Source organism: Dactylosporangium cerinum, assembly GCF_042653625.1.
Classification (GTDB): Bacteria; Actinomycetota; Actinomycetes; order Mycobacteriales; family Micromonosporaceae; genus Dactylosporangium; species Dactylosporangium cerinum.
The window spans coordinates 325327-422763 of sequence record NZ_JBHSIU010000131.1 but is presented as its reverse complement, the minus strand read 5'-3'; the positions used below and the strand labels follow the sequence as shown (position 1 = coordinate 422763).

Sequence of the window (97437 nt, the reverse complement as noted above, 5' to 3'; positions counted from 1 at the left end):
GGAACGGACCGGTGCAGACCGGGGCTGGGCAGACGCCGACGCAGGGCAAGCAGACGCCGGCGCAGACGCAGACCCCACAGCCCCCGAGCGTGCAGGCACAGACGACGCGGGCGCGGACGCCGCAGCCCCCAAACGCGCAGGCACAGACGACGCGGGCGCAGACGACGCAGGCGCGGACGCTACAGCCCCCAAGCGCGCGGGCGCTGGGCTGTGTGAGCCCGCGACCGCCCTGGCCGTCGGTGCGGGTGTCGGAAGGCTGGCGTCCGACGGTGGCCTGGTCGCGTGCAGCCTGGCCAGTTTCGCCGCGTGCCGGGCCGCCAAGCCGTGCCTGCGGGCCTCGGCGAACTCGGCCCTGGTCCGCAGTTTCTCCTCGCGCCGGCGCGCGGCTTCGGCCCTCGACGCCGCGAACCGGGCGTCCCAATCGATCGAACCGGGATCCGCGATCGACCCGGAACCCGGTGCTTCCAACGAAAAGTACGGCCGTGGCACGTGCCGCCTCCCCCCCGGTAGGCGCTGCCTCCATTCTCGAGGCCGCGCACAACCGCGTCCAGCGCCGTGACCCGCCGTGGTCAAGGCCGTGACGCACAGGAACGCGCCGGGGTCAGGTGGCGAGGCGCAGGATCGTGTCGGCGGCCCGGTCGATGTCGGACTCGTCGGTGGTGAAGTTGCTGACGGAGAAGCGCATGGCCGGGTTGCCGCGCCAGGTGGTGCCGCTGACCCAGCAGGTGCCCTCGGCCTGAACGCGGCGCACGATGTCGGCCGTGTCGGGGCCGAGGTTGAGCAGGACCTGGTTGAGCACGACGTCGTTGAGCACGTGGCCGGACATCCGGTGCGCGAAGCGGGTGGCGAGGGCGCAGCAACGGTCGATCAATGCCGAAACGCCGTCGCGGCCGAGGGCGCGCAGCGCTGCGTACACGGGGAAACCTCTGGCACGGCGGGAGAACTCGGGGTTGTAGTCCAGGGCGTCGCGCTCGTCGCCGCCGGCGTGGACCAGATAGGCGGCGCGGACGCCCATCGCCGCGCGGTGGGCGGCGGGGTGGGCGCAGAAGACGAGGCCGGAGTCGTACGGGACGTTGAGCCACTTGTGGGCATCCGTCGTCCACGAGTCGGCGCGTTCGACGCCCATCACCAGGTGGCGCAGCCGGGTGCTGGCCGCCGCCCACAGGCCGAACGCGCCGTCGACGTGCACCCAGGCGCCGGCGGCGTGGGCGGCGTCGCAGATCTCGCCGATCGGGTCGAAGGCGCCGGTGTTCACGTTGCCCAGTTGGGCGCAGACGATGGCGGGGCCGTCCAAGGCGTCGAGGGCCTCGCGCAGCGCGTCGGGCATGAGGCGGCCTTCGGCGTCGACCTTGACCGGCACGAGGGCCGCCGTGCCGATGCCGAGGAAGCGCAGCGCGCGGTCGATGGTCGAGTGCCGGTCCGCGCCGGCGAGCACGGCGATCCGTGGCGCGCCGTGCAGGCCGCCGGTCTCCACGTCCCAGCCGACCCGGCGCAGCACCTCGTGCCGGGCCGCCGCCAGGGCCGTCACGTGGCTCATCTGCGCGCCGGTGACGAAGCCGACCGACGCGTGCGCGGGCAGCCCGAACAGGTCCCGCAGCCACCCGCCGGCGATGTCCTCGACGACTGCGGCGGCGGGGCCGGCGGCGTACAGGCCGGCGTTCTGGTCCCAGGTCGCGGTCAGCCAGTCCGCCGCCAGGGCCGCCGGCATCGCGCCGCCGATGACGAACCCGAAGAACCGGCCGCTCGGCGAGGCGACAATGCCGGGGTCGGCGGCCGCGGCCAACTGGGCGATCACCTCCCGCGCGTCGGCACCCGTGGCGGGCAGCGGGCCGCCGAGCGTCGCCCGCAGGTCAGAGAGCGACGCGCGGCTGCCGACCGGTCGGGACGGCAGGCCGGTCAGAAAGCGGGTGGCCTGCTCGTACGCCTCGGTGAGCGGGCCGTGCCAGTCCGGTTGTTCCATGCTCCCCATCTTCCGTGAGCTGGGCCACGTTGGTTGTCGGGTGGCATACATCCGGGATTCAACGGCGCGGTGGCCCGAATACGTTCTTGGCGTCCCACCGAATCCCCTGTCGCATCACCACATATGAAGGAAACGAATCCCCATGAAGCGTCTGCTGATCGCCTCCGCCGTTGCCGGTGCCACCCTCCTGCTGACCGCCGCCTGTGGGGGTGACGACAAGAAGGCCGAGCCGGCCGCCGCCGCTACGCCCGCCGCCAGCGCAGCCCCTGCGGAAAGCGCCAAGCCATCCGCGAAGGGCAGCCCCGCCGCAGGGAAGGGCCTGCAGTACGAGAAGGTCGCCCAGCTGACCGGTGACCTGTTCACGAAGGACGAGCTGTGCCCGGTCGGCAAGTGGGACAGCAACTCGACCGGCGTGCCCAGCAAGTACCGCAGCGCCGTGGCGAACTTCAAGCAGTTCGACTGCTACAAGAAGAAGGGCGACTTCATGCCGTCCCGCGGGCAGCAGGCCATCTTCGTGGAGTTCAAGGCCGCGAACGCGGCGAAGGCGTACGCGGAGGACCAGGCCAAGATGTACCCGACGCTGATCGTCGGTAACACGGTCGTGGTCGCCGGCACCGGCCTGGAGAACACCGACATGAAGGCCTACCTGGCCGCCGTCCAGGAGACCGCCGGCGGCGCGGGCGAAATCCTCGCGAAGTCTTAAATCCCCAGCTCAGTACCTTAATTCGGGTCGCATATTGACTTGCGTACCGGGGCGGGAATAGCCTCCGATGGATCTGTAAGGCAACTTCACAGATCCGTTCCTCCGTCGTCACCCACCGACGCGGCGGAGGACGGCTCCCGCCCGCCCCGGACCCACCCCCGACACGGGTCCTCCCGCGGGCGCCCCGCCCAGAAGGGACCCCCATGTCCAAACGCCGGCTCGGGCTCACGCTCGGCGCCATCCTCCTCGCCGTCACCGGCACCACCGTGGTCGCCATGACCACCGCCTCGGCCGCCGCCACCGGCCAGATCACCGGCTACGGCGGCAAGTGCGTCGACGTCGCCGCCGCGAGCAGCGCCAACGGCACCCAGGTCCAGCTCTACACCTGCAACGGCACCGGCGCGCAGCAGTGGACCGTCGGCGACGACGGCACGATCCGCGCGCTCGGCAAGTGCCTCGACGTCGCCGCCGCCAGCACCGCGAACGGCACGAAGATCCAGATCTGGGACTGCAACGGTTCCGGCGCCCAGCAGTGGTCGAAGCAGAGCGACGGCACGCTACGCTCGCTCGGCAAGTGCCTGGACGCGACCGGTCCCAGCTCCGCCGACGGCACCAAGCTGCAGCTGTGGGACTGTTTCGCCAGCGCCAACCAGCAGTGGACCCTTCCTGGAGGCACCACGAACCCGCCGACCAGCACGCCTCCGAACAACCCGAACAACCCTGATCTGGGTCCGAACGTGTCGGTGTTCGACCCGTCGATGTCGGCCTCGACGATCCAGAGCCGGCTGAACACGGTGTTCAACCAGCAGGTGACGAACCAGTTCGGCAATGCCCGGTTCGCGTTGTTGTTCAAGCCCGGCACGTACAACGTCAATGCCAACGTCGGGTTCTTCACCCAGGTCGCGGGTCTCGGCCTCAGCCCGGACTCGGTGGTCATCAACGGTGCCGTGCACGCCGAGGCGGACTGGTGGCCGGACGGTTCGCAGAACGCGACGCAGAACTTCTGGCGGTCCGCGGAGAACCTGTCCGTGACCCCGACCGGTGGCCTGGACCGGTGGGCGGTGTCGCAGGCGGCGCCGTACCGGCGGATGCACGTGCGCGGCAACCTCGCCCTGTCCGACGGCGGCTGGTCGTCCGGCGGCTGGATCTCCGACAGCAAGATCGACGGCCAGATCCAGTCGGGTAGCCAGCAGCAGTGGATCACCCGGAACTCGCAGATCGGTTCGTGGTCCGGTTCCAACTGGAACCAGGTGTTCGTCGGCACCAGCGGCGCGCCCGCCAACAGCTTCCCGTCCCCGCCGTACACCACCGTCGGCAGCACGCCGGTCGTTCGGGAGAAGCCGTTCCTGTACGTCGACGGCGCCGGCGCCTACCAGGTGTTCGTGCCGTCGCTGCGCACCAACTCCAGCGGCAACAGCTGGTCCAGCGGCACCACCGCCGGGTCGAGCCTGCCGATCAGCCAGTTCTACATCGTGAAGGCCGGCGCCACCGCGGCCACCATCAACGCCGCGCTCGCCGCCGGGCAGAACCTGCTGTTCACCCCGGGTGTGTACAACGTCAGCGACACGATCCGGATCACCCGGCCCGACACGGTCGTGCTGGGTCTCGGCCTGGCCACCATCGTGCCGCAGAACGGCGTCACCGCGATGACGGTCGCCGACGTGGACGGCGTGAAGGTGGCCGGCATCCTCTTCGACGCCGGCACGACCAACTCGCAGGTGCTCATGGAGGTCGGCCCGTCCGGGTCCGCCGCGGACCACGCGGGGAACCCGACGTCGCTGCACGACGTGTTCTTCCGCATCGGCGGTTCCATCGCCGGCAAGGCGACCGTGTCGCTGCGGGTGAACAGCAACAACGTCATCGGCGACCACATGTGGATCTGGCGCGCCGACCACGGCAACGGCGGCACCGTCGGCTGGAACACCAACACCGCCGCCAACGGCCTGGTCGTCAACGGCAACAACGTCACCATGTACGGGCTGTTCGTCGAGCACTACCAGCAGTACCAGACCATCTGGAACGGCAACGGCGGCCGCACGTACTTCTACCAGAACGAGATCCCCTACGACGTGCCCAACCAGGCCAGCTGGACCTCCGGCGGCGGCGCCCAGGGCTGGGCCGCCTACAAGGTCGGCGCCGGCGTCACTTCGCATGAAGCGTGGGGCCTGGGCAGCTACTGCTTCTTCTCCACCAATCCGAGCGTCGTTCTGGGCCACTCGTTCGAGGTCCCGGTGACCCCGAACGTGAAGTTCCACAACATGGTCACCGTCTCGCTCGGCGGCACCGGCACCATCTCGCATGTCATCAACAACACGGGCGCCGCGGTCAACAGCGGGCACCAGGTGACAAACCTGGTCAGCGGCCCGTAACTGCCGATCAGACCGGCGATGTGGTTCGTCGCCGGTCTGATCGCCAAAGCCCGCGCCGGCGACCTGCACCGCTCCGAGGCCGCCGGCAAGGGCCGCGTCGAGCTGCACGTCCCGGCGTGACATCGTCTCCTGGTGCGCACAGTGCTCATCCTCGGCGGCACCGGCGAGGCGCGACAGCTCGCGGCGGCGCTGCCCGGGTGGCGCGTGATCAGCTCGCTCGCCGGCCGCGTCGCCTCGCCCACCCTGCCGCCCGGCGAGGTCCGCGTCGGTGGCTTCGGTGGTCCCGCCGGCCTGGCCGAGTATGTCCGCCGGGAAGCGGTCGACGTGGTCGTGGACGCCACCCACCCGTTCGCCGCGAGGATGAGCGCTTCCGCGGCGGAGTCCGGGGTACCCCTGCTGCTCCTGCGCCGCCCCGGCTGGACCGCCGGACCCGGCGACGTGTGGCACCGGGTGTCCTCGCTGGACGCCGCCGCGGCCTTCATCGCCGGGTCCTCGTTCGAGCGGGTGTTCCTCACCACGGGCCGGCAGGGGCTGGGCGCGTTCGCCGGGCTGGCCGACCGGTGGTTCCTCGTGCGCAGCGTCGACCCGGTTGCGCCGCCGCACCCGCCGCGACTGGAGTCACTGCTGGACCGTGGCCCATTCACCGTCGAGGGGGAGACGGCGCTGCTGCGGTCGTACACCATCCAGCTCCTGGTGACGAAGGACAGCGGGGGCGCCATGACCGCCGCGAAACTGGCCGCGGCCCGTCTCCTCGGCGTGCCGGTTCTCATGATCGACCGGCCCCCGGTCACGCCCGGCGTGCCCGTGGTGGCGGACGTCACCGGCGCCGTGACATTCCTGCACGGTCTCGGCATCGACTGACACGATCAGCCGATGCTGCCCGCGGATCTGCACACGCACACCGAGTTCTCCTGGGACACCGGCACCGGGGACATGGAGGGCTCGTGCGCGCGGGCCGTCGAGCTGGGGCTGCCGGCGATCGCGTTCACCGAGCACACCGACTTCGTCACCTGGCAGGTCACCCCGGACACGCTGCCGGAGCGGCTGCGCGAGCACATCACCGACGGGGTGCACCTCACCCCGCCGCCCCTGGACGTCACCGGCTACCTGGAGGCGATCGACCGGTGCCGGGCCCGCTTCCCGTCGCTGCGCATCATCACCGGCGTGGAGCTCGGCGAGCCGCACTGGTTCCCCGCCAGCGCCGCGGCGCTGCTGTCCTCGGCCCCGTTTGAGCGGGTCATCGGCTCCCTGCACTCCGTGGCCGCGGCCGGCCGGCACCGCCTGGTCGAGGACGAGTTCGCGGTGCAGGGTGTGCCCGCCGTGCTGCGCGAGTACTTCGCCGAGGCGATCCGCATGATCGAGTCCTGCGACGCGTTCTCGGCCCTGACCCACCTGGACTACCCGGTCCGGTACCTGCCCGCGGGTTCCACCTTCACGATCTCGGAATATGAGGAGGAGATCCGGGCCGTGCTGCGCGCCCTCGCCGGCACCGGGCGCGCGTTCGAGGTCAACACCCGCCGCGGCCCGGAACCCGAGTTCGTGCGCTGGTGGCGCGAGGAGGGCGGCCGCGCGATCTGCTTCGGCAGCGACGCCCATCGCCCCGACCTGGTCGCCACGGGCTTCGCCGCGGCCGCCGCGATGGTCGAGGCACACGGCTTCCGCCCCGGCCGCCACCCGTTCGACCACTGGCTCCTCTAGGGTTCTGCGCATGGGGTGGAATACGTCGGCGCTGTTCGTCCAGGGGTCCTCCACGGCGGAAACGGTCGCGCTGCTGGCCGCCGCGCGCCTGGACCCCGCTCAGCTGGTGGGCGCGGACGAGGCGACCAGCGGGCTCGCGGACGGGGTGCTGTTCGCGGCGGAGGTCGGCGGCTGGACGCAGGTCTGGGACCCGTCCATGGTGCTCGCCCCCGCCTGCGACCCGCCCGGCACCGCTCTGGCCGTCATCTTCTCCAGCGTCGCCAGCACCTATGCGTTCACGCTCTTCGCCGACGGTGAGGTGGTGCGGGAGCTCGTGTACGCCGACGCCGAACCCGTCGTGGACACCGGGACCCCGCTGCCGGTGGAGGCCACCGTGGAGATCCCGTCCTGGGGCCCCGACGAGGACTTCGTGTGGGCCGTCATCGAGGCCGTGACCGGCACCGGCTACCAGGACTCCCAGCGCTTCGAGGTGTGGCGGCGCTGACCTGATCGGCCCGGGCGACCAGCCACGCGGGGGTGCCCCGGCCGTCCGCGTTCCGGGGCACCCGTCCGGGTGGTGCAGCTGGCCGGGGCTCAGCCCTGGTACTGGGCGATGATCCTGGTGAAGTCCCACGCGTTCTGGGAGACGCCGCTGCAGGTGTCGTCGCCGGTGCCGCCGCCGTTGCACGGGCGGTCCCGGTTGGCCGACCAGAAGGTGAACCGGGCGAGGTGGTGCTGCTGGGCGTAGGCCAGCATGGTGCGGAAGTCCGCGACGGTGACCGTCTCGCCGACGTCGGTGATGCCGTTCATCGAGGAGATGCCGGCGTGCCGGTAGGCCTGGTCGTCGGTGTAGCCGTAGCCGTTCTTGATCGTGTTCTTCAGCCCCTCGGCGGCCTGGACGGTGAGGGCGCCCATGTTCTGCCCGGCGGCGCCGAAGTCGAACGGCATGATGGTCCACGCGTCGACGGTCAGCCCCGAGGCGGCGGCCCGGTTGATCATCGTGGCGTCGGGACCGTTGCGGTCGCTCGGGAAGGTGACGTACACGGCGACGCCCGGGTTGTTGGCCTTGACGGTCTTCAGCGCGTCGATCGTGCGCTGCTGCAGCGTCGCGTTGTTGTAGACGCTGCCCTCGATGTCGATGTCGATCGCCTTGAGGCCGTAGGCGTTGATGACCTTCTGGTACGCGGCCGCGAGCGTCGCCGCGCTGCTGCACGTCTGCTCCAGCCACGGCCCGGACGCGCCACCGAAGGACACGGCGACGTTGCCACCGGCGCCGCGGATGTTGTTGATGACGGTCTGGTCCTGCCCGCCGGTGAGCGGCCGGTATCCGTCCCACAGCGGCTCGCAGGCGCCGTTGGACAGGATGAACGCCATCGTGAACCACTTGACGCCGGTCGCGGTCATGATGGTGCGCGGGTCGGGGAGGTTGCCCCAGCCGAGGTAGGCGTACGGCGCGGCACCCATCGCGGGATTGGACGTCGGCGGGTTGGAGGTCGGGGGCGTGGTGCCGCCGCCGAGCGTCCACTTCTGGTTGGCGGTCCCGCCGCAGGCCCAGATCTGCAGCTGGGTGCCGTCGGCGGAGCTCTGGCCGGTCGCGTCGAGGCACTTGCCGGCGTTCGGGTTGGTGAGGTCCTTCGCCGCGCTGTACGTCCACCGCTGGGCAACGGTGCCGTTGCAGTCCCACAGCTGGACCTTGGTGCCGTTGGCGGTGCCGGCCGCGGCGACGTCCAGGCACTTGCCCAGGACCCGGAGCGTGCCGTCGTCGCCGAACGTGACGCGCTGGGCGGCGGTCCCGTTGCAGGTGTAGAGCTGGATCTTCGTGCCGTTGGCGGTCGCGGCGCCGGCGACGTCGACGCACTTGCCGCCGATGCCGGTGACGGGGCCGGTGGTCGCGGCGGAGGCGGTGTTCATCGCGACGGCGGTGACCGCGCCGAGCACCGCGACGGCGGCGGTCGCGAGCAGGGAGCGGCGGAGGCGGGGGCTGCTCATGGGCGAGCCTTTCGGGAGGGAGAGGGCTATCTGTCAACTGCCCTTCCAGATAGAGCGCACGCTATGCCCACCCCTTTTTTCGAGTCAACAAGAAACCCCGGGACCATAGACAAACTTAAGGAGCCGTTACGGCCGGGAGGCACGGCGCAGCAGCTCGGCCATCGGCAGCGTGGCCGCGCCGAAGGCGACCGCGTCCGGGCCGAGCTCGCACAGGTCGATCGACACCTGGCCCCACGGGTGCTCCAGCGCCTGCTCGCACGCGGCCGCCCGGATCTGCGGCAGCAGGCGGGCGCCGAGCGCGAGGCCGGCCCAGCCGCCGAGCACGACCCGCTCCGGGTTGAACAGGTTGACCAGGTTGCCGATGCCGGCGCCGAGCATGCCGGCGGTCTCGGCCAGGATGCCGTCCGCCTCGGGGGTGCCGGCCGCGATGAGCGCCGCGACGTCGGCGAGCTCGTCGGCGCTGCGCACGAACTTGGGGTCGACCTGCAGGTAGCGGTCGAGGATCCCCTCGGCACCGACATACGCCTCGAGGCAGCCGCGGGCGCCGCACCGGCACTGGCGGCCGCCGTAGACGACCGTGGTGTGGCCCCACTCGCCGGCGCTGCTGCTGGCGCCGCGATACAGGGTGCCGTTGGTGATGACGGCGGCACCGACGCCGGAGCCGACCAGGACGATCACCGCATTGCCGGCGCCGCGGCCCGCGCCGAACCACATCTCGGCCTGGCCGAGGGACTTGGCGCCGTTCTCCACGAACAGCGGCGCGGTCAGGCCCCCGTCGCGCAGCAGGCCGTCGAGGGAGATCCCCCGCCAGCCGACGGTCGGGGCGTGCACGCGGACGGGGTCGGACTGCTCGACGGTGCCGGGGACGCCGATGCCGATGCCGATCACGTCGGACGCGTCGGTGCCGCCGAGCACCTCACGGATCCCGGCGAGCAGCTGCCCGGAGACCGCCTCCGGGTCGGGGCGGGACGACGGCAGCGGCTCGTCGACGGTGGCCAGCCGGGTCATCGACAGGTCGAACAGCTCGACCTTGACGCCGGTCTCGCCGACATCGGCGCCGACGAGGCGGCCGAAGTCGGGATTGACCCGCAGCAGCACCCGGGGCCGGCCGCCGTCGGAGTCGATCTGCCCGGCCTCGATGATGAGGCCCTCCTGCAGCAGCTCCGCGGTGACGCTGCTGGCGGTCGCGGCGCTCAGCCCGGTGATCCGGCTGAGGTCGTGCCGGCTCAGCGGCCCCCGGAAGAACAGCTCCGACAGCAGCGTGGACCGGTTGCGCCGACGCATGTCACGGGTCGTGGCCCGCTCGACCTCGATGCGCACCACCGCCGCGAACCCCTCCCCCGACCACCGCTGTCGGTGAATCGTGTCATGTGAGCGCTCCCGCGTCGACACCGTGGGTGCTCATCGCCTCCTGGCGCGTCTCGCCACCGCCGCGACCAGCATCAACGCCACCACCGTAAACGCTGCGAGGAGCAGCGGGGCACGTGCCGACGAGCGCACGGGCGGCTTCGGCGGCGCCGCCATTGCCGAGGTCGTTGAGGGTACGGCACTGCTGGGCGCCGCCGTCTTCAACCCGCTCGGGTATCGCAGCACGACGACCGGACCGGCCTGATCGGAGACGGTCAGCAGCCCGGTCGCGTCGGCGGTGTAGGCGATCGCCTCGCCCTGCGGCTCGTCCGGCAGCGGCGTGACCGTCGGCTTCCCGGACGTGATCGCCTTGGCGACGTCGCCGCCGGTGACCTCGAACTCGTAGGCGTCGGCATAGGTGCGCACCACGGCCCGCGTGCCGTCGGCGGACACGGCCGCCCCGGTGACCCAGGCGATGCCGAGGAAGCCCCACGGGTTGGACGTGCCGGTGCGCCGCGGCTCGAACGCGCCGACCTTCGTGAGCGCGACGCCGTCGGTGTTGTCCGTCGGCAGCGGCTTGTCCAGCCGGAACACCTCGCCGTTGGGGTCCTTGGTGACGATCACCGGCCGGCCCTGCCCGTCGATGAGCAGCGCCTCGGCGTCACGGGGCACCCCGTCGGGATACACCAGGCGGTGGATCTTGAGTTCATTCGAGCCGGCCGCCATGGTCCACAGCGCGATCGTGCTGCGGCGGGTGCCGGAGCCGCCGGTCATGGGGCCGTTGTCGCCGATGTCGGCCACCCACACGGTGCCCTTGCGGTCCACCGCGAGGTCCTCGGGGTCGCGGGCGGTGCGCGGATACTGCACGCTGCCGGTCACCTTGCACGACTTGTCGAGCGTGAACACGCGGGTCTTGGCCGGGTCGGGGTTGCTGTCGTTCTGCACCAGATAGCCGGTGGCGGTGACGGCGAGACCGGACACCTCGGTCACGGCGGGGTCGGCGATGCGGCAGACCTCCGTGGGCGCCCCGGACACCTGTGTCGGCGCGTGCGCCCCAGCCGCGGCGGGTGCACCGAGGATCAGCACCGCTGCCGCCCCCGCCGCCCACCGCATGCCACAAGTCTTCCAGACCTGCGGCGGTCGTTTCCGGACATCCGGTTTGGGTGACGATGCGTCAACCGTTCAGTTACGGATTGCGTCCGACACGTTGGGGGAAATGCGCGGAGGTTACGGCCCGAATATGACACATTTCGGGCATGAAGACATGGGGGAACATGCATGGCGGCCGGATGAGAGCCATCCGGCCGGCGATCCTGGCCGCCGCGGCGCTCGGCGTCGCACTCAGCGCGCTGGGCGTCGCCTGCCCCGCGAACGCCGCCACGAGCGCGAAGACCGTGACCGTCACCGACCCGGTCGAGGTCGCCGCGCCGGTGGTCGTCGCCCGGTACACCTTCGACGCGGCCGCCAACGGCGCCACCGTCACGGACGACTCCGGCCATGGCCACACGCTCACCTCATCGGCCGGGCACGGCGGCAAGGTCCGGCTCGCCGACCGCCTCGGGATGGCCGCCGGCGGGCGGGCGGCGGACTTCCCGGCCCGCTGCGCCGGCAAGCGGTGCCCGCACGCGGTGCTGCAGACGCCGGATGCCCCCGAGCTCAACCCCGGGGCCGGCCCCATCCGCTACGGCGCGACCGTCCGGCTGACCAAGAAGGACACCGGGTCCGGCCAGAACGTCGTGCAGAAGGGGTACTCCGCGTCCGGCAGCCAGTACAAGCTGCAGATCGACGGCGCGGCCGGCCACCCGAGCTGCGTCTTCGCCGACGCCGCCGTGCACGCGATCCACGTGGCGATGTCCGATGTCTCGGTCTCCGACGGCCTGTGGCACCGCCTCGAGTGCCGCCGGTCCGGCACCGCGCTGACCGTCCTGGTCGACGACGCCGTCCGCGGCACCGCGACCCTGCCCGCCGAGCTGTCGGTGGTCAACGCCGTCCCGCTCAGCATCGGCGGCAAGGGCAACGGCAAGGACAACGACCAGTTCCACGGCACCCTCGACGACGTCTGGATCGCCCGCGGCTGAGCCGCGGAGCAACGCGGCGGAGCCGCGGAGCAAGCAGCAGGGGTGCCCTTCCGGGCACCCCTGCTGCTTGCAGTTCCGGGACGCGGCACGAACGTCAGCTCCGGGGACGCGGCGCGAACGTCAGCTCCGGGCGCGCGGCACGAAGACCGCGATCACCGCCGCGGCCGCCAGCATCGCCGTCAGCGTGGCGAAGGCGTACGTGTACCCAGATTCCAGCGGCAGGCCCGCCGGGGTCAGGTGGGCGGTGATGACCGCGCTGGCCACCGCCGCGCCAAGGGACCCGCCGATGGTGCGGATGTTGGCGTTCATGCCGCTCGCCACGGCCGTCTGGCCGGCCGGGACGGTGTGCACGATGAGGTTCACCATCGCGGTCCACGTCAGGCCGAGCCCCACGCCGAACACCCCGGTCGCGACCGCGATCTGCCAGTACGCGGAGTGGAACAGGGTGAGCCCGGCGCACGACAGCGCCGCGGTCGTCGTCCCGACCAGCAGCTGGACCTTCGTCGGCACATACGCGGTCAGCGGGCCGCTCACGAATCCGGCCACCGCCATCGTGACCAGCATCGGCAGCATCGCCAGCCCGGCGCCGGTGACGGTGGTGCCGAAGCCGTACCCGGTGGAGCGCGGCGTCTGCAGGAACTGCGGCAGGAACGCGTAGGTGGCGAACATGCCCGCGCCGAACAGCAGCGCGACGAGGTTCGTCGTCCAGACCGCCGGCAGGCGCATCATCTGCATGTCGATGAGCGGCTCGGCGGAGCGCAGCTCCACCAGTACCCACGCGACGACGAGGACCACGGCGAGGATCAGCGGCACCACGACCCCGGCCGACGTCCACCCCCAGGCCGGCGCCTTGCTCACCGGCAGGATCAGGGCGACCAGCCAGCCGGACAGCAGCGCCCCGGCGAGCCAGTTGATCCTGCCACGGGTCCGCACCGGTGACTCGCCGACGAACCGCAGGGTCAGCGCGAACGTGCCCGCCACGACCAGGGCCGGGATCCAGAACAGGGCCCGCCAGTCCACCGCGGCGACGATCGGCCCGGCGAGGACCACGCCCAGGCCACCGCCGACGGCGATCACCGCGGACAGCCCGCCGATCGCGGACGCCACCCTGGCCGGCGGCAGCTCGTCGCGGAGGATGCCGAACGAGATCGGGAACACGGCGCCGCCGAGCCCCTGCACGATCCGCCCGATGATGAGCACGCCGATGTTCGGTGCGACGGCGGCGATCACGCACCCAATGACGATGGCCGCGAGGGCGACGAGCAGGGTGCGGCGCTTGCCGTACATGTCGCCGATGCGCCCCATGATCGGGGTGGCGACGGCGGCGGACAGCAGCCAGGCGGTCAGGACCCAGGTGACCGTGCTCTGACTGGTGTGCAGGTCGTGCTGGATCGTCGGCAGCACCGGGCTGACCAGCGATTGGAGCAGGGAGAACGAGGCGGCCGCGGTGGCGAGCGCGACGAAGGTGAACCGTCCCGCCTTCACCGGTGCGGTCGCAACGGGTGGCGGGCTGAGCGTGAGTGCGCGTGTCATCGGATTTCCCCCGGACGCGGTACAGTAGTGGAGGTACGCCTCCACATTAGCGGAGGGGTGCCTCCACTTCCAAGCCGCTGGAGAAGAACGTGTCCGCCGACTCCCCCGTCGCCGTCCGCCGGCCGCAGCGTGCCGACGCCAGGCGCAACTTCGACGCGTTGCTGTCCGCCGCCCGCGCGGCGTTCGCCGAGCAGGGCACCGAGGCGTCCCTCGAGGACATCGCCCGGCGGGCCGGCGTGGGCATCGGGACGCTGTACCGCAACTTCCCCACCCGGCAGGACCTGTTCGAGACGGTCTACATCGGCGAGATCGAGGAGCTGTGCCAGACCGCCGACGACGTCGCCGACCTGCCGCCGTGGGACGCCCTGGTGTCGTGGCTGCACCGGTTCGTGGCGTACACGGCGACGAAGCGCGCCATCTACGAGGCCCTCAACCGCGACTCGTCCATGTTCCGCCACTGCCGCGAGGAGATCTACCGCGTCGGTGAGCCGCTGCTGGCCCGCGCCCAGGCCGCCGGTGCCGTGCGCACCGACGTCACGTTCGACGACACGCTGCGCATGATCAGCGGCCTGACCGCCGGCGGGTTCGTCGACACCGCCCAGCGCGACCGGGTCCTGAGCGTCGCCCTGGACGGCCTGCGCCGGCAGTAGCCCGCGGGTCCTACCCTGGCCGCATCGACGGGACCGGGGGGCACCGTGCAGATCACCGAGGTCAGTTTCGTGGGCGTGCGGTCGGCCGTGGTGACGCTGCGGCACCGGACCGCAGCGCTGCGGTTCGTCCTGTTCCCGATGGTCCACATCGGCCGGGCCGACTTCTACGCCGCGGTCGCCGAGCGGCTCCGGCAGTGCGACCTCATCGTCGCGGAGGGCTACGACGGACCGAGCTCGACCGGCCGGGCGTACCGCATCGCGCTGCGCCTCACCCGGCAGCGCGGCCGTGGCCGGTTGGTGCACCAGGACATCGACTACGCCGCGCTCGGGGTGCCGGTCGTGTGGCCCGAACGGATCTTCCGGGACACCCGGCGCCGCGACCGCATGCCGCTGCTGGCCTGGCTCGATCTGGTGGTCCTGGTGCCGTACCTGACCGTGACCATGGCCGTCGGCGGCACCCGCTGGCTGCTGCGCCGCCACTTCGAGATCAGCGACGACTCCGAGGTCCGGTTCTCCCGGGAGTTCCTCACGAAGTGGATCGTCCACGACCGGGACCGCGAGCTGATCGAGGCGCTCACCGAGATCCACCGCACCCGTGCGGACGACCCGATCGACGTCGCGGTCGTCTACGGCGCGGGCCACCTGCCCGCCGTGGTCCACGCCCTGGCCGGCACGCTCGGATACCGGCCGCGGCGCGGCGGCGAGTGGCTCACCGTCATCGACTTCTGAACCGCCGCCGGCACGGGCCTGATCTAATGCGGCGTGACCGACATCGAGCACCGCCTCGCGCGGATCCGGAGACTGTTCACCCGCCTGCGGGAACTCAACTGGCCCGAGGCGGCGCCCTCACCGCTGGACGAGTCCGCGGTGGAACGTTTCGAGGCCGGAAACGGGCTGCGGCTGCCGGAGAACTACCGCCGCTACCTGCTGGAGTTCGGCGACGTCGACACCGGCCTGATGGCCCTGGCCGCTTACGGGACGCCACTCGCGAGGCAGGCGGAGGCGGACCCGTTCTGGCGGCTCAACACCTCGCCGTTCCGGCTGACCCGGCCGTGGTCCGGCACGCCGGCCGACCTCGAGGAGGCGCGAGAGGGGATGGGCGAGGACGCGGATCATCTGGACCCTGACGACTTCTACGACATCGACGGCGGGCCGAGGGACGGGACGATGCACCTGGGCGGCACCCGCAGCCAGCTCTACGCATGGTTGGTCCTCAACGGCCCCTTCGAAGGCGAGGTGTGGGTCGACAGCCTCGGCTACGCCCCCGATGGCTGGCTCGCCCCAGCCGTGGACATGCTCCAGGAATTCGTCCCCGACCGGTGGTGGCACCCGTTGCGCGACGAGCCGTGGTTCCCCGCGGTCGAGGAACCGGCCGGTGGCCCCGACTTCCTGGACCTGACCGGGGACAGCCTGGCGCAGATCGTCCTGCGGGCCGAGATCCGCCACGCCCTGGACGCCGACACCGCCCGCGCCGTGGACCAGCGGCTCGAATACCGCGAACGGTTCGACTTCCGGCACCTCCCGCACCCGGGCGCTCAGGCCCCCCGGTAGCGCTACAGCCGGCCGACGGCGTTGGCGTAGTAGGCGACGTTGGCGACGTGGTGCACGACCTCGCGCAGGGACCAGGTCTCCGCGGCCGGTCGGTCGTCGAGCCGGGCGGCGTCGAGGCCGGTCAGCCGGGCCCGGTAGCAGGCGGCGAGCCGGGTGAGGCGGCTGGTCGCCTCGTCCAGGTCGACCTCGGTGAACCGGGCGAAGTCCGCGTCGGTCGTGACCATGCGGCCGTGCCACTCGTCGGGCGGGGACGGCAGGCCGGCGAGACGGCACTCGATCTCGGCGAGATGGTCGAGCAGGTGGTCGGCGACCCGCCGGATCGCCTTGTGCGGCGTCCAGGCGTTGCCGTGGCGGTGGATCGGGCGCTGGTCCCAGCCGAGCCAGCTCTCGGCGATGTCGAGGACCTCGGCGACGGCGTCCGGCACCAGCCCGGTCACGTCGCGGCCGTCGGTCGGCGGCGGGGTGGCGTACTTGTCGGCGTGCGCGTCGAGCGTCAGGCGTCGGACCATGCCGCCAGGCTAGTGCGCGACAGTGACGGCGGCCGCCCCGAAAAAGCATCCGCCGTCTGTCCAATGTAGATGTCCACTAGCCGACAACCACGAAACGGCCGCAGGCGCAAGGATTCCGCGTGTGATGACACGAGCTCTGCTCCCGATCGCCATTGCGGCGGTCGCTCTCGCCGGATGCTCCTCCGAGGATCCGGCCGACACCACCGCCGCGCCGGCGGGTGCCGCAACGTCCAGTGCCGCGCCGGCCGCGGGCCCGTCGAGCGCGGCGGCGTCCAGCGCCGCACCGGGCACGTCCAGCGCGGCCGCCACCGGCGGGGGCTGCCCCGTCGACGCGACCGCGCTGAAGAAGGCGTTCCAGGCCAACGCCGAGGTCGCCGGGGCGATCATCCTCGGCAAGGGCTTCAAGGACATCAGCTGCTACCAGGGGTACGCGACGGCGCTGACCCAGCCGGAGGCCATGGACACCGCGGTGGTGGTGTTCAAGTACGACGCCGCGAAGAAGACCTGGGCGGCCCTCATCGGCGGCACCGACAACGTCTGCGAGAACACCGTCCCGGCGGCGATCCGGCCGAACCTCAAGCACTGCACCTGATTCCACCGGCGGCGCAGGTCCGGGGACTGCGCCGCCCCGCTCAGCCCGGCACGTCGGTGGCGGCCGAGCAGCGGCCGATGCCGCTGGAGCCGAGCGCCGTGCGGCCGAAGGCGTCGACGCCGCCGGCGCACGCATACCGGGGGCCGTCGCCCCACGTGGTCACGGTCATGGAGAGCTCGCCCGGCTTGTCCTCCTGGACGTCGATCGCGCGGATCGGCCGGCCCTCGGTGAAGGTGAACGTGACCGTGCTCGGCGGCGAGGTCCGGCGCAGCGTGCCGTGGCCGCCGCGGCCGTCCAGGTCCATGAGCGCCGAGGTGACGGTGCCGTCGTAGGCCGGCAGGTCGAGCAGCACCCGTCCGCCGGCGGCGTCGGTGCCGGGCGCCCCGGTGTCCAGGGCGTGCACGGTGACGCCGGTGACCGGCTCCGCCTCGGTGATCGAACCGAGGGTGTATCCGAGCGTGCGCCCGTCGGCGGCCCAGACCAGCGAGCCGAGCGCCGTGCCCGGCGCGGTGGTCCACTCGCGGCGCTGCCCGGTGCCGAGGTCCAGCACGGTGAGGACGGGACGCTGGGCGGGATCCCGGGTCACCTCCGCCCTGGGCTCCCACCCCGGGACCGACACCGGCGGCGCGCAGGGCAGCGTCGCGTACGCGATCCGGCCGCCGTCCCGGCTCATCGCCAGTCCGGCGACCATCCCGGGCACGACGCCCGGCACCGGGGCCAGGTCGGTGACGTGGCCGGCATCGGTGAGGCGGAACCGGTGGAGCGTCGACACGCACGGCTCGGCCAGGGTCGACCCGACCAGGAAGACGCCGCCGGGTCCGGCGACGATCTCCCGGGCGTCGCCGGCGGGCAACGCCGGCTGCGGCACCGACTCGGTCAGCGTCTCGAGGCCGTTGGCGTCCGTATCGTGCACCTGGAACCACGGCATCGGGCTGCCTCCGCGACCGGCCGTGCCGGTCAGGTCGCCGCTGTTGCCGGCGGTGAGCAGGAACCGCGACCGCGGCCAGTCCACACCGGCCGGGTCCCGGGCCGCGCCGCCCTCCGCCCCGATCAGGAAGGCGACCGCCAGCAGCGACGCCACCACGCCACCGCCGGTCCACCGTGTCCGCACCTCCCGATCATCCCCCGGGCGTGGCGCCGGTGCGTTCCCGAGCCTGATATACGCCCGGGGTCAGGCCCGTCGCGCGGCGGAACGTGTCGACGAAGGCGCTGGGGGTGCCGAAGCCGCAGCGGTGTGCCACGGCCGTCACCGGCAGCCCGCCGGCGAGGAGGATCATGGCCTGGTAGACGCGGACGTTGGTGCGCCACTGCGGGTAGGTCAGGCCGAACTCGGCGCGGAACAGTCTGGCCAGGGTGCGCTCGCTCGCGCCGGCGAGGCGGGCCAGCGACGACAGGGTCTGCGGCTGGTCGAGCCGGTCGGCGGCGAGCCGGCACGCGGTGGCGAGGCGGCCGTCCCGCGCGGTGGGCAGCGCCACCGGCTCCTGCGGGGCGCGGCGAAGCCGGTCGCGGATCACCGCCCGCAGCCGCAGCTCCTCGTCGCGGGGCAGCGCCGGGTCCGTGCCGGCGACGAGCAGCTCCCGCAGCAGGGCGCCGACGGCGACGACGGTCGGCGCGCCGGCCGGCAGCGGCGGGTCCGCGGGCGGGAACCCGATGGTGTGGAACACGCTCGCGCCGTGGAAACGGTGCTCGTGCCAGCAGCCCGCGGGGATCCACACGGCCCGGTCCGCGGCGGCGACCCAGCCGCCGACCTCGGTCTGCACGGCGATGACGCCGCGGCTGACGTAGACCAGCTGATGCTGGTCGTGCCGGTGCCGGTCGATGAACGCACCGGAGCCGTGCTCGGTCGCCGTCGTCGGCGCGAGCGGCATGTGGCGGATTTTCGACATTGATCGGCAGAATACCGGAAGTCCGCACCGCCGATCACTGCGATCTTGAAAGGGTGAGCACCGCTGAACTGACGACCGACCCGCAAACACACCGCGACCCGTCCCCGTGGCGGCGGATGCGGGTGTGGGCGACCGCGCACGCCGTCGACGACTTCTACCAGGGCCTGGTGCCCGCCGCCGTGCCGTACTTCGTCCTCGACCGCCACTACGGCTACGTCGGCGCCGCGGGGCTCGCCATGGCCGCCGCGCTGGGCAGTTCACTGCCGCAGCTCGTGTTCGGGGTCATCGCCGACCGCCGCCGCCTGCCCTGGATGTCCCCGGTGGGGGTGGCGCTCGCCGGCACGGGCGCCGGCCTCGCCGGGGTTGCCCCGACGTATCCCCTGGTCTGGACGCTGCTGCTGCTGTCGGGGCTCGGGGTGGCGATGTTCCACCCCGCCGCCGGGCGGGACGCGCGCCTGGCCGCCGGGTCGAGCGCCACCGCGATGAGCTACTTCGCGGCCGGTGGCAGCGTCGGGTTCTTCGTCGCGCCGGCCCTCGCCACGCCCGCGCTGGACGCGTGGGGGGTCGGCGCGACCGCGCTGTTCATCCCGCCGGCCGTGCTCATGGGTTTCGTCCTGCTGCGTCACCAGCGCCGCGTCACGGGCCGCGCGGCCGCGAAGGCCGCCGCACCCGGCCGGGACCGGCCCGGCAGGTTCGCGGTCCTCGCGGGGGTCGAGATCGTCCGGTCCGCGGTCTCGTTCGGCGTCAACACGTTCGTGGCGCTGTACTGGATCGACACCCTCGGCGCGTCCAGCACCCTCGGCGGCGCCGCCCTCGCCCTGCAGCTCGGCGGCGGCGTGCTGGGCACCCTCGCCGGCGGGCGGATCGCCGACCGGATCGGCCTGGTGCGCACCGTCCGGCTCGGCAACCTCCTGCTCGGCCCGGCGATCGCGGCGATGCTGCTGTGCCCGGACCGCTACGCCGCGCTGCCGCTGGTCCTGCTCGTCGGGCTGGTCACGAACATCCCGTTCGCGGTGCTGGTGAAGCTCGGCCAGGACTACCTGCCCAGCCGCCCCGGCACCGCCGCCGGGGTCACGCTCGGCCTCGCCGTCAGCGCCGGCGGGCTCGGCATGCCACTGCTCGGCCTCGTCGCCGAGCAGCACGGCCCCCGGGGCGCGTTCATCGCCCTCGCGATCGTCCCGGTCGTCGCCGTCGCCCTGTCCACGGCGCTGCGGGAACCGACAGGCTGATCGCCCGGTCCGCGGCCCGGCGTGCACCGACGGGGCTAGGGTCGGTGGCATGGACGGCGCCGCGGCCCTGTTCGAGCGGTTCCGGCTCGAGGTGTGCAGCGATCGGCACTGGGACAGCGAGTTCACGCCGTCCCCGCACGACCCCGGCGCCGCGCTGCGTGACCTGCTCGACGGCGCCGGGACCGCGGCGGTGCCACTGCTGCTCGAGGCGCTCGACGGCGAGCCGGAGCTGCGCTACTGGGCCTGTGTCGGCCTGGAACGCCTCGGCCCGCCGCGGGCGGTGCGGCCGCCGACGCGCTCGCCGAGCTGATCGCGGCGCGCCGGGATCCGTGGCGGACGGCGGCGGTGGCGCTGGATCCGCGGGCTCGGGTTCACCGACGACGAGTTCCTCGCCGAGGTGGCCCGCCCGGTCGAGCGGCCCCTCGACGGCCTGCGCTCACAGTGGGACTGCGGCGGGCTGCGCCGGCACGAGCCGGCCCGGGCAGCGCGGGCCGCGGCGGCCGGCCTGCCGTCCCTGGCCGCGAGCTGGTGCCGCGACGACGACCTCGACCGGGCCGCCGCCGAGCACCTCAGCCGCGTGGCGGGCGCCTCAGCGGGGCCGGGTCGTTGAGTACAGGTGGCTGTCGGGGAACTCCTCGGCGGTGAGGACCCGGCCGACGACGATGACCGCGGTCCGCAGGATGCCGGCCTCCCGCACCTGCCCGGCGATGTCGGACAGGGTGCCGCGCAGGATCAGCTCGTCGGGTCGGCTGGCCCGGGCGACGACCGCGACCGGGCAGTCCTCGCCGTACCAGGGGATGAGCTCCTCGACCAGGACGGCGATGCGCTGCACGGCCAGGTGCAGCACGATCGTGGCGCGGCTGGCGGCCAAGGTGGACAGTTCCTCGCCGGGTGGCATCGGGGTGGCCCGGGCCGCGGTGCGGGTCAGGATGAGGGTCTGCCCGACCCCGGGGACCGTCAGCTCCCGGCCGAGCGAGGCGGCCGCGGCGGCGAACGCGGGCACGCCCGGCACGATCTCGTAGGGGACGCCCGCGGCGTCGAGCCGGCGCAGCTGCTCGGCCATCGCGCTGAACACCGACGGGTCGCCGGAGTGCAGCCGGGCCACGTCGAGCCCGGCGGCGTGCGCGGCCGTCAGCTCGGCGAGGATCTGGTCGAGGTCGAGGTTGGCGGTGTCCACGAGCCGTGCCCCGGGCGGGCACACGTCGAGGAGCTCGACCGGCACGAGGCTGCCCGCGTACAGGCAGACCGGCGTGCGGGCGAGCACGTCCCGGCCCCGCACCGTGATCAGGTCCGCGGCGCCGGGTCCGGCACCGATGAAGTACACCGTCACTTCCACATCGCCTTTCTGACCAGCCACTGCGTCACCGGCATCATCGGCCGCCAGGCGAGGAACCCGCCGACGGGTGCGGCACGCTGGACCGCGATCCGGGTCAGTTCGCCGCCGTGCGTCGCGTGGAGCTCGGCGACGAGCCGCTCCGACTCGACGGTGACCGCGTTGACGACCAGCCGCCCGCCGGGGCGCAGCGCCGACCAGCAGCGCTCGAACACCCCTGCCGCGGTGAAGCCGCCGCCGATGAAGATGGCATCGGGTGATCCTTCGGGCAGTGCCCCGGGCGCCGCACCGACCACAGTGGACAGCTGCGGCACGCCGAGCGCGCGGGCGTTGGCGACGACCCGTTCCGCGCGGACCGGGTCGCGTTCGACGGCGACGGCTCGGCACGACCGGTGCGCGCGCAGCCACTCGATCGCGATGCTGCCGGAGCCGGCGCCGACGTCCCACAGCAGCTCGCCGGGGCGCGGGCCGAGGGCAGCGAGGGTGACGGCCCGGATCTCGTGCTTGGTCAGCTGGCCGTCGGAGGTGTACGACCCGTCGGCGAGCCCGGGCACCACCTGGATCCCGCCGTCGCCGCGGCAGTCGACGGCCACGACGTTCAGCGGACCGGCCGCGTCGACGTCGTGGTGGATCCGCTCATCCGGGCCGCCCAGCGACTCCAGGACGGTGACCTCGCTTGCGCCGAAACCGGTGTCGTGCAGGATTTCCGCCACCTGCGCGGGGGTGCCGGCGCCGGCGCTGAGGACGAGGACCCGGCGCCGGTCGTGCAGGACGCGGCGCAGCGCGTCGGCGGACCGGCCGACGGCGCTGACCACCTCGACGTCGTCGAGGGCCCAGCCGAGCCGCGCGCACGCCAGGGACACCGCCGACGGGTGCGGCACGACGTGGACGTGCCGCGCGCCGAGGAGCCGCACGAGCGTGGTGCCGATGCCGTAGTACATGGGGTCCCCGCTGGCGAGGACGACGACCCGCTCGTCGTGGTGCGCTGCCAGGAGTCGCGGCAGGGCCGGCACCAGCGGCGAGGGCCACGGCACCGTTTTCGCGCCGGTGCCGGCGTCCGCCACGAGGTCGAGCTGCCGTTCGCTGCCGAACAGCACGGTCGCGGCGGCGATCGCGGCGCGGCCGGCCGGCGACAGGTCTTCGAGGCCGCCGGTCCCGATCCCGACGACGGTCACGGCGGGCGCGACCGCCGCGACGGCCACGGTGGCGACCGCGGAGGCCCGCTTGGCGACCAGCAACACCGCCGGCCCTTCCACGGCCGGCGCCGGCCCGCCGGGCGCGGTGAACACCGTCCGGACGGACGGATAGGCGCGGGCCGCGAGCAGGGCCGCGGCCTCCGCGACGCTCGGTGTGCCGGTGTGGGCGGCCACGATCGCCGACGGGTTGGGCACCTCGACCCGGGCGAGCACTTCGGCGGGCGCGGTGGTGACCGTCCAGCCGTGCGCGGCCGCCACCTCCGTGGCGAGGTCCAGTCTGGTGTCGACTGTGGACAGTACGTAAACGGTTTCGGGCGGGGCGGTCGGGAGGGCGCCGGCTCCGGGGAGGCCGGTCAGGAGGGCTTCGACGTCGGCGGCGGTTGCGGTGGACCGGGCGCCGAACCCGATCACGCAGCGCATGCGGTGACCAGCCGGTGCGCCAGCTCGGGTGCGCCGGCCCAGTGCAGGTGCAGGTACGACGCGTGCACCGACCCGGCCGTGAACCCCTCCCGCACGGTGCCGGTCTCGCCCCGCCACGCCCACGCCGGGGTGGCACCGGCCGGTGGAGTGACCGCGGTGCGGTGGAACTCGTGGCCGCTGACCCTGGTCCCGGCGGCCGCGAGGACGCTGTCACCGACGGCGACGGCGTCGCGGTAGCCGAGGGTCAGCTTCGGTGTCATGGCCGCGTCGACGGGCAGCGCGCCGCACATCGGCCGGCCGTCCAGCGACCGGGCCAGCCACAGCAGCCCCGCGCACTCCGCCGCGACCGGGCCACCGCGGGCGGCGAGGGCGGCGACGGCTGACCGCAGGGGGACGTTGTCGGAGAGCTGCTGGGCGTACACCTCCGGGAAGCCGCCACCCACGACCAGCCCGCGCGTGCCGGGCGGCAGCGACTCGTCCCGCAACGGGTCCACTGTGGACACCTCGGCGCCGGCGGCGGCGAGCAGCTCGACGGTCTCGGCGTAGCTGAACGAGAACGCGGGGCCACCGGCGACCGCGACGAGCGGCCGGCCGGCGACGGGTTCGGCCACGACCGGCGACCACGGCGCCGCGACGAAGGCGGGCGCGGCGCGGGCGACGGCGAGGACCGCGTCGAGGTCGACGCCGGCGGCCACCACGGCGGCGAGCGCCCGCACCGATTCCGTGGCCTCCGCGTGCCGCTCGACGACGGGGACGAGCCCGAGGTGCCGGGACGGCGCGGCGACCGCGTCGTGCCGGCGCAGCACCCCGAGCACCGGGGTGCCGACCTCGGCGCACGCGTCGCGGAGGATCCGCTCGTGCCGGTCGGAGCCGACCCGGTTGAGCACCACGCCGGCGATGCGGACGCCCGAGCCGAACGAGCGGAAGCCGTGCACGACCGCGGCGATCGAGCGGGCCTGCGCGGTGGCGTCCACGACCAGGAGGACGGGCGCGTCGAGAAGCTTCGCGACGTGCGCGGTCGAGCCGAACTCCCCCGCACCGGTGCGCCCGTCGAACAGGCCCATGACCCCCTCGACCACGGCGATGTCGGCGCCGGCGGACCCGTGCGCGAACAGCGGCCCGATGCGGTCCTCGCCGACGAGGACGGGGTCGAGGTTGCGGCCGGGCCGGCCGGCGGCGAGGGCGTGATAGCCGGGATCGATGTAGTCGGGCCCGACCTTGAACGGCGCCACGCGCATGCCGCGCGCCGCGAACGCCGCGAGCAGCCCGGTCGCCACGGTCGTCTTGCCGTGGCCGGAGGCGGGTGCCGCGATGACGATCCTGGCTACCACTCGATGCCCTGCTGCCCCTTGCGGCCCGCGTCCATCGGGTGCTTGACCTTCGTCATGTCGGTGACGAGGTCCGCGAGCTCGATCAGGTCGGGGTGCGCGTCCCGGCCGGTGATGACGACGTGCTGGTTGCCGGGTCGGTCCCGCAGCGTGGCGACGACGTCGGCGACGTCGACCCAGCCCCATTTCATCGGGTACGTGAACTCGTCGAGCACGTAGAACCGGTGCGCCTCGGCGGCCAGGTCGCGCTTGATCTGCGCCCAGCCCTCGGCGGCCTCGGCGGCGTGGTCGCGCTCGCTGCCGGGGCGCTGGATCCAGGACCAGCCCTCGCCCATCTTCTGCCACACGACGGGACCGCCCTTGCCGGTCTCCCCGAGCGCCTTGAGCGCGGTCTCCTCGCCGACCTTCCACTTCGGGCTCTTCACGAACTGGTACACGGCGATCGGCCAGCCGGCGCTCCACGCGCGCAGCGCCATCCCGAACGCGGCCGTCGACTTGCCCTTGCCCTGTCCGGTGTGGACGGCCAGGACGTGCTGCCGGCGGCGCTGGCGGGTGGTGAGCCCGTCGTCGGGCACGCTCTCGACCTTGCCCTGCGGCATGTTCAGCTCCCCACAACGGACACGGCGGACCCGGCTTTCCCGGCTGACCCGGCGGACAGGGCCGACAGCGGGACGCAGTCGGCGGACAGGGCGCGGGCGAGGCGCTGGGCAAGGCCGAGCCGCACGGGTCCGGACTCGCAGTCCACGACGACGGCGGGCACCCCGGCCAGAGCGGGCACGACCGTCAGCGGGTCGGGGCCGCTGGTGGCCCGGCCGTCGGTGACGACGACGAGCAGCGGACGGCGGCGGGCGTCGCGGCGCCGCTCGCCGTGCAGGGTGCGGGCGGCCTGCCGCAGCCCGGCGGCGAGGGGCGTGCGGCCCCCGGTGCGCAGCTCGGCCAGGCGCAGGACGCCGACCTCGTGGCTGGCGGTCGGCTCCAGGACGCTGGTCGCCTCCGCACCCCGGAAGGTGATCATGCCGACCTTGTCCCGGCGCTGGTACGCGTCGCGCAGCAACGACAGCACGGCCGTCTTGACGACCGTCATGCGCTGCCGGGCGGCCATCGACCCGGACGCGTCGACGACGAACAGCACCAGGTTGGCCTCCCGGCCCACCTTGACCGCCTCGCGGAGGTCCTGGGCGTGCACGCTGCGGGAGCCGCGCAGCGCCGCGGCGCGCACGCTGTCGGGCAGGTGCAGGCTGACGAGCTTGCCGCCGCTGGGCTGCCGGGACCGCACCACGCGCCCGTGCCGCCCGTGCGCGGGTGAGCGCCGGCCGGCGTGGGCGCCCTGCTGCCGGTTGGCCCGGCCACCGATCGTCAGGAGCCGGGTCTGGTACGGCGCCTGCGCGAACGCCAGCTCCCCGGCCGGCTGCGTGGCGGGGCCCGCGTCGCCGTCGTTGCCCGGCGCCACATCGCTCAGATCCGAAATTTCGGACTTGTCCGCGCTGGGATCGGGCGGGGGCGTGCTGGAACCGGGCGAGACAGGTGGGGGCGCCCCGCCACCGCCGTTCGCATCATGCGACTTGTCGGAAATATCCGGTGCAGCGGGATCGGAACCGGGGGAAGGATCGGAAGGCGGCGGATCGCCTCCATCCGGGCCATCGTCAGGGCCCCCCTCGTCAGGACCACCGTCGTCGTCGGGGCCGTTGAGCTCCTGGTCGAGGATCTCCTCCAGTCGCTCCTGGTCCGCGCCCGGCGGGTCGAGGGGATCGCGGCGGCGCCGGTGCGGCAGCGCGAGGCGGGCCGCGTCGCGCAGGTCGTCCTTCGTCACCACGGTCCGGCCGTGCCAGGCGGCGAGCGCGACCGCGGTGCGGGCCACGACGATGTCGGCGCGCAGCCCGTCGACCCGGTAGGCCAGGCAGATCCGCGCGATGCGGTCCAGCTGCCGGTCCGGCAGCGACACCCCGGGCAGCGCCCGCCGGGCCGCGGCGATCCGGGCCGCGAGCGCGGTGTCCTCCTCGGCGAACCGGGCCGCGAACGCCTCGGGGTCGTTCTCGTAGGCCAGGCGCCGCCGCACCACCTCGGCTCGCGGCGCCGGTGTCGACGGCGACGCGACCCCGACGACCAGCCCGAACCGGTCGACGAGCTGCGGGCGCGGCTCGCCCTCCTCCGGGTTCATGGTGCCGACGAGCAGGAAGCGGGCGGCGTGCTTGACGGAGACCCCGTCACGCTCGACGTGGGCGCGGCCCATCGCGGCCGCGTCGAGGAGCAGGTCGACCAGGTGGTCGGGCAGGAGGTTGACCTCGTCGACGTAGAGCACGCCGCGGTGCGCGGCGGCGAGCAGGCCGGGCTCGTAGGCCTTGACCCCGTCGCCGAGGGCCCGCTGCAGGTCGAGGGTGCCGACGACCCGGTCCTCGGTCGCCCCGACGGGCAGCTCGACCAGGGCGGACCGGCGCCGGACCAAACCAAAATCAGGAGCGTGCGGGCCGTCCGGGCACGAGGGGTCCGGCGCGGCGGGATCGCAGGCGAAGCGGCAGCCGGCCACGACGTCGACCTCGGGCAGCAGCGTGGCGAGGCCCCGCACGACGGTCGACTTGGCGGTGCCCTTCTCGCCCCGGACGAGGACCCCGCCGATCGCCGGTGACACGGCGGTCAGCAGCAGGGCGAGGCGCAGGTCGGGCAGGCCGACCACGGCCGAGAACGGGTACGGCGACGTCACGGGCACATTCCCTTCGGCGGGTCCGCGCCCGCTGGGTCGTCAAGCGAGCGGCTGGAGTCTCTGACTCCCGGATGCACCCGGCTGGTGGCGCCCGGTCACAGTGGCGGGACCGTCCCAGACTCGCACTGGGTTCCTCCCTATGACCGCTCGGGGTTCATCGTGTCCCACGGCTCCCAGTGACGTCAACGTGACCCAAATCCTTCGGGCCGGGTCCGCGCCGCCGAACAGTTGACGTGATCCGGAGCGTGGCGCACGCCGTCCTGTGCGTCGTGCTGACCCTGGGGCTGCTGGTCGCGGCCGTGCATCCGCGCCTGCCGCCGCTCGCGCCGGAGACGTCGGTGGCGCCGCCCGGCACCCGGGCCATGTGGCTGTGGCAGCGGGCGGCCCCGGAGTCGGTCGTCGACTGGGCGGTCGCCAACTCGGTCACGACGATCTTCGCGTACTACGATCCGCGGGCCGGCGTCACGGAGCTGACCCGGCTGCGCGCGCTGTGTGACGACGCCGGGATCGTCCTGGACGCGCTCGGCGGCGAACCGGCCTGGACCACGGATCACAGCACCGCCCTGGCCTGGGCCCGCGCCGCCACCGCGACCGGGCTGTTCCGGGGCCTGCACGTCGACGTCGAGCCCTATCTGCTGCCGTCCTGGGACGAGCAACAGGCGGCGTTGGTACCGATGCTGCTGGCGCTGCTGGACGAGCTGGCGCGAGTCGGGCCGCCCGTCGAACTCGACGTGCCGTTCTGGCTGCCGACGGTGCAGGTCGGCGGGGAGAACCTGGCCGACGCCGTGCTGGCGCGGGTCGACGGCGTCACGGTGATGAGCTACCGCAACACCGCCACCGGCGGCAACTCCATGATCGGCGTCGCCGACGACCTGCTGCAACGGGCGGGGAAGGCGGCCAAGCCGGCCCGGCTCGGCGCGGAGACGCAGGCGCTCGGTGACTGCGCGTACTGCACGTTCCACGGCGGCAGCGGCAGCGCCATGCGGGCGACCCTGAGCGCGGTCGACAGCGCCGCCCAGCGCTATGCGGCGTTCGAGGGAATCGCGGTGCACCAGTACGACACCTGGATGGCGCTCGGCGGCTAGCTCAAGCCCACGCGGGATCGGCCGATCTGGCAGACATCAGCAGCCCGACAGAGAAGGACCTCTCCGATGCGCCGTTCAGCCTCAGTCGCCATCGCCTGCGCCGCCGGTGCGGCCGCCGTCCTGCCCGCCGCGTCCCCGGCCAGCGCCGCAACCCCCGCCTTCGGGCTGGCACCGCGCGCACCGCCACCTCGACGCGACCCTGCCGATCATCCTGGTCAGCGGCGACGGCGTGACGCAGAAGACCTCCACGGTGACCGTGCCGAAGAAGACCCCGGTCTGGAGCCAGCTGGTGTTCCAGGCGCGCAAGGCCGGCGTCGACGACCTGAAGATCACCGTCTCCGGCGGCCCTGCCGGTCTGGGCGTGAGCTACCCCGCCGACCGGGCGTACACGCAGCTCAACGACGCCGCCGGGCTGCCCGTCGGGGCCGACGACTACGCGTCGGTGAAGTTCGACGCCACGAACGTCGCCGCCGGCACCTACACGCTCACCGTCAAGCAGACCTACGGCACCACCACCGACACCAATCCACTCACGCTCGTCGTCGTCTAGAAGCCGGCCCGTCGCTGCAGGAAGGCATCGTCATGATCCGCTCCAGAGCGCTGCTCGCGCTCGCCGCACTCGCTGCCACGGCCGGACTGACCGGCTGCGGCGACGAGTCGGCGAACACCCCGGCGAAGATCTCCGCCCCGTCCGTGGTAACCGGGGCCGGCCCCTCCGCCAGCGCGTCGTTGACACCCGAACGGTTGGAGACGATCTACGTGGACACCACGGCGGCGCACCTGTGCGCGGTGCAGTCGCGGGTCTACACCGACCCGGGCGCGATGGCCGACGCGTACGCGAGCAAGCCCATCTACACCGGGCTGACCGACGCGCAGGTCGAGCAGTACCAGCAGCGGATCATCAGTGACCACGGGTTCGCCAACCGGCTCACCCAGCAGATCCAGCAGACCTGCGGGACCGCCACGAAGTGACACCCGGCCGCGCCGGCCGTCCTCCTACCGGAGGGCGGCCTTGCGGCGTTTCTTCTCCGGCTGGATCGGCGCCCGGCGGGCCGCGAGCCAGACCATCACCGCGACGCCGGCGATGAGCAGCCCCGGGATCAGCCAGTCGGTGAGCACGAACGGCGTCGCCGGGGCGGCCGGCGGCAGCGCCTGCTGCGGGCCGGCAGTGGGCGCGGCCTGCGTCGCCGCCGGGGCATTCTCCTTGTTGAGCGCCCTGGTCAGCGCCTCCGGCGGCCCGCCGGCCGGCGCGGTCCAGCCGGCCGGCGCCGGTGTCACCGAGCCGCTGTAGGTGAACCGCAGCTGCCCCTTCACCGCCTCGCCGTCGGAGGCGACCGACTGGTACGCGACGGTGTAGAGCCCCTGCTCCGGCCAGTGCGACACCGGGACGATCGCCGGGAAGCCGGTGTTGTACGACCTGGGCTCGAACTTCCCGTCGACCATGAAGTATTCCTGGACGGGCTTGTCGAGCCGCTTGGGCTCACCACCCCGCCAGCCGCCCTCGACCCGCAGCCCGGACGGTGCCGTGACGGTGAACCAGGCGAACGACGCCGGCTGCTCCGTGAAGTAGAGCGACACCTCAGCACGGGGTTTGTCGACGGTGCTGTCCTGCACCGGGTCGGACATGGCGAGCTGTCCGTGGGCCCAGGCCGGTGCCGCGGGCAGCACCAAACCGAGCGCGGCGACGATCGTCAGCACCGCGAATCTGACCATAGTGGCGCGGACCGATCGCATCGGCACATGATGCCGGGTTCCCCCATGAGCGACAAGACGCTAAATTCACAGCCCTGACAAACCCGCCGCCCCCGGAGCCCCTTTCGTGCCTGCCGCCCGATCCACCGTCGCCGCCGCCTGCCTGCTCGCGTTCCTGACCGCCGGCTGCGACTCGCCCGCCGCCGCGCCCACCACCGGCGCCCCGGCGACCAGCGCCGCCCCGGTGGCCTCCCCGGGGGCCTCGGTGTCGCCGACCGCGGGTCCGACGTCGGCACCGCCCTCCCCCGTCCCGGCCTTCGACAAGGAGGTCGTGGTCACCGTCGCGAAACGCAAGGTGACCCCGCCGACCGGCCGGGTCGAGGTCGCCAAGGGCAGCCTGGTGCGCATCACCGTCACCTCCGACGTCGCCGACGAGCTGCACGTGCACGGCTACGACAAGACCCTGGCGCTGCCGGCCGGGACCCCCGCCTCGATCGACCTGCGGGTCGACAAGACCGGGCTGTTCGAGGTGGAGACGCACTCGTCGCACCTGGTCCTCTTCCAGCTCGTGGTCCGTTGAACCCCGTGACCCCGGTCCTGGCGCACGGCGTCGGTGGCCGCCAGGACCTGCCGCTCACCCTCGGCCAGCTGCTCGTCGGGGCCGCCGCCGCCCTGATCGTGTCGTTCCTCGTGCTCGGTGTTGCGTGGCGCGCCCCACGGCTCGACCCGGCAGCGGGCCGCCCGGTGCGGACGTTCGCCGTGCCCGCCGCCGTGCCGCGGCTGCTCGGCATCGCGCTGCTGGCGGTGCTGGCCTGGACGTTCACGCTGCCCGACAACGCCGACAACCCGGCCGCCGGGATCGTGTACGTGCTGTTCTGGGTCGGCCTGGTCCCGCTGTCGCTGCTGCTCGGCCCGGTCTGGCGGGCGCTGAACCCGCTGCGGACCCTGTCGCTGGGCTTCAAGCCCCGCCGCGAGCTGCCCGCCGGTCTCGGCTACTGGCCCGCGGCGGTCGGGCTGTTCGCGTTCGCCTGGCTGGAGCTCGTCGCCCCGGACCGGGCGACCCTGCCGGTCCTGGGCACCTGGCTCGCCGTGTACGCCGTGGCGATGCTCGCCGGAGCCTTCGTCTACGGCCCCGACTGGTTCACCCGCGGCGACGCGTTCGAGGTGCTCAGCGACCTGGTCGGCCGGCTCGCCGTGATCGGCCGCCGCCCCGACGGCACCCGCGTCTGGCGCAACCCCCTCGACGGGATCGCCGGCCTGCGCCCCGCGCCCGGCCTGGTCGCCGTCGTCGTCATCCTGCTCGGCGCCACCTTCTACGACGCGATGTCCGGCGCCCTGTTCTGGCTGCGCTTCACCCAGGAGAACGGCCTGCCCGCACCCGTCACCGGCACCCTCGGCCTGCTCGGCGTGGTGGGTGCGGTGGCGCTCGCGTACACCGTCGCCACCCGGGCGGCGGGCCGGCGCGGCCACACCTCGGCCGAGCGCACCCCGGGCGAGCTGGCCCACTCGATCGTGCCGATCGTCGTCGGCTACGTCGTGGCGCACTACTACTCGCTGTTCGTCCTGGAGGGCCAGCGCACAGTCGCGCTGCTGCTCGACCAGCCCGACTTCGACCCGTGGACGGGCGTCATCACCCCGACGGGCGTCGCCAACGTCCAGATCACCGCCATCATCCTCGGGCACCTGGTCGGCACGGTCCTCGCCCACGACCGGGCCCTGAAACTCTTCCCCCGCGCCCAGGCGATGACCGGCCAGGTGCCGCTGCTGGGGCTGATGGTCGCCTACACGGTCGCCGGCCTGGTCCTGCTCTTCACCGGCTGAAAGCGCTCGGAACGCTTGGTAGAGCGGCGCGAGGGAGGAGCGCCGCTCTACCGGTCCAGCGAAATATGTATATCGAAGGGGGGCCTTCGAGCTAGTCCGTGCGAGGGCCCTTGCGGACCCTTTCGGTTGCTGCTGGAAAGAGCATGCCGCCCCGCACTTGGCGCCCACTTGGCGAACACTTGCGCCACCCTGTCACCCACCCGACACCCCTGACCGGTATCAGCACACCCCGGTCCGCCCTCAGGCCCTGCTCGTGAGGAGCAGGACGGTGACGGCGGCCGCCATGGACGTGACGCCGGCGGTGAGCATGGCGCCACCGCCGCCGAGCCAGGCGACGAGCGGGGCGGCGGCCGCGGTGCCGCCGCCGATGGCGGTCTGGACGACGGCGCCGACGGTGGCAAAGACGCGGCCGTGCCGCTCCGGCGCGGTGCGGGCGGTGACGAGCGCGCTCTGGGCGACGTTCAGCATGCCGTTGCCCACCCCGCCGACAACGGCCGCGGCGTACGCGAGCAGCAGCGTCGGCGCGACCCCGATACCCGCGATCCCTGCGCCGGTGGTCAGGCACGCGACGGCGAGCCCGGTGCGGTGGCTGAAGCGCAGCAGCGGCAGCACCTGCGCACCGGCGAGCGAGCCGACGCCCCACAGCGTCAGGTAGAGCCCGTACTGGCTGTCCGACGCGCCGAGCTGGTCGATGAAGCGAAACGGCGCGGCGACGTTGTCCACGATGGCGGCGCCGGTGCAGACCGCGGCGCCGAGGATCGCGACGGACAGGACCCGGTCGCCGAGCAGCAGCCGCAGCCCGCCGGAGCGGTCGCGGCCGACCGCCGAAGGGTCGGGCCGCCGGCGCACCGTGAGCAGCGCGCATGCGCCGGCGAGCACGGCGAACGTGGCCGCGTCGGCGAGCACCGCGGTCCGCACCCCGAACCAGCCGGTGAGCAGCCCGCCGACGCCGGGCCCGACGATCCAGCCGAGCCCGAAGCCGAGCCCGAGCCGGGCGAAGCCGCGTTGCTGCCCGTCGGGGCCGGTGATGGCGGGCACGAGCGCGTTCGTCGACGGCCGCACGAACGCCGACAGGCTGGCGAGCGCGGCGAACAGCAGCACGGTCGGCAACGGCCCGTCCAGCAGGGCCAGGGGCACCGCGACAACGGCCTGGCCGAGCAGCGCGACGATCAGCACGGCCCGGGTCTCGAACCGGTCGACGACCCGCCCCACCACCGGCGCCAGCACCACGAACGGCGCCAGTTCGGCCGCGAGCAGCGCCGCGACCCAACCGCTGCCGTGCGGTTGCAGCCGCAGCAGCAGCGCGATGAACGCGGCCGCGTCGCCGGCGATCGACACCGCGAGACCGGCCGTGAGCACGGCGAGGTCGCGATGACCCCGCCGGGCATCGACGCTTTTCGTGGTCGTCATTTTGCCACGGTACCGCCGGCGCCTCCGTCGCGTGGGCCGCTCCGCGGCTGCATGATCACGTATCCTGCGCCGGTCCGATGTTCAGCGACGGCGGGGAGTGGCAGTGGTCGGTCCGGAGCCCAACCAGGGGTGGCACCCGCCCGACGGCTCGCCGCCCCCGTCCCCTTCGCCTTCCCCGGCTGCGCCGGTGCCGCCCGCTTCGCACTGGACGCCGCAGGTTCCGTCCGGCGGAGAGTTCGCGGCGCCGGATCGGCCACTGATGCAGCCGACGCCCTACCACTACCAGCCGCCCGAGCCCGGCCCGCGCGGCGCCCGGCGGCTGCGTCCCGGTCCGATGATCGCCATCCTGGCCGGCATCGTGGTCCTGGTGGCCTGCGTCGGCGTCTACGGGTACACCATGAACCGCCTGGGACACCGCACGGCCTCGCCCCCGGCCACCCGCGCGGCGAAGTCCCCGGTTGCCCGCCCGACGAGGCCGGCCACGCAGCCCGGCCTCCCTGGCACCGCGTCCGCGTCACCGAGCGGCGGCCGGTCGTCCGGCCCCGTGTACAAGTGGGTGCTGGTCGCGCCGGCTGAGGCCGGGCCGCTGCGGCGCTCGGCCGACACCACGTCGGTCACGGCGGCGCTGGCCCGGCAGCGGCAGGCCGGGATCACAGACCCGTACGCTGCGGCCTACGAGGACGCCCTCGACCCGCAGTACTGGGTGCTGGTGACCGGGCAGGTCGGGGCGCGGTTCACGGCGGACGGCCCGGTGGTCGCGATCAACCGGTGGCTCGCGACCCAGGACGCGGCACACGCGGGCAGGTCCGACTGGGCCGCCACGACCTACCGGCGCACCCTGCCGAGGGCCATCGACGGTGCCGCGCTGTGCCGCAGCGATCGCGTCGAGGATGTCCTGGTCACGTGGTGCGGTTGGGCGGCCGAGGGCGTCATCGTCCAGTTCGTGTTCCAGCAGATGCCGGTCGAAGTGGCCTGGGACCGGATGACGGAGATGCTGGCCGTCATCGCCACCCGGGCGTGAACTGACTCGGGGCGGACAGCGCGGAACGCCGGCCAGCCCGAAGGCTGACCGGCGTTCCTAGCGCAGTCGAGACACACCCGAGCGGGTGGGTCAGGCGCTGCTGTCGGAGATCTCGTAGTTCGGGCCGTCCAGGACGTCGCCGAGGAAGCTCTCGAACCGCTCCGTCAGCGACAGGACCTGCGAGTCCGAGGAGGCGTCGGTCGCCTCGACCTCGGCGGCACCGAACCCGGCGGAACCCTCCTGGCCGTACGCGGCGAAGGTGTGCTCCGACTCGATCTCGGTGTGCTCGTAGTGCGTGTACTCGGTCACCTCGTAGTGGTTGCCCGCGGCGTCCGTGTACTCGATGTGCTTGACGTTCTCGTACTCGGTGTGCTCGATGCTCTGGTGGTCCGTCTCGAGGATGCCGTACTGCGAGTTGTAGTCCTGCTCGCTGCCGGTCTCCGCGTGCGCCTCGGAGAGCCCGCCGTGGCCCTCGCTGGTCTCGATCTCGCCGTACTCGCTCATGGGGGTGTTCCTCTCGGATGCGTATCTCGGTGTTGCGCTGTTGGACCTAACGGTACGGCCGTCCGCCCGACCCAAAATCCCGGAAACGTGCCACCCACACATCAGCCGAACCGCCCGAGAACGGGCCGAAGCGGGCCCGGAAAACCCCACCAGCCGATCGAACGCGGTCGGTATAACAGTGCGTATGGCAACAGACGCGATTTCCGAGTATTACCGACGCGGCGGCGAACGGACCAGGCTCACCGCGTCCGGCGTCGGTCGGCTCGAGTTCCTGCGCACCTGGGACGTGCTGACCAGGGTGCTGCCACCCGTGCCGGCGACGCTGCTGGACGTGGGTGGAGCCACCGGTGTCTACGCGCGCCCGCTCACCGCCGCCGGATATCGCGTGCACGTCCTGGACCTGACCCCGGAGCCGGGCGTGACCGCCGCCGTCGGGGACGCCCGCGCCCTGCCGGTCACCGACGGCGCCGCCGACGCGGTGCTGCTGCTCGGCCCGCTGTACCACCTGCCCGAACGTGCCGACCGGGTCGCCGCGTGGCGCGAGGCGGCCCGGGCCGTCGCCCCGGGCGGCGTGGTGGTCGGCGCGGTGATCAGCCGGTTCGCGTTCCTGCTGGACGGGCTGCTCAAAGGCTTCTTCGACGACCCCGGCTTCCCGCCGCTGGTCGAGCGCGCCCTGCGCGAGGGCCGGCACGTGAACGACTCGTCGGGCCGCAGCTACTTCACCACCGCGTACTTCCACCGCCCGGAGGAGGTCGCCGCGGAGGCGGAGGACGCCGGGCTGACCGACGTCCAGGTCGTCGCGGTGGAGTGCCCGCTGTGGCTCAACGACGACCGCCTGGACGCCCTGGTCGGCGACCCTGCGGCGACGGAGACGATGCTGGAGGTGCTGCGCGGCGTGGAGCGCGAACCCAGCATGCTCGGCGCCAGCGGCCACCTCCTCGGCGTCGCCCGCCGGCCCTAACCTTCGTGGATGGCCCGGTAGCGGGACGGGGCGATGCCGTAACGCCGCAGGAACGCGGCGCGCAGCGTCTCGGCCGAGCCGAGCCCGCACCGTGCCGCGATGCCCGGCAGCGGCAGCGTGGTGGTGAGCAGGAGGTGCGCGGCCGCCGCCGTGCGGACGTCGCGCACGTAACGGCCCGGCGTCTGCCCGAGGTTCGTCAGGAACAGCCGCGTGAGGTGGCGCGGGCTCACCCCGGCGACCCGGGCCAGGCTGGTCGTGCTGAGATCGCCGTCGAGCGCCGCGTTGATGTGGTCCACGACGCCCCGGACGGTGGCGTGGTCGGGTGGCGGTGCGGCGGTGAACAGGCTCATCTGCGCCTGGTTGCCCGGCCGCTGCAGGTAGGTCACCAGGTCGCGGGCCAGCATCCGGGCCAGCTCGATGCCGTGGTCCTCCTCGACGAAGGCCAGCGCCAGGTCCAGGGCACTGGTGACGCCGGCCGCGGTGGAGATCTCCCCGTCCCGGATGTAGATCGGATCCGGATCGACGGTGACGCCGGGGTACTGCGCGGCCAGCCTGTCGGCGAACCTCCAGTGCGTGGTCGCGCGCCTGCCGTCGAGCAGTCCCGTGGCGGCCAGGACGGTCGCGCCGGTGCACACCGACGCGACCCGCCGGCTGAGCTTGGCCAGTCGCCGCACGTGGGCGACGAGCAACGGGTTCGCGGCCGCGCCGGCATGACCGATCCCGCCCGAGACGATCACGGTGTCCAGCGGTTCGGTGAGCCGCTCGAGCGCCTGTGCGCTGTGGAGCACCACGCCGGGCCCGCAGGTGATCGGAAGCCCGCCCGGACTGACCACGATGATGCGGTACGGCGTGCGCAAACCCCCGATCACGTTCGCCATGCCGAACGTCGTCGTCACGCAGGCGATGTCGAGCAGCTCGGCACCGTCGTACCCGATGACGGCGACCGGCCGTGTCTCCATGCGCCGGCAGTGTAGTCCGAACGGACCCGCATCCCAGATTTTCGGACCTGCCGCGACGCTGGTCTGGTGCGCCGCCTCCCTGGCCGCGACGGTGTGGCCATGTCATCAATTTCTGTCCCGTCGGCGATCGGTCACCGCTGGCCCACCTGGCTCGCGCTCGCCTGGGCCGCCATCAGCCTGTGGGATGCCGGGGACGGCCTGGAGTACGCGTTCCTGCTCGCCGTGGCCGCGGCCGGGTACCTCTTCGTCACGGTCGTCGACCGCCCCCGCGCCACCTGGCCGGTGCTCTTCGCACTGGTGGGCGTCGTCGCGGTCCAGCGCCTCCTCGACATCGACCCGTGGCCGTCCCTGGTCGTCCTCGCGGTCGCGCTGATCGCCGTGGGCCTCTTCGGCGGGCAACTACGCCGCCGGGGCCTGCCCGCCCTGCAGTCACCGGCCAGCCTCGTGTTCCTCGCGGTCGGCGTGGCCGCCCTGTCGGTCCCCACCGACGTGGGCCGCTATCTCGTCGCCGCCGGCCTGCTGGCCCACGCCGCCTGGGACGCCGCGCACTGGCGCGCCGACGCCGTCGTCGCCCGCTCGTTCGCCGAGTGGTGCGGCGTGCTGGACCTGACCCTGGCCGTCGGCATCCTGTTCGTCGCGCGCTGACCACCTGGCCCGGCTGACCACCTGGCCCGGCTGACCACCTGGCCTGGCTGATCTACCTGGCCGCGTATCGGACCTTGGTGAACGGCCAGTCCACGGCGAGCCACCGAGAGACCGCCTCATGGAGCGGCCCGTCGAGCTCGGCCCGGCCGGCGCTGACCCACGAGTGGACCTCCACGACCGAGCCGTCGTCCCGCGCCGGGTAGAGGTACACGCACCCGATGACGTCGCCGGCGGGCACCTCGATGACCGAGTACGTGAAGCCCGTCCGCCGGGCGAAGTCGGCCGCGTGGCGCTCCAGGTCGGCGAGATTGCGCTCCAGGGACATGCCCTCGACCGGCGGCCAGGTCCAGCCGTCGAACCCGGGCGTCGCCCGGATGTGCTCGATGCTGCCGGTCCACGCCGCGTGGTCACGCTCGTTGTGCTGCGGGCCGAGTGGCTCGAGGCGGAATTGACCGGTCACGAGCTCGCGAGGAACGACGAAGTCCTCAGGCACCAGCGACATCCCCGCAACCTACCTCCACCGGGGCGTACGTGGGTCCGGGCCCATGACGCCCTACGATGGGTCGTGCACATTCCGGGGTACCTGGAGGGGTTCCGGCCGCCGCTGACGACATCGCCGTTGGTCGACGCCACGGGTTGGGTGGACGACGAGTTGTTCTGGCCGGCGTTCCTCCTGCGGGTGGGCATGGCCCGCTCGGCACCTGAAGCGTTCGGGGCGGACCTTGCCGACCTGGACGTCTATGTCGACGACTTCGACCGCCCGGATGAGTGGCCGGTGTTCACGGTGCCGATCGGTGGCGGGACCATGCACCTGGTCGTGTGCAATCTGCCGGACGACAGCGGCATCACCTGGCTGCTCGACGCCGAGGCGCAGGCCGGCGTGCGCCGGCTCGCTGCCGAAGATGCGGGCCCGGGACTGCCGTGGGCCCTCCTGCCGCTGGAGCCGGTGCACCTGCTGACGGCGCTGCCGGCGGTCGGGGATCACGAGGCGCCGGACGGCGTGCCGGGCCTGGTGGCGGAGGCGCTGCGTGCGGTCGGTGCCACCGCCATGGTCGAGGAACTTGCCGAGGAACTCCTGCGACACCGCGCCTGCGTGCTGCTCTGAAACGGCGAGGGCGGGACGGCTCCAAGGGGAGCCGCCCCGCCCACCGGCGTTGCTCAGCGGGTTGTCGCCGGGACCTTCTCGGGTTCGGTCGGGGCGGTCAGGTCGAGGGTGCTGCGCAGGGCGGTCGGCTTCATCAGTGCCGCCGCGATCACGCCGACGATCGCGATGCCGGCCGAGATGAGGAAGATGTGGCCGGTCGCGTCGCCGTAAGCGGCCCGGACGATGTGCTGCATCGCGGGCGGGAGGGCGTTGAGGTTGAGGTTGCTGGTGCCGCTGGAGCCGGCGCCGGCCGGTACGCCCGCGGCGGCCAGACCGTGCGCGATGTTCTCGGTGACACGGCGGGCGAGGACGGCGCCGAGGACCGAGACGCCGATCGTGCCGCCGAGGGAGCGAAAGAAGGCGATCGTCGAGCTCGCCGCGCCGATGTCCTTCAGGGGGACGGTGTTCTGCACGGCGAGGACGAGGTTCTGCATGGAGGAGCCGACGCCGATGCCGACGAGGAGCATGGCCGCACCGACGAAGACGAGGGACGTCTCGTGGTCGATGGTGGCCAGGGCCGCGAAGCCGAGGACGAGGATGACGGTGCCGGCGACGATGTACGGCTTGATGTTGCCGGAGCGGGTGATCAGGCGGCCGACGACGATCGAGGCGCCGAGGACGCCGGCCATCAGCGGGATGGTCAGCAGGCCGGCCTCGGTCGGGGTGTAGCCGCGGCCGATCTGGAAGTACTGGCCGAGGAAGACCGCGCCGCCGAACATGGCCATGCCGACGGCGAGGCTGGCGATGATCGACAGGGCGGTGGTGCGCTGCCGCACGATGTCCAGCGGGACGACGGGCTCGGCGGCGCGGGCCTCGACCAGGACGGCGAAGGCGAGCAGGACCAGGCCGGCGCCGACCATGGCGAAGGTCTGCCAGGACAGCCACGCGAACGAGCTGTCGACGAACGAGACCCAGATGAGCAGGGTGCTCACGCCGGCGGCGATGAGCGAGGCGCCGAGGTAGTCGATGCGGACGTTGTCGCGGCGCAGCGTGGCGACGTGCAGGGTCTTCTGCAGGACGATGAGCGCGATGACGGCGATCGGCACGCCGACGAAGAAGCACCAGCGCCAGCCGAGCCACGAGGTGTCCACGATGACGCCGCCGAGGAGGGGGCCGCCGACGGTTGCGACGGCCATGACGCCGCCGAGGTAGCCGTTGTAGCGGCCACGCTCCCGCGGCGGGATCATCGCGGCGATGACGACCTGGACGAGGGCCTGCAGGCCGCCGACGCCGATGCCCTGGAAGGCGCGGGCGGCGATCAGCTCGCCGGCGTTCTGGGCCAGGCCGGCGACGATCGAGCCGACGACGAAGATCACGATGGAGATCTGGACGAGGAGCTTCTTGCTGTACAGGTCGGCGAGCTTGCCCCAGATCGGGGTGGAGGCGGTCGCGGTGAGCAGGGTCGCGGTGACGACCCAGGTGTACTGGCCCTGCGTGCCGTTGAGCGCCCCGATGATCTTCGGCAGGGCGGTGGAGACGATGGTGGAGCTCACCATCGCCACGAACAGCACGAGCAGCAGGCCGCTCAGCGCCTCGAGGATCTGCCGATGCGACATCGGCTCCTCGGTCTTCGTCTGACTCATCGTTGCGCCTCCAGAGACGTGCCGTGCAGCGCGGTGGTGAAGCGCCGCAGAAAAGAACCGAACTGCGTGACGTCCGCGCTGGTCCAGTCGCGCAGGGCGTCGGCGAGCAGGGCGTCGTACCAGCTCACGGCCTCGGCGAGGGTGGCCCGGCCGGCGTCGGTGAGCTCGAGGATGCTGGCCCGCCCGTCGTGCGGGTCGGGCACCCGCCGGACGAGTCCGGCCTGTGAGGCGGCGCTGACCGCCCGGCTGGTCGTGGACTGGTCCAGGGCACAGGTCGCCGCGACGTCCTTCAGCCGCCCGCCGCGCTCGATCGCCAGCAGCAGCCCGACGGTCCCGCTCGGCAGGACCGGATGCCGCTGCTGTTTGAGCACGCGGAGGACCTTCATCAGCTCGGACAGTTCGTCGCGCAGCTCCACCGGTACACCTCCCAGATACTTGCCTTGTACAAGCATCTGAAAAAGTTGCCCAGTGCGCAAGTTTGCTCGGTGAGAAGTGGGTAACATTCGGAGCGTGAGCACCGGGCTGCGCGAACGCAAGAAGTCCGCCACCCGGCAGGCCCTGCACGAAGCGGCCGTCCGGCTGGCGATCGAGCACGGCCCGGACCGGGTCACCGTCGAGGCGATCGCGGACGCCGCCGAGGTGTCGCGGCGGACGTTCTCCAACTACTTCGCCAACAAGGAGGAGGCCCTCCTGTACGGCGACCTGGCCCGCATGCGGCTGCTGCTGGACGCGGTGCGGTCCCGGCCGGAGAGCGACGCGCCGTGGCCGGTGCTGACCGCCGCCGCCGTCGAGGTGTTCCAGGACTTCGGCACCCGGGACCCCGGATGGATCGCGCAGGTCCGGCTGGTGCGGCGGCACCCGGCGCTCGCCGCGCAACAGGTCACCACGTACACCTCGATGGAGGACGACCTCACCGCGGAGCTGTCCGCCCGCGGGGTCGCGGCGCCGATCCGGGCCCGGCTGATGGCGGCGGCGTTCCTGACGTCGCTGCGGGTGGCCGTCCAGGCATACCCGGACCGCACCGGCGCCCCGCTGACCGCGGTCATGCAGGAAGCCCTCGCCGAGACCGGCAAGGGCTTCCTGTGCGGGTGAACCTCAGCCGCGGGTGAACCTCAGCCGCGGGCACCGGTCAGCTGCGGGCGCGCCATCAGGATGACGCCGAGCGCGACGTAGCCGATGAGCAGGTGCGCGCCGCCGATGTAGTCCGCCACCGGCGAGCCGAAGATCCCGAACGCGGGGACGGTGACAACGGCCCAGCTCTCCGCGACCGTCGGCCATACCCGCGCGGCGCCCTTCCAGCGGCCGGCGAACGCGATCTTCACGCCGATGACGGCCATGCCGAGCATCGACAGCGGCCAGAAGATGTCCATCGGGATCAGCCACGTCGCGTCGCGCAGCGCCGGGAACGCGTGCAGGAAGCTCCACAGGGTGGCGACGGCGAGCAGGACGTGCTCGACGACCAGCATGCCCTTGGCGACCCTGGTCAGGCCGGTCGCGCGGGTCCGGACCTGGATCGCCAGCAGGGCGAACAGCCCCAGCTGGAACAGCCCGCCGGTGGTGTCGGTGATGGTCAGGCCCAGCGAGTCCGTCGGGTTGTTGCCGACGGTGAACATGCTCGTCGCCCACGACAGCGTGCCGACGGTCAGGGCGAGGCCCAGGGCCCGGACCCCGCGGACGGAGATGGCGGCCGGTGCCGGCTGGCCGGTGAGGACGTCGGTGCGGGCGGGGACGGGTTCGGTGCGGATCGACATGGCAGGTCCTTTATGTGAACGGCGAGGCTCGCCGGGTATGCCGTGAATCCTGCGTCCCGCGGCGACCCGGGCGGCAGGGCCGGGCGCCCTGAAGGCGGTCCCTGAAGGTGTCCCGGGCAGAACGGGACCGCTGTCCTCGGGACCACGGGACAGCCCGGCTGACACCATGACCGCATGCGCACGCGGCTCCCCACCCTCGCCGGCGGCCTGTTCGTCCTGCTCACGCTGGGCGCGATGGTCGCCTCGATCGTCCTGGAGGTCGCGCTGGGCGCGGACCGGCGGGCCGCCGACGGGGTCGAGCCGGGCTGGGTCTCCGGCCTCGCCGGGCTGGCCCTCGCGGTGCCGGGTGCGCTGCTGGCCCGCACGGTCCCCCGCAACCCGGTCGCCTGGATCCTCTGCGTCACCGGCCTGCACTGGGCCGCCGACGGCACCTGCGCCGAGTGGGCCAGCTACGCGACCGCGCAGGACCCGTGGCTGCCCGGCGCGACCGTCACCTGGTGGCTGTATCAGCGCCTCGGCGCGTCGCTGCTGTTCTCGCTGCCGCTGCTGCTGGTCTTCTACCCCGACGGCCGCCCACCGGCCGGCCGCTGGCGCTGGGCCGCGTATGTCAGCCTCGGCTGCACCGCGATCCTCCCGCTCACACTGCTCTTCGTGCCGGCCCGCATCGCCGGGGCCGAGGACGCGGGCCCGCTGGCCCACCTGTCCGCCGACCTGCTGAGCATCCCGTTGCCGGACAGCGTCTGGACGGTCCTGCTCCGGATCGGCTACGCGGCACTGCCATTGAGCCTGCTGGTGCCGTTCGTCGTCGTTTTCCGGCGATACCGGCAAGCTTCCGGCCTGGCGAAGACCCGCATGCGGTGGCTCGTCTGGGCCGGTGTCGTCGACGTGCTGGTCATGCTCTCGGCGCTGCTGCTGCCCCAGTCGGCGTTGTCGCTCGGCCTGGTCGTGGCGATCGTGGTCACCGGCGGCGCCATCGCGATCGGCATCCTGCGCCCGCGTCTCGTCGACATCGACCGGCTCCTGGGCGGCACGGTGCTCTACGGCGCCCTGGCCACGCTCGTGGTCGCCGTCGACGCGGTCCTGCTCGCCGCGGCGACGACCCTGCTCGGCGAACAGGGCGCGGCACTGGCCGGGCTGCTCGTCGTGATGCTGGTGTACGGCCCGCTGCGGCACCGCCTCTGGCAGCTCGTGCAGCGGGTCGTGCTGGGCCGGCGGCACGATCCGTACCGGGTCGTGTCCGGGCTGGCCGAGCAGCTGGAGCGCACCGACAGCCCCGAGGACCAGCTCCTGGCCGTCGCGCGCAGCGTCGCCGAGGCGTTCAACGCGCCGTATGTGGCGGTCGAGGTCCACCGCGGCGGGGACTCGACGCTGCTCGCCGAGCACGGCACCGCGGTGCGGGACACGCAGACCCTGCCCATCACGTACCGTGGCGAAACCGTGGGCCGGCTGATCCTGCCGGCCGGGGGTCCCCGCACCGTGCTGTCGCCGCGGGACGAGCGGCTCCTCGCGGACGTGGTCCGGCAGGCCGCGGCCGCGGCCCGGTCCAGCCACCTCGCCGCCGAGCTGCAGCACAGCCGGGAACGTCTGGTCGGGGCGCGCGAGGAGGAGCGCCGCCGGGTCCGCCGCGACCTGCACGACGGCCTCGGTCCGGCGCTCGGCGGGGTGGCGCTGCGCATCGACACCGCCCGCAACCTGCTTGCCGCTTCGCCGGCGCGGGCGGACGAGGTGCTGCGGCAGGCCCGCGAGGACGTGTCGTCCGCCCTCGCCGATGTGCGGCGCCTGGTGCACGACCTGCGTCCGCCGGCCCTCGACGACGTGGGACTGATCGGCGCCGTGGACCAGGTCGCGGACCGCCTGCGCACTCCCGTCCTGACCATCCGGGTCTCGGGCGTGTTGCCCTCCGGGCTCGCCGCGGCTGTCGAGGTGGCCGCGTATCGCATTGCGTCGGAGGCGCTTGCGAACGTGTCGAAGCATGCGCGGGCTGGGCTGTGTGTAGTGGATTTTTCCGTTATTTCAGACAGTTTGGTGGTTTCGGTGGTGGACGACGGCGCTGGGATCGCGGCGGGCACGCCGTCCGGAGTCGGGCTGATCTCGCTGCGGGAACGGGCCGCCGAACTCGGCGGCAGGTGTGAGATCGAGTGCCCACCGGACGGCGGCACCACCGTGCGGGCCACGTTGCCGTTAGGATCAGCGGCCCGCGCAGTTCAGGAGGTGTCCGATGGCCGATGAGCCGGTCCGGGTGCTGGTCGCCGACGACCACCCGATCTTCCGCGACGGCCTCGCCGTGCTGCTCGGGTCCGTGGACGGCATCGACGTCGTCGGCACCGCGGCCACCGGCGCCGAGGCGGTGACCCTCGCGGTCGACCTGCTGCCCGACGTCGTCGTCATGGACGTGCAGATGCCCGACCTCAACGGCATCGAGGCGACCCGCCGCCTCGCCTCCGAGGCCCCCTCGGTCGGCGTGGTCGTGCTCACCATGTCCGAGGACGACGGCACCGTCTTCAGCGCGGTCCGCGCCGGCGCTCGTGGCTACCTGGTCAAGGGCGCCGAGCAGGAGGAGATCGTGCGCGCCATCAACACCGTCGCCTCCGGCGGCGCGGTCTTCGGCGCGACCCTCGCCCGCCGCATCGCCGAGTTCTTCGCCGCCGGTCCGCCGACGGCGACCACGGCCTTCCCGGAGCTCACCGCCCGCGAGCGGGAGATCCTCGAGCTGCTCGCCGCCGGCCGCTCCAACGGGCAGATCGCGCAGACGCTGTTCCTGTCGCAGAAAACGGTCCGCAACAACGTCTCGAACGTGTTCGCGAAGCTCCAGGTCGCGGACCGTTCCGAGGCGATCGTCCGGGCCAGGGAGGCCGGTTTGGGCCGGCCTCCCGGCTAGTGGGTTACCGCTCCAGGTTGAAGTACTTGTAGATCTCGTCGGTGGCCTCGATCGCGCCGGTCGGCTTCTCAACCGCGACGGCCTTGCCCCAGTCGGTGAAGGCGTACGCCACCGGCGTCGCCGGGTCACCGTCGGTGCCGGGGATCTCGAAGGTGAGGCCCGCCAGCCGGCCGCTGCTGTCCAGCTTGGCCTGGAACGGCAGCGCCTTGACCTTGTCGGGGATGTCCATCACGACGGTCGGGTCGACGTACAGCAGCACGCTCTCGATCTTGGCGAGATCGAGCGTGCCCTTGATCGTGCCGTCCGCGGCCTTCTCCGTTGCGGTCATCACACCGACCAACGTCTTGATCCCGGCCGGGTCCTTGACGTCCTCGACGCCGAACGCGACCGAGCCTTCCTTCAGCTTGGCCGGGTCCAGGTGCACCCACTTGTTCTCGAATGCGTCCGGACCCTGGCTCTGCTTGATGAACCAGTCCTTGCCGTCGACCCGGCCCTCGGTCGCCACCTCCACGGTCAAGATCTCCATCGAGGCGTTGACCAGCACCTTGCCGTTCGCGGCGTCGACCGATCCGTTGAGCTTGAACGTGTCGGCCTTGAGCGAGAACGCATACGGCGTGCTGCCGATGTCCTTCACCGACGCGGTCAACGCATCGGCCGGCGACAGCGACGGTGCCGTCGACGGCTTCCCACTGCTGCCCGCCGCCGTCTTGTCCTCTCCCGTGCCGCCGCACGCCCCTGTGAGCGCAAGCGTGACGGTCACGACGACCGCGGCCCCGAGCTTCCTGTAACTGCGCACAGCGCTTCCTCCCCCGTGTGATCGGCACATGATCACCGATGTCCGGCGGCAGCATAACCGTACAGTGCCACGAAATGGTGTCCGGTTTTCTGGGTCCTTCGTCTCGCCTCCGGCCACACAGCGCGCCGACCGAGGAGGTGGCCGCCGGCGCCGAGCATGCTGGGTTGGCGCTCCACCCCGCGCAGCACCTCCAGCATCGTCTCCGTCGCCGCCGGGTCACCGACCAGAGCGTCCAGGCGGTCGTCGTTGAGCCACAGCGGGCACTTCACCGCGACGACCTGGACGTTGGTCAGCCCGGCATCGCGATCGTCGGCGTGATCGCGGCGGCACTGATGAAGCCGACCGCCCTGCGCAGCACCCTCGACCTGACCGCCCCGACCGAACCCGAGAAGGTCCCGGCGGCAACCCGCTGAGCAGGCGGCGGTGGGCGGGGCGCCTTGCCCCGCCCACCGCGTTACCGAAGCACGCAGGCGCGGTGCCGCAGGAGGTCCTCGGCCAAATGGGCCGTGCAGCGCGACGGGATATGTCGTATCGGGCCGTTACCATGAGTGGCATGGACGAGATTCGCTCCGAAGGTGGTGGCTTCCGCACGTCGGATGTCGCTGTCGTTGCGGGCCTCTCTCCATCGGTGCGCAAGGCCATCACTCAGATGACCCCAGTGTGGTCGGACAGGTCCTTGGCGGTGCTCAAGGCCCTGTCCGACGCTCAGCCGGCCGAGTCGTCCTGGCACCAGGTTTCCGTTGTCACGCAACTGGAGGCTCTGGCCCGTGTCGGGTCGCCGGCCGGGTCCATCGCCGACGATCTCCGCGCCATCTGGCGCGCCGGCCAGCAACATCCTCAGATTGCGGCCTCGGGGACGGTGCGGTCCGCAGCCTGCGACGCTGGGACAAGCAAGCCGAGGTTGACGGCCTGGCTGCTCGACCAGTTCGCATCACTGGCCGTGGAGCGGAATGTCGGTCCTCTCGCAGCCCCGACACTCGGACCCATCGCAGTTGTCGATGCCACCCCTCGGGTTCGCAGGCTGAGGTTTGACGCCGCGCACGAGCTTCGTTGCGATCTTCTGCATCGCCCGGGCCAGGATGGCTCCCCCCTCAAGCCGTTGACCGCTTCCGAAGTCGATCTAGGCGTATCGGACCGGCCGAAGCCGACCGAGGTCGACGCAAGGGCCACGACTCTCGCCTTGATCGTTTCCCACCTTTGCGCGAGAGACGCAGGCCCGTTCCGGTCGCGCCGCGCCCGGTCTGCGACAGCGCTGATCCGCCGAGCGCTGCGCATGGCTGTTGTCCTGCTCCGCCGGCTGCTCGGCATCCAGAAGATCCGTCACGCCGAAACCTTCGAAGCTGTGACGCACAGCCACACCGTCGACCAGCACCGCACCCGTGGTCCTAACCCTGCCCGGAAGACCTTGTCCCCCATGGTCCTCTTTCGGGAGTTGGCGCCGATCTGACGGTTATGCTCCCGCCCGTTCAGGGAGCGCAATCATGCCCGTCTGGCTTCTCGACCTGCTCAAAACCTCGCCGTACGCCGCGGTCACCATCATCATCGTCCGGCTGATCGTCAAGAACTGGTGTCGGCTGCTTGGTGGCACCGTCGCGGTGCTGCACCAGGATGAGAAGCGTCGCGCCGACGCGCTGAAGGTGTATCGCGCCGAGGGCGACGAGCCGCCCGGGATCGAGCCGGCGCCGGGCCAACCATCGCGTGCGGGTCGTCGGCGACGTCGCCGGAGGCGACGCTGACCAGCTGCGGCGGCCGCCGCACAACGAGGAGAGAATTCGTTGCGCTGGAACGAAGCCCAGCATCTGGTTGACGTCGTCGTCCGTCAGCGGGGCCACAGAGGTCAGGGTTTGCGGGCGACCATGCCGTAGATCTGGAGGTCGGCGCTGACGGGGCGGTCGGCGGAGGCGTCGGGGCGCCAGTCGCTGACCGGGACGATGCCGGGCTCGACGATGTCGAGGCCGGTGACGTACTGCTCGATGGTGCTCTTGGGACGGGCACGCACGTCGGTGCCGCCGGCGGCGAACATCTTCTCGTAGGCCGCGACGCCCTCCGGGGTGCTGAAGTCCATCGTGCCGTGGGTGAGGACCAGGTAGCTGCCGGACGGCACGGCGTCGAGCAGGTGCTGGACCACGGCGGCGACCTGGGCGTCGTCGTGGACGAAGTGCAGGGTGGTGACCAGCAGGACGCCGACCGGTGCGGTCAGGTCGATGGTCTCGAGCAGGCTCGGGTGCGCCAGGATGGCGGCGGGGTCGCGGACGTCGGCCTCGAGGTAGGCGGTCCGGCCGCGTGGGTCGCCCTGCAGCAGCGCGCGGGCGTGGACCATCACGATCGGGTCGTTGTCGACGTAGACCACCCGGGACTCGGGGGTGACGCGCTGCGCGACCTCGTGGGTGTTGTCCGGGGCGGGCAGGCCGGTGCCGAGGTCGAGGAACTGGTGGACGCCGGACTCGGCCACGAACCGCACCGCGCGGGCCAGGAACGCGCGGTTCGCGCGGGCCAGGGCGACCACGGCGGGGAACGCGGCGGCGATCGCGTCGCCGGACTCGCGGTCGGCGGCGAAGTGGTCCTTGCCGCCGAGCCAGTAGCTGTAGCGCCGGGCCGGGTGCGGGACCGAGGTGTCGATCCGGCTGTGTTCGGTGCTGCTCACCCAGCGTTCCTCTCGTCCCCGCGCGATCGAACCCAGTAGATCACGCACGGGCAAGACTACCGTGACGTGATGGAGGAAATCAGACCGTACTCGACGGCCTCCTCGGCGGACAGGACCCGGCCTGCGGACAGGTCGTCCTCGACCCGGGAGCGGGGCTGGCCGGTCGCGGCGGCGATGCGCAGCACCAGGTCCTCCAGGTCGCGCAGATAGCGGCCGGCCTCGGCGACGACCTGGTCGGCGGTGCCGCCGGGGCTGGTGACCTTCGGCTCGGACAGCCGGAAGCGGGCGTGGGCGAACGCCGAACGGGTCTGCGCCGCGCAGAACACGCCGATCGCGGCGCCGCCGATCTGCCCGACCGCGGTCGCGTGGATCGGGGCCTGCACCGCGTCGAGCGCGTCCACGAGCGTGAACACCGCCGCGAGCTGCCCCTCCTCCGCCGCCAGGTGCAGCGTGATCGGGTCGGCGCCGAGGGCGTCGAGGGCGAGGAGGGTCGCCGCGGCGCGGCCGGCCATCTCCGGTTCGATCACGCCGCGCAGGAACACCATGCGGCGGCCGAACAGCTGCTCGTCGAGCCAGGGCGCGTGCTGGGCCGGCGGGACCGGCGGATCGTCGTCGGGGCGACGGTCATAGCGGTACCGCGAGCTGTGCTCCATGCGCCCGACCCTAGGTGACGGCGGGACCCGTCGCCGCTCGCCGCGGGCGCATTCCGCTGCGGGCGAAAGCGAACGGACACGAAAAAGCCCGTTTCTGGGGAACTGCCACTTTCGGCTGGCACCATGCGGTGTAGGTACACCCCCACGACGTCTGGAGTGCGCATGGTGGACGCCTCGCTCACCGAGTCCGGCCTCGCCGACCGGGACCTCGTCGAGATCGTCAACGAGGTCTGGGACGCGTACCTGCAGCAGCCGGACGCCCAGCCGACGGATCATGAGCCGACGCTGGACCTGCGGCCGATCACCGCCGCGGTGTCGATCACCGGTGCGTGGGAGGGGCACGTGCGGGTGCTCGTGCCGGCCGCGGCCGCCAACGACATCACCGGCCTGATGCTGGCCATGGAGCCCGACGAGGTCACCGACGGCGACGTCACCGACGCCATGGGCGAGCTGATCAACGTGGTCGGCGGCAACTTGAAGAACCGCGGCGCGCAACCGGCGAAGCTGGGGCTGCCCGTCGTCGCGACCGGCAAGATGCTGTTCCCCTCGACGCGCGAGACGCTCCGCCTGGCCCTCGGCTGGCAGGGCAAGCCCGACCAGCCGATCACGTTCAGCGTCCTGCACGTGCACCGGGACCGGCCAGTCACCGCCAGGGTGCAATGAACAGCACCGTCACCAGGTCCGCTGGCGCACCAGCGCGGCCTCGATGCGTTCCGCCGGTGCCGGCGTGCCGTAGTAGTGGCCCTGGCCGTACCGGCAGCCCGCGGTCCGCACGACCTCCAAATGCCGCTCCGCCTCCAGGCCGTGGGCGACGACCGTCACGTTGAGCCGCTGCGCCAGCTTCACCACGACGTCGATGATCGGTGCCGCCGCTCCCCCGGGTGCCGGCTCCGACGCGAACAGCGCGCCGTCGACCTTCAGCAGGTCCGTCGGCAGGCGCCGCAGGTGGGCGAGGGACGTCGCGCCGGTGCCGAAGCCGTCCAGCGCCGTCCGTACGCCGATCGCCCGCACCGTGGCGAGGGGTTCGACGGCCCGGTCGAGGTCGACGCCGAGTTCGCGCTCCGACAGCTCCACGACGAGGTCCGCCGGGTCGATCTGGTGGCTGTCCAGGGTGAGGCTCAGCCGGCTGGCGAAGCCCTCGGCGACCAGGTCGTCGATGGCGACGTTGATCGACATCCAGAGTTGGTACCCCTCGTGCTGCCATGACGACAGCTGGCGGCAGGCCTGGTTGAGCACCCAGTCGTGGATGTCCCGGGTCATCCCGAGCTCCCGCGCGACCTCGAGGGCCTCCTTCGGCGGGACCGTGCCGAGCGTCGGGTGCCGCCAGCGCAGCAGCGCCTCGACGCCGATCGGGTGGCCCTCGACCAGGTCGTAGACGGGGTGGTAGGCGAGGTCCAGTTCCCCGCGCTCCGCCGCCTGCGGCAGGTGCTGCTCGAGCGTGGCCCGCCGCACGTAGGCGTCCTCGACGGCGGCGTCGTGCCACTCGACCTTGCCCCGCCCGCCGCGTTTCGCTCGCCGCAGCGCCAGCCCGGCGCGGCGCAGGGACTCCTCCGCGCCGCCGCCGACCGGGGCGAGCCCGATCCCCGCGGACAGCTGCAGGCCGGCGCCGGGCAGCGGGTACGGCTCACCGAGATGCCCGAGCAGCCGCGTGGCGAGGGTGAACGCGTGCACCTGGTCGACCCGCGTGTACACCGCGAACTCGTCGCCGTTGAGCCGCGCCGCGACGTCGCCGTGGTTGACCGCGCCCCGGATGCGGGCGGCGACCTGGACGAGCATCGCGTCGCCGACATCGGCGCCGTGCAGGGCGTTGACGCCGGCGAACCCGTCGAGGCCGATCGTGAGCAGGTAGCCGCCGCCCTCGTTGAGCTGCGCGAGCAGCGTCCCGCGGTTCGCCAGGCCGGTCAGCGGGTCGACCCGCATCGTGCGTTGCAGGCTGTGCTCCAGCTCCTGTTGCGCGCTCGCGTCCCGCAGGTGCACCACGACGCCGTCGACCTCGGGGTTGCCGCGTTCGTCGGTGACGGTGACCTCGACCGGGCGCCACACCCCGAAGCCGTCCTGGATCCGGGCCCGCACCGGCTGCGGCCCGGCCCGGCCCGGTGCCACGAGGTCGAGGTCGTCGGGGTGGACGAGCTGCCGGAACGGCCGCCCGACGACCTCCTGGTCCGACAACCCGAACTGGCGGGCCGCGGCGGCGGACTGCCACCGCACCGACAGGTCCGGGTCCAGCACCACGATCACGTCGCTGGAGCCGGCGACCAGGGTGCGGAAGGTGGCCTCCTGCGCGTCGAGCTGTCCGCTGTACCGGCGCAGCGCGACCGCCTCGAGCAGCTCCCGCACCGCGACCGCCAGGACCGCGCAGGTGCCGATCACCATCGCGGTCAGGCCGAGCTGGCCACGGCTGAACAGCGCGTACAGCACCGCGGCGGCACCGGCGAGGACCGGGGCGACCAGCAGCGGATCGCCGATCAGGGTGCCGTCGATCGCCGGGCGGCTCGGCCGGCGGTCGACGTCCACGCTGCGGCAGGCGCCGGCCCAGACCAGCACCGAGCCCAGCACCAGCAGCCCGCCCGCGACCAGCAGCCAGGTGCCGTCGCCGGCCGGCCGCAGCGGCAGGACCGCCAGGCCGAGCACGATCAGGGCGACCCCGCCGGCGGCGGTGACGGCGGCCCAGCGCGGGAACGGCGCGCGGACCCCGCTCACGACGGCGATCGTGATGCCGGTGACGCCGAGCAGGCAGGTGGTGAAGACGGTGGTGCTGGGGTGGCCGTGCTGTTCCAGGACGAGGACCAGCAGCGTCAGGAACTTCCACAGCGCGACGCAGATCCCGTCGAGGGCCCGGCGCAGCGCCCCACCGGTGCCGACGGTGACGCCGGGCAGTTTCAGCAGGCCGGCGAGGAGCGCGACGCCGGCGGCCGGTGCCAGGTAGGCCGCGACCGGCGTGGCCACGGCCGAGACGCCGGCGGTGAACACCCCGAACGCGAGCGCGGCGAGGCTGAACCCGGTCCCGTGCGGCCGCGGCGCGGCCCGCTCCGCGACCGCGGCGCGCAGCAGCCAGGCGGCGTGCAGGGTGGTGGCCGCCGCGGCGGCGGCGAGCACGGCGAGGTTCGCGGGCAGTCCGAGCGGGGGTCCGCCGACGAGGACGGCCGCGGCGACGGCCAGTGTGAGCGGTGCCGAAGCCATGAGCATCCGGCCTCGTGATCTGTGCGCGCCACCGATACCCGGTTTCATGGCTGCGGTCCGTTCGCTCGGCAGGGGGGACTCCTAGCTGCCCCACCAACGACGCCCACCGATGCCGGTGACGTCGGTGTCACCCGTTCGGACGACTTCCCACACCTATTGTCCGGATTTATACCGATCCGTTGTCGGCTCGATGTGCGTGCTACCGCCTGCCTGGGTACGAGGGCAGGTTTCGATGCCCCGAACGGAGCCTTCCGCCGTGCCACGATATGCGGATGGGCACCGTCGATGAGGTGCGCGGCGTGGCGCTGAGCCTGCCGCGGACCACCGAGCACCTGATCCGCGACCGGGTCAAGTTCCGGGTCGGCAGCATCGTCTACCTGGCGCTGTCGCAGGACGAGACGACGCTCGGCTTCGCATTCCCGAGGGAGGAGCGCGCCGCGCTCGTCGCGACCGACCCCACCCGGTTCTTCCAGCCGCCGCTGTCCGACCTGCGGTTCAACTGGGTCTGCGGGCACCTGGCACACCTCGGCGGCGACGAGCTGCGCGACCTGATCGTCGAGGCATGGCGGATGGTCGTGCCCAAACGCGTCTACGCCTCCTGGCATCAGGGCGTGTCGTGACGGGCCGGCCCGTGGAACTGGCCGTGCCGCCGCTGTTCGAAGCCCTCTCCGGTGCCCGCAACGTGCTGGTCGCCGGGGCGGGCGGCGGGTTCGACGTGTACGCCGGGCTGCCACTCGCGCTGGCACTGCGGGCCCAGGGCCGCACCGTACACCTGGCGAACCTGTCGTTCTCAGCGCTGGAACTGCTCGATCTCGACGTGTGGCTCGCACCCGGCGTGGCGGCGGTGACGGCCCGGACCACGGGACTGGACGACTACTTCCCCGAGCGGACCCTGGCCAGGTGGCTGCGGGAGCACGGCGAACCCGACCTGGTGTACGCGTTCCCGCGCACCGGCGTGCAGCCGCTGCGGGAGGCGTACGCGACCCTCGCCGGCCCGCTCGACCTCGACGCGATCGTCCTCGTCGACGGCGGCACCGACATCCTCATGCGCGGCGACGAGGCCGGGCTGGGCACGCCCGTGGAGGACATGACCAGCCTCGTCGCGGTCGCCGGGCTCGACGTGCCGGTGAAGCTGGTGACGTGCCTGGGGTTCGGGATCGACGCGTACCACGGCGTGCGGCACACCCAGGTGCTGGAGAACCTCGCCGCGCTCGACCGCGACGGCGCCTACCTCGGCGCGCTGTCGCTGCCGTCGGCGAGCCGGGAGGCCGCGCTCTACCGGGACGCGGTCGCGCACGCACAGGCCGCGACGCCACTGCGGCCCAGCATCGTCAACGGCCAGATCGCGGCGGCCAGCCGCGGCGAGTTCGGCGACGTGCGGTTCACCAGCCGCACCGGCGACAGCGCCCTGTTCGTCAACCCGCTGATGGCGATCTACTTCAGCTGCACCGTCGACGGACTGGCGGGCCGGCTGCTGTACCGGGACCGGCTCGAGGACACCCTGGGGATGCAGCAGGTGCTGACCCGCATCGAACAGTTCCGCGCCGGCGTCACCCCGCGCATCCCCCGCGCCTACCCGCACTGAGCCGGGCCACCGAGACCTAGGGGGTGCAGAACAGCGAGTGATTAGGGGGTGCAGAGGGGCGGGCAAAGTGGGTGAACCGGTGAGATATTCAACTGGTGGACCATTTCACAACGGTGACGGGGACGCTGTCACACGCCCTTAGCATCCGGTCATGAGTGAGCCTCTCAGGTCCGGTTCCGAGGAGCCGGGCGGGTTGCGGCTGGGAGCCGACTTCGCCGGCGGCGACCTGGAGCAGTGGCGACGGCTGGCCCTGGCGGTGCTGCGCAAGGCCGGCACCGCCGACGACGGCACGCCGCCCGAGGCGGTGCAGGAGCTGCTCGGCAGCGTGACCTACGACGGGATCGCCCTCGCGGGGCTGTACACGGCCGCCGACACGGAGGCGCTGCCGGCGGTCGGGTGGCCGGGGCAGACGCCGTTCATCCGGGGTGGCAGCGCGACCCCACGGGCGTGGGACGTGCGGCAACGCCACGCCGACCCCGACCCGAAGGCGACCCGCGAGGCGATCCTCGCCGACCTGGAGAACGGGGCCACCTCGATCTGGCTGGACGGGATCGCGCCCGGCAGCATCGCCGAGGTCCTCGACGGGGTGTACCTCGACCTCGCCCCGGTCGTGCTGGACTGCGGCGCCGACACCGAGGCCGCCGCCGCCGTGTTCCTCGGCCTGCCGGGTGAGGACAAGCGTGGCAACCTCGGCGCCGACCCGCTCGGCTGGCAGGCGAAGACCGGCCAGCCCGCCGATCTCGGCATGCTGGGCCGCCTGGCCGGAGCGACACCCGAGGGGCTGACGGTGGCGACCGTCGACGCGACCCCGTATCACCAGGCCGGTGGCAGTGACGCCGAGGAGCTCGGCTTCGCCGCCGCCACCGGGGTGGCGTACCTGCGGGCGTTCGTCGACGCCGGGCTGAGCGTCGGGATGGCGCTGCGCCAGCTGGAGTTCCGCTATGCGGCCGACCAGCACCAGTTCGCCACCATCGCGAAGCTGCGCGCGGCCCGCCGGATCTGGGCGCGCATCGCGACGGTCTGCGACATGCCGCACCGCGGCGCGCAGATCCAGCACGCGGTGACGAGCGCGGCCATGATGACCGCCCGTGACCCGTGGTCCAACCTGCTGCGCACCACCGTCGCCTGCTTCGCGGCCGGGGTCGGCGGCGCGGACGCGGTGACGGTGCTGCCGTTCGACGCGCGGCTCGGGCTGCCCGACGGCTTCTCCCGGCGGATCGCCCGCAACACCTCGACGCTGCTGGTCGAGGAGGCCAACGTGGCGCGGGTCCTGGACCCCGCCGGTGGCTCCTGGTTCGTCGAGTCGCTGACCGACACCCTGGCCCACGCCGCCTGGGACGTGTTCGTCGAGGTCGAACGGGCCGGCGGGATGCCGGCCGCGCTGGACTCCGGGCTGGTCGCGGACCGGGTCGCGGCGACCTGGCAGCGCCGCGCGGACCGGCTCGCGCACCGGCTCGACCCGGTCACCGGGGTCAGCGAGTTCGCCAGCCTCGAGGAGCGCCGCCCGGCCCGCTCCCCCGCGCCGCCGCCACCGTCGGGCGGGCTGCCGCAGCACCGACGCGCCGAAGCCTTCGAAACCCTCCGCGACGCGGCCGACGAAGGCGGCGCGGGCAAGGTCGTCAGCCTGGTGACGCTCGGACCGGTGGCCGCGCACACCGCCCGGGCCTCGTTCGCCGCCAACCTGTTCGCGGCCGGCGGGATCCGTACCGTCCACAATGGACCAGTCACGGACGTCGTCTGCATCTGCGGATCCGACCGGTCCTACGCCGGGGAGGCGGAGGAGACCGCACGGCGGTTGAAGGCCGAGGGCGCGCGGACCGTCTGGCTGGCGGGGAAACCGGCCGGCTACGACCACGTCGACGACTACCTGTACACCGGCTGCGACGCCCTCGCGGTGCTGCGCCGGACGCACTCGGACCTGGGACTGGTGGCGCCGTGATCCCCGACTTCACCGAGGTCGCCCTCGGCACCCCGCGCGTCGACCCGGCCGAGCCGTCGCTGCCGGAGGCATGGCAGACACCCGAGGGCATCGACGTCGCCGGCGTCTACGGCCCGCCGGACCTGGCCGGGCTGGACTTCCTCGACACGTATCCGGGGATCGCCCCGTACCTGCGCGGCCCCTACCCGACGATGTACACCACCCAGCCGTGGACGGTGCGCCAGTACGCCGGGTTCTCCACCGCCGAGGAGTCCAACGCCTTCTACCGGCGCAACCTCGCCGGCGGGCAGAAGGGCCTGTCCGTCGCGTTCGACCTCGCCACGCACCGCGGCTACGACTCCGACCACCCGCGGGTCGCCGGGGACGTCGGCATGGCCGGCGTGGCCATCGACTCCATCCTGGACATGCGGCAGCTGTTCGACGGCATCCCGCTGGACAAGATGAGCGTGTCGATGACCATGAACGGCGCGGTGCTGCCGGTCCTGGCGCTGTACATCGTCGCCGCCGAGGAGCAGGGGGTCGCGCCGGAGCAGCTGTCCGGCACGATCCAGAACGACATCCTCAAGGAGTTCATGGTCCGCAACACCTACATCTACCCGCCGGCACCGTCGATGCGGATCATCAGCGACATCTTCCGGTACACCTCGACGCACATGCCGAAGTTCAACTCGATCTCGATCTCCGGCTACCACATCCAGGAGGCCGGGGCGACCGCCGACCTGGAGCTGGCGTACACCCTCGCCGACGGCGTGGAGTACCTGCGCGCCGGCCGCGACGCCGGGCTCGACGTCGACGTGTTCGCGCCGCGGCTGTCGTTCTTCTGGGCGATCGGCATGAACTTCTTCATGGAGGTCGCGAAGCTGCGCGCCGGGCGGCTGCTGTGGGCGAAGCTGGTGCGCGAGTTCGGCGCGAAGAACCCGAAGTCGCTGAGCCTGCGCACGCACTGCCAGACCTCGGGCTGGTCGCTCACCGCGCAGGACGTGTTCAACAACGTGGTCCGCACCTGCGTCGAGGCGATGGCCGCCACCCAGGGGCACACCCAGTCGCTGCACACCAACGCCCTCGACGAGGCCCTGGCCCTGCCGACGGACTTCTCCGCCCGCATCGCCCGCAACACGCAGCTGCTGCTGCAGCAGGAGTCCGGCACGACCGGGGTCATCGACCCGTGGGGCGGCAGCGCCTACGTGGAGAAGCTCACCCACGACCTTGCCGCCCGCGCGTGGCAGCACATCCAGGAGGTCGAGGCGGCCGGCGGCATGGCCCGCGCGATCGACGAGGGAATCCCGAAGCTGCGCATCGAGGAGGCCGCGGCCCGCACCCAGGCCCGCATCGACTCCGGCCGGCAGCCGGTGATCGGGGTCAACAAATACCGGCCCGACGCCGACGAGCCGATCGAGGTCCTGAAGGTCGACAACTCCTCGGTGCGGTCGCAGCAGCTGGCGAAACTCGCCCGGCTGCGCGCCGACCGGGACGCTTTGAGGACTCAGGCCGCGTTGGAGGCGTTGACGGCCGGTGCCGCGTCCGACGGCAACCTGCTCGCCCTCGCCGTCGACGCGGCCCGCGCGCACGCCACCGTCGGCGAGATCTCCGACGCGCTGGAGAAGGTGTTCGGGCGGCACACGGCGCAGATCCGTACCATCTCCGGGGTGTACCGCGACGAAGCCGGCTCCTCCGGGAACATCGACCGGGTGCGCGCGGCCACCGCCGAGTTCGCCGAGGCGGAGGGCCGCCGCCCGCGCATCCTGGTCGCGAAGATGGGCCAGGACGGCCACGACCGCGGCCAGAAGGTGGTCGCGACCGCCTTCGCCGACCTCGGCTTCGACGTCGACGTGGGCCCGCTGTTCCAGACCCCGGGCGAGGTGGCCCGGCAGGCCGTCGAGGCCGACGTGCACATCGTGGGCGTCAACTCCCTCGCCGCCGGGCACCTCACCCTGGTCCCGGCGCTGCGCGACGAGCTCGCCGCGCTCGGCCGCGACGACATCCTCGTCATCGTCGGCGGGGTCATCCCGCAGCAGGACTTCGAGGAGCTGCGCGCCGCCGGCGCCGCCGCGATCTTCCCGCCGGGCACGGTGATCGCCGACGCCGCCCTGGACCTGCTGGACCAGCTGCGCTCCCGGCATGGATGACCTCTTCGACGGTGTCCTGGCCGGCCGCCGGGCCTCGATCGGGCGGGCGATCACCCTCGTGGAGTCGACCCGCCCCGATCACCGGGCCCGCGCGCAGGAGCTGCTCGTCGCGCTGACCCCGCACGCGGGCCGGGCCCGCCGCATCGGCGTCACCGGCGTGCCCGGGGTCGGCAAGTCCACGTTCATCGACGCGCTCGGCGTCTCGCTCACGGGCGCCGGGCACCGGGTCGCGGTGCTCGCCGTCGACCCGTCCTCCACCCGCACCGGCGGCAGCATCCTCGGCGACAAGACCCGCATGGCCCGGCTTTCGGTCGACGACGCCGCATTTGTACGCCCATCGCCGACCTCGGGCACCCTCGGCGGCGTGGCCCGCGCGACCCGCGAGGCGATGACGGTCGTCGAGGCCGCCGGTTACGACGTGGTCCTGGTCGAGACCGTGGGCGTCGGCCAGTCCGAGACCGCGGTCGCCGGCATGGTCGACACGTTCCTGCTGCTCGCCCTCGCCCGCACTGGCGATCAGTTGCAGGGCATCAAGAAGGGCGTCCTCGAGCTCGCCGACGTCATCGCCGTCAACAAGGCCGACGGCCCGGGCGCGGCCGACGCGGGCAAGGCCGCCCGCGAGCTCGCCGGTGCGCTGCGCCTCCTGCGCAGCGGCTCCGGCCGGGACTGGCAGGTGCCGGTCGTGACGTGCAGCGGGCTCACCGGCGACGGGCTGCCTGAGCTGTGGGCCCGCCTCGAACGCCACCACGAGCACCTGGCCGCCTCCGGCGACTTCGACCGCCGCCGTGAGGCGCAGCGGGTCGCGTGGATCTGGGAGACCGCCCGCGGCACGCTGCTGGACCGGCTGCAGACCGATCCGGCGGTGCGCTCCCTGGCCCCCGATCTGGAGCGTCAGGTGCGCGCCGGCACGATGACCCCCGGCCAGGCCGCCGACGCGATCCTGGCCGCCTTCCTTGAGATCCCGACCTTCGGTTAGATCTCGACCGGTCTGCCCGTGTCGAGGTCCAGGACGCTGATCGCCTCCATGGGGCAGGAGGCCATCGCGTCGAGGACGGCCTCGTCGTCCGGGGCGACGTCCGGACTCACCGGGTGCGCCCGGCCCTCGACGTCGTCGAGCTCGAAGCGGTCCGGCGCGATGCCCGCACAGCTGCCCGACCCGATGCACGTGTGGTCCACGGTGATCCGCCACATACCACCAACCTATCGAACCCCGCCATTGTCTGCAGACCCGGCGCGGTTGCGCAATATTCGTACGGCTGATTGAAAAACATCCACTGCGGTCGTAACTTTCGAGGCGCTCACCCTGACCCCGTTCCGGCAGAAGGTGACTCGAATGCACTTACCCCCCACGGCCGTGCACTTCCACACCGGCCGCACCGCCGAAGGCCCGCTCATCTGGGCGCAGACCGCGATCTGGGACGTGTTCCGCTGGCTGCCAGCGGATGACACCACCCTCAACCTCCTCGTCCAGTGCCCCGTCCCCGCCGGCCGCTCCCTGTCCGACGTCACGCTTGCTCTCCAGCGGCTCGTCGAGCGGCACGACGCGCTGCACACCCTGTTCGTCGACACCCCCGACGGACCGCGGCAGCGCGTCGTGGGCGAGGGCGACATCCCGCTGCAGGTCCACGACATCAGCGATCTTCATCTCAACGACTTCGGTGAGGCGCTGCGCAGGCCCTGGTTCGACATCGGTGCCGACCTGCCGCTGCGGGTCGCGGTGCTCACCCAGGACGGGCTGCCGGTGACCGTCCTGCTCGCCGCCAGCCACATGGCCGTCGACGGCTGGAGCTTCGCGATCGTCCGCGGCGACCTGCTCAACCTGCTCCAGGACCCGCCGATCGTGGTCGAGCCGGGCCAGCAGCCGCTGCAACGCGTCGAATACGAGACCTCGCCCATCGGCCTGCGCCGCGAGGCGAAGGCGCTGAGCTACTGGTCGAAACACCTCGCCGGGGTGCCCACCTGCATGATCGAGAGCACCCGCGACGGCCGGCCACCCAACCTCGACTGGGGCCAGATCCAGTCCCCCGCCCTCGCCCTGGCCACCAACGGTCTCGCCAGCCGGCACGGGGTGCCCCCGGCGACCGTCCTGCTCGCCGCCGTCACGCTGCTGCTGGCCTCGCACACCGGCGAAGACGAGGCATTCCTGCGCCTGATCGTGTCGACCCGCTTCCGACCGGCGAGCCGGGGCCTGGTCGGCGCCTTCAACGAGAACGCACTGTTCCGGCTGGAGTTCCCACAGCCGTCCAGCGAATCCGTCGGCGACCTGCTGCACCGCGCCTCCGACGCGGCACTGCTGGCCTACGCCCACTGCGAGTACGACCCCCGCAAGCTCGACACCATCTTCGCCCAGATCGCCGTCCAGCGGGCGATCACCCCCGACGGCTACTGTTTCTTCAACGACACCCGGTATTCGGTGCAGGAGCAGACCCCGCCACCACCCCTGCCCGAGGCCGTCCTGACGCTCGCCATCACTGACGCGTTGCCGGCGACGAAGCTGCTCGCCCCGGTCATCGACCGCCTGCCGAAGGGCGCGAACTTCTTCCTCTTCCTGACCGACCTCAGCGACACGGCGGAGCTGATGCTGTGCTCCGAGCGGGGCTTCCTCGGCGAACGCGGGCCGCTGGGCTTCCTCGACGGCCTTGAGCGTCTCGTCGTCAAGGCTGCCCTGGACCCGCGGGCCACTACGGGCACGCTGCTTGAGTTGTGATGTGCACTGGTCGTCTCATGTGCAGCCGTGTCAGGTCGCTGGTTGCGGTTCGCGGTTTCCGGTCAGCATGACCTTCAAATATTCGCCCAACGTTGCGGGGACTTGATGGCACCGCCCGGCCGCTGGCGCGTCCGTGCGACAGGGTGGCGTGGTCACCCTGACAGCCGTCTTGCGGTGATCCCAAGCCAGGTCCGCACTCACATGATCCACCGCCGTCGAGGTCATCATTCGGTGGTCCCACACCGCCGCTGGTCACAAAAGCCGCAATCTCCCCCGCCCCGCCCGCGCCGGACCCAACGTTTCGAACTACCTGGTGGATTACTGACCGCGGGCGGTCACCGATCCACCAGGTTGTTCAAGATTTCCGTTCGGGAGCGCTGGTACCGACCAGTCCAGTGATCGATGGTTTTCGTTTTTTGGCTGAAGGCGGTGTTGTAGCACCGAATGATGACCTCGACGGGCCTGGATCATGTGAGTGCGGACCTGGCTTGGCATCACCGCAAGACGGCAGTCGCGGTGACCACGCAACCCTGTCGCACGGCCGAAGGCCGGGCGGTGCCATCAAGTCCCCGCAACGTCTGGGCGAATATTTGAAGGTCTGGACGACCAGAGACAGCGAACCGCAACCAGCAAAAGCGGGCAACCACGCAGCGAAGCCCGGCCGCCAGCAACCGGCGACCGGGCAACTCTCGCAAAAGGTCACACGCTCCGAGCGGCACTCTCCTCGTCGGCCGGCTCGGTCTCGTCCAAGGGCGGGGTCAGCTCAGGGGAGATGACGTCCGTGATGGTGCTCTCGCGCAGATGGCGGTTGTTGCGGGGCTCCTGCCGGGTCTTCGCGTCGTTCAAGCGGCGCCGCAGGTCGTCGCGGACGTCGTTGATCGCGGCGTGCAGATCCTCCTCCGTCGACGTCGTCACGATCTTCTGCTGCCCGGCGATCCAGCACTCGAGGGTCACCTTCTGCCCCCGCGCGCCCCGGTCCTTCACCAGCACCTCGAGCTCGGTGGCGTCGGCATGGTACGTGGCCAGTTGACTGTCGAGCGTGGCGAACTGCTCGGCGATCCAGGCCCTGTCCCCCTGAGAGAAACCGGCACCGACGCGCAGGCAGTCCTCGACGGTGGCCGGTGTGCTCGTAGCACTCCTCGACATGTCCGAGACCCCTTCCGTTGCTTTCCTTGACGATCACCGCATACCCCGCAGTGACCTGGTTCATGTCCCCCAAACCTACCTAGGAAGCTAGCCTACCACCCCTCACCTCGCCCTGTTTCACTCCGCCGCCGGGACGTCACGGAGGGTCTCAGGAAGGGTGAAATCGCAGGTGGTTAGGGTCGGCGGCAGCCCCGCTCGTAGGCACCGACTGTGCCGGCGCGGGCCGCCGCCGAGCCGTGCCCCCACGGGCCGGGGAACCAAGTTTCTGGGGTGAATCCGCTCGAAACGAGCGGTAGGGGCGACTGTTCCGTCCCGAATCCGTCAGCTCACCCGGTAGGCGGCCGATGGAGGGAACAGTATGTCCAGACCTCCGTGGATCGTCGCCGTCGTCGCGACGCTTGCGATCCTCCTGACCCCGACCGTGGTGCTCGGCACGTCCTCACCGGCGAACGCCAGCGAGGGCGGCGACCCTGCGCTGATCAAGAAGCTCGACGAGACCAACCGCGCGTACATCGACGCGCAGAACGCGCTCACCGCGTCGCTGGAGCGCCAGAAGAACCTGGCCGCGCAACAGGCGGCGACCGAGCCGCAGTACGCGGCGCTGCTCGAGGAGAGCCAGTCGATCTCGGTCGCCGCGTATCAGAACGGCGGTGGGCTGCGCAGCGCGGCGACGCTGCTCAACAGCGGCACCCCGGGGATGTTCGCCGACCGGGTGAGCACTCTGGAGGTCCTCGCCCGCGAGCGGGCCGCGCAGCTGCGCCAGGTGGCGGTGCTGCGGGCGGAGCTGAGCAAGACGAAGGCGACGATCGACGCCGAGGTCGCCAAGCAGCAGGCGAGCATGGCGGTGATGACGAAGCAGAAGGCGGAGCTGGAGCAGGCTCTCGCCCAGTCGAAGAACGCCGTCGACGCATCCACCACCGGGAGCGGCAACACCACCAGCAAGACGGCGGAGCCGGCCCCTCGCCGGGCCGACGGGTCGTGGCCGGCCGAGTCGTGCAGCGTCGACGACCCGACCACGAAGGGTTGCCTGACGCCGAGGACGTTGCACGCGATGCAGCAGGTGCAGAAGGCGGGCTTCACGCACTTCGTGTCGTGCTGGCGGCCGCCGGGTGAGCCGTACGAGCACCCGAAGGGACGGGCCTGCGACTTCGCCGCCGACGTGAAGGGCTTCGGCGGGGTGGCGACCGGCTCGTCGAAGGAGTACGGCACGCAGCTCGCCGCGTGGCTGGTGAAGAACGCGACCGCGCTGGGGGTCATGTACGTGATCTGGTTCAAGCAGATCTGGACGCCGGCGGCCGGCTGGCGCGCGTATACCAGCGGTCAGGGCGACCCGAGCAGCGACCACACCAACCACGTCCACATGTCCATCTATTGAACGAGCGCCGTGAGCAGCGCCTCCACCGCCGGCAGGGCAGTCCTGCCGGCGGTGACGAGGGCGTCGAGGCGGCGCGCCCCGGCGACCGGCAGGTCCGTCACCCGCACCGCGAAATCAGACCCGCCGCGAAGCGCCAGATCCGGCGCGATGGTCGCGCCCAGGCCGGCTGAGACCAGGGCGAGCACGGCCGGATAGTCCACGCACAGGTGCACCCGCCGCGGGGTGAAGCCACGCTCCCGGCCCAGCCGGTCGAGCACCTGCCCCGTCGTCGAGGACGGCGGCCCGCAGATCCACGGCCGGTCGGCCAGGTCGCCGTAGGAATGCACCGGCGGCCAGTCCAGCGGCACGACCACCCGGTAGGGATCCTCGCCGAGCGGCACCACGTGCACCTGCCGGCGCGACTCCAGACCCAGCGAGGCGTCCCGCTCGGTGATCGTCACGTCCAGGCCGCCGAGGCGCAGTTCGCGCAGCGCGGGCGGGCCGTCCAGCTCGGTGATCGAGCAGGTCACGTCGGGGTGGTCGCGGGCCAGCCGGGCCATCGCGGGGATGAGCAGGAACCGGATCACGGTCGGGAACGCGCCGACCCGGACCAGGCCCGCGGCCCGGCCCGACATCGCGGTCAGCTCCCGCTCGGCCTCGGCGAGCTCGCGTTCGATGGCCTCGGCCCGGCCGGCGAGCACCCGGCCGGCGGCGGTGAGCACGGCCCGCCGCCCGGACCGGTCGACGAGCGGCCGGCCGACGGTGTGCTCCAGCTGCGCCAGCTGCTGCGACACCGCCGACGGGGTGACGTGCAGCGCGGCGGCGGCGCCGGCGAGGGTGCCCCGGCGGGCGATCGCGGCGAGCACCGCGAGGCGGCGCGGATCCAGGTTCAATGTGCAGCCCTGCTTCAGTGCAACTGTAGGAATTCTCGCTCACACGTTAGCTGCGCTGTCCATCAAGATGAACGAGTGAGCCGCTTTGTCGAACTGAGCCACCCGATCCACGCGGGGCTGGTCACATACCCGGGCATGCCGGGACCCGTCATCACCGACTACCTGTCCCGGGACGACTCCCGCGGCCGGTACGCCGTCGACACCACCTTCCAGATCGGCCGCATCGACCTGATCGCCAACACCGGCACCTACCTCGACACCCCGGCGCACCGGTTCGAGGGCCGGGGCGATCTCACCGACGTACCCCTCGACCGGGTGGCGGACCTGCCCGGCCTCCTGGTCGACGCGACCGGCGAACGCGCCGTCGACGCGGCGCACCTCGCCAAGGCTCTCGGTGCTGGCACCGATCTGTCCGGTGTCGCCGTTCTGGTGTGTACGGGCTGGTCCAGGCACTTCGGCAACCCCGCCTACGGCGGACCCGACGCGCCGTTCCTGACCCGCGACGCCGTCGAGTGGCTGGTCCGCAAAGGCCCCGCACTGGTCGGGATCGACTCCGTGAACATCGACGACGTCGCCGACCTGACCCGGCCCGCGCACACCGGCCTGCTCGACGCCGGCATCTACGTCGTGGAGCACCTCACCGACCTCGACCGGCTGCCCCTCGACGGGTTCCGCTTCTCCGCGGTGCCGCCGCGCATCGCGGGCATGGGCACGTTCACGGTCCGCGCGTTCGCGGTGCTGTCGTGATCGCGCTGCTCGGCTGGGCGGGTGCGGCCGTGCTGCTGGCCGCGTACGCGCTGGTGTCCGCCAAGCGGATCACCGGCGACGGCGGCGTGTTCCAGGTCCTGAACATGGCCGGCGGTGCCGCCCTCGCGCTCAATTCGGCCGTCAACGGCGCCTGGCCGTCCGCCGTGCTCAACGTGATCTGGGTCGCGATCGGTGCGGTGGCGATGTTCCGGCTGGCGCGCAAGCGCACCCGTCAGAGCCGCCCCGAGTACCAGGGCGTCCTGACCCGGTAGAACACGAACCGTCCCGGGACCTCCGCGGCGCAGGCCAGATACGTGTGGCTCCAGGTGCACGTCTCGGGTGTCACGTCGATGGAGCCGAGGTCGCGGGTCGCTCCGTTGCCGGCCTGCACACCCAGCCACGGGAAGGCGCCGACGGGCACGTCGGAGGGCAGCAGCAGGTAGCTGCCGTCGTCGAGGCGGGCGGCCCGCTTGCCGGGCCAGCGCCGCATGACGTGCCCGGCGGCGTCCAGCAGCACCGCGCCGCCGGCGTCGCGCAGCATGACGCGGTCGCCGACGGGCAGCACGGTGCCGGGGCCGTCGAGGTCGACGCGGAACTCGACCTCGCCGGTGCGGATGTCCAGCGCCGTCAGCCGGCCCCGCTCGACCGCGCAGACGCGCCGCTCCCCGCACGCGACGAGGGCGTCGAGCTTCGCCTGCTGATCCGGAGACGCCCACGTCCACTGGGCCTTGCTCAGCTTCATGCGGTCATAGGCGCGGATGCGGTACCCGGGCCCGGGTGTGGCGACGAAGACCTGCTCGGCGTACGGGTACACGAGGTCCTGCGGCCCGGCGATCCCCGGCGCGGTGGCGTCGGGCTTGCCGCTGGACAGGCTGAGCACCTCGAGGCCGCCGCCGGCCACCGCCCGGACCAGGTGCGGGTCGACGGTCAGCGGCTCGTCGAGCGCGGCGCCGGTGGTCGAGGTCGGCACCTGCTGGTGGCTCCAGTTGTCGGTCAGCCAGAAGCTGTGCGCGCCACCGGGCTGGTCGAGGGTGGCGATCTCCTTCTGTGTGCCGACATCGGTGATGACCAGTCGGTGTTCCGCCGCCCGGTACCGGACGAAGTACTTGCCGACGAGCTCCCACCGGTCGTCGTCGGTGACGTCGAAGCTGATGAACGGCACCCCGTTGGAGGCGTTGAGCAGGGTGATCGTGCGGTGACCGGCCTGGTCCGGCAGGCTGATGACCACGACGGAGCCGCGGGCGAAGTGGAACGACTCGACGGCGGTGAACGACGTGTTGGTCCACATCGGCGCCGCGGCGGGCTCGTCGACGTCGACCGCGTGCAGATGGAAGTGGCCGTCGGTGGCCGGGTAGCCGACGAACGCCCGGCTGCTGTCCAGGAACGCGCGGATGCTGGCGTCGTCGACGGCGTCCGGGAACGTGACCACGCCGATGCGGCTGAGCCGGTCGAACGCATACGGCCGCTGGTTGAGCCGGTACACGAACGCGCCCGCGAGCACGGCGACGACGAGCACCGCGACGACGGCCGCCGACCACCTGGCACGCCGCGAGAGCCAGAGCGACCGACGCGGGCGCAGGCCGTCGGCTAGGGCGTGCGTATGCACCCGCCGACCCTATCGCGGGTCCGTTTACGAGAAGCTGTTGGGACCGAGCAGCGCCTTCAGGTCGCCCTTGAGCGCGGTGGTGGGGGCGACGTGATACGGCCCGAGGCGCAGCAGGGTGATCCGGGAGCCGTTGCTCAGCTTGATGTGCACCTCGGCCTTGCCCGGGTGGTTGAGCAGGATCTCCTTGAGCCGGTCGACCAGCGGCGGCGTGCACCGGTTGGCCGGCAGCGACAGCACCACCGGCCGGTTCTCGTCGGCGACGGTGACGTCGGGCATCGACATGTCCATCGCCATCAGGCGGGGCGTCTCGTCCCGCCGGTCGACGCGGCCCTTGACCACGACGATGGCGTCCTCGGCGATGTACTGCCCGACCAGCTCATACGTGTTGGGGAAGAACAGCGCCTCGACGGCGCCGCCGAGGTCCTCCAGGGTCGCCGACGCCCACGGCTTGCCCTGCTTGGTGATGCGGCGCTGGACGCCGGTGAGCATGCCGGCGAGGGTGATGACGGCGCCGTCCTGCACCGCGCCCTCCTCCGACAGGCTGCTGATCACCGTGTCGGCGGCCTTGGCGAGGACCGACTCGAGGCCGAACAGCGGGTGGTCGGACACGTACAGGCCGAGCATCTCCCGCTCGAAGGTGAGCAGCTCCCGCTTGTCCCACTCGATCTGCGGGATGGCCGCGGTCATGGCGGGCCCGCCGCTGCCGGTGTCGTCGGTGGCGAACGCGTCGCCGAACAGGTCGAACTGGCCGATGGCCTCGTTCTTCTTGATGTCGGCATAGGCGTCGATGGCGTCGGCGTGGATGGCGAGCAGGCCGCGGCGCGGGTGGTCCATCGAGTCGAACGCGCCGGCCTTGATGAGCGACTCGATCGTCTTCTTGTTGCACACCACGGCGTCGACCTTGGACAGGAAGTCGTGGAAGTCCTTGTACGGCGCGGCCTGCCGGCACCGCACGATCGCATCGACGACGTTGTGGCCGACGTTGCGCACGGCGGCCAGGCCGAAGCGGATGTCCTTGCCGACCGGGGTGAACGGCCCGGCGGAGGTGTTGACGTCCGGCGGCAGCACGTCGATGCCCATCCGCCGGCACTCCGACAGGTACAGGGCCATCTTGTCCTTGTCGTCGCCGACGCTGGTCAGCAGCCCGGCCATGTATTCGGCCGGGTAGTTCGCCTTGAGGTAGGCCGTCCAGTACGACACGAGGCCGTAGCCGGCCGTGTGCGCCTTGTTGAACGCGTAGTCGGCGAACGGGACGAGCACGTCCCAGATCTTCTGGATCGCCTCGTCGGAGTAGCCGTTGCCCCGCATCCCGTCGCGGAACGGCACGAACTCCTTCTCCAGGACCTCTTTCTTCTTCTTGCCCATGGCCCGGCGCAGCAGGTCGGCTTGGCCGAGCGTGTAGCCGGCGAGCTTCTGCGCGGCGCGCTGCACCTGCTCCTGGTAGACGATCAGGCCGTGGGTGGGGCCGAGGATCTCCTGGAGGGGCTCCTCGAGCTCGGGGTGGATCGGGATGATGTCCTGCTGCTTGTTCTTGCGCAGCGCGTAGTTGGTGTGCGAGTTGGCGCCCATCGGGCCGGGCCGGTACAGGGCGAGGACGGCGGAGATGTCCTCGAAGTTGTCGGGCTTCATCAGCCGCAACAGCGAGCGCATCGGCCCGCCGTCGAGCTGGAACACGCCGAGGGTGTCGCCGCGGGACAGCAGCTCGTAGGCGGCCTTGTTGTCCAGCGGCAGCGCGAGCAGGTCGAGCTTGGTGCCGTGGGTCTTCTCGATGTTCTTCAGCGCGTCGTCGATGATGGTGAGGTTGCGCAGGCCCAGGAAGTCCATCTTGAGCAGCCCGAGGTTCTCACACGTCGGGTAGTCGAACTGGGTGATGATCGCCCCGTCGGCGTCGCGGCGCGACAGCGGCACGTGGTCGATGAGGGGTTCGGCGGACATGATGACGCCGGCGGCGTGCACGCCGGTCTGCCGGATCAGCCCCTCGATGCCCTTCGCGGTCTCGACGACCTTCTTCACGTCGGGGTCGCTGTCATACAGCGCGCGGAACTCGACCGCCTCGCCGTAGCGCGGGTGGTTGGGGTCGAAGATGCCGGTGAGCGGGATGTCCTTGCCCATCACGGCGGGCGGCATCGCCTTGGTGATCTTGTCGCCGACCGCGAACGGGTAGCCGAGGACCCGGGCGGAGTCCTTGATCGCGGCCTTGGCCTTGATCGTGCCGAAGGTGGCGATCTGCGCGACCCGGTCCTCGCCCCAGCGCTCGGTGACGTAGCGGATGACGTCGCCGCGCCGGCGCTCGTCGAAGTCGATGTCGACGTCGGGCATGGAGACGCGGTCGGGGTTGAGGAACCGCTCGAAGATCAGCCCGTGCGGCAGCGGGTCGAGGTCGGTGATGCCCATGGCGTAGGCGACGAGACTGCCGGCCGCCGAACCACGGCCGGGGCCGACGGCGATGCCCTGGTTCTTGGCCCACAGGATGAAGTCGGAGACCACGAGGAAGTAGCCGGGGAAGCCCATCTCGATGATCATGTCGATCTCGTATTCGACCTGCTTGGCGTGCTCCTCGTCGATCCCGTTCGGGAACCGGCGGGCCATCCCGCGGTGCGCCTCGGCACGGAAGAACGACGCCTCGGTCTCGCCCTCGGGCACCGGGAAGCGCGGCATGAGGTTGCGCTTCTCGAACATGCCGGTCGTGTCGACCTTCTCCGCAACCAGCAGCGTGTTGCGGCAGCCGGCCTGCCACAGGTCGGAGCTGTCCACGGCGCGCATCTCGTCGGCGGACTTCAGGTAGTAGCCCGACCCGCCGAACCGGAACCGGTTCGGGTCGTTGATGTTGGCCGCGGTCTGCACGCACAGCAGCACGTCGTGCGCCTCGGCCTGCGACTCGTGGGTGTAGTGCGAGTCGTTGGTGACCACCGGCGGGATGTTGAGCCGCTTGCTGATCTCGGTCAGCCCCTCACGGACCCGCCGCTCGATGTCCAGGCCGTGGTCCATGACCTCCAGGAAGTAGTTCTCCTTGCCGAAGATCTCCTGGTACTTCGCGGCGGCGGCCAGCGCCTCGTCGAACTGGTCGAGCCGCAACCGGGTCTGCACCTCGCCGGACGGGCAGCCGGTGGTGGCCATGAGACCGTCGGCGTGCTCGGCGATGATCTCCATGTCCATCCGGGGCCACTTCACGAAGTGCCCCTCGATCGACGCCCGCGAGTTGAGCCGGAACAGGTTGTGCAGGCCGGTGCGGTTGCGCGCCCAGATGGTCTTGTGGGTGTAGCCGCCGCTGCCGGAGACGTCGTCGTCCTTCTGGTCCGGCCGGCCCCACTTGACGCGCTTCTTCACCAGCCGCGACTCGGGCGCGACGTACGCCTCGACACCGAGGATCGGGGTGACCCCGGCCGCGATCGCCTTGTTGTAGAAGTCGTACGCGCCGTGCATGTTGCCGTGGTCGGTGATCGCGACGGCGGGCATGCCGAGACGGTTCGCCTCCTTGAACATGTCCTTGAGTCGCGCCGCTCCGTCGAGCATGGAGTACTCGGTGTGCACATGGAGATGCACGAACGAGTCAGCCATGCTGCGCCCCCTATTTTACTGTCCCTACAGGTCCGGCGAGCAGCCTAGCCACGGATCAAGATCGACACGCCGTCGAGGGGATGTGATCCCTCTTCCGTCGGTCACAGATCCGGGCAAAACGATGTGCCTATTTCTGCTGCCTGTCGCCCTGTCCCGACAAGTTTCCGCTGCTCATCGACGGTCCGTGACGGACGCCTCACTGCAGTTCCTGGGTCACCAGCAGCCGCAGGTACGCGTCGGCCCACAGCCCGGCGGCCATCCCGCCCGGGTCCGGGCCGAGGCCGGCACGCAGCTCGCCGAGGGCCGCGGCGGCCCGGTGCAGCCCGACCCGCGCGAGGATGTCCCCGGCGTCACGTAACCGGTCGCCGAACGTCGGCGGCAGCAGCATCCTCAGCCCGCGGTGCGGCACCTCGGCCAGCAGCCGCACCGCCGCGTCGACGGCGTGCTGCAGCGGGTCGCCGTGGACCGCGAGGCTGCCGTCGATCCGGAACCCGCCCGCCGGCGCGAGGTCGGGCACCACCACGCCGTCGTCCACGCCGCTGTCGCCCACCGCCAGCCCGAGCGGTTCGACCACGATCTCGCCACCCGTCCTGCCGACGGTGCCGGCGACGGCCCGGACCGGACCCGCCAGCGCCGCCGCGATCGCGTCCAGGGCGCCCGGCGCCGCCGCCGTGTGGGTCGCGGTGAGCCTCGCCACGCCGCCGGCCGGGTCGGCGATCACGGCGTCGAGGCGCTGGGCGCCCGGGGTGTACCGCACCGACCGCACCTCGGCGACCTGCACGACCCGCACGAGTTCCGCTTCGACCCGGGGTCGCACGACCCGCGGCGGCAGCCGGTCCAGCTCCGCCGCGAGGGCCCGCAGGTCCCGCACCACGAGCGCGTCCGGCAGCGACGTCCACGCCCCCTGCGACGGGGTGACGGTGGTCTTCGCGACCCTGCTGGTGGCGAGCCGGACCGTGCGGCTGGCGCTGCGGATCGCGGACTCGGTGACGACGTTGCCCGCCGCGAGCTGCGCGATCGTCGCCCCGCCGACCCGCCGCGCCTTCAGCGTCTCGACGGCCTCGCCGAACGTCCGCCGCAGGACCAGCACCGTGGCGCTGTCGGCGTGCGCGAAGTAGATCTCCACCTGCCGGTCCGTGTCGCCCACCGCCCGGACCCGGCAGCCGAGCCCGTCCAGGCGGGCCCGGCGCATCGGCGTCTCCGCGGCCTCCTGCGTGCCGAGGACCCTGGCCCGCAGGCTCGCCCCGCGGTTGGCCACCGCCCGGTGCCTGGCGTGCAGCTCGGCGAGGATCCCGGCGAGCCGTTCGTGGCTGTACGCACTGCCGCGCTGCTCGTACGCGACCAACTGCTCCTCGAGCTCACCCACGGCGAGCAGCGGCCACCGCAGCCCGGCCCTGTCCAGGCGCTGCCGCACCTCGGCGACCGCGCCCGCGAGCCCGGGACCGACGTGCGTCGCGCCGGTCAGCAGGACCTCGTCGGCGAGGCGCAGCGCGGCGTCGAGGGATCCGTCGCCGCCCTCCGCGCCGGCCGTCTCCGGGCCGCCGACATCGACCTGCACGTCCCGGTCGTCGGGCGCCTTCGCGTCGGCGACCCGGAACGCCCACACGGCCAGCGCGAGCACGTCGTCGCGGGTCCCGGCGGCGGCGTCGGTGTGCACGAACCCGAGGTCGTCCGGGACCAGGAACCGCACCGTGGCCGAGCCGAGCTCCACCCGTGGCGCCGCGTCGGCCACTGAAGGACGGTGGACCCTCGCCGCGTACCCGGCCCGGTGTGCCCGGCGGGCCGCCGCCAACTGCCGCGCCCCGATCCGCGCCTCGAGCTGCTCGTCGGTGAACCGGCCCGGCGACCATTGCAGCGGTTCGGCTTCCACGACCTCTTCGGTGTCACGCTGGTCCATCTGGTACGCCAGCACGAGCCCGACCACGTGCCGGCAGATACCCGTCGCGCCGCAGGTGCAGCTGCCGCGCTCGAGCCCACCGGGCGGCAGCGCCGTCTCGGGCCCGTCGGCGTACTTGCCGCGCACCGTCCCGTCCCCGTCGACGGTGACCGCCGGCGGCGCCGCCTCCACCTCCCGGGTCGCCCGCTTGACCAGGCCGCGGTTGGTGAGCGCGGCGAGCGCGTCGGGGGTCAGCGCCAGCAGGTCCGCCCGCTCGCCTGCGTTGTTCGCTTTTTCGCTCGCTGTCTCGTCCGCTCTGTTGTTCATCTTTTTGTTCATCTGCCTACCTGCTCGGCCACGAACGCCGCCAGCTGCCCCGGGGTCATCGCGCCGACCGCGGCGCCGGCGTCGGCGAGCCGGGCGCCCATCTCGCGATCGAACGCCGGGTCGGCGGCCTCGTCGAGCGCTGCCAGGCACAGCACCTTCGTGCCCTGCCCGGCGACGTCACGGACCAGCTGGACGAGGCGGGCGCTGTCGCCGCCCTCGTACAGGTCGCTGATCAGCGCCAGGATCGTGCGCCGCGGCTGCTCGATCAGCCCCGCGCCGTAGGCGACCGCCTTCGCGATGTCGGTGCCGCCACCCAGCTGGACCTTCATCAGCAGCTCGACCGGGTCGTCGACGTCCGAGGTCAGGTCCACCACGGCCGTGTCGAACGCGACCAGGTGCGTCTTGACGCCGGGCAGCCCCCACAGGCACGCCGCGGTGACGGCCGAGTGGATGACGCTGTCCGTCATCGACCCCGACTGGTCGACCAGCAGGATCACCTGCCACTGGTCGAGATGCCGGCGGGTCCGCGACACGAAGTACGCCGTCTCCACGTACACCTTGCGCTCCTCCGGCCGGTACCGCCCCAGGTTGGCCCGCAGGGTCCGGCGGATGTCGAAGTTCCTGGCCACCTTGAACCGGCTCGCGCTGCGGGACCGCGCCCCCGAGAACGCGTGCCGCACCTCCGTCGCCAGCTTCTCCACCAATTGCCGCACCACCGCCTCGACAATCCTGCGGGCCAGCAGCAGCACGTCCGGGTTCATCAGATGTTTGGTGCGCAGGACCGCCTTCAGCAGCGTCGGGTTCGGCTCGATCCGCGCGAGCACCGCCGGGTCCGTGACGACGTCATGGATCTCGTACCGCTCCACCGCGTCACGCTGCAACCGCTCGATCGTCTCCTTCGGGAACAGCGTCGTAATGTTGTCGAGCCAGTCCACGGTCGTCACCACCGACGGGCCGTCACCACCGTGGCGCGTCAGACGGATGCCGCGGCGTTCGAGGTCCTCATCGCGCCCGTACAGCCAGTCGAGCGCCGCGTCCCGCCCGGCGGCGGCCTCGCTGAGCTGCCCACCGGCCATCACGGACTGCCCCGGCTCACCGAGCACCAGCCGCCACCGCTCCAGCTCCGCCCGGTGCTCCTGCGCCGTGCCCGCCTTCGCCGCGTCCTGACCGGGCTCATGACCGGGCTCATGACCGGGCTCATGACCGGGCGGCGTCATGTGAGCCGTGCCCGCCTTTGCCTCGTCCTGGCCGGGCTCCTGTTCGGGGGTCGTCATACGAGCAGCCCTTCACGGATGAGGACGGCGTCGACGCGCGCCTCCAGTTCGGCCGCCGCCGCGGTCAACACGGGATCGACGGCCGGGGGCCGGAGCAGCGCCCGCCCGGGCCCGCCGATGCCACGGCGGGCGAGCAGGTGCCCGGCAACGGTCTCCCGCTCCCGCGGCGGAAAGTACGTGAACGCCTGCCGCAACGCCGGCAACGCAATCAGGAACTCTGCCTCACCCATGCCGCTGACCAGGTCGTCGAGCACATCGAGCACCCGTGGCGAGTGCAGCACCTCTTCCCGCGCGACGGCGAACAGCCCCGCCAGCCAGTCCCCGACCGTGGCCGGCGCCGCCGCCCCGCGCACCGCCCGCACCGCATCATCCACACCGCCCGCGCCACCTACACCGCCGACGCCGCCGGAGTGGTCCACACCATCCGCGCCACACGTATCACCCACGTGGTCCACACCATCCGCGTCGCCCGTGTCGCCCGCGCCGTCAACACCATCCACATGGTCCGCGCCGCCCGTATCAGCTGCGTGGTCCGCGCCGCCCGAGTCCTCCGCGTCGTCCGCGCCCGTGGCGTCCGTCTGGTTGTCGGCGGTCTTCGGGTCGGTGGGGTGCGCGCCGGCGGCCCAGGCGAAACCGAACGCCGCACCGCGCAGGTCCGGTGGCGCGTCCAGGTCTGCGGCGACCCGGCGCATCACCTCGAGGGGGATCTGCGGGTCCAGCCCGAGCCGCCGGCCGGCGTGGACCATGGTGTCGCGCACGGCGACGACCGCGTCGATGCGGGCAGGTTCCGCCGGGACGGTGGCGCCGCGTACGCCTTCCGCGAGCCACAGTGCCCGGCGCTGCGCGGCGGTGATCACGGCGCCGAGCGGTTCGCTGCCGGCGGTGCCGAGCAGGCGGTCGTGCCGCCACAACGTCAGCACGACCGCGAGCAGGCGGCCGAGGGCACCCAGGTCCGCCGCGCCGCCGACGGCCGCGTCGAGGTCGCGCAGCACCTGGTCCGAGAGCCGGACGGTGCCGCACAGCGCGGCGTCGAAGAGCGCGTCGGCGAGCCCGGCGACGTCCGCGTCACGGATGCGTTCGGCGAGCGCGGCCGCGGCCGCCTCTTCGAGGGTCGCACCGTACGCCCCGGCCTCGATCAGCGCGACCAGCCGGTGCTCGTGGTCGGTGATGTCCCACTGCTCGTCCAGCACCGGGTCGACGCCGGTCCGCGGCCCGTGCCGGCGGGTGAACCCCGGGATCCGCAGCACCCGCAGCCGGTGCAGCAGCCGGCTACGGCGCAGCCCGTCGTCGGTGGTCAGGGCGAGAGTGACGGTGCGGTCGCCGGTCAGCCCTTCCCGTTCGAGGTCGGCGTCGGCGTCGTGGACGAGCGGCGGCAGCGGCGTCGACGGGTGCAGCCGGCCGACCCGTGACCCGCTGAGCGCGGCGACCATCTCCACGACGACGGGGTGGGTGCCGGCCCGCAGCCGTCCCCGGGTCGCCCATGGCAGCGGCTCGTCCAGTGCGTCGTGGACGAGCGCTCCTGCCAGTCCGTCCAGGATGTCGGTACGACCAGGGTGCTGATGCCCGCGCACCAACGCCAGACCGGCTGCGGAAGCGCTGGCGGCGATGAGGTCCGAGGTCGATGCCTGCTGCTTGCGGTCCCGGAGCCGGCCGACGACGGCGGTGACGAGCTGATCGGCGGCGTGCTTCGGCCCGTTCTCCCACAGCTGCTGGTAGTACTCCGGCGAGGGCATCCCCGACTGGTACCCGTCGAACGCGTCGAGGCGCCGGAACGAATACGGCACCAGGTAGCTGCCACCGACCGCCCCCTCGGGCAGGGCAGGCACGTCCGGCCAGCCCACGTCCTCGACGGCGTCGGCCGTGAGCCGGATCAGGGCCGGGCGATGGAAACCGCCGGTGACCACGACGACGGGCCGCTCCCCCGCATCGGCGGCCGCCGCACGGATCCAGCGGGCCATATACGCCTCCCGGCCCGTGTCACCGTCGCTCGCCGGGGTCTCCCCGCGCAGCAGGTCGAAGTAGGCGGCGAGGCGCTCGGCGAGCCCGTCGGCGGGTGGGATCTCGAACAGGTGGTCCCACAGCGCGTCGACGTTGTCGACGGCGAACGTGGCGCAGAGCCGGTCGACGACCTCGGCGTAGCGCTGCTCGGCGTCGGCGTAGCGGTTCTGCCGCTCGGCCAGGGCCGGGTCCCACGACGGCAGGTCGATGAAGCGCACCCGGGCGCCGGCGCGGTGGCCTTCCTGCAGCGCGACCCACTCCGGGGAGTACGCGCAGAACGGCGCCCACGAGCCCGACTGCCGATCGTCGTCGCGGTAGCTGCTGAACACCGCGACCGGCAGGTCGTGCCCGAGGAGCAGCTCGCCGACGCGGTCGTTCATGTCGGCAGGCCCCTCGACGAGCACGTGCGCGGGCCGCAGTGTCCTGATCGTGTCGGCGACGAGCCTCGCGCAGGCCGGGCTGTGGTGCCGCACGCCGATGAACGTCGTGGTCATCGCATCTAGCCCGGCAGCTGGTGGCGGGCGGCGTGCAGGGCCTTCCACTGCGCGCCGCCGCGCCAGGTCAGTTGCTGCTCCAGGTATCGCCGCAGCTTCGCCAGGTCGTCGCTGTTGTCCTTGGCCGCGGTGCCGGCGAGGCAGGTGACGAGGTCCTCGGCGGTGCCGGCCTCCCGGCGCAGGAACCAGCCGCGCAACCCGACCGCGTGGGCGACGGACACCGCCTCGGCGGTGCTCATCACGGCCGACAGCCGCTCCATGGTGTCGCCGCGCGCCGACTGCCCGGTCCGCAGCTCGCGGAACGTGGTGACGAGGACCTCCAGGACGTCCCGGCGGGGCGCGGCGGTGACCCCGGAGCGGCGCAGCAGCGCCCCTGCCTCCGCCTCGACGAGCGCGAGCTCGGTGTCGAAGTCGGCGATCGGGAACACGGTCTCGAAGTTGAACCGCCGTTTCAGCGCAGCGCTCATCTCGTTGACGCCGCGGTCGCGGGTGTTCGCGGTCGCGATGACGTTGAACCCGTCGCGGGCGAACACCATCGCGTCCGGCCCGGTCAGCTCGGGAATCGCCAGGACCCGGTCCGACAGCGGCGAGAGCATGCAGTCCTGGACCTCAAGCGGGCAGCGGGTGATCTCCTCGAACCGCACTACCTTGCCCTCGGCCATCCCCCGCAGCAGCGGCGCCCGCACGAGCGAGCGCTGGTTGGGGCCTTCGGCGACGAGGAGCGCATAGTTCCACGAGTACTTGATCTGGTCCTCGGTCGTCGCCGCGCCGCCCTGCACGGTCAGCGTCGAATCGCCGCTGACCGCCGCGGCGAGCAGCTCCGACAGCAGCGACTTGGCGGTGCCGGGCTCACCGACGAGCATCAACCCACGGCTGGTCGCGAGCGACACGAGCGCCCGGTCGATGAGCGACGGGTCGCCGACGAACTTGCGGCTCACCCCGGCCGACGGGTCACCGACGATGAACCGGCGCGCCGCGGTGAGGCTCAACGCCCAGCCGGGCGGTCGCTCACCCGTGTCGGTGTCGCGGAGCCGGGCCAGCTCGTCGGCATACCGGACCTCAGCCGGCGGCCGTTGCACGGTGGCACCGTCCTGCAGCGCCTCATTCGCCGGGTTCGCAACGCTCACTGCACGACCTCCCGCAGGTCTCTGATGATCTCGGACACGGTAACGGGATCGCGCTCGCCGAACGCGTGCGCCCGGTCCCTGGTCCACTTGGTCCCGGCCGCGCCGACGACCCACACCTCGACGAATGCCTGCTCCGCGAACTCGGTCGCGTCGCCGCACCCGAGCGGGGTGTCACCATCGAGGCCGGCGTCGCGGAGGCCGGCGGGATGGGTGAGCGACGTGCGCAGGCTGGGGCGTTTGGCAAGCAGTGTGGCGATGTCGGCGGCCCAGGTCGGGGCGAGGCTGAACCCGGCGGGCGCACCGCCGCGCCGTGGCCTGATGGCTCGCAGCCAGGAGGACGGCACGACGAACGTGTCCTCGACCGTGCCCATGTGTCGCCTCCCCGTGACCCGGATTCGGATGGGCGTCACCATAGCGACGCCCACCGACAATTTCGGTCGGGCGGCCGCACGCTGCAAAAACGCGAATGATCATGAAATTGAGCAAATGGGGAAAATCGGATCCTCGGAAAAGTGTCGGACCCTCCTGTTACACCTACAGGCATGGGATTGCGAACCAGCCGCGGGGTGAGCGTCGACGAGGCGCTCCGGATGGTCCTGACGCTGCCCGAGGTGGAGCAGCGCGTGCACGGCAACCACCTCGGCTTCAGGGTGCGCGACCGCGGGTTCGCCTATCTGTGCGAGGACGACTGGACCATGCTGGTCAAGACGTCCCGCGAAGAGCAGGCGGCCCTGGTCGAGGACGACCCCCGGGCCTACAAGAAGGCACACGCATCCGGTCGCGTCGGCTGGGTGCAGGTGCGCCTGCGCAAGGCGCACGAGGACGAGCTCTGTGACCTCATCACCGAGGCGTGGCGGATGACCGCACCACGGCCGATCCTGGCGCGTTTGGATCTCGCCTTACGCTGACGGGTCGTGTAGTCACGTCGCCTGGCCCGACTGGCCGGGCTATCGCAGCGCGGACACGACCATGGTCACCAGACCCGCACTGAGCGCGGCGACGAAACAGGCCGCGAACGCGATGCGCGCCGTGAGACGGGCCGCCGGGACCACACTGGCCATGATCTTCATGCGCCGCAGGAAACCATGAAGAGCTGAAGCCGGCCTGTGGTCCGCCTGAAGCGAGCCGCTCACCCACGACCGCCTCAACCCGGTCTGAGGTCCGCTGGAAGCCAACCTGACCACGACGACCTCAAACCGGGCCTGCGGTCCGGCCGGAGCGAACGCGCACCACACCAGCCTCAACCCGGGCCATGATCCGCCGGAAACGGACCTCACCACCACGACCTCAAACCAGGCCTGCAGTCCGCGTGAAGCGAACCGCGCACCACAACAGCCTCAACCCGGCCTGCGGTCCGCTGGAAGCCAACCTGACCATCACGACCTCAAACCGGGCCTGCGGTCCGGCGGGAGCGAACGCGCACCACACCAGCCTCAACCCGGCCTGCGGTCCACTGGAAGCCAACCTGACCACCACGACCTCAAACCGGGCCTGCGGGCCGCGGGGAACGAACGCTTACCACAACGGCCTCAGACCCGGACTGCGGTCCGCTGGACGCAGACCTCACCACGACGAGCTCAAACCCGGACTGCGGTCCGGCTGCGGCGAACCGCTCAACCCGTGCGGGCGGCTGCCGATAGCGGCGGCTGTGGACGTGCGCGTGCTGGGGCAGATCGAGATCATCGACGGTGACGGCCGGCGGATGACCGGTGACGACCTGCCGCGGCGGGCCCGCCAGGTGCTGGGGGTGCTCGCCGCGCGGCACGACCGGGTCCAGTCCAAGGACGCCCTGGCCGACGCGGTGTGGGGCGTGGACCTGCCGGGCAACGCCACGGCGGCCCTGGAGCACTATGTGTCGGTGCTGCGGCGCGCGTTGCAGCCGGGCGTGCCCACGTCCAGGTCGTTCATTGTGACCAGGGCCGGCGGGTACGTATTCGCCACCGACCGGGCCCGCCTCGACCTCGCCGACCTGCGGGCCGCGGCGAAGGTCGCCGAGCGCCGCCCGGGGCAGCTCGACGTTCGGGAGCAGATCGTGGAGCTCGCGCCGGAGCTGCCGTTCGCCGAGGACGAGTACGCCGACTGGGCCGCACCCGCCCGCGCCGAGGTCAAGGCGGTCCTCGTCGCCGCGCTGCTCGACCTCGCGGAGCCGGCCGCCGCCGCGGACCCGGCCCGGGCGTTGCGCCTGGCCCGTGAGGCGACGGAGCTGGAGCCGTTCACCGAGCGCGGGTACCGCCTCGCCATGCTCGCCGGTGCCGGCCTGGGCCGGGCGGACGAGGTCGTGCGCTGGTTCGACCTGTGCCGCCGGGCCCTCGCCGACGACCTGGGCATCGCCCCGTCCGCCGACACGACATCGCTGCGCGACCGGCTCCTGACCGAGCTGCACACCGCCGCCGCGCCCACCACCGGCTCCGGGCCTGCAGGCAGCCAGGACCGGCCCACCGGCGAGCGCCGGCGCGGCGGCGACCGCCGCAAAGCGGACCGCCGCGCCACCCAGGAAACCGTCCTGCCGGAAACGGCCCGGCTCGAGACCGTCCAGCCCGAAACCGCCCGGGACGGAGACGCCCAGCTCGGCACCGTCCAGCCCGAAACCGCCCGGGACGGAGACGCCCAGCTCGGCACCGTCCAGCCCGAAACCGCCCGGGACGGAGACGCCCAGCTCGGCACCACCCGGGACGCAACGGCTCAGCCGGGAACGGCCCGGCCTGAGACCGAGTGGAACGGGGACGGGTGGAGCGGCGCCACGAGGCAGGAGGTGGCGCACGACGCTGGCGACGCGCCGGTGCCTGTCGCGTTCGCCGAGCGGCGGCGGCTTGCCGTGGTCAGGGAGCCCCTGCCGGCGCCCCTGGACGTCCCAACGGCGGCGGCGTTCGTCGGGCGGGTCGCCGAGCTCGCGGTCCTCGCCGACGGCCCTGGTGTCATCCATGTCGTCGGGCCGGCCGGTGCAGGGAAGTCGGCGCTGCTCGCCCGGCTGCGCGAGGAGGCGTCGCGACGCGTCGGGCTCGGGCGGGGGCCCGGGCCAGGCGGTGCGCTGCGGCTCGGGTGGCTGCGCACGGCGCTGCATCAGCTCGGCCGGCCCGCTGACCAGGCCCTCGACGCGGCCATGGGTGAGCGCCGCCCGTTGCGCCCCGCCGAGCTCGACGCGATCGCCGGGGACCTGCGTGGCTGCGTCATCGCCGTCGACGACGCCGAGCACCTCGATGCTGACTCCGTCAGTGAGTTGCGCTGGTTGCGGGAGCGTGGGCCGCGGGTGGTGGTGTCGTACCGGTATCCGTCGGCGATCACCGACCGGCCGCTGCACGCGCTCGACGCGGACCTGGTGCTGCGGCTCGACCCGCTCGGTGAACACGACCTGCCGGCCGACGTCCTCGCCGCCAGTGGTGGCATCCCGGCGCTCATCCTGCCGGGCGATGCCGCGCTGGCCGGGGCCGTGGCGATGCACCTGGCCCGGTTGCGGACCCGGTGGATGCCGCCGGCCGCGTGGGAGATCCTGCGGCTGACCGCGGCGCTGGGTACGTTGCGGGTCGAGCAGCTCGCCGCGACCGGCGGCCTGGACCTTGACGAGGTGCTCACCGCGGTCGACCGGCTCGTGCACGCGCACCTGCTCGTGGAGGGTCCCGGCGGCAGCGTCCGGCACCGCAGCGACCTGATCCGGTCCGCGGTCGCCGCGCAGATCTCCGCGGCGCACGGTCATCACCTGCGCGACCGGCTGGCCACCGCGTAGCTGCGCACGGGGCCTACCACCGGCGCGACCAACTCGCCGCCGCAGAGCGGCGCACGGACCCGCCGACGCGCGACCGGCCCACCACCGCGTCGCTGCGCATGGGCTTACCACCGGCGCGACCGGCTCGCCACCGCAGAGCGGCGCACGGGCCTACAGCTGCGTGACCAGCTTGCTCACCGCGTCAGCGCTGGGCGGGAGTTGGGCGCGAAGCGTGAGCGCCCCGTGCCCGTACCAAATGCAAAAACGCGACAACAGAACCTCGTTGCGTCACAGCCGGCCCGAGACGTATGTTGTTCTCAGATCGAGATTTACTCTATCTGAGAAGGACTCCTAGGGTGAACGACGCCGACTTCCTCGCCAGTTACGATCCGCACGCGTACCCGCCGGTGGCGGTGACCGTGGACATCGTGGCGTTCACGATCCGCAACGGTGCGCTCAACGTGCTGCTGGTGCGCCGCGCCTGCCCGCCCAGCGAGGGCATGTGGGCGCTGCCCGGCGGGTTCGTCGGCCAGTGGGAGGACCTGCCGACCGCGGCCGCGCGGGAGCTCGCCGAGGAGACCGGCGTCGCCACCGCGCACCGGCGGCTGCACCTGGAGCAGCTCGGCACCTACGGCACGCCCGACCGTGACCCGCGGATGCGGGTGTTCTCGGTGGCGTACGTGGCGTTCGCGCCCGACCTGCCCGACCCGGTCTCCGGCAGTGACGCCCGCGAGGCCGCCTGGGTGCCGATGGACGAGCGCCCCGCGGAGCTCGCGTTCGACCACAGCACGATCGTCGCCGACGGCCTCGAGCGGGCCCGGTCGAAGCTGGAGTACACGCCCCTGGCCACGAAGTTCGTCGGCGAGGAGTTCACGATCGCCGAGCTGCGCGCCGTCTACGAGACGGTGTGGGGCGAGTCGCTGCACGCCGGCAACTTCCACCGCAAGGTGCTGTCGGTCCCGGGCTTCGTGGAGAGCACCAACACGACCACCGAGCGCGGCGGCGCCCGCGGCGGGCCCCGGGCCAAGCTCTACCGCGCCGGCGACGCCCGGCTGCTGCACCCAGCCCTGCTCATGCCCAGCCGGGAGGAGACGGTCAGATGACCACCACTGCCGAGGCGATCGAGCTCATCATGAACGGCGGCGAGGAACTGTTCGACGGCGACGACCCCGCCGGCACCTTCCGCCGGCTGGCCCGGCTCACCCACCCCGACACCGCGGGGCTGGACGGCGGGCTGGCGTTCGGCAAGCTCGTGCGCCTGTGGCGCAACCGGGGCACGATCCGCAGCGCCAACGGCGTCTACCGCACCGACACCCTCGCCTTCGAGGGCGATCTCGCCAACCTGTACGCCCAGCCCGACGGGCATCTGAAGCTCGCGCGGGACCCCGGCAGCAACGACCTCATGGCCCGGGAGGCGGCCGCGCTGCGCTCCATCGCCGAGCGCGGCGATCCTCGGTACCTGCCGTACGTTCCGCGGCTGGTGGACGCGTTCCGGCACAAGGACGCCGGCCGGACCAGGCGCGGCAACGTCATCGCGACGACGGCCACGGGGTTGCACAGCCTCGCCGAGGTCGCGCAACGCCGGCCGGGCGGGCTCGACCCGCGCGACGCGGCGTGGATGTGGCGGCGGCTGCTCGTCGCGCTCGGCCTGGCGCACCGTGCCGGCGTCGTGCACGGCGCGGTCCTGCCCGAGCACGTCCTCATCGAACCCGCCGACCACGGCGTGGTGCTCGTGGACTGGTGCTACAGCACCAGCGAGCCCGGCGACCGGATCCCCGCGATCGTGCCGCACCGCCGCGACCACTACCCGGCCGAGGTCCTCGCCCGCGAGACCGCCGGCCCCTACACCGACCTGGCCATGGCCGCCCGGCTCATGGCCGACCTGATGGGCGGGCAGGCACCGCAGGCGCTGCGGCGCTTCGCCGACGGCTGCCGGCTCGCCTCGCCGCGGCAGCGGCCCGACGACGCCTGGAAGCTGCTGGGCGAACTCGACGACCTGCTGCACCGGCTGTACGGCCCCCGCAAGTTCCGACCGTTCACCCTGTAGAAGCCCTGTAGAAAGGGGAGCTCCCCATGGGAAGTGGAATCTGGTCGACCGACGTCTACGACGCCGCCGACCGCTACCGCCGCGCCACCGGCGCCAGCGCGTTCGCCTACAGCGACTCCGGCGCCAGCACCGTCCACAGTGCACTCGACCCGAAGGGGGTCGGCAAGCGGGAGAGCCGCGACTCCGACGAGCACCCCGACTCGGTCGCCATCGCCGTCATGTTCGACGTCACCGGCTCGATGGGTTCCGTGCCCCGGGTCCTGCAGCAGAAGCTGCCGCAGTTGCTCGGTCTGCTCCTGCGCAAGGGGTACGTCAAGGACCCGCAGATCCTGTTCGGCGCGATCGGCGACGCCACCTGTGACCGCGTGCCGCTGCAGGTCGGGCAGTTCGAGTCCGACAATCGCCTCGACGAGGACCTCGGCCGGTTCGTGCTCGAAGGCGGCGGCGGTGGCCAGATGACCGAGTCCTACGAGCTCGCGATGTACTTCATGGCCCGGCACACCAGCATCGACTGCTACGAGAAGCGGGGCAAGCGCGGGTACCTGTTCATCATCGGCGACGAGCAGGCGTACGGCCGGGTCAAGCCGGGCGAGGTCCGCGACGTCATCGGCGACAAGCTCGGCGAGCCGATCGCGCTGCGGGCGATCGTCGAGGAGGTGCGCCGCATGTACGACACCTACTACATCCTGCCGGCCGGCTCGTCGTACGCGGGCAACACCACCATCCTCGACTTCTGGAAGGACCTGCTGGGGCAGAACGTCATCGCCCTGGACGACCTCGATGCGGTCTGCGAGACGATCGCGCTGACCGTCGGCCTCGGCGAGGACACCATCGACCTGGACGAGGGCCTCGACGACCTGCGCGACGTCGGCTCGACCGCTACCGTCTCGGTGGGCAAGGCGCTCGCGCGCATCGGCGGCAACCGCGCGCCGCTCGCGACCGGTTCGGCGCCCACGATGACCGGCACCACCGCTGTGGAACGGTTGTAGTCATGGGGCACGTCATCGTCGTGGACCTGGGATACGGGGACTGCGGCAAGGGGACCGTGGTCGACCACCTCTGCGCCACGCGTGACGTGCACACCGTGGTGCGCTTCAACGGGGGCGCCCAGGCCGCGCACACCGTCGTGCTCGGCGATGGACGCAAGCACACGTTCGCACAGTTCGGGTCGGGCACGTTCCGGCCCGGCGTGCGGACCCACCTGTCCCGGTTCATGGTGGTCGACCCCCTGGCCCTCGCAGCCGAGGCCGACCACCTCGTGGGCCTCGGCGTCCACGACGTCTGGGACCGGCTCACCGTCGACTGCGCCGCGCTGCTGTCCACGCCGTACCACCGCGAGGCCAACCGGGCCCGGGAACTCGCCCGCGGCTCCGGTCGACACGGATCATGCGGGATGGGCGTCGGGGAAACCATGTCCTATGCGCTGTCCCATGTGGATGATGCGCCGCGGGTGTCGGACTGCCTCACCCCGTCGGTGTTGCGGGCGAAGCTCGAGCGGCTCCGCGCCTTCCTGGGCGTCGACGGCCCACCGGTGGACGCCTGCGTCGAGGCGTTCGCCGCCTTCGCCGCCACGGTGTCCATTGTGGACGGTCTGCGGATCGAAGGGCCGTGCGTGTTCGAGGGCGCGCAAGGGGTACTGCTGGACGAGTGGCACGGCTTCCACCCGTACACCACCTGGAGCACGACCACGTTCGCCAACGCCGAGGCGCTCCTGGGCGGCGAACCCGCCTACCGCCTCGGCGTGCTGCGCACCTTCACCACCCGCCACGGCGCCGGACCGCTCGTCACGGAGGACCCGGCACTGCCGATCACCGACCCGAACAACCCCACGAACCCGTGGCAGGGCGCGTTCCGGGTCGGCCACTTCGACGCCGTCGCGCACCGCTACGCCCTGGACGTCTGCGGCGGCGTCGACGGGCTCGCCCTCACCCACCTCGACACCGCGGCGTCGAACCCGGCCCTGCGGATGTGCGTCACCTACGACGGCACCGTGCCGACCCGCGGCGTCACCGGCGACCTCGACCGGCAGGAGCGGCTGACCCGCGCACTGCTGGCCAGCCGGCCGCGGCTGGTGCCGGTTTCCTCGGTTTCGTCTTGGTCCGCGGCGATCTCGGAGGAGCTGGCGACGCCCGTGGTGCTCGAGTCGTGGGGCCCGCGTTCGGAGGACAAGACATCCACCGATTCGGCCCCTTCCCCGGCCCCTCAGCTGACATGCTGAAGCGACACCTCAGTCGCACCACAGTTGAACCTCAGGCCGCTGTGTGACGCTGCGACCGCACAAGGCGGCCACGAGGGGGACACGGCATGGGATTCGATCGCGGCGCGTTGAACGCTGTCCTGCTCGCCACCACGGCGGGCCTCGTGATCGGCGGCGCGGTCGGGATCGTCTCCCCCACATTCGCGGAGGCCGGGCCGTCGGCGCCGCGCTCCCGCCCGCCGGCGACGGTGGTCACGGATGTCTCCGTGCTCGGCGCGGACCACATGGACATCACGGTCCGCTTCAGTAACACGGGTCGGGTGGTGCGGCATGTCGCTTCCACGGATGTCAGCGTGTCGGCGGGGGCTGTGGTCCTTCGCCCTCGTGCGGGTGTCGCGGTCGATGTGCGGCCCGGGGCTACGGTGAATTCGACGTTTACGTTTGATGCGCCTCCGGCGGGGGCGTCGCTGGTGTTCAGTGTTCCTGGTGAGGCGCTGGCGCTCTGACGCTTGTTGGTATGAGCGGGCGTGTCAGGTCGCTGGTTGCGGTTCGCGGTTCTGGTCAGCATGACCTTCAAATATTCGCCCAAACGTTGCGGGGACTTGATGGCACCGCAACGTTGGGCGAATATTTGAAGGTCATGAAAACCACGACAAGCGAAGCCCAGCCCCGGGCAACTAGGGCTGGAAGCGCTCCCGACGCACCACCGGCCGCCGCCCCTTGAGCGTGGTCCGGCGCAGCGTGTCGATCACCTCGTCAACCGCCCCCTCCGGCACCTCCACCAGCGAGAACCGGTCAGTGATCTCGATGGCCCCGATGTCCCGCCCGCTCAGGCTCGACTCACCCGTGATCGCCCCGACCAGATCCTGAGGGCGGATCCCCGCGGCCCGACCGGCACCGACGAAGAGCCGGGTCATGCCGCCCGCCGGCACCCGCCGCCCGCCCGCCTCGCGGCCGCGGCCGCGGCCGTCGGCGTCACGGACCGCGATGCGACGCCCGGGGCCCGAGGTCCGCTCGCCGGGGCCGAACCGGTCACCGGTCTCACGCGGCGCCCGGAGGGTGATCTCGGGGATCTCCTCCTGGTCGCCGTCGCCGATGCCGGCCGCCTCGTGGGCGAGCTTGACCGCGGCGATGGCGATCTCCATCAGGTCGAACTCGTCGCTGAGGGTCTCCACCACCACGCGGAACTGCGACAGGGCGGCGTCGTCGGCGACGAGGCTCTCGTGCAGGGCGGCGCGGGTCAGCTCGAGGCGGCGGGCGCGCAGGTCGGCGACGGTCGGCACCTTCTCGATGCTGATGCGCTGCTTGGTGATGCGCTCGATGGTCTTGAGCATCCGGTGCTCGCGGGGCTCGGCGAGGGTGATGGCCACGCCCTCGCGGCCGGCACGGCCGACCCGGCCGATGCGGTGCACGTAGGACTCGGGGGCCGACGGGACGTCGTAGTTGACGACGTGGGTGAGGTGCTCGACGTCCAGGCCGCGGGCGGCGACGTCGGTGGCGACGAGCAGGTCGGCGGTGCCGTTGCGCAGGCGGGCCATGACCCGGTCGCGCTGCTCCTGGCCCATGCCGCCGTGCAGGGCCTCGGCGCGGTAGCCGCGGCCGTTGAGGGTCTCGGTGAGCTGGTCGACCTCGTCGCGGGTGCGGCAGAAGACGAGGGCGGCGCCGGGGGCCTCGACGTCCAGGACCCGGCCGAGGGCGGCAGGCTTGTGGGCGCGGGTGACGACATACGCGACCTGGCGGACCAGCGGCGCCTCGCCGGCGGCGGTGGGCTCGCGGCCGATCTGGATGCGGACCGGGTCGTTGAGGTGGCTGCGCGCCAGACCGTCGATGCGGGGCGGCATCGTGGCGGAGAACAGCACCGTCTGGCGGTCCTCCGGGGTCTCCTGCAGGATCGCCTCGATGTCCTCGGCGAAGCCCATGTCGAGCATCTCGTCGGCCTCGTCGAGGACGACGACGCGCAGGTCGTGCAGGTGCAGCGTGCCACGGCTGATGTGATCGAGGGCGCGGCCCGGGGTGGCGACGACGACGTCGACGCCGTTTTCGAGGGCGCGCAGCTGGCGGCCGATGGGCTGGCCGCCGTAGATCGGCAGGACGCGGGTGCCGAGGTCCTTGCCGTAGCGGTGGATCGCCTCGGACACCTGCACGGCCAGCTCACGGGTGGGCACGAGGATGAGCGCCGAGGGGTTGTCGCCGCCGGGCGCGGGGATGGTCTGCAGCAGCGGCAGCGAGAACGCGGCCGTCTTGCCGGTGCCGGTGGCGGCCTGGCCGAGCAGGTCCCGGCCGGCGAGCATCGGCGGGATCGCCTCGCGCTGGATCGGGGTCGGCTCCTCGTAGCCGAGGGTGGTCAGAGCCTTGAGCAGTTCGTCCCGCAAGCCCAGTTCGGCGAAGCCGGTATCTTCATTGGTGCCTGCGGTCACGGTGGTGCTCCTCAATCGTGGCATTCGTGGCGTCTCTATCATCCCAGGCCCGGCTGCCGGGCGCCGGGGCGGTGCGTCCGGATGTGATCTGCGACCAGCGCAAGGACCGGTGCCGGCGACAAAACACAGAGCCGACTGGTACAACGACCGGATGGCCGACGACGACTGGCAGTCCCAGCGAGCCCGAGCGGTGGCGCACCACGGCGCCGAACTCGACCGGCGGCGCGCCGTGGAAGCCGAGCAGGCCACGGCACTGATCACCGCGTTCGTCGCGGACGCAAAAGCGCAACAACTCCCGACGGAGTCATTGCGGGCCCGTTCGTACAGCGGCCGCTCCTACCGTACGCCCCTGCACGGCTGGTACCTTAATAGTGACCGGACGATCGCGGTGGGTGATGACGGTCAGTACTACTCGCTGCTGGTGCCGCCGAGCGCGACCGGCTGGCTGACCGGGGTGACGCCGCAGCCTGAGAGGCCCAGGCTGATCGTCGGCGAGGGCGCCCGCGACGGCGAGTCGATCCCCCTGGAGAAGCTCCTCGCGCAGCGCCTCAAAAAAGAATGAACGCCGGCGGCACCTCGTCGGTGAGCCAGACGCCGTTGCCGGAGACGTAGAACGGGTGCCCGGCCCGGGCCATCTCCCCCGCCATGACGGTGAGGATCGCGACGGCGCCGCCACGGCGGGTGCCGACCCGGCGGGCGGTGTCCGCGTCGGGTGAGAGGTGCACGTGGTGCCGGCCGCCGCGGTTGAGCCCGGTCGCCCGGATCGACTCGAGCGCCGCCGCGCCGGTGCCGTGGAAGAGCACCTCCGGCGGCTCCTGCGGGGTGAGGCCCAGGTCGACCGGGACCGAATGACCCTGGTTCGCCCGGATCCGCTCGACCCCGTCGGGGCCGGTCTCCACCGCGAAGCGCTGCTTGTCGTTGCCGGCCACGACCTCGTCGAGGACGGGCCGGGAGATGCCCATGGCGCCCAGGAACGTCTCGACGGGCACCCAGCCGGCGGGGTCGAGGGTCAGGCCGACCCGCGCGGGGTCGTGGCGCAGCGCCTTCGACATCCGCTTACTGATCTTGACGACCTCGCGGTACTCCATAGCAGTCTCATTCTGCGGCAGGCGTCCAGCTATTAAGCCCGACCACCACGCGGTCGGGCCGCAGCAGCACCGCGCGCCGGCGGCCCATCCAGCGGCGCAGCGCACCGGTCGGGTCGAGTGCCGGGGTCACCCACAGCACCCGGGCCCCGCCGTGCTTCATGACAACGCCCGGACGGCACAACACCGCCCAACCGGAGCCCAGGACGTCGTCGAGGGGCACGTCGCGGCCTTCCCAGTGCACGGTCGGCTGCGGCGCGAGGGTCCCGGCGCGACGCCCCCGGCCGACATGTCGCAGCGGCGGGCTGGTGGAGCGCAGCGCGAGGCCCTTCAACCCGGGCAGCCGCCACACCGCGCCCAGCACGACCCGCCGCACCGCCGCCGCGCGGTCCTGGCCCCCGGTCATCGCCCAGCCCGCCACGATCGCGAGCCGGATCTGGGCCCTGGCATGTGGTTGACGTTCGCGTTGGTACGAATCCAGCAGGGCCGGGCTGCCCGATGCCAGCTTCCACGCCAGGTTGTGGGCGTCGCGCAGCCCGGCGCCGAGCCCCTGGCCGATGAACGGCGGGGTCTGGTGCGCCGCGTCGCCGAGCAGGAACACCCGGTCACGCCGCCACGTGGAGGCGATCCTGGCCCGGAACGTGTATTCCGCGGACCGCACCACCGTCACCGAGGCGCCGGCGAGCCACGGCGCGAGCAGCGCCGGCACGTCGAGGCTGGACTCGCCGTCGTGCAGGCGGAACTCCCACCGGTACCGATGCCGCCCCAGCTGCATGAAGGTCGCCGCCCGGTGCGGGTCGCAGACCTGGTGGACGCCGCCCCACGCGGCCAGGTCGCGGTCGGTGACGCCGTCGATGACCAGCCACCGCTCCTCGAACCCCAGGTCCTCGAGGGTGGCGCCGATGAGGGACCGGACCGTGCTGTTGGCGCCGTCGCAGCCGAGGACCGCGGACGCCGCGACCGTCCGCTCCCCCTCACCCGAGGTGTAGGTGACGGAGGTGGAGGTGACCGCGGTAACGGTGACGCCGCCGCGGAACTCGATCAGCGGCAGCTCGGCGACCCGGTCCCGCAGCAGCCGCTCCAGGTCGGGCTGGTCGAACATGTTGGCCTGTGGCCAGCCGTGCGGCCCGGGGCCGGGGTCGCGGCGGAACTCGGCCATGACCCGGTGCCGGCCGTCCAGCAGCCGCAGCCCGAGGCCCGGGCGGCTCACCTCGGCGAAGCGGGCCGCGATCCCGAGCTCCTGCAGGATCCGCATCACCTCGTCGTCGACGTGGACGGCGCGGGGCAGCGGGTACGGCGTCGGGTAGCGGTCCAGCAGCAGGCACGGCACGCCGCGCTGGGCGAGCAGGATCGCGGAGGCGGCACCGACCGGTCCCGCCCCCACGATCACCACTGGATCCACGCCCGCGAGGTTACGTCATGCGCAGCGGGTCCCGTTGAGCGTGAACGCGGCCGGCACCGCGTTGGTGCCGTTCCAGTTCGCCAGGAACCCGAACGAGACGGTGCCGCCGGCGGGGATGTTCGCCGTGTAGCTGACGCTGGTCGCCGTGACCGCCGCGCCGGACTGGGCGTAGGTGGCGCCCCACGCCTGGGTGAGGACCTGGCCGTTGGGGAAGCTCCACGCGAGGTTCCAGCCGTTGACCGGGGTGGTGCCGGTGTTCGTCACCTTCACGTCGCCCTGGAAGCCGCCCGGCCACTGGCCGGCGACGCTGTAGACGACCTTGCACGTGCCGGCGGGCTGCGAGTTCGACGGCGACGGCGAGGTGGACCGCGACGGCGAGGGTGACGCCGACGAACGGGACGGCGACGGCGAGGTCACTCCCCCGTAGACGGTCGCCTCGCGGGCCGTGGCCTTGATGCCGTTGGCGCCGTTGAAGATGCGCTCACCCCAGCTGGTGAGCTGCGCGGGGTTGAAGCCGGTGGCCATGTCGAGGTACTCCACGCCGCCGCCGTTGCCGCTCCACGACCAGCCGAGGTAGCCGATCTTCAGCGACTGCGTGGTCGCCATGATGGTGTCCTCGTCGGGGTTGCCGTCGGAGTGGTTGAAGCCGAACTCGCCGACCACGATCGGCAGCTTCGCGGTGACGAACCGGTTGAGGTAGTCGTTGATCTCCGCGGCGGTGTCGAAGACGCCGTACATGTGGATCGAGAACACGGTGTTCTTCAGCGGGTCGGCGGCGAAGACGGTCGCCGCGTTGTCGCGCATGGTGTACGACCAGTCCTGCCCCCAGTTCGGCGCGTCGATCATGATGGTGTGCTCGAAGCCGTTGCTGCGCAGGCGTTTGATCGCGTTGGCGCTGTCGGTGGCCCAGTTGGCGACGCTGGCCGCGTTGTTGCCGTAGGGCTCGTTGCCGATGTTCACGATGATGTACTTCTCCTGGCCGACGAGCGCGCTCTTGATGCTCAGCCAGTAGTCGACCGCCCGGTCGAGGGTGATCGCGCCGGTCTGCTCGCCGTAGCCGGTGGTGTCGTGCGCCTCCAGGACGCAGATGAGGCGGTTGGCCTTGCACAGCGACACGACGTTGGCGACGTCGGCGGTGTCGTTCTTCGTCCACCGGTCACCGGTGGCGAGCACGACCCGCACGGCGTTGGCGCCGAGGGCCTTGACGTTGGCGAAGGAACTGGTCTGCGTCGGATACCAGGTGTGTGCGTGACTGACGCCGCGCATGACGAACTCGGCGCCGTTGGCGTCGTAGAGCCTGCCGTTGCTGACGGTGAAGCCGGTCGCCGCCTGCGCAGGCTGCACGGCGACGAGCACCGCCGCCACCGCCGCCAGCACCGCAGCCGCGGCGAGGGTGATCCGGGTCCTCATGATGGTTGCCTCCTAGTGGGTTCGAGGCAACGTATGAAGCGCTTCAGTAGACCGTCAACGATGTCAGGTCCGGGCCGCAGGTCGGCGGCGTGAGCGGTGTGAAACTTCCAGCGCCGGGTAACTGCGGCCCCGTACCACACGGATCGCACCCAGGCAGGAGAAGTAGATGGCCATCGACAACCCGTCCGACCTGTTCCTCTACGAGCTGTCCGGCATGTACGACGCCGAACGCAAGAGCAACCACCTCGTGGGCGAGATGCTGAACCAGGCCGAGCACAGCCCCCTGGCGCAGATCCTGCGCGCCCAGCAGCAGCAGGGGCAGCAGAAGATCCAGAACATCGAGACGTGTTTCGCGATGATGGAGATGGAGCCGGCGGAGGTGCCGTGCGCGACCCTCGACGGGATGCGGGCGGAGTTCCAGGCGTTCACCGGGCAGCGGCCGTCCATCGAGGCGATGGAGATCTACGCCGTGGACGCGGAGACGAAGCTGGCCCACTACGGCATCGCCGGTTACCGCGGGCTGATCGACAAGGCCCTGCTCATGGGCGAGATGCAGTGCGCGCAGATCCTGCAGACCAACCTGGTGCAGAAGCAGGAGAACGCCGGCACGTTCGAGCGGATCAGCCACGAGCTCGGGCAGCGCGTGGCGATGAGCGTGTGAGCCTTGCCAAGCCGGAGGGGGCCCCGACATCGGGCCCCCTCCGGTCCCCGGCCGGCCGGCCGGGCCTCGGTCAGCCGCCGAGGGACGCTGCGGCCGAGGCGATCGCCGAGGCGAAGGTGCTCACCTGGGAGTAGACGCCCGGGTAGTTCGGGCGGGCACAGCCGTTGCCCCAGCTGACGATGCCGACCTGGATCCAGGCGTTGGCCGCGTCGCGGCGGAACATCGGGCCGCCCGAGTCGCCCTGGCAGGTGTCGGTGCCGCCGGCCGCGTACCCGGCGCAGATCTCGTCGTTCGGGATCAGGTCGGGATACGAGTTGTCGCAGGTGGAGTCCGCCACGTACGGCACGGTCGCCTTGAGCAGGTAGCGCTGTTGCGCGCCGCCCTCCCGCGCCGCGCCCCAGCCGGCGACGGTGAAGGTGCCGGTGTTGTACGTGGTGTTCGTCGCGATCGGCAGCGTGGCCAGGCCGCTGACGGGTGAGGCGAGCCGGATCAGCGCCCAGTCCTTGCCGTTGCCGTTGTACCCGGGCGCCCGGTACACGTAGTTCGACCGGACCTGGATCCGGCTGGACGACTGGAGGTCGACCACGCCGAGCGTCGCGGTGATGCTGGTGTTGGTGCCGGTGCCGTTGACGCAGTGCGCCGCGGTCAGGACCAGCCGCGGGCTGTAGAGCGCACCACCGCAGCCCATCGACAGGCGCACCATGAACGGGAACTCGCCCTGCGCCGCGCGGGTGCCGCCGACGACGTCCTGCTGGGCGTGCGCCACGCCCGGCAGGACCCCGAGCACGGCGATGACGGCGGTCAGGACCGCCAGGAGCCTACGTACCATCCGAGAGCCTCCCCAACGAGTTGGATGATGGGGAGGATGATATCCATCGATTCGATACCTATGGATATATCGTCCGGCTCATACTGCCGACCACGATGCTGGTCTCGGTCTCCGGGTCGGTGACGGTGCGCGGTTCGAGCCCGGCGGCGCGCAGGACCCCGTGCGCGGCGTCCAGTTGCGCGTCGCCGGCCTCGGTCAGCAGGTGCCCGCCGGGCGCCAGCCAGTCCGGTGCCTGCGCCGCGACCCGCCGCAGCACCCGCAGCCCGTCGTCGCCGCCGTCCAGCGCCGCGCGCCGCTCGTGCACCCGGAACTCCTCGGGCAGGAACGCGATCTGGGCGGTCGGCACGTAGGGCACGTTCGCCAGGAGGACGTCGACCCGGCCGCGCAGGTCGTCGGGCAGCGCGTCGAAGAGGTCACCCTCGTACACCTCGGCGCCCGTTGCGTTGCGTCGCGCACACGCGACTGCGGCGGGGTCGATGTCGGCCGCTACCAGGCGGACATCGGGGATGCCACGGGTCGCGGTCACGCCGAGCGCACCGGTGCCACAGCACAGGTCGAGCACCGTCTGTCCACTGTGGAGTAGTTCGCGGGCGGTAGTGGCGAGCAGTTCGGTGCGGTGCCGCGGGATGAACACGCCGTCGGCAATGGCGAACCGCTCCCCCGCGAACATCGCCCACCCGACGAGGTACTCGATCGGATGCCCCGCGACACGCCGCTCCACGAGCTCGTCGAGGGCCGCGGCGTCACCGGCGGCGGCCTCGGTGAGCAGCGCCGCCTCGTCCTCGGCGAACACGCATCCGGCGGCCCGCAACCGCTCGATCAACCGCTCGATCACAGTGGGCACGCCGCACTGTAGCCCGCGTTAGGCTGACGTGTGCGCGCTGTCATGCTGTCCGGCCCCGGTCCGGTCGAGAATCTCCAGGTCGTCGAGGTGCCCACACCCGAGCCGCCGCCGGGCTGGGTGCGGATCCGGGTGAAGGCGGCCGGGCTCAACCGCTCCGAGCTGCACACCCGCCTCGGCTACGCCGACGGCGTCGTCTTCCCCCGCGTCCCGGGCATCGAGGCGACCGGCGTCGTCGACGACCCCAACGGCACCGACCTCACCACCGGCCAGCAGGTCGCCACGATGATGGGCGGCATGGGCCGCACCTTCGACGGCGGCTACGCGCAGTACACCGCGGTGCCCCGCGACCAGGTCATCCCGTTCGTGTCCGAACTGCCCTGGGAGGCGATCGGGGCGGTGCCGGAGACGCTGCAGACGGCGTACGGCTCGCTCACCACCGGCCTGGACCTGCGGGCCGGGCAGACCCTGCTGATCCGCGGCGGCACGTCGTCGGTCGGCCTGGCCGCGGCGGCCCTCGCCCGCGACCTCGGCGCCACCGTGCTGTCCACGACCCGTTCGCCGGACCGGTTCGCCGCGCTGTCGGCCGTCGGCGTCACCCACCCGCTCGTCGACGACGGCTCGGTCGCGGCCCAGGTGCGCGCCCTGTTCCCGGCCGGCGTCGACGCGGCCCTCGAACTCGTCGGCACCCCAACGCTGCCGGACACCCTCGCCGCGACCCGGGTCCACGGCACGGTCTGCTTCACCGGCATGCTGTCCAACGAGTGGCTGGTCCACGACTTCTACCCAATCGGCTACCTGCCCACCGGGGTGCGTCTGACCGCGTACGGCGGCGAGGCGAGCGACCTGCCGGCCGCCGTCCTGCAGCGCTACCTGGACCGGATCGCCACCGGCGAGGTGACGCTCGGCCCGGTCCACACGTATCCCCTCGACGACATCCGCGCCGCGCACACCGACCTGGAGCTCGGCACGAAGGTCGGCAAGCTGGTGGTGCTGCCGTGAGCTCTGACTTCGGTCGCCTTGTCGCGGACGCCATGGCGGCACCGGTCGAGGGCTGGGACTTCTCCTGGCTGGAGGGGCGGTCGCAGGGCGGTCAGCCGTCGTGGTCCTACCGCGACCTCGCCCGCGAGCAGCTCGACCGTGCCTCCTCAGTGCTGGACGTCGACACCGGCGGCGGCGAGCTGCTGTTCGACCTGGCGCCGCTGCCCGCGCACGCCGTGGCGAGCGAGGCGTGGCCGCCGAATGTCACGGTCGCCGCGGACCGGCTCGCCCCGCTCGGGGTGAGCGTCCGGCAGTCCATCGGGCCGCTGCCGGCCGGCGACGCCGAGTTCGACCTGGTGCTCAACCGGCACGGCGCCTGCGACGCCGGCGAGCTGGCCCGGGTCCTGCGGCCCGGCGGGATGCTGCTCACCCAGCAGGTCGGCAGCGATGACTGCGCGTCGCTGAACACCGCGCTCGGCGCGCCACCGGCGTATCCGACGGGCAGCTGGGACGCCGCTGTCGCCGGCGCGGCCCTGACCGCGGCCGGGTTCACGCTGGTGGAGGTCCGCGAGGAGCACCCCGAACTGACCTTCACCGACGTCGGCGCCCTGGTGTTCCAGCTGCGAATGGTGCCGTGGCAGGTGCCCGACTTCACCGTCGAACGCTACGACGAGGCGCTGCGCCGCCTGCACGACCTCGGCCCGATCGTCACGCACGCCCACCGGTTCCTGATCCTGGCGTCGCGGTAGCCCTGCGAGGGAACGGGGGCGGGTGCCCGGGCGTGTAGGAGTGTGACGATTCGCAGAAGGACACTCCTCGCGGCCGCAACCGCAACCGCCACCGGCGCTGCTGCCGTGTTGCCGGGGCGCGCCGTCGCGGCCGCCACCGCCGAGCTCACCGTGCACGCCGTCGGCCGAGACGGCGCGCCCTCGCCGGCGTTCGTCGAGGTGATCCGGACCGACCGACCGGCCGAACCGATCGGGCTCCCCTTCGCCGGGACGGTCCGCGTGTCCCTGGACCGTGGCACGTACCTGGTCTCCGTCGAGGTGCAGGGATCCGGTGCACGGACCTGGCTCGTGCAGCCCTCGCTGCGGGTCGACGGGCCTCTCGTGGTGACCGCCGACGCGCGCGCCGGGCGGCCGGTCGCGATCGCCGTGCCGCGCGCCGACGCCCGGCCCGAGCTGCTCGAGGTCCGGTACCGGATGCCGGTCCAGGGCGGCGACACCTACGAGAACGGTTTCGCGGTCAGGGGCGACCTGCGCGGCGTGTACTTCGGTCCGCTCGGCCCTTCACGGTCGGCCGACGGGTTCCGGGTCATGGTCGCGGTCACCATGGTCGCCACCGGTGTCTCGTATCTGCTCGGTTGGATGGTGTACGGCCAGCTGCCGGCCGGCCTGTCCCGCACCCTCCCGGCCGGGCGGCTCGCGACCGTCGAAAACGGTTACGGGGCCAGGGTTCGCGGCGGGCAGGGCGTCACCTACAGCCGGGCGGCGGGGGTGTCTTCGCCGCGGCGCTGCCGCTCGGGCCGCTGCCTGCTCCCCGGGTCGAGCACTACAACGTGGACGCGGGCGGCATCACGTGGCACACGTCGTTCGAGGAGTCGACCGGCGCCGAGCTCGCGGTTACGCTTTCCGGCCCGCCGGTCGGGTTCCGGGCGCCGCTGCGCACCGCCGCGGCCTGGAACACCGGCGTCGCCGGGCCGAGCCTCTCGGCGCAGGAGTTGCCCGAACAGTGGGTGTCGCGCAACGGTGACACGCTCGTCGTCGCGCCCCGGCTGCACGGCGACGGCGCGGGGCACCCCGGCCTGGCCGCCTACCGCTCGGCGCGCACGGCCGTGTACCGCGACGGGGTCCTCATCGGCGAAACCGATGCCGCCGACGGCGTCTTCACCGTGCCGCCTTCGCCGGGCCGGTATCGGCTCGAGATGCGGGCCGAGCCGGTCGCGTTCGGCACGGTGGTCGAGGTGGCGTGGACCTTCCGGTCCGAGCATGTCCCGGGCCCGGACTGGCGGCGGGTGCCGCTGCGGGCCGTGTCGTTCGACCCGGCGCTGCGCGCCGACGGCACGGCACCGGCCGGGCGGGCGTTCCGCGTCCCGTTCCGGATGACGACCCAGGCTGCGAGGGCCGGCCGGCCGGCCGTGGAGGTGTCCTACGACGACGGCCGCGCCTGGTTCCCGGCGGTCGTGACGGACACCCACGTCGCGGTCGCGCACCCGGCGGGCAAGGGCTGGGTGTCACTGCGGGCAACGGCCGCGGATCTCGAGCAGACGGTGCTGCGGGCGTACCCGTTCTGGCCCTGAACTTTGCAACCGGACAACCCCTTGTGCGCAACGGATCTTCACCTCACGCTATGTGCTCATACAAGCACGGAGAGTGTCATCCGTTTGGTCACCCCGCAACGGAGCGGGCTGGGATGGGGGTACGGCGACATGCACACATGGGTGAAGCGGAGCCTGGTCACCGCGGGGATCGCGGGCGGGATGTGGCTGCTCTGGGCTGCTCCGGCGACGGCGTCCGAGATCGACCTGCGGCTCCTCGACGGCGGGTCGGCGCCCGGCGGCAACGTGCTGTCCGTGACCGTCGGTCCCGTCTCGGCCAACGTCGGCGTGGGCGGGGCGCAGGGCACGACCCCGCAGGTCGCGGCTCCGCAGCTCGCGGCGACGGTGAACGTGGGCGGTTCGGCCTCGGCCGGCGGGGCTGGGCCGGCAGTCGGCGCAGTGGTCAGCGTCGGCGGCGCGACCGGCGGCGCGACATCGAATACGGTCGCGGCCGTCGATGTGTCGGTGGTGAACGTCCCGGCGAGTGTCAGCGTGGTGCTCGGCAATCCGGCCGGCGCGGCGGGCTCGGCCGGCGCCACGGGCGCCACGGTGCGCATCGGTGGAACGCAATCGATTACGGCCGACGTTCAGGTCGGGGTGGGCACATCCACCGGCGTCGGCGCCACGGTCACGGTGGGCAGCGCGAGCGGCACCGGCACGGGCGGAACCGGCACGGGCGGAACCAGCACGGGCGGAACCAGCACGGGCGGAACCAGCACGGGCGCCGTGGTCACGGTGGGCAGCGCGACCGGAAGCGGAACCGGCACGGGCGGAACCGGCACGACTGGAACCGGTACAGGCGCCACGGTAACCGTGGGCAGCGCGAGCGGAAACGGCACGGCGAGCGGCACCGGTACACCCGGAAACGGCGGAACGAACGCCACGAATGGCACCGGATCGGCTGCGGGGAGCGCCGGGAACCCTCTCGTCCTCATCAACGGCGGCGGTGGGGTCCCCGTCTTCGCCGTCGCCGATGACCGCGCCGGCGCCGGGGCGCTCGCGGTGACCGGGGCGCCGC

Annotated in this window: 93 protein-coding genes and 2 riboswitches (1 of these 95 only partly in view); of the genes, 51 read left to right on the top strand and 42 right to left on the bottom strand. The window is 72.3% G+C overall.

The genetic code is table 11. The annotated features are described in order from the left end of the window. Positions 1-601: 601 nt before the first annotated feature. Positions 602-1960, bottom strand: coding sequence for a pyridoxal phosphate-dependent decarboxylase family protein (locus ACFPIJ_RS64070; protein ID WP_380129369.1), 1359 nt, complete (start codon positions 1958-1960; stop codon positions 602-604). A gap of 142 nt (positions 1961-2102) precedes the next feature. Here ACFPIJ_RS64070 and ACFPIJ_RS64065 point away from each other — a divergent pair, with 142 nt between their 5' ends. From ACFPIJ_RS64065 to ACFPIJ_RS64045, 5 genes are all read left to right on the top strand, one after another. Then, positions 2103-2663 carry a hypothetical protein gene (locus tag ACFPIJ_RS64065; RefSeq protein WP_380129368.1) on the top strand — a complete coding sequence of 187 codons (561 nt, stop codon included), beginning with the start codon at positions 2103-2105 and terminating at the stop codon, positions 2661-2663. 203 nt (positions 2664-2866) lie between these two features. Further along, positions 2867-5032 carry a ricin-type beta-trefoil lectin domain protein gene (locus tag ACFPIJ_RS64060; protein ID WP_380129367.1) on the top strand — a complete coding sequence of 722 codons (2166 nt, stop codon included), beginning with the start codon at positions 2867-2869 and terminating at the stop codon, positions 5030-5032. 132 nt (positions 5033-5164) lie between these two features. After that, positions 5165-5893 carry a cobalt-precorrin-6A reductase gene (locus ACFPIJ_RS64055; protein ID WP_380129366.1) on the top strand — a complete coding sequence of 243 codons (729 nt, stop codon included), beginning with the start codon at positions 5165-5167 and terminating at the stop codon, positions 5891-5893. Positions 5894-5905: 12 nt separating this feature from the next. Beyond that, positions 5906-6730 (top strand): histidinol-phosphatase HisJ family protein, encoded by an 825-nt coding sequence (locus tag ACFPIJ_RS64050; RefSeq protein WP_380129365.1) that lies wholly within the window; start codon positions 5906-5908, stop codon positions 6728-6730. Positions 6731-6740: 10 nt separating this feature from the next. After that, entirely contained in the window at positions 6741-7214 is a 474-nt protein-coding gene (locus ACFPIJ_RS64045; protein ID WP_380129364.1) for a hypothetical protein, read from the top strand. 89 nt (positions 7215-7303) lie between these two features. Here ACFPIJ_RS64045 and ACFPIJ_RS64040 read toward each other — a convergent pair whose 3' ends face one another. The 3 genes from ACFPIJ_RS64040 to ACFPIJ_RS64030 all read right to left on the bottom strand — a co-directional run bounded on the left by ACFPIJ_RS64040 (position 7304) and on the right by ACFPIJ_RS64030 (position 11158). After that, positions 7304-8698: a ricin-type beta-trefoil lectin domain protein gene (locus ACFPIJ_RS64040; protein ID WP_380129363.1), complete on the bottom strand. Its 1395-nt coding sequence runs from the start codon at positions 8696-8698 to the stop codon at positions 7304-7306. A 126-nt stretch (positions 8699-8824) separates the two neighbouring features. Continuing rightward, on the bottom strand, positions 8825-10021 hold the full coding sequence (locus tag ACFPIJ_RS64035) for an ROK family protein (RefSeq protein WP_380129362.1): 1197 nt from the start codon (positions 10019-10021) through the stop codon (positions 8825-8827). 78 nt (positions 10022-10099) lie between these two features. Then, on the bottom strand, positions 10100-11158 hold the full coding sequence (locus ACFPIJ_RS64030) for a hypothetical protein (RefSeq protein WP_380129361.1): 1059 nt from the start codon (positions 11156-11158) through the stop codon (positions 10100-10102). A gap of 176 nt (positions 11159-11334) precedes the next feature. On the opposite strand from ACFPIJ_RS64030, the gene ACFPIJ_RS64025 reads away from it, so the two are divergent. Continuing rightward, positions 11335-12123 (top strand): LamG-like jellyroll fold domain-containing protein, encoded by a 789-nt coding sequence (locus tag ACFPIJ_RS64025; protein WP_380129360.1) that lies wholly within the window; start codon positions 11335-11337, stop codon positions 12121-12123. Between the two features lie 120 nt (positions 12124-12243). On the opposite strand, the gene ACFPIJ_RS64020 is transcribed toward ACFPIJ_RS64025, so the two are convergent. Then, a complete protein-coding gene (locus ACFPIJ_RS64020; RefSeq protein ID WP_380129359.1) occupies positions 12244-13656 on the bottom strand; it encodes an MFS transporter in 1413 nt (470 codons plus the stop codon). A gap of 89 nt (positions 13657-13745) precedes the next feature. Here ACFPIJ_RS64020 and ACFPIJ_RS64015 point away from each other — a divergent pair, with 89 nt between their 5' ends. From ACFPIJ_RS64015 to ACFPIJ_RS64005, 3 genes are read left to right on the top strand one after another with little or no spacing between them, the layout of a single operon-like run. Further along, the gene (locus ACFPIJ_RS64015) at positions 13746-14306 is read left to right on the top strand and encodes a TetR/AcrR family transcriptional regulator (protein ID WP_380129358.1); all 561 of its coding nucleotides are present in this window, start codon (positions 13746-13748) and stop codon (positions 14304-14306) included. A 45-nt stretch (positions 14307-14351) separates the two neighbouring features. Then, positions 14352-15035, top strand: a complete 684-nt coding sequence (locus tag ACFPIJ_RS64010; protein WP_380129357.1) for a hypothetical protein — start codon at positions 14352-14354, stop codon at positions 15033-15035. A gap of 33 nt (positions 15036-15068) precedes the next feature. Then, the gene (locus tag ACFPIJ_RS64005; RefSeq protein WP_380129356.1) at positions 15069-15857 is read left to right on the top strand and encodes a hypothetical protein; all 789 of its coding nucleotides are present in this window, start codon (positions 15069-15071) and stop codon (positions 15855-15857) included. A gap of 2 nt (positions 15858-15859) precedes the next feature. On the opposite strand, the gene ACFPIJ_RS64000 is transcribed toward ACFPIJ_RS64005, so the two are convergent. Beyond that, the gene (locus ACFPIJ_RS64000) at positions 15860-16366 is read right to left on the bottom strand and encodes a hypothetical protein (RefSeq protein ID WP_380129355.1); all 507 of its coding nucleotides are present in this window, start codon (positions 16364-16366) and stop codon (positions 15860-15862) included. Between the two features lie 124 nt (positions 16367-16490). On the opposite strand from ACFPIJ_RS64000, the gene ACFPIJ_RS63995 reads away from it, so the two are divergent. Then, on the top strand, positions 16491-16958 hold the full coding sequence (locus ACFPIJ_RS63995; protein ID WP_380129354.1) for a hypothetical protein: 468 nt from the start codon (positions 16491-16493) through the stop codon (positions 16956-16958). Between the two features lie 40 nt (positions 16959-16998). Here the strand turns inward: ACFPIJ_RS63995 and ACFPIJ_RS63990 are convergent, their stop codons facing one another. Both ACFPIJ_RS63990 and ACFPIJ_RS63985 read right to left on the bottom strand, forming a co-directional pair. Then, positions 16999-18069, bottom strand: coding sequence for a hypothetical protein (locus ACFPIJ_RS63990; RefSeq protein WP_380129353.1), 1071 nt, complete (start codon positions 18067-18069; stop codon positions 16999-17001). Positions 18070-18076: 7 nt separating this feature from the next. Further along, the gene (locus tag ACFPIJ_RS63985; RefSeq protein ID WP_380129352.1) at positions 18077-18826 is read right to left on the bottom strand and encodes an AraC family transcriptional regulator; all 750 of its coding nucleotides are present in this window, start codon (positions 18824-18826) and stop codon (positions 18077-18079) included. Positions 18827-18897: 71 nt separating this feature from the next. On the opposite strand from ACFPIJ_RS63985, the gene ACFPIJ_RS63980 reads away from it, so the two are divergent. The 3 genes from ACFPIJ_RS63980 to ACFPIJ_RS63970 all read left to right on the top strand — a co-directional run bounded on the left by ACFPIJ_RS63980 (position 18898) and on the right by ACFPIJ_RS63970 (position 20683). Then, on the top strand, positions 18898-20073 hold the full coding sequence (locus tag ACFPIJ_RS63980) for an MFS transporter (protein ID WP_380129351.1): 1176 nt from the start codon (positions 18898-18900) through the stop codon (positions 20071-20073). Between the two features lie 49 nt (positions 20074-20122). After that, positions 20123-20383: a HEAT repeat domain-containing protein gene (locus ACFPIJ_RS63975; protein WP_380129350.1), complete on the top strand. Its 261-nt coding sequence runs from the start codon at positions 20123-20125 to the stop codon at positions 20381-20383. Between the two features lie 87 nt (positions 20384-20470). Beyond that, a complete protein-coding gene (locus ACFPIJ_RS63970) occupies positions 20471-20683 on the top strand; it encodes a hypothetical protein (RefSeq protein WP_380129349.1) in 213 nt (70 codons plus the stop codon). Here the strand turns inward: ACFPIJ_RS63970 and cobM are convergent. Genes cobM through ACFPIJ_RS63945 form a run of 5 tightly spaced genes read right to left on the bottom strand, consistent with a single transcriptional unit; the run spans position 20663 to position 27048 of the window. Further along, entirely contained in the window at positions 20663-21409 is a 747-nt protein-coding gene (gene cobM / locus ACFPIJ_RS63965) for a precorrin-4 C(11)-methyltransferase (RefSeq protein ID WP_465252355.1), read from the bottom strand. The two genes, ACFPIJ_RS63970 and cobM, sit on opposite strands and share 21 nt — an antisense overlap. Continuing rightward, complete coding sequence (cbiE, locus tag ACFPIJ_RS63960; RefSeq protein WP_380129348.1) at positions 21400-23022, bottom strand: precorrin-6y C5,15-methyltransferase (decarboxylating) subunit CbiE; 1623 nt, start codon at positions 23020-23022, stop codon at positions 21400-21402. The genes cobM and cbiE overlap by 10 nt, the downstream gene beginning before the upstream one ends. Beyond that, positions 23010-24353 (bottom strand): cobyrinate a,c-diamide synthase, encoded by a 1344-nt coding sequence (locus ACFPIJ_RS63955; protein ID WP_380129347.1) that lies wholly within the window; start codon positions 24351-24353, stop codon positions 23010-23012. The genes cbiE and ACFPIJ_RS63955 overlap by 13 nt, the downstream gene beginning before the upstream one ends. Then, positions 24347-24949 (bottom strand): cob(I)yrinic acid a,c-diamide adenosyltransferase, encoded by a 603-nt coding sequence (gene cobO, locus ACFPIJ_RS63950; RefSeq protein ID WP_380129346.1) that lies wholly within the window; start codon positions 24947-24949, stop codon positions 24347-24349. Before cobO ends, ACFPIJ_RS63955 begins: the two co-directional genes overlap by 7 nt. Positions 24950-24951: 2 nt before the next feature. After that, positions 24952-27048, bottom strand: a complete 2097-nt coding sequence (locus tag ACFPIJ_RS63945) for a VWA domain-containing protein (protein WP_380129345.1) — start codon at positions 27046-27048, stop codon at positions 24952-24954. Positions 27049-27080: 32 nt separating this feature from the next. Next, a riboswitch (cobalamin riboswitch) is annotated at positions 27081-27211 on the bottom strand. Between the two features lie 70 nt (positions 27212-27281). Here ACFPIJ_RS63945 and ACFPIJ_RS63940 point away from each other — a divergent pair. The 3 genes from ACFPIJ_RS63940 to ACFPIJ_RS63930 all read left to right on the top strand — a co-directional run bounded on the left by ACFPIJ_RS63940 (position 27282) and on the right by ACFPIJ_RS63930 (position 29105). Beyond that, positions 27282-28133, top strand: coding sequence for a hypothetical protein (locus ACFPIJ_RS63940; protein ID WP_380129344.1), 852 nt, complete (start codon positions 27282-27284; stop codon positions 28131-28133). A gap of 229 nt (positions 28134-28362) precedes the next feature. After that, positions 28363-28683, top strand: coding sequence for a hypothetical protein (locus ACFPIJ_RS63935; RefSeq protein WP_380129343.1), 321 nt, complete (start codon positions 28363-28365; stop codon positions 28681-28683). A gap of 32 nt (positions 28684-28715) precedes the next feature. Continuing rightward, entirely contained in the window at positions 28716-29105 is a 390-nt protein-coding gene (locus ACFPIJ_RS63930; RefSeq protein WP_380129342.1) for a hypothetical protein, read from the top strand. A gap of 24 nt (positions 29106-29129) precedes the next feature. On the opposite strand, the gene ACFPIJ_RS63925 is transcribed toward ACFPIJ_RS63930, so the two are convergent. After that, positions 29130-29867, bottom strand: a complete 738-nt coding sequence (locus tag ACFPIJ_RS63925; RefSeq protein WP_380129341.1) for a copper resistance CopC family protein — start codon at positions 29865-29867, stop codon at positions 29130-29132. Between the two features lie 85 nt (positions 29868-29952). Here ACFPIJ_RS63925 and ACFPIJ_RS63920 point away from each other — a divergent pair, with 85 nt between their 5' ends. Further along, positions 29953-30405 carry a hypothetical protein gene (locus ACFPIJ_RS63920; RefSeq protein WP_380129340.1) on the top strand — a complete coding sequence of 151 codons (453 nt, stop codon included), beginning with the start codon at positions 29953-29955 and terminating at the stop codon, positions 30403-30405. A gap of 5 nt (positions 30406-30410) precedes the next feature. Continuing rightward, positions 30411-31646 carry a hypothetical protein gene (locus ACFPIJ_RS63915; RefSeq protein WP_380129339.1) on the top strand — a complete coding sequence of 412 codons (1236 nt, stop codon included), beginning with the start codon at positions 30411-30413 and terminating at the stop codon, positions 31644-31646. Between the two features lie 240 nt (positions 31647-31886). Here the strand turns inward: ACFPIJ_RS63915 and ACFPIJ_RS63910 are convergent, their stop codons facing one another. Further along, the gene (locus ACFPIJ_RS63910) at positions 31887-33056 is read right to left on the bottom strand and encodes an MFS transporter (protein ID WP_380129338.1); all 1170 of its coding nucleotides are present in this window, start codon (positions 33054-33056) and stop codon (positions 31887-31889) included. Between the two features lie 259 nt (positions 33057-33315). On the opposite strand from ACFPIJ_RS63910, the gene ACFPIJ_RS63905 reads away from it, so the two are divergent. After that, positions 33316-34077: a hypothetical protein gene (locus ACFPIJ_RS63905; RefSeq protein ID WP_380129337.1), complete on the top strand. Its 762-nt coding sequence runs from the start codon at positions 33316-33318 to the stop codon at positions 34075-34077. A gap of 90 nt (positions 34078-34167) precedes the next feature. Here ACFPIJ_RS63905 and ACFPIJ_RS63900 read toward each other — a convergent pair whose 3' ends face one another. Then, complete coding sequence (locus tag ACFPIJ_RS63900) at positions 34168-34581, bottom strand: hypothetical protein (RefSeq protein WP_380129336.1); 414 nt, start codon at positions 34579-34581, stop codon at positions 34168-34170. A 184-nt stretch (positions 34582-34765) separates the two neighbouring features. Between ACFPIJ_RS63900 and ACFPIJ_RS63895 the strand changes: the two genes are divergently transcribed. Then, positions 34766-35542: a class I SAM-dependent methyltransferase gene (locus ACFPIJ_RS63895; RefSeq protein ID WP_380129335.1), complete on the top strand. Its 777-nt coding sequence runs from the start codon at positions 34766-34768 to the stop codon at positions 35540-35542. Here ACFPIJ_RS63895 and ACFPIJ_RS63890 read toward each other — a convergent pair. Continuing rightward, positions 35539-36501, bottom strand: coding sequence for a GlxA family transcriptional regulator (locus tag ACFPIJ_RS63890; protein WP_380129334.1), 963 nt, complete (start codon positions 36499-36501; stop codon positions 35539-35541). The genes ACFPIJ_RS63895 and ACFPIJ_RS63890 overlap by 4 nt on opposite strands. 99 nt (positions 36502-36600) lie before the next feature. Here ACFPIJ_RS63890 and ACFPIJ_RS63885 point away from each other — a divergent pair, with 99 nt between their 5' ends. Next, a complete protein-coding gene (locus tag ACFPIJ_RS63885; RefSeq protein ID WP_380129333.1) occupies positions 36601-37146 on the top strand; it encodes a hypothetical protein in 546 nt (181 codons plus the stop codon). A 52-nt stretch (positions 37147-37198) separates the two neighbouring features. Here ACFPIJ_RS63885 and ACFPIJ_RS63880 read toward each other — a convergent pair whose 3' ends face one another. Beyond that, on the bottom strand, positions 37199-37648 hold the full coding sequence (locus ACFPIJ_RS63880; RefSeq protein ID WP_380129332.1) for a GNAT family N-acetyltransferase: 450 nt from the start codon (positions 37646-37648) through the stop codon (positions 37199-37201). Positions 37649-37711: 63 nt separating this feature from the next. On the opposite strand from ACFPIJ_RS63880, the gene ACFPIJ_RS63875 reads away from it, so the two are divergent. Further along, the gene (locus tag ACFPIJ_RS63875; RefSeq protein WP_380129331.1) at positions 37712-38251 is read left to right on the top strand and encodes a hypothetical protein; all 540 of its coding nucleotides are present in this window, start codon (positions 37712-37714) and stop codon (positions 38249-38251) included. A 53-nt stretch (positions 38252-38304) separates the two neighbouring features. Here the strand turns inward: ACFPIJ_RS63875 and ACFPIJ_RS63870 are convergent, their stop codons facing one another. Both ACFPIJ_RS63870 and ACFPIJ_RS63865 read right to left on the bottom strand, forming a co-directional pair. Next, positions 38305-39873 carry an MDR family MFS transporter gene (locus ACFPIJ_RS63870; protein WP_380129330.1) on the bottom strand — a complete coding sequence of 523 codons (1569 nt, stop codon included), beginning with the start codon at positions 39871-39873 and terminating at the stop codon, positions 38305-38307. Continuing rightward, positions 39870-40289: a MarR family winged helix-turn-helix transcriptional regulator gene (locus tag ACFPIJ_RS63865; protein WP_380129329.1), complete on the bottom strand. Its 420-nt coding sequence runs from the start codon at positions 40287-40289 to the stop codon at positions 39870-39872. Before ACFPIJ_RS63865 ends, ACFPIJ_RS63870 begins: the two co-directional genes overlap by 4 nt. A 94-nt stretch (positions 40290-40383) precedes the next feature. Here ACFPIJ_RS63865 and ACFPIJ_RS63860 point away from each other — a divergent pair, with 94 nt between their 5' ends. Beyond that, complete coding sequence (locus tag ACFPIJ_RS63860; protein WP_380129328.1) at positions 40384-40965, top strand: TetR/AcrR family transcriptional regulator; 582 nt, start codon at positions 40384-40386, stop codon at positions 40963-40965. Between the two features lie 20 nt (positions 40966-40985). On the opposite strand, the gene ACFPIJ_RS63855 is transcribed toward ACFPIJ_RS63860, so the two are convergent. Next, positions 40986-41624, bottom strand: a complete 639-nt coding sequence (locus tag ACFPIJ_RS63855; protein WP_380129327.1) for a hypothetical protein — start codon at positions 41622-41624, stop codon at positions 40986-40988. Positions 41625-41798: 174 nt separating this feature from the next. On the opposite strand from ACFPIJ_RS63855, the gene ACFPIJ_RS63850 reads away from it, so the two are divergent. After that, positions 41799-43853, top strand: coding sequence for a sensor histidine kinase (locus ACFPIJ_RS63850; RefSeq protein ID WP_380129326.1), 2055 nt, complete (start codon positions 41799-41801; stop codon positions 43851-43853). Further along, the gene (locus tag ACFPIJ_RS63845) at positions 43843-44502 is read left to right on the top strand and encodes a response regulator (protein ID WP_380129325.1); all 660 of its coding nucleotides are present in this window, start codon (positions 43843-43845) and stop codon (positions 44500-44502) included. The genes ACFPIJ_RS63850 and ACFPIJ_RS63845 overlap by 11 nt, the downstream gene beginning before the upstream one ends. 4 nt (positions 44503-44506) lie before the next feature. Here the strand turns inward: ACFPIJ_RS63845 and ACFPIJ_RS63840 are convergent, their stop codons facing one another. Then, positions 44507-45298: a hypothetical protein gene (locus ACFPIJ_RS63840; protein WP_380129324.1), complete on the bottom strand. Its 792-nt coding sequence runs from the start codon at positions 45296-45298 to the stop codon at positions 44507-44509. Between the two features lie 164 nt (positions 45299-45462). Between ACFPIJ_RS63840 and ACFPIJ_RS63835 the strand changes: the two genes are divergently transcribed. The 3 genes from ACFPIJ_RS63835 (at position 45463) to ACFPIJ_RS63825 (ending at position 47034) form a co-directional block, all read left to right on the top strand. Then, positions 45463-45711 (top strand): hypothetical protein, encoded by a 249-nt coding sequence (locus ACFPIJ_RS63835; RefSeq protein ID WP_380129323.1) that lies wholly within the window; start codon positions 45463-45465, stop codon positions 45709-45711. A 140-nt stretch (positions 45712-45851) separates the two neighbouring features. After that, complete coding sequence (locus ACFPIJ_RS63830; protein WP_380129322.1) at positions 45852-46745, top strand: hypothetical protein; 894 nt, start codon at positions 45852-45854, stop codon at positions 46743-46745. A gap of 34 nt (positions 46746-46779) precedes the next feature. Beyond that, positions 46780-47034, top strand: a complete 255-nt coding sequence (locus tag ACFPIJ_RS63825; protein WP_380129321.1) for a hypothetical protein — start codon at positions 46780-46782, stop codon at positions 47032-47034. A 101-nt stretch (positions 47035-47135) separates the two neighbouring features. Here ACFPIJ_RS63825 and ACFPIJ_RS63820 read toward each other — a convergent pair whose 3' ends face one another. Both ACFPIJ_RS63820 and ACFPIJ_RS63815 read right to left on the bottom strand, forming a co-directional pair. After that, positions 47136-47942, bottom strand: a complete 807-nt coding sequence (locus ACFPIJ_RS63820) for an SAM-dependent methyltransferase (protein WP_380129320.1) — start codon at positions 47940-47942, stop codon at positions 47136-47138. Positions 47943-47998: 56 nt separating this feature from the next. After that, positions 47999-48595 (bottom strand): ATP-dependent Clp protease proteolytic subunit, encoded by a 597-nt coding sequence (locus ACFPIJ_RS63815; RefSeq protein ID WP_380129319.1) that lies wholly within the window; start codon positions 48593-48595, stop codon positions 47999-48001. Positions 48596-48757: 162 nt separating this feature from the next. On the opposite strand from ACFPIJ_RS63815, the gene ACFPIJ_RS63810 reads away from it, so the two are divergent. Continuing rightward, on the top strand, positions 48758-49258 hold the full coding sequence (locus ACFPIJ_RS63810; RefSeq protein ID WP_380129318.1) for a chemotaxis protein CheX: 501 nt from the start codon (positions 48758-48760) through the stop codon (positions 49256-49258). Between the two features lie 9 nt (positions 49259-49267). Here ACFPIJ_RS63810 and ACFPIJ_RS63805 read toward each other — a convergent pair whose 3' ends face one another. Then, a complete protein-coding gene (locus ACFPIJ_RS63805) occupies positions 49268-51781 on the bottom strand; it encodes a putative bifunctional diguanylate cyclase/phosphodiesterase (protein ID WP_380129317.1) in 2514 nt (837 codons plus the stop codon). Between the two features lie 266 nt (positions 51782-52047). Between ACFPIJ_RS63805 and ACFPIJ_RS63800 the strand changes: the two genes are divergently transcribed. From ACFPIJ_RS63800 to meaB, 5 genes are all read left to right on the top strand, one after another. Beyond that, positions 52048-52395 (top strand): MmcQ/YjbR family DNA-binding protein, encoded by a 348-nt coding sequence (locus tag ACFPIJ_RS63800; RefSeq protein ID WP_380129316.1) that lies wholly within the window; start codon positions 52048-52050, stop codon positions 52393-52395. Next, positions 52392-53360 carry a DUF1152 domain-containing protein gene (locus ACFPIJ_RS63795; RefSeq protein ID WP_380129315.1) on the top strand — a complete coding sequence of 323 codons (969 nt, stop codon included), beginning with the start codon at positions 52392-52394 and terminating at the stop codon, positions 53358-53360. The genes ACFPIJ_RS63800 and ACFPIJ_RS63795 overlap by 4 nt, the downstream gene beginning before the upstream one ends. Before the next feature lie 151 nt (positions 53361-53511). Beyond that, complete coding sequence (locus tag ACFPIJ_RS63790; protein ID WP_380129314.1) at positions 53512-55299, top strand: methylmalonyl-CoA mutase family protein; 1788 nt, start codon at positions 53512-53514, stop codon at positions 55297-55299. Between the two features lie 59 nt (positions 55300-55358). Further along, positions 55359-57425 (top strand): methylmalonyl-CoA mutase, encoded by a 2067-nt coding sequence (gene scpA, locus ACFPIJ_RS63785; RefSeq protein ID WP_380129383.1) that lies wholly within the window; start codon positions 55359-55361, stop codon positions 57423-57425. After that, on the top strand, positions 57418-58401 hold the full coding sequence (gene meaB / locus ACFPIJ_RS63780; RefSeq protein ID WP_380129313.1) for a methylmalonyl Co-A mutase-associated GTPase MeaB: 984 nt from the start codon (positions 57418-57420) through the stop codon (positions 58399-58401). The genes scpA and meaB overlap by 8 nt, the downstream gene beginning before the upstream one ends. Here the strand turns inward: meaB and ACFPIJ_RS63775 are convergent. After that, on the bottom strand, positions 58398-58616 hold the full coding sequence (locus ACFPIJ_RS63775; protein ID WP_380129312.1) for a ferredoxin: 219 nt from the start codon (positions 58614-58616) through the stop codon (positions 58398-58400). The two genes, meaB and ACFPIJ_RS63775, sit on opposite strands and share 4 nt — an antisense overlap. Before the next feature lie 142 nt (positions 58617-58758). Between ACFPIJ_RS63775 and ACFPIJ_RS63770 the strand changes: the two genes are divergently transcribed. Then, positions 58759-60132 (top strand): condensation domain-containing protein, encoded by a 1374-nt coding sequence (locus tag ACFPIJ_RS63770; RefSeq protein ID WP_380129311.1) that lies wholly within the window; start codon positions 58759-58761, stop codon positions 60130-60132. Between the two features lie 699 nt (positions 60133-60831). Here the strand turns inward: ACFPIJ_RS63770 and ACFPIJ_RS63765 are convergent. Continuing rightward, positions 60832-61278 carry an HPF/RaiA family ribosome-associated protein gene (locus tag ACFPIJ_RS63765; protein WP_380129310.1) on the bottom strand — a complete coding sequence of 149 codons (447 nt, stop codon included), beginning with the start codon at positions 61276-61278 and terminating at the stop codon, positions 60832-60834. 217 nt (positions 61279-61495) lie between these two features. Then, positions 61496-61633, top strand: a riboswitch (cyclic di-AMP (ydaO/yuaA leader). 3 nt (positions 61634-61636) lie between these two features. Here ACFPIJ_RS63765 and ACFPIJ_RS63760 point away from each other — a divergent pair. After that, positions 61637-62653: a coiled-coil domain-containing protein gene (locus tag ACFPIJ_RS63760; RefSeq protein ID WP_380129309.1), complete on the top strand. Its 1017-nt coding sequence runs from the start codon at positions 61637-61639 to the stop codon at positions 62651-62653. Here the strand turns inward: ACFPIJ_RS63760 and ACFPIJ_RS63755 are convergent. Further along, complete coding sequence (locus ACFPIJ_RS63755; protein WP_380129308.1) at positions 62647-63525, bottom strand: LysR family transcriptional regulator; 879 nt, start codon at positions 63523-63525, stop codon at positions 62647-62649. The genes ACFPIJ_RS63760 and ACFPIJ_RS63755 overlap by 7 nt on opposite strands. A 75-nt stretch (positions 63526-63600) precedes the next feature. Here ACFPIJ_RS63755 and ACFPIJ_RS63750 point away from each other — a divergent pair, with 75 nt between their 5' ends. Both ACFPIJ_RS63750 and ACFPIJ_RS63745 read left to right on the top strand, forming a co-directional pair. Further along, positions 63601-64272, top strand: coding sequence for a cyclase family protein (locus ACFPIJ_RS63750; RefSeq protein ID WP_380129307.1), 672 nt, complete (start codon positions 63601-63603; stop codon positions 64270-64272). Beyond that, positions 64269-64544: a CBU_0592 family membrane protein gene (locus ACFPIJ_RS63745; protein ID WP_380129306.1), complete on the top strand. Its 276-nt coding sequence runs from the start codon at positions 64269-64271 to the stop codon at positions 64542-64544. The genes ACFPIJ_RS63750 and ACFPIJ_RS63745 overlap by 4 nt, the downstream gene beginning before the upstream one ends. On the opposite strand, the gene ACFPIJ_RS63740 is transcribed toward ACFPIJ_RS63745, so the two are convergent. From ACFPIJ_RS63740 to ACFPIJ_RS63710, 7 genes are all read right to left on the bottom strand, one after another. After that, a complete protein-coding gene (locus ACFPIJ_RS63740; RefSeq protein WP_380129305.1) occupies positions 64505-65878 on the bottom strand; it encodes an outer membrane protein assembly factor BamB family protein in 1374 nt (457 codons plus the stop codon). The two genes, ACFPIJ_RS63745 and ACFPIJ_RS63740, sit on opposite strands and share 40 nt — an antisense overlap. A 24-nt stretch (positions 65879-65902) precedes the next feature. After that, positions 65903-69436, bottom strand: a complete 3534-nt coding sequence (dnaE, locus tag ACFPIJ_RS63735; RefSeq protein ID WP_380129304.1) for a DNA polymerase III subunit alpha — start codon at positions 69434-69436, stop codon at positions 65903-65905. Between the two features lie 196 nt (positions 69437-69632). After that, a complete protein-coding gene (locus tag ACFPIJ_RS63730; protein ID WP_380129303.1) occupies positions 69633-71639 on the bottom strand; it encodes a hypothetical protein in 2007 nt (668 codons plus the stop codon). An 8-nt stretch (positions 71640-71647) separates the two neighbouring features. Then, a complete protein-coding gene (locus ACFPIJ_RS63725) occupies positions 71648-72715 on the bottom strand; it encodes a VWA domain-containing protein (protein WP_380129382.1) in 1068 nt (355 codons plus the stop codon). Positions 72716-72909: 194 nt separating this feature from the next. Then, a complete protein-coding gene (locus ACFPIJ_RS63720; RefSeq protein WP_380129302.1) occupies positions 72910-75405 on the bottom strand; it encodes a DUF5682 family protein in 2496 nt (831 codons plus the stop codon). Positions 75406-75410: 5 nt separating this feature from the next. Further along, entirely contained in the window at positions 75411-76532 is a 1122-nt protein-coding gene (locus ACFPIJ_RS63715) for an ATP-binding protein (protein WP_380129301.1), read from the bottom strand. Further along, positions 76529-76903, bottom strand: coding sequence for a hypothetical protein (locus ACFPIJ_RS63710; protein WP_380129300.1), 375 nt, complete (start codon positions 76901-76903; stop codon positions 76529-76531). Before ACFPIJ_RS63710 ends, ACFPIJ_RS63715 begins: the two co-directional genes overlap by 4 nt. A 171-nt stretch (positions 76904-77074) precedes the next feature. Here ACFPIJ_RS63710 and ACFPIJ_RS63705 point away from each other — a divergent pair, with 171 nt between their 5' ends. Beyond that, on the top strand, positions 77075-77440 hold the full coding sequence (locus tag ACFPIJ_RS63705) for an MmcQ/YjbR family DNA-binding protein (protein WP_203852725.1): 366 nt from the start codon (positions 77075-77077) through the stop codon (positions 77438-77440). Positions 77441-77479: 39 nt separating this feature from the next. Here the strand turns inward: ACFPIJ_RS63705 and ACFPIJ_RS63700 are convergent, their stop codons facing one another. Then, positions 77480-77602 (bottom strand): hypothetical protein, encoded by a 123-nt coding sequence (locus tag ACFPIJ_RS63700; protein WP_380129299.1) that lies wholly within the window; start codon positions 77600-77602, stop codon positions 77480-77482. A 578-nt stretch (positions 77603-78180) separates the two neighbouring features. On the opposite strand from ACFPIJ_RS63700, the gene ACFPIJ_RS63695 reads away from it, so the two are divergent. From ACFPIJ_RS63695 to ACFPIJ_RS63670, 6 genes are all read left to right on the top strand, one after another. Further along, a complete protein-coding gene (locus ACFPIJ_RS63695; RefSeq protein WP_380129298.1) occupies positions 78181-80253 on the top strand; it encodes an AAA family ATPase in 2073 nt (690 codons plus the stop codon). A gap of 335 nt (positions 80254-80588) precedes the next feature. Then, complete coding sequence (locus tag ACFPIJ_RS63690; RefSeq protein WP_380129297.1) at positions 80589-81335, top strand: NUDIX hydrolase; 747 nt, start codon at positions 80589-80591, stop codon at positions 81333-81335. Next, complete coding sequence (locus ACFPIJ_RS63685; protein ID WP_380129296.1) at positions 81332-82279, top strand: serine/threonine protein kinase; 948 nt, start codon at positions 81332-81334, stop codon at positions 82277-82279. The genes ACFPIJ_RS63690 and ACFPIJ_RS63685 overlap by 4 nt, the downstream gene beginning before the upstream one ends. 26 nt (positions 82280-82305) lie before the next feature. Next, a complete protein-coding gene (locus ACFPIJ_RS63680; RefSeq protein ID WP_380129295.1) occupies positions 82306-83268 on the top strand; it encodes a hypothetical protein in 963 nt (320 codons plus the stop codon). Positions 83269-83270: 2 nt separating this feature from the next. Then, positions 83271-84497, top strand: a complete 1227-nt coding sequence (locus ACFPIJ_RS63675) for an adenylosuccinate synthetase (protein ID WP_380129294.1) — start codon at positions 83271-83273, stop codon at positions 84495-84497. A gap of 86 nt (positions 84498-84583) precedes the next feature. Continuing rightward, the gene (locus tag ACFPIJ_RS63670) at positions 84584-84982 is read left to right on the top strand and encodes a hypothetical protein (RefSeq protein ID WP_380129293.1); all 399 of its coding nucleotides are present in this window, start codon (positions 84584-84586) and stop codon (positions 84980-84982) included. Between the two features lie 171 nt (positions 84983-85153). On the opposite strand, the gene ACFPIJ_RS63665 is transcribed toward ACFPIJ_RS63670, so the two are convergent. Next, positions 85154-86917 carry a DEAD/DEAH box helicase gene (locus ACFPIJ_RS63665; protein WP_380129292.1) on the bottom strand — a complete coding sequence of 588 codons (1764 nt, stop codon included), beginning with the start codon at positions 86915-86917 and terminating at the stop codon, positions 85154-85156. Between the two features lie 127 nt (positions 86918-87044). Between ACFPIJ_RS63665 and ACFPIJ_RS63660 the strand changes: the two genes are divergently transcribed. Then, the gene (locus ACFPIJ_RS63660; protein ID WP_380129291.1) at positions 87045-87455 is read left to right on the top strand and encodes a hypothetical protein; all 411 of its coding nucleotides are present in this window, start codon (positions 87045-87047) and stop codon (positions 87453-87455) included. On the opposite strand, the gene ACFPIJ_RS63655 is transcribed toward ACFPIJ_RS63660, so the two are convergent. The 3 genes from ACFPIJ_RS63655 to ACFPIJ_RS63645 are packed head-to-tail and all read right to left on the bottom strand — an operon-like array spanning position 87442 to position 90790. After that, positions 87442-87981 carry an RNA 2'-phosphotransferase gene (locus ACFPIJ_RS63655; RefSeq protein ID WP_380129290.1) on the bottom strand — a complete coding sequence of 180 codons (540 nt, stop codon included), beginning with the start codon at positions 87979-87981 and terminating at the stop codon, positions 87442-87444. The two genes, ACFPIJ_RS63660 and ACFPIJ_RS63655, sit on opposite strands and share 14 nt — an antisense overlap. A gap of 7 nt (positions 87982-87988) precedes the next feature. After that, entirely contained in the window at positions 87989-89380 is a 1392-nt protein-coding gene (gene mhpA, locus ACFPIJ_RS63650; RefSeq protein WP_380129289.1) for a bifunctional 3-(3-hydroxy-phenyl)propionate/3-hydroxycinnamic acid hydroxylase MhpA, read from the bottom strand. Between the two features lie 15 nt (positions 89381-89395). Then, a complete protein-coding gene (locus tag ACFPIJ_RS63645; protein WP_380129288.1) occupies positions 89396-90790 on the bottom strand; it encodes a cellulase family glycosylhydrolase in 1395 nt (464 codons plus the stop codon). 166 nt (positions 90791-90956) lie between these two features. Between ACFPIJ_RS63645 and ACFPIJ_RS63640 the strand changes: the two genes are divergently transcribed. Next, positions 90957-91451 carry a YciE/YciF ferroxidase family protein gene (locus tag ACFPIJ_RS63640; RefSeq protein WP_380129287.1) on the top strand — a complete coding sequence of 165 codons (495 nt, stop codon included), beginning with the start codon at positions 90957-90959 and terminating at the stop codon, positions 91449-91451. Positions 91452-91521: 70 nt separating this feature from the next. On the opposite strand, the gene ACFPIJ_RS63635 is transcribed toward ACFPIJ_RS63640, so the two are convergent. After that, a complete protein-coding gene (locus ACFPIJ_RS63635; protein ID WP_380129286.1) occupies positions 91522-92280 on the bottom strand; it encodes a S1 family peptidase in 759 nt (252 codons plus the stop codon). A gap of 58 nt (positions 92281-92338) precedes the next feature. After that, the gene (locus ACFPIJ_RS63630) at positions 92339-93115 is read right to left on the bottom strand and encodes a putative protein N(5)-glutamine methyltransferase (protein ID WP_380129285.1); all 777 of its coding nucleotides are present in this window, start codon (positions 93113-93115) and stop codon (positions 92339-92341) included. A 39-nt stretch (positions 93116-93154) separates the two neighbouring features. On the opposite strand from ACFPIJ_RS63630, the gene ACFPIJ_RS63625 reads away from it, so the two are divergent. The 4 genes from ACFPIJ_RS63625 to ACFPIJ_RS63610 all read left to right on the top strand — a co-directional run. Continuing rightward, positions 93155-94123 carry a zinc-binding dehydrogenase gene (locus ACFPIJ_RS63625; RefSeq protein ID WP_380129284.1) on the top strand — a complete coding sequence of 323 codons (969 nt, stop codon included), beginning with the start codon at positions 93155-93157 and terminating at the stop codon, positions 94121-94123. Further along, a complete protein-coding gene (locus ACFPIJ_RS63620; protein WP_380129283.1) occupies positions 94120-94851 on the top strand; it encodes a class I SAM-dependent methyltransferase in 732 nt (243 codons plus the stop codon). The genes ACFPIJ_RS63625 and ACFPIJ_RS63620 overlap by 4 nt, the downstream gene beginning before the upstream one ends. A gap of 809 nt (positions 94852-95660) precedes the next feature. Beyond that, positions 95661-96401 (top strand): hypothetical protein, encoded by a 741-nt coding sequence (locus tag ACFPIJ_RS63615; RefSeq protein WP_380129282.1) that lies wholly within the window; start codon positions 95661-95663, stop codon positions 96399-96401. A gap of 141 nt (positions 96402-96542) precedes the next feature. After that, on the top strand, positions 96543-97437 hold the 5' portion of the coding sequence (locus ACFPIJ_RS63610) for an LPXTG cell wall anchor domain-containing protein (RefSeq protein WP_380129281.1). The gene runs 80 nt beyond the window's last position; only the first 895 of its 975 coding nucleotides appear in the window; it begins with the start codon at positions 96543-96545; its stop codon lies beyond the right edge, outside the window.

Bases quoted from the DNA above. Each gene is read 5' to 3' on its own strand.
- ACFPIJ_RS64070 (WP_380129369.1), bottom strand. From the start codon at position 1,960: ATGGAACAACCGGACTGGCACGGCCCGCTCACCGAGGCGTACGAGCAG.
- ACFPIJ_RS63790 (WP_380129314.1), top strand. From the start codon at position 53,512: ATGAGTGAGCCTCTCAGGTCCGGTTCCGAGGAGCCGGGCGGGTTGCGG.
- ACFPIJ_RS63850 (WP_380129326.1), top strand. From the start codon at position 41,799: ATGCGCACGCGGCTCCCCACCCTCGCCGGCGGCCTGTTCGTCCTGCTC.
- ACFPIJ_RS63725 (WP_380129382.1), bottom strand. From the start codon at position 72,715: ATGGCCGGTGGGCAGCTCAGCGAGGCCGCCGCCGGGCGGGACGCGGCG.
- ACFPIJ_RS63770 (WP_380129311.1), top strand. From the start codon at position 58,759: ATGCACTTACCCCCCACGGCCGTGCACTTCCACACCGGCCGCACCGCC.
- meaB (WP_380129313.1), top strand. From the start codon at position 57,418: ATGGATGACCTCTTCGACGGTGTCCTGGCCGGCCGCCGGGCCTCGATC.
- ACFPIJ_RS63705 (WP_203852725.1), top strand. From the start codon at position 77,075: ATGGGATTGCGAACCAGCCGCGGGGTGAGCGTCGACGAGGCGCTCCGG.
- ACFPIJ_RS63995 (WP_380129354.1), top strand. From the start codon at position 16,491: ATGACACGAGCTCTGCTCCCGATCGCCATTGCGGCGGTCGCTCTCGCC.
- ACFPIJ_RS63815 (WP_380129319.1), bottom strand. From the start codon at position 48,595: ATGGAGCACAGCTCGCGGTACCGCTATGACCGTCGCCCCGACGACGAT.
- ACFPIJ_RS63885 (WP_380129333.1), top strand. From the start codon at position 36,601: ATGTCATCAATTTCTGTCCCGTCGGCGATCGGTCACCGCTGGCCCACC.
- ACFPIJ_RS64045 (WP_380129364.1), top strand. From the start codon at position 6,741: ATGGGGTGGAATACGTCGGCGCTGTTCGTCCAGGGGTCCTCCACGGCG.
- ACFPIJ_RS63925 (WP_380129341.1), bottom strand. From the start codon at position 29,867: ATGCGATCGGTCCGCGCCACTATGGTCAGATTCGCGGTGCTGACGATC.
- ACFPIJ_RS63805 (WP_380129317.1), bottom strand. From the start codon at position 51,781: ATGCTCATGGCTTCGGCACCGCTCACACTGGCCGTCGCCGCGGCCGTC.
- ACFPIJ_RS63710 (WP_380129300.1), bottom strand. From the start codon at position 76,903: ATGGGCACGGTCGAGGACACGTTCGTCGTGCCGTCCTCCTGGCTGCGA.
- ACFPIJ_RS63800 (WP_380129316.1), top strand. From the start codon at position 52,048: ATGGGCACCGTCGATGAGGTGCGCGGCGTGGCGCTGAGCCTGCCGCGG.
- ACFPIJ_RS63730 (WP_380129303.1), bottom strand. From the start codon at position 71,639: ATGAACAACAGAGCGGACGAGACAGCGAGCGAAAAAGCGAACAACGCA.
- ACFPIJ_RS63655 (WP_380129290.1), bottom strand. From the start codon at position 87,981: ATGGAGTACCGCGAGGTCGTCAAGATCAGTAAGCGGATGTCGAAGGCG.
- ACFPIJ_RS63900 (WP_380129336.1), bottom strand. From the start codon at position 34,581: ATGAGCGAGTACGGCGAGATCGAGACCAGCGAGGGCCACGGCGGGCTC.
- ACFPIJ_RS63845 (WP_380129325.1), top strand. From the start codon at position 43,843: ATGGCCGATGAGCCGGTCCGGGTGCTGGTCGCCGACGACCACCCGATC.
- ACFPIJ_RS63870 (WP_380129330.1), bottom strand. From the start codon at position 39,873: ATGAGTCAGACGAAGACCGAGGAGCCGATGTCGCATCGGCAGATCCTC.
- ACFPIJ_RS63760 (WP_380129309.1), top strand. From the start codon at position 61,637: ATGTCCAGACCTCCGTGGATCGTCGCCGTCGTCGCGACGCTTGCGATC.
- ACFPIJ_RS64060 (WP_380129367.1), top strand. From the start codon at position 2,867: ATGTCCAAACGCCGGCTCGGGCTCACGCTCGGCGCCATCCTCCTCGCC.
- ACFPIJ_RS64000 (WP_380129355.1), bottom strand. From the start codon at position 16,366: ATGGTCCGACGCCTGACGCTCGACGCGCACGCCGACAAGTACGCCACC.
- ACFPIJ_RS63675 (WP_380129294.1), top strand. From the start codon at position 83,271: ATGGGGCACGTCATCGTCGTGGACCTGGGATACGGGGACTGCGGCAAG.
- ACFPIJ_RS63810 (WP_380129318.1), top strand. From the start codon at position 48,758: ATGGTGGACGCCTCGCTCACCGAGTCCGGCCTCGCCGACCGGGACCTC.
- ACFPIJ_RS63660 (WP_380129291.1), top strand. From the start codon at position 87,045: ATGGCCGACGACGACTGGCAGTCCCAGCGAGCCCGAGCGGTGGCGCAC.
- ACFPIJ_RS63640 (WP_380129287.1), top strand. From the start codon at position 90,957: ATGGCCATCGACAACCCGTCCGACCTGTTCCTCTACGAGCTGTCCGGC.
- ACFPIJ_RS63830 (WP_380129322.1), top strand. From the start codon at position 45,852: ATGGACGAGATTCGCTCCGAAGGTGGTGGCTTCCGCACGTCGGATGTC.
- ACFPIJ_RS63855 (WP_380129327.1), bottom strand. From the start codon at position 41,624: ATGTCGATCCGCACCGAACCCGTCCCCGCCCGCACCGACGTCCTCACC.
- ACFPIJ_RS64050 (WP_380129365.1), top strand. From the start codon at position 5,906: ATGCTGCCCGCGGATCTGCACACGCACACCGAGTTCTCCTGGGACACC.
- ACFPIJ_RS63665 (WP_380129292.1), bottom strand. From the start codon at position 86,917: ATGCCACGATTGAGGAGCACCACCGTGACCGCAGGCACCAATGAAGAT.
- ACFPIJ_RS63775 (WP_380129312.1), bottom strand. From the start codon at position 58,616: ATGTGGCGGATCACCGTGGACCACACGTGCATCGGGTCGGGCAGCTGT.
- ACFPIJ_RS63895 (WP_380129335.1), top strand. From the start codon at position 34,766: ATGGCAACAGACGCGATTTCCGAGTATTACCGACGCGGCGGCGAACGG.
- ACFPIJ_RS63975 (WP_380129350.1), top strand. From the start codon at position 20,123: ATGGACGGCGCCGCGGCCCTGTTCGAGCGGTTCCGGCTCGAGGTGTGC.
- ACFPIJ_RS63700 (WP_380129299.1), bottom strand. From the start codon at position 77,602: ATGAAGATCATGGCCAGTGTGGTCCCGGCGGCCCGTCTCACGGCGCGC.
- ACFPIJ_RS63880 (WP_380129332.1), bottom strand. From the start codon at position 37,648: ATGTCGCTGGTGCCTGAGGACTTCGTCGTTCCTCGCGAGCTCGTGACC.
- cobO (WP_380129346.1), bottom strand. From the start codon at position 24,949: ATGCCGCAGGGCAAGGTCGAGAGCGTGCCCGACGACGGGCTCACCACC.
- ACFPIJ_RS63910 (WP_380129338.1), bottom strand. From the start codon at position 33,056: ATGACGACCACGAAAAGCGTCGATGCCCGGCGGGGTCATCGCGACCTC.
- ACFPIJ_RS63825 (WP_380129321.1), top strand. From the start codon at position 46,780: ATGCCCGTCTGGCTTCTCGACCTGCTCAAAACCTCGCCGTACGCCGCG.
- ACFPIJ_RS63985 (WP_380129352.1), bottom strand. From the start codon at position 18,826: ATGCCGCTCGCGCCGACGACGGCGACCGAGCACGGCTCCGGTGCGTTC.
- ACFPIJ_RS63905 (WP_380129337.1), top strand. From the start codon at position 33,316: ATGCAGCCGACGCCCTACCACTACCAGCCGCCCGAGCCCGGCCCGCGC.
- ACFPIJ_RS64065 (WP_380129368.1), top strand. From the start codon at position 2,103: ATGAAGCGTCTGCTGATCGCCTCCGCCGTTGCCGGTGCCACCCTCCTG.
- ACFPIJ_RS63680 (WP_380129295.1), top strand. From the start codon at position 82,306: ATGGGAAGTGGAATCTGGTCGACCGACGTCTACGACGCCGCCGACCGC.
- dnaE (WP_380129304.1), bottom strand. From the start codon at position 69,436: ATGGCTGACTCGTTCGTGCATCTCCATGTGCACACCGAGTACTCCATG.
- ACFPIJ_RS63685 (WP_380129296.1), top strand. From the start codon at position 81,332: ATGACCACCACTGCCGAGGCGATCGAGCTCATCATGAACGGCGGCGAG.
- ACFPIJ_RS63645 (WP_380129288.1), bottom strand. From the start codon at position 90,790: ATGAGGACCCGGATCACCCTCGCCGCGGCTGCGGTGCTGGCGGCGGTG.
- ACFPIJ_RS63670 (WP_380129293.1), top strand. From the start codon at position 84,584: ATGGGATTCGATCGCGGCGCGTTGAACGCTGTCCTGCTCGCCACCACG.
- ACFPIJ_RS64020 (WP_380129359.1), bottom strand. From the start codon at position 13,656: ATGACACGCGCACTCACGCTCAGCCCGCCACCCGTTGCGACCGCACCG.
- ACFPIJ_RS63930 (WP_380129342.1), top strand. From the start codon at position 28,716: ATGATCCGCTCCAGAGCGCTGCTCGCGCTCGCCGCACTCGCTGCCACG.
- ACFPIJ_RS64030 (WP_380129361.1), bottom strand. From the start codon at position 11,158: ATGCGGTGGGCGGCGGGGGCGGCAGCGGTGCTGATCCTCGGTGCACCC.
- ACFPIJ_RS64025 (WP_380129360.1), top strand. From the start codon at position 11,335: ATGAGAGCCATCCGGCCGGCGATCCTGGCCGCCGCGGCGCTCGGCGTC.
- ACFPIJ_RS63765 (WP_380129310.1), bottom strand. From the start codon at position 61,278: ATGTCGAGGAGTGCTACGAGCACACCGGCCACCGTCGAGGACTGCCTG.
- cbiE (WP_380129348.1), bottom strand. From the start codon at position 23,022: ATGCGCTGCGTGATCGGGTTCGGCGCCCGGTCCACCGCAACCGCCGCC.
- ACFPIJ_RS63635 (WP_380129286.1), bottom strand. From the start codon at position 92,280: ATGGTACGTAGGCTCCTGGCGGTCCTGACCGCCGTCATCGCCGTGCTC.
- ACFPIJ_RS64040 (WP_380129363.1), bottom strand. From the start codon at position 8,698: ATGAGCAGCCCCCGCCTCCGCCGCTCCCTGCTCGCGACCGCCGCCGTC.
- ACFPIJ_RS63720 (WP_380129302.1), bottom strand. From the start codon at position 75,405: ATGACCACGACGTTCATCGGCGTGCGGCACCACAGCCCGGCCTGCGCG.
- ACFPIJ_RS63890 (WP_380129334.1), bottom strand. From the start codon at position 36,501: ATGGAGACACGGCCGGTCGCCGTCATCGGGTACGACGGTGCCGAGCTG.